General features: G+C 64.8%; 117 protein-coding genes, 1 tRNA gene and 3 pseudogenes (2 of these 121 running past the window's edge). 52 read left to right on the top strand and 69 right to left on the bottom strand.

What is annotated here, in order from left to right:
- Positions 1–914: the 3' portion of a glycine C-acetyltransferase gene (gene kbl, locus DFR51_RS12300; RefSeq protein ID WP_121051485.1), read on the top strand. 265 nt of this gene lie to the left of the window's left edge; only the last 914 of its 1,179 coding nucleotides appear in the window; its start codon lies off the left edge, out of view; its stop codon occupies positions 912–914.
- A gap of 54 nt (positions 915–968) precedes the next feature.
- Here kbl and DFR51_RS12295 read toward each other — a convergent pair whose 3' ends face one another.
- A complete protein-coding gene (locus tag DFR51_RS12295) occupies positions 969–4,442 on the bottom strand; it encodes an indolepyruvate ferredoxin oxidoreductase family protein (RefSeq protein ID WP_121051483.1) in 3,474 nt (1,157 codons plus the stop codon).
- Between the two features lie 117 nt (positions 4,443–4,559).
- Between DFR51_RS12295 and DFR51_RS12290 the strand changes: the two genes are divergently transcribed.
- Positions 4,560–5,030 (top strand): Lrp/AsnC family transcriptional regulator, encoded by a 471-nt coding sequence (locus DFR51_RS12290; protein WP_121051481.1) that lies wholly within the window; start codon positions 4,560–4,562, stop codon positions 5,028–5,030.
- Between the two features lie 754 nt (positions 5,031–5,784).
- Here DFR51_RS12290 and DFR51_RS12285 read toward each other — a convergent pair.
- The 9 genes and pseudogenes from DFR51_RS12285 to DFR51_RS12250 form a co-directional block, all read right to left on the bottom strand.
- On the bottom strand, positions 5,785–6,876 hold the full coding sequence (locus tag DFR51_RS12285) for a Fic family protein (protein WP_121051479.1): 1,092 nt from the start codon (positions 6,874–6,876) through the stop codon (positions 5,785–5,787).
- A 235-nt stretch (positions 6,877–7,111) separates the two neighbouring features.
- Complete coding sequence (locus DFR51_RS19515) at positions 7,112–7,246, bottom strand: hypothetical protein (RefSeq protein ID WP_267890705.1); 135 nt, start codon at positions 7,244–7,246, stop codon at positions 7,112–7,114.
- A gap of 463 nt (positions 7,247–7,709) precedes the next feature.
- Positions 7,710–8,588: an ArdC family protein gene (locus DFR51_RS12280; RefSeq protein ID WP_121051477.1), complete on the bottom strand. Its 879-nt coding sequence runs from the start codon at positions 8,586–8,588 to the stop codon at positions 7,710–7,712.
- A 222-nt stretch (positions 8,589–8,810) separates the two neighbouring features.
- Positions 8,811–9,263 (bottom strand): ATP-binding domain-containing protein, encoded by a 453-nt coding sequence (locus DFR51_RS19365; protein ID WP_243446566.1) that lies wholly within the window; start codon positions 9,261–9,263, stop codon positions 8,811–8,813.
- 456 nt (positions 9,264–9,719) lie between these two features.
- Positions 9,720–11,558, bottom strand: a pseudogene (gene mobF / locus DFR51_RS12275) (MobF family relaxase); the annotation flags it as partial.
- Complete coding sequence (locus DFR51_RS12270; RefSeq protein ID WP_121051475.1) at positions 11,558–13,402, bottom strand: type IV secretion system DNA-binding domain-containing protein; 1,845 nt, start codon at positions 13,400–13,402, stop codon at positions 11,558–11,560. The gene DFR51_RS12270 and the pseudogene mobF, both read right to left, overlap by 1 nt.
- On the bottom strand, positions 13,399–13,770 hold the full coding sequence (locus tag DFR51_RS12265; protein WP_121051473.1) for a hypothetical protein: 372 nt from the start codon (positions 13,768–13,770) through the stop codon (positions 13,399–13,401). The genes DFR51_RS12270 and DFR51_RS12265 overlap by 4 nt, the downstream gene beginning before the upstream one ends.
- Before the next feature lie 217 nt (positions 13,771–13,987).
- The gene (locus tag DFR51_RS12255) at positions 13,988–14,509 is read right to left on the bottom strand and encodes a hypothetical protein (RefSeq protein WP_121051469.1); all 522 of its coding nucleotides are present in this window, start codon (positions 14,507–14,509) and stop codon (positions 13,988–13,990) included.
- Between the two features lie 45 nt (positions 14,510–14,554).
- Positions 14,555–14,746, bottom strand: coding sequence for a helix-turn-helix transcriptional regulator (locus DFR51_RS12250; protein ID WP_023836545.1), 192 nt, complete (start codon positions 14,744–14,746; stop codon positions 14,555–14,557).
- Positions 14,747–15,146: 400 nt separating this feature from the next.
- Here DFR51_RS12250 and DFR51_RS12245 point away from each other — a divergent pair, with 400 nt between their 5' ends.
- Entirely contained in the window at positions 15,147–15,476 is a 330-nt protein-coding gene (locus DFR51_RS12245) for an excalibur calcium-binding domain-containing protein (RefSeq protein WP_121051467.1), read from the top strand.
- Positions 15,477–15,757: 281 nt separating this feature from the next.
- Here DFR51_RS12245 and DFR51_RS12240 read toward each other — a convergent pair whose 3' ends face one another.
- From DFR51_RS12240 to DFR51_RS12230, 3 genes are read right to left on the bottom strand one after another with little or no spacing between them, the layout of a single operon-like run.
- The gene (locus tag DFR51_RS12240; RefSeq protein WP_276330569.1) at positions 15,758–16,198 is read right to left on the bottom strand and encodes a DMT family transporter; all 441 of its coding nucleotides are present in this window, start codon (positions 16,196–16,198) and stop codon (positions 15,758–15,760) included.
- 28 nt (positions 16,199–16,226) lie between these two features.
- The gene (locus DFR51_RS12235) at positions 16,227–16,844 is read right to left on the bottom strand and encodes a glutathione S-transferase N-terminal domain-containing protein (RefSeq protein ID WP_121051463.1); all 618 of its coding nucleotides are present in this window, start codon (positions 16,842–16,844) and stop codon (positions 16,227–16,229) included.
- On the bottom strand, positions 16,841–17,254 hold the full coding sequence (locus DFR51_RS12230; RefSeq protein WP_207790682.1) for an MAPEG family protein: 414 nt from the start codon (positions 17,252–17,254) through the stop codon (positions 16,841–16,843). The genes DFR51_RS12235 and DFR51_RS12230 overlap by 4 nt, the downstream gene beginning before the upstream one ends.
- Before the next feature lie 99 nt (positions 17,255–17,353).
- Here DFR51_RS12230 and DFR51_RS12225 point away from each other — a divergent pair, with 99 nt between their 5' ends.
- Positions 17,354–17,941 (top strand): TetR/AcrR family transcriptional regulator, encoded by a 588-nt coding sequence (locus tag DFR51_RS12225; protein WP_121051461.1) that lies wholly within the window; start codon positions 17,354–17,356, stop codon positions 17,939–17,941.
- A 221-nt stretch (positions 17,942–18,162) separates the two neighbouring features.
- On the opposite strand, the gene DFR51_RS12220 is transcribed toward DFR51_RS12225, so the two are convergent.
- Genes DFR51_RS12220 through DFR51_RS12210 form a run of 3 tightly spaced genes read right to left on the bottom strand, consistent with a single transcriptional unit; the run spans position 18,163 to position 19,906 of the window.
- A complete protein-coding gene (locus DFR51_RS12220; protein WP_121051459.1) occupies positions 18,163–18,585 on the bottom strand; it encodes a PaaI family thioesterase in 423 nt (140 codons plus the stop codon).
- The gene (locus DFR51_RS12215) at positions 18,582–19,490 is read right to left on the bottom strand and encodes an alpha/beta fold hydrolase (RefSeq protein ID WP_121051457.1); all 909 of its coding nucleotides are present in this window, start codon (positions 19,488–19,490) and stop codon (positions 18,582–18,584) included. Before DFR51_RS12215 ends, DFR51_RS12220 begins: the two co-directional genes overlap by 4 nt.
- Positions 19,487–19,906 (bottom strand): DUF4267 domain-containing protein, encoded by a 420-nt coding sequence (locus tag DFR51_RS12210; protein ID WP_170151776.1) that lies wholly within the window; start codon positions 19,904–19,906, stop codon positions 19,487–19,489. The genes DFR51_RS12215 and DFR51_RS12210 overlap by 4 nt, the downstream gene beginning before the upstream one ends.
- Positions 19,907–19,938: 32 nt before the next feature.
- Here DFR51_RS12210 and DFR51_RS12205 point away from each other — a divergent pair, with 32 nt between their 5' ends.
- Complete coding sequence (locus tag DFR51_RS12205; RefSeq protein WP_121051453.1) at positions 19,939–20,886, top strand: LysR family transcriptional regulator; 948 nt, start codon at positions 19,939–19,941, stop codon at positions 20,884–20,886.
- Positions 20,887–21,210: 324 nt separating this feature from the next.
- Here the strand turns inward: DFR51_RS12205 and DFR51_RS12200 are convergent, their stop codons facing one another.
- Both DFR51_RS12200 and DFR51_RS12195 read right to left on the bottom strand, forming a co-directional pair.
- Positions 21,211–21,495 (bottom strand): hypothetical protein, encoded by a 285-nt coding sequence (locus DFR51_RS12200; protein WP_121051451.1) that lies wholly within the window; start codon positions 21,493–21,495, stop codon positions 21,211–21,213.
- Between the two features lie 53 nt (positions 21,496–21,548).
- Entirely contained in the window at positions 21,549–21,773 is a 225-nt protein-coding gene (locus DFR51_RS12195; RefSeq protein WP_121051449.1) for a DUF2188 domain-containing protein, read from the bottom strand.
- Between the two features lie 146 nt (positions 21,774–21,919).
- On the opposite strand from DFR51_RS12195, the gene DFR51_RS12190 reads away from it, so the two are divergent.
- Positions 21,920–22,219: a helix-turn-helix domain-containing protein gene (locus DFR51_RS12190; RefSeq protein WP_243446563.1), complete on the top strand. Its 300-nt coding sequence runs from the start codon at positions 21,920–21,922 to the stop codon at positions 22,217–22,219.
- Positions 22,216–23,082: an ImmA/IrrE family metallo-endopeptidase gene (locus DFR51_RS12185; RefSeq protein ID WP_121051445.1), complete on the top strand. Its 867-nt coding sequence runs from the start codon at positions 22,216–22,218 to the stop codon at positions 23,080–23,082. Before DFR51_RS12190 ends, DFR51_RS12185 begins: the two co-directional genes overlap by 4 nt.
- 425 nt (positions 23,083–23,507) lie before the next feature.
- On the opposite strand, the gene DFR51_RS12175 is transcribed toward DFR51_RS12185, so the two are convergent.
- The 3 genes from DFR51_RS12175 to nth all read right to left on the bottom strand — a co-directional run bounded on the left by DFR51_RS12175 (position 23,508) and on the right by nth (position 24,813).
- Positions 23,508–23,584, bottom strand: a tRNA-Arg gene (locus DFR51_RS12175).
- Positions 23,585–23,654: 70 nt separating this feature from the next.
- Positions 23,655–24,041 (bottom strand): hypothetical protein, encoded by a 387-nt coding sequence (locus DFR51_RS12170; RefSeq protein ID WP_121051441.1) that lies wholly within the window; start codon positions 24,039–24,041, stop codon positions 23,655–23,657.
- A 136-nt stretch (positions 24,042–24,177) separates the two neighbouring features.
- A complete protein-coding gene (nth, locus tag DFR51_RS12165; RefSeq protein WP_121051439.1) occupies positions 24,178–24,813 on the bottom strand; it encodes an endonuclease III in 636 nt (211 codons plus the stop codon).
- Positions 24,814–24,861: 48 nt separating this feature from the next.
- On the opposite strand from nth, the gene DFR51_RS12160 reads away from it, so the two are divergent.
- Positions 24,862–25,308 (top strand): DUF2244 domain-containing protein, encoded by a 447-nt coding sequence (locus DFR51_RS12160; protein WP_160119069.1) that lies wholly within the window; start codon positions 24,862–24,864, stop codon positions 25,306–25,308.
- Between the two features lie 4 nt (positions 25,309–25,312).
- On the opposite strand, the gene dapB is transcribed toward DFR51_RS12160, so the two are convergent.
- Positions 25,313–26,113 carry a 4-hydroxy-tetrahydrodipicolinate reductase gene (gene dapB / locus DFR51_RS12155; RefSeq protein WP_121051435.1) on the bottom strand — a complete coding sequence of 267 codons (801 nt, stop codon included), beginning with the start codon at positions 26,111–26,113 and terminating at the stop codon, positions 25,313–25,315.
- Positions 26,114–26,183: 70 nt separating this feature from the next.
- Between dapB and DFR51_RS12150 the strand changes: the two are divergent.
- The 3 genes and pseudogenes from DFR51_RS12150 to DFR51_RS12140 all read left to right on the top strand — a co-directional run.
- Positions 26,184–26,300 (top strand): annotated as a pseudogene (locus tag DFR51_RS12150) (Sir2 family NAD-dependent protein deacetylase); the annotation flags it as partial.
- Positions 26,301–26,431: 131 nt separating this feature from the next.
- A complete protein-coding gene (locus tag DFR51_RS12145; protein ID WP_147423399.1) occupies positions 26,432–26,683 on the top strand; it encodes a hypothetical protein in 252 nt (83 codons plus the stop codon).
- A 129-nt stretch (positions 26,684–26,812) separates the two neighbouring features.
- Positions 26,813–27,517: an NAD-dependent deacylase gene (locus tag DFR51_RS12140; RefSeq protein ID WP_121051642.1), complete on the top strand. Its 705-nt coding sequence runs from the start codon at positions 26,813–26,815 to the stop codon at positions 27,515–27,517.
- Here the strand turns inward: DFR51_RS12140 and DFR51_RS12135 are convergent.
- On the bottom strand, positions 27,506–27,904 hold the full coding sequence (locus DFR51_RS12135) for a metallopeptidase family protein (RefSeq protein WP_121051644.1): 399 nt from the start codon (positions 27,902–27,904) through the stop codon (positions 27,506–27,508). The two genes, DFR51_RS12140 and DFR51_RS12135, sit on opposite strands and share 12 nt — an antisense overlap.
- 14 nt (positions 27,905–27,918) lie before the next feature.
- Between DFR51_RS12135 and DFR51_RS12130 the strand changes: the two genes are divergently transcribed.
- Complete coding sequence (locus DFR51_RS12130; protein WP_276330568.1) at positions 27,919–28,239, top strand: 4a-hydroxytetrahydrobiopterin dehydratase; 321 nt, start codon at positions 27,919–27,921, stop codon at positions 28,237–28,239.
- 2 nt (positions 28,240–28,241) lie between these two features.
- Here DFR51_RS12130 and DFR51_RS12125 read toward each other — a convergent pair whose 3' ends face one another.
- The 23 genes from DFR51_RS12125 to secB form a co-directional block, all read right to left on the bottom strand.
- Positions 28,242–29,219 carry a M23 family metallopeptidase gene (locus tag DFR51_RS12125; protein WP_121051429.1) on the bottom strand — a complete coding sequence of 326 codons (978 nt, stop codon included), beginning with the start codon at positions 29,217–29,219 and terminating at the stop codon, positions 28,242–28,244.
- 24 nt (positions 29,220–29,243) lie between these two features.
- Entirely contained in the window at positions 29,244–29,831 is a 588-nt protein-coding gene (locus DFR51_RS12120) for a hypothetical protein (protein WP_121051427.1), read from the bottom strand.
- Entirely contained in the window at positions 29,828–30,364 is a 537-nt protein-coding gene (locus DFR51_RS12115) for an RNA polymerase sigma factor (protein ID WP_121051425.1), read from the bottom strand. The genes DFR51_RS12120 and DFR51_RS12115 overlap by 4 nt, the downstream gene beginning before the upstream one ends.
- Positions 30,365–30,808: 444 nt before the next feature.
- Positions 30,809–31,465, bottom strand: a complete 657-nt coding sequence (locus DFR51_RS18840) for a hypothetical protein (RefSeq protein WP_160119066.1) — start codon at positions 31,463–31,465, stop codon at positions 30,809–30,811.
- 551 nt (positions 31,466–32,016) lie between these two features.
- Complete coding sequence (metK, locus tag DFR51_RS12105; RefSeq protein ID WP_121051423.1) at positions 32,017–33,234, bottom strand: methionine adenosyltransferase; 1,218 nt, start codon at positions 33,232–33,234, stop codon at positions 32,017–32,019.
- Between the two features lie 82 nt (positions 33,235–33,316).
- Positions 33,317–33,709 (bottom strand): helix-turn-helix domain-containing protein, encoded by a 393-nt coding sequence (locus DFR51_RS12100; protein WP_121051422.1) that lies wholly within the window; start codon positions 33,707–33,709, stop codon positions 33,317–33,319.
- 66 nt (positions 33,710–33,775) lie between these two features.
- Positions 33,776–35,275: an apolipoprotein N-acyltransferase gene (gene lnt, locus DFR51_RS12095; RefSeq protein WP_243445521.1), complete on the bottom strand. Its 1,500-nt coding sequence runs from the start codon at positions 35,273–35,275 to the stop codon at positions 33,776–33,778.
- The gene (locus DFR51_RS12090; protein ID WP_121051641.1) at positions 35,272–36,183 is read right to left on the bottom strand and encodes a hemolysin family protein; all 912 of its coding nucleotides are present in this window, start codon (positions 36,181–36,183) and stop codon (positions 35,272–35,274) included. Before DFR51_RS12090 ends, lnt begins: the two co-directional genes overlap by 4 nt.
- Positions 36,184–36,196: 13 nt before the next feature.
- The gene (ybeY, locus tag DFR51_RS12085) at positions 36,197–36,703 is read right to left on the bottom strand and encodes an rRNA maturation RNase YbeY (protein ID WP_121051418.1); all 507 of its coding nucleotides are present in this window, start codon (positions 36,701–36,703) and stop codon (positions 36,197–36,199) included.
- A complete protein-coding gene (locus tag DFR51_RS12080) occupies positions 36,696–37,700 on the bottom strand; it encodes a PhoH family protein (RefSeq protein WP_121051416.1) in 1,005 nt (334 codons plus the stop codon). Before DFR51_RS12080 ends, ybeY begins: the two co-directional genes overlap by 8 nt.
- A 2-nt stretch (positions 37,701–37,702) precedes the next feature.
- Complete coding sequence (miaB, locus tag DFR51_RS12075; protein WP_121051414.1) at positions 37,703–39,010, bottom strand: tRNA (N6-isopentenyl adenosine(37)-C2)-methylthiotransferase MiaB; 1,308 nt, start codon at positions 39,008–39,010, stop codon at positions 37,703–37,705.
- A 14-nt stretch (positions 39,011–39,024) separates the two neighbouring features.
- Positions 39,025–39,450: a Fur family transcriptional regulator gene (locus DFR51_RS12070; protein WP_121051412.1), complete on the bottom strand. Its 426-nt coding sequence runs from the start codon at positions 39,448–39,450 to the stop codon at positions 39,025–39,027.
- Between the two features lie 79 nt (positions 39,451–39,529).
- Entirely contained in the window at positions 39,530–39,949 is a 420-nt protein-coding gene (locus DFR51_RS12065) for a Ros/MucR family transcriptional regulator (protein ID WP_121051410.1), read from the bottom strand.
- Between the two features lie 103 nt (positions 39,950–40,052).
- Positions 40,053–40,490: a GNAT family N-acetyltransferase gene (locus tag DFR51_RS12060; RefSeq protein ID WP_170151775.1), complete on the bottom strand. Its 438-nt coding sequence runs from the start codon at positions 40,488–40,490 to the stop codon at positions 40,053–40,055.
- Between the two features lie 17 nt (positions 40,491–40,507).
- Positions 40,508–41,122: a tRNA (adenosine(37)-N6)-threonylcarbamoyltransferase complex dimerization subunit type 1 TsaB gene (gene tsaB, locus DFR51_RS12055; protein ID WP_174234216.1), complete on the bottom strand. Its 615-nt coding sequence runs from the start codon at positions 41,120–41,122 to the stop codon at positions 40,508–40,510.
- A complete protein-coding gene (locus DFR51_RS12050; protein WP_121051404.1) occupies positions 41,122–41,715 on the bottom strand; it encodes a malonic semialdehyde reductase in 594 nt (197 codons plus the stop codon). Before DFR51_RS12050 ends, tsaB begins: the two co-directional genes overlap by 1 nt.
- Positions 41,716–41,749: 34 nt before the next feature.
- Complete coding sequence (locus DFR51_RS12045) at positions 41,750–42,307, bottom strand: NifU family protein (protein WP_121051402.1); 558 nt, start codon at positions 42,305–42,307, stop codon at positions 41,750–41,752.
- 84 nt (positions 42,308–42,391) lie between these two features.
- A complete protein-coding gene (locus DFR51_RS12040; protein ID WP_121051400.1) occupies positions 42,392–42,850 on the bottom strand; it encodes a universal stress protein in 459 nt (152 codons plus the stop codon).
- Positions 42,847–43,797, bottom strand: a complete 951-nt coding sequence (locus DFR51_RS12035) for a DUF2333 family protein (protein ID WP_121051398.1) — start codon at positions 43,795–43,797, stop codon at positions 42,847–42,849. The genes DFR51_RS12040 and DFR51_RS12035 overlap by 4 nt, the downstream gene beginning before the upstream one ends.
- Positions 43,798–43,888: 91 nt before the next feature.
- Positions 43,889–44,542, bottom strand: a complete 654-nt coding sequence (locus tag DFR51_RS12030; protein ID WP_121051639.1) for a DUF4136 domain-containing protein — start codon at positions 44,540–44,542, stop codon at positions 43,889–43,891.
- Between the two features lie 91 nt (positions 44,543–44,633).
- Entirely contained in the window at positions 44,634–45,644 is a 1,011-nt protein-coding gene (gene trpS / locus DFR51_RS12025) for a tryptophan--tRNA ligase (protein ID WP_121051396.1), read from the bottom strand.
- A gap of 35 nt (positions 45,645–45,679) precedes the next feature.
- Positions 45,680–47,242 carry a murein biosynthesis integral membrane protein MurJ gene (murJ, locus tag DFR51_RS12020; RefSeq protein WP_121051394.1) on the bottom strand — a complete coding sequence of 521 codons (1,563 nt, stop codon included), beginning with the start codon at positions 47,240–47,242 and terminating at the stop codon, positions 45,680–45,682.
- A gap of 22 nt (positions 47,243–47,264) precedes the next feature.
- On the bottom strand, positions 47,265–47,795 hold the full coding sequence (gene secB / locus DFR51_RS12015; RefSeq protein WP_121051392.1) for a protein-export chaperone SecB: 531 nt from the start codon (positions 47,793–47,795) through the stop codon (positions 47,265–47,267).
- 196 nt (positions 47,796–47,991) lie between these two features.
- Here secB and DFR51_RS12010 point away from each other — a divergent pair, with 196 nt between their 5' ends.
- The 4 genes from DFR51_RS12010 (at position 47,992) to DFR51_RS11995 (ending at position 51,536) form a co-directional block, all read left to right on the top strand.
- Positions 47,992–48,666, top strand: a complete 675-nt coding sequence (locus tag DFR51_RS12010) for a Tim44/TimA family putative adaptor protein (protein ID WP_338068322.1) — start codon at positions 47,992–47,994, stop codon at positions 48,664–48,666.
- Positions 48,667–48,753: 87 nt separating this feature from the next.
- Entirely contained in the window at positions 48,754–49,977 is a 1,224-nt protein-coding gene (mltA, locus tag DFR51_RS12005) for a murein transglycosylase A (RefSeq protein ID WP_243445520.1), read from the top strand.
- The gene (locus DFR51_RS12000; protein ID WP_121051388.1) at positions 49,961–50,491 is read left to right on the top strand and encodes a Smr/MutS family protein; all 531 of its coding nucleotides are present in this window, start codon (positions 49,961–49,963) and stop codon (positions 50,489–50,491) included. The genes mltA and DFR51_RS12000 overlap by 17 nt, the downstream gene beginning before the upstream one ends.
- Positions 50,492–50,549: 58 nt before the next feature.
- Positions 50,550–51,536 (top strand): I78 family peptidase inhibitor, encoded by a 987-nt coding sequence (locus DFR51_RS11995; RefSeq protein WP_121051386.1) that lies wholly within the window; start codon positions 50,550–50,552, stop codon positions 51,534–51,536.
- Positions 51,537–51,540: 4 nt separating this feature from the next.
- Here DFR51_RS11995 and hslU read toward each other — a convergent pair whose 3' ends face one another.
- The gene (gene hslU, locus DFR51_RS11990) at positions 51,541–52,872 is read right to left on the bottom strand and encodes an ATP-dependent protease ATPase subunit HslU (protein WP_121051384.1); all 1,332 of its coding nucleotides are present in this window, start codon (positions 52,870–52,872) and stop codon (positions 51,541–51,543) included.
- Positions 52,869–53,420 (bottom strand): ATP-dependent protease subunit HslV, encoded by a 552-nt coding sequence (gene hslV, locus DFR51_RS11985; RefSeq protein ID WP_121051382.1) that lies wholly within the window; start codon positions 53,418–53,420, stop codon positions 52,869–52,871. The genes hslU and hslV overlap by 4 nt, the downstream gene beginning before the upstream one ends.
- A gap of 93 nt (positions 53,421–53,513) precedes the next feature.
- Here hslV and DFR51_RS11980 point away from each other — a divergent pair, with 93 nt between their 5' ends.
- The 8 genes from DFR51_RS11980 (at position 53,514) to DFR51_RS11945 (ending at position 60,089) form a co-directional block, all read left to right on the top strand.
- Positions 53,514–54,836, top strand: a complete 1,323-nt coding sequence (locus DFR51_RS11980) for a PQQ-dependent sugar dehydrogenase (RefSeq protein WP_121051380.1) — start codon at positions 53,514–53,516, stop codon at positions 54,834–54,836.
- Positions 54,833–55,432, top strand: a complete 600-nt coding sequence (hisB, locus tag DFR51_RS11975) for an imidazoleglycerol-phosphate dehydratase HisB (protein WP_121051378.1) — start codon at positions 54,833–54,835, stop codon at positions 55,430–55,432. The genes DFR51_RS11980 and hisB overlap by 4 nt, the downstream gene beginning before the upstream one ends.
- A 27-nt stretch (positions 55,433–55,459) precedes the next feature.
- A complete protein-coding gene (hisH, locus tag DFR51_RS11970) occupies positions 55,460–56,116 on the top strand; it encodes an imidazole glycerol phosphate synthase subunit HisH (RefSeq protein WP_121051376.1) in 657 nt (218 codons plus the stop codon).
- Positions 56,117–56,143: 27 nt separating this feature from the next.
- A complete protein-coding gene (gene hisA, locus DFR51_RS11965; RefSeq protein ID WP_121051374.1) occupies positions 56,144–56,872 on the top strand; it encodes a 1-(5-phosphoribosyl)-5-[(5-phosphoribosylamino)methylideneamino]imidazole-4-carboxamide isomerase in 729 nt (242 codons plus the stop codon).
- Entirely contained in the window at positions 56,869–57,630 is a 762-nt protein-coding gene (hisF, locus tag DFR51_RS11960) for an imidazole glycerol phosphate synthase subunit HisF (RefSeq protein WP_121051372.1), read from the top strand. Before hisA ends, hisF begins: the two co-directional genes overlap by 4 nt.
- Before the next feature lie 31 nt (positions 57,631–57,661).
- Positions 57,662–57,994 carry a phosphoribosyl-ATP diphosphatase gene (locus tag DFR51_RS11955; protein WP_121051370.1) on the top strand — a complete coding sequence of 111 codons (333 nt, stop codon included), beginning with the start codon at positions 57,662–57,664 and terminating at the stop codon, positions 57,992–57,994.
- A gap of 1 nt (position 57,995) precedes the next feature.
- Entirely contained in the window at positions 57,996–58,376 is a 381-nt protein-coding gene (locus tag DFR51_RS11950; RefSeq protein ID WP_121051367.1) for a histidine triad nucleotide-binding protein, read from the top strand.
- A gap of 129 nt (positions 58,377–58,505) precedes the next feature.
- Positions 58,506–60,089: an amino acid permease gene (locus DFR51_RS11945; RefSeq protein WP_121051365.1), complete on the top strand. Its 1,584-nt coding sequence runs from the start codon at positions 58,506–58,508 to the stop codon at positions 60,087–60,089.
- Between the two features lie 42 nt (positions 60,090–60,131).
- Here DFR51_RS11945 and DFR51_RS11940 read toward each other — a convergent pair whose 3' ends face one another.
- A complete protein-coding gene (locus DFR51_RS11940; protein WP_121051363.1) occupies positions 60,132–61,121 on the bottom strand; it encodes an adenosine kinase in 990 nt (329 codons plus the stop codon).
- A gap of 87 nt (positions 61,122–61,208) precedes the next feature.
- On the opposite strand from DFR51_RS11940, the pseudogene DFR51_RS19360 reads away from it, so the two are divergent.
- A pseudogene (locus DFR51_RS19360) lies at positions 61,209–61,781 on the top strand (EI24 domain-containing protein); the annotation flags it as partial.
- On the opposite strand, the gene queG reads toward DFR51_RS19360, so the two are convergent.
- The gene (gene queG, locus DFR51_RS11930; RefSeq protein WP_243445622.1) at positions 61,761–62,903 is read right to left on the bottom strand and encodes a tRNA epoxyqueuosine(34) reductase QueG; all 1,143 of its coding nucleotides are present in this window, start codon (positions 62,901–62,903) and stop codon (positions 61,761–61,763) included. The pseudogene DFR51_RS19360 and the gene queG overlap by 21 nt on opposite strands.
- A gap of 63 nt (positions 62,904–62,966) precedes the next feature.
- Between queG and DFR51_RS11925 the strand changes: the two genes are divergently transcribed.
- Both DFR51_RS11925 and DFR51_RS11920 read left to right on the top strand, forming a co-directional pair.
- On the top strand, positions 62,967–63,905 hold the full coding sequence (locus DFR51_RS11925; protein WP_420853142.1) for an ABC transporter ATP-binding protein: 939 nt from the start codon (positions 62,967–62,969) through the stop codon (positions 63,903–63,905).
- Positions 63,902–65,269, top strand: coding sequence for an ABC transporter permease (locus DFR51_RS11920; protein WP_160119065.1), 1,368 nt, complete (start codon positions 63,902–63,904; stop codon positions 65,267–65,269). Before DFR51_RS11925 ends, DFR51_RS11920 begins: the two co-directional genes overlap by 4 nt.
- 32 nt (positions 65,270–65,301) lie before the next feature.
- Here the strand turns inward: DFR51_RS11920 and DFR51_RS11915 are convergent, their stop codons facing one another.
- The 5 genes from DFR51_RS11915 to DFR51_RS11895 form a co-directional block, all read right to left on the bottom strand.
- Positions 65,302–66,081, bottom strand: a complete 780-nt coding sequence (locus tag DFR51_RS11915; RefSeq protein WP_121051353.1) for an SDR family NAD(P)-dependent oxidoreductase — start codon at positions 66,079–66,081, stop codon at positions 65,302–65,304.
- Positions 66,082–66,167: 86 nt separating this feature from the next.
- Complete coding sequence (locus DFR51_RS11910; protein ID WP_121051351.1) at positions 66,168–67,079, bottom strand: DMT family transporter; 912 nt, start codon at positions 67,077–67,079, stop codon at positions 66,168–66,170.
- A complete protein-coding gene (locus DFR51_RS11905) occupies positions 67,060–68,850 on the bottom strand; it encodes an AMP-dependent synthetase/ligase (protein ID WP_121051349.1) in 1,791 nt (596 codons plus the stop codon). Before DFR51_RS11905 ends, DFR51_RS11910 begins: the two co-directional genes overlap by 20 nt.
- Positions 68,851–68,874: 24 nt before the next feature.
- Positions 68,875–70,602 carry a gamma-glutamyltransferase gene (gene ggt / locus DFR51_RS11900; RefSeq protein ID WP_121051347.1) on the bottom strand — a complete coding sequence of 576 codons (1,728 nt, stop codon included), beginning with the start codon at positions 70,600–70,602 and terminating at the stop codon, positions 68,875–68,877.
- Positions 70,603–70,667: 65 nt separating this feature from the next.
- Positions 70,668–71,720 carry a quinone-dependent dihydroorotate dehydrogenase gene (locus DFR51_RS11895; RefSeq protein ID WP_121051345.1) on the bottom strand — a complete coding sequence of 351 codons (1,053 nt, stop codon included), beginning with the start codon at positions 71,718–71,720 and terminating at the stop codon, positions 70,668–70,670.
- Between the two features lie 597 nt (positions 71,721–72,317).
- Between DFR51_RS11895 and DFR51_RS11890 the strand changes: the two genes are divergently transcribed.
- The 9 genes from DFR51_RS11890 to DFR51_RS11850 all read left to right on the top strand — a co-directional run bounded on the left by DFR51_RS11890 (position 72,318) and on the right by DFR51_RS11850 (position 79,878).
- Complete coding sequence (locus DFR51_RS11890) at positions 72,318–73,157, top strand: AraC family transcriptional regulator (protein WP_160119064.1); 840 nt, start codon at positions 72,318–72,320, stop codon at positions 73,155–73,157.
- Between the two features lie 83 nt (positions 73,158–73,240).
- The gene (locus DFR51_RS11885; RefSeq protein ID WP_338068319.1) at positions 73,241–73,663 is read left to right on the top strand and encodes an SUF system Fe-S cluster assembly regulator; all 423 of its coding nucleotides are present in this window, start codon (positions 73,241–73,243) and stop codon (positions 73,661–73,663) included.
- Entirely contained in the window at positions 73,663–75,129 is a 1,467-nt protein-coding gene (sufB, locus tag DFR51_RS11880) for a Fe-S cluster assembly protein SufB (RefSeq protein ID WP_121051341.1), read from the top strand. Before DFR51_RS11885 ends, sufB begins: the two co-directional genes overlap by 1 nt.
- 5 nt (positions 75,130–75,134) lie before the next feature.
- Entirely contained in the window at positions 75,135–75,875 is a 741-nt protein-coding gene (gene sufC, locus DFR51_RS11875; RefSeq protein ID WP_121051633.1) for a Fe-S cluster assembly ATPase SufC, read from the top strand.
- Complete coding sequence (locus tag DFR51_RS11870) at positions 75,872–76,624, top strand: SufD family Fe-S cluster assembly protein (protein WP_121051339.1); 753 nt, start codon at positions 75,872–75,874, stop codon at positions 76,622–76,624. The genes sufC and DFR51_RS11870 overlap by 4 nt, the downstream gene beginning before the upstream one ends.
- Positions 76,621–77,826, top strand: a complete 1,206-nt coding sequence (locus tag DFR51_RS11865; protein ID WP_121051337.1) for a cysteine desulfurase — start codon at positions 76,621–76,623, stop codon at positions 77,824–77,826. The genes DFR51_RS11870 and DFR51_RS11865 overlap by 4 nt, the downstream gene beginning before the upstream one ends.
- Entirely contained in the window at positions 77,823–78,278 is a 456-nt protein-coding gene (locus DFR51_RS11860) for an SUF system Fe-S cluster assembly protein (protein WP_121051335.1), read from the top strand. Before DFR51_RS11865 ends, DFR51_RS11860 begins: the two co-directional genes overlap by 4 nt.
- On the top strand, positions 78,275–78,628 hold the full coding sequence (locus tag DFR51_RS11855) for a HesB/IscA family protein (RefSeq protein ID WP_121051333.1): 354 nt from the start codon (positions 78,275–78,277) through the stop codon (positions 78,626–78,628). Before DFR51_RS11860 ends, DFR51_RS11855 begins: the two co-directional genes overlap by 4 nt.
- A 23-nt stretch (positions 78,629–78,651) precedes the next feature.
- Positions 78,652–79,878 (top strand): dipeptidase, encoded by a 1,227-nt coding sequence (locus DFR51_RS11850; RefSeq protein WP_121051331.1) that lies wholly within the window; start codon positions 78,652–78,654, stop codon positions 79,876–79,878.
- A 3-nt stretch (positions 79,879–79,881) separates the two neighbouring features.
- On the opposite strand, the gene DFR51_RS11845 is transcribed toward DFR51_RS11850, so the two are convergent.
- Complete coding sequence (locus tag DFR51_RS11845) at positions 79,882–80,496, bottom strand: FMN-dependent NADH-azoreductase (RefSeq protein WP_121051329.1); 615 nt, start codon at positions 80,494–80,496, stop codon at positions 79,882–79,884.
- 93 nt (positions 80,497–80,589) lie between these two features.
- On the opposite strand from DFR51_RS11845, the gene DFR51_RS11840 reads away from it, so the two are divergent.
- Positions 80,590–81,528, top strand: a complete 939-nt coding sequence (locus DFR51_RS11840) for a LysR family transcriptional regulator (protein ID WP_121051327.1) — start codon at positions 80,590–80,592, stop codon at positions 81,526–81,528.
- Here the strand turns inward: DFR51_RS11840 and DFR51_RS11835 are convergent.
- The 3 genes from DFR51_RS11835 to DFR51_RS11825 form a co-directional block, all read right to left on the bottom strand.
- On the bottom strand, positions 81,525–83,153 hold the full coding sequence (locus DFR51_RS11835; RefSeq protein WP_121051631.1) for an ATP-binding protein: 1,629 nt from the start codon (positions 83,151–83,153) through the stop codon (positions 81,525–81,527). The genes DFR51_RS11840 and DFR51_RS11835 overlap by 4 nt on opposite strands.
- Positions 83,154–83,276: 123 nt before the next feature.
- Positions 83,277–84,023, bottom strand: a complete 747-nt coding sequence (locus tag DFR51_RS11830) for a TIGR02186 family protein (protein ID WP_121051325.1) — start codon at positions 84,021–84,023, stop codon at positions 83,277–83,279.
- Positions 84,020–84,934 (bottom strand): sulfite exporter TauE/SafE family protein, encoded by a 915-nt coding sequence (locus tag DFR51_RS11825; RefSeq protein ID WP_121051323.1) that lies wholly within the window; start codon positions 84,932–84,934, stop codon positions 84,020–84,022. The genes DFR51_RS11830 and DFR51_RS11825 overlap by 4 nt, the downstream gene beginning before the upstream one ends.
- A gap of 163 nt (positions 84,935–85,097) precedes the next feature.
- Here DFR51_RS11825 and ada point away from each other — a divergent pair, with 163 nt between their 5' ends.
- The 4 genes from ada to DFR51_RS11805 all read left to right on the top strand — a co-directional run bounded on the left by ada (position 85,098) and on the right by DFR51_RS11805 (position 88,771).
- Positions 85,098–86,186, top strand: coding sequence for a bifunctional DNA-binding transcriptional regulator/O6-methylguanine-DNA methyltransferase Ada (gene ada / locus DFR51_RS11820; protein ID WP_197723678.1), 1,089 nt, complete (start codon positions 85,098–85,100; stop codon positions 86,184–86,186).
- Positions 86,183–86,890 (top strand): 2OG-Fe(II) oxygenase, encoded by a 708-nt coding sequence (locus tag DFR51_RS11815; RefSeq protein ID WP_121051321.1) that lies wholly within the window; start codon positions 86,183–86,185, stop codon positions 86,888–86,890. The genes ada and DFR51_RS11815 overlap by 4 nt, the downstream gene beginning before the upstream one ends.
- 95 nt (positions 86,891–86,985) lie before the next feature.
- Complete coding sequence (locus DFR51_RS11810; protein ID WP_243445519.1) at positions 86,986–87,675, top strand: MerR family transcriptional regulator; 690 nt, start codon at positions 86,986–86,988, stop codon at positions 87,673–87,675.
- 22 nt (positions 87,676–87,697) lie between these two features.
- Positions 87,698–88,771 carry a diiron oxygenase gene (locus tag DFR51_RS11805; RefSeq protein ID WP_121051317.1) on the top strand — a complete coding sequence of 358 codons (1,074 nt, stop codon included), beginning with the start codon at positions 87,698–87,700 and terminating at the stop codon, positions 88,769–88,771.
- A gap of 2 nt (positions 88,772–88,773) precedes the next feature.
- Here the strand turns inward: DFR51_RS11805 and DFR51_RS11800 are convergent, their stop codons facing one another.
- Both DFR51_RS11800 and DFR51_RS11795 read right to left on the bottom strand, forming a co-directional pair.
- The gene (locus DFR51_RS11800; protein WP_121051315.1) at positions 88,774–89,916 is read right to left on the bottom strand and encodes a hypothetical protein; all 1,143 of its coding nucleotides are present in this window, start codon (positions 89,914–89,916) and stop codon (positions 88,774–88,776) included.
- The gene (locus DFR51_RS11795; protein ID WP_121051313.1) at positions 89,917–91,326 is read right to left on the bottom strand and encodes a glycosyl transferase family protein; all 1,410 of its coding nucleotides are present in this window, start codon (positions 91,324–91,326) and stop codon (positions 89,917–89,919) included.
- 129 nt (positions 91,327–91,455) lie between these two features.
- Here DFR51_RS11795 and DFR51_RS11790 point away from each other — a divergent pair, with 129 nt between their 5' ends.
- Genes DFR51_RS11790 through DFR51_RS11760 form a run of 7 tightly spaced genes read left to right on the top strand, consistent with a single transcriptional unit; the run spans position 91,456 to position 98,679 of the window.
- Positions 91,456–92,250 (top strand): thymidylate synthase, encoded by a 795-nt coding sequence (locus tag DFR51_RS11790; protein WP_121051311.1) that lies wholly within the window; start codon positions 91,456–91,458, stop codon positions 92,248–92,250.
- Positions 92,247–92,762: a dihydrofolate reductase gene (locus DFR51_RS11785; protein ID WP_170151774.1), complete on the top strand. Its 516-nt coding sequence runs from the start codon at positions 92,247–92,249 to the stop codon at positions 92,760–92,762. Before DFR51_RS11790 ends, DFR51_RS11785 begins: the two co-directional genes overlap by 4 nt.
- Positions 92,762–93,919 carry a dipeptidase gene (locus DFR51_RS11780; protein ID WP_121051309.1) on the top strand — a complete coding sequence of 386 codons (1,158 nt, stop codon included), beginning with the start codon at positions 92,762–92,764 and terminating at the stop codon, positions 93,917–93,919. Before DFR51_RS11785 ends, DFR51_RS11780 begins: the two co-directional genes overlap by 1 nt.
- 24 nt (positions 93,920–93,943) lie before the next feature.
- Positions 93,944–94,873, top strand: coding sequence for a bifunctional riboflavin kinase/FAD synthetase (locus DFR51_RS11775; RefSeq protein WP_121051307.1), 930 nt, complete (start codon positions 93,944–93,946; stop codon positions 94,871–94,873).
- A 14-nt stretch (positions 94,874–94,887) separates the two neighbouring features.
- Complete coding sequence (gene ileS / locus DFR51_RS11770; RefSeq protein ID WP_121051623.1) at positions 94,888–97,755, top strand: isoleucine--tRNA ligase; 2,868 nt, start codon at positions 94,888–94,890, stop codon at positions 97,753–97,755.
- On the top strand, positions 97,752–98,231 hold the full coding sequence (lspA, locus tag DFR51_RS11765; protein ID WP_243445518.1) for a signal peptidase II: 480 nt from the start codon (positions 97,752–97,754) through the stop codon (positions 98,229–98,231). Before ileS ends, lspA begins: the two co-directional genes overlap by 4 nt.
- Positions 98,232–98,247: 16 nt before the next feature.
- Complete coding sequence (locus tag DFR51_RS11760) at positions 98,248–98,679, top strand: DUF3035 domain-containing protein (protein ID WP_121051621.1); 432 nt, start codon at positions 98,248–98,250, stop codon at positions 98,677–98,679.
- Positions 98,680–98,682: 3 nt separating this feature from the next.
- On the opposite strand, the gene DFR51_RS11755 is transcribed toward DFR51_RS11760, so the two are convergent.
- The 5 genes from DFR51_RS11755 to hflK all read right to left on the bottom strand — a co-directional run bounded on the left by DFR51_RS11755 (position 98,683) and on the right by hflK (position 104,148).
- The gene (locus DFR51_RS11755) at positions 98,683–100,305 is read right to left on the bottom strand and encodes a helicase HerA-like domain-containing protein (RefSeq protein ID WP_121051619.1); all 1,623 of its coding nucleotides are present in this window, start codon (positions 100,303–100,305) and stop codon (positions 98,683–98,685) included.
- A 127-nt stretch (positions 100,306–100,432) separates the two neighbouring features.
- Positions 100,433–101,968 (bottom strand): Do family serine endopeptidase, encoded by a 1,536-nt coding sequence (locus DFR51_RS11750; RefSeq protein ID WP_121051305.1) that lies wholly within the window; start codon positions 101,966–101,968, stop codon positions 100,433–100,435.
- A gap of 88 nt (positions 101,969–102,056) precedes the next feature.
- The gene (locus tag DFR51_RS11745; RefSeq protein WP_121051303.1) at positions 102,057–102,251 is read right to left on the bottom strand and encodes a DUF2065 domain-containing protein; all 195 of its coding nucleotides are present in this window, start codon (positions 102,249–102,251) and stop codon (positions 102,057–102,059) included.
- A 5-nt stretch (positions 102,252–102,256) separates the two neighbouring features.
- Positions 102,257–103,099: a protease modulator HflC gene (gene hflC, locus DFR51_RS11740; protein WP_121051301.1), complete on the bottom strand. Its 843-nt coding sequence runs from the start codon at positions 103,097–103,099 to the stop codon at positions 102,257–102,259.
- The gene (gene hflK, locus DFR51_RS11735; RefSeq protein WP_121051299.1) at positions 103,096–104,148 is read right to left on the bottom strand and encodes an FtsH protease activity modulator HflK; all 1,053 of its coding nucleotides are present in this window, start codon (positions 104,146–104,148) and stop codon (positions 103,096–103,098) included. Before hflK ends, hflC begins: the two co-directional genes overlap by 4 nt.
- Before the next feature lie 88 nt (positions 104,149–104,236).
- Here hflK and DFR51_RS11730 point away from each other — a divergent pair, with 88 nt between their 5' ends.
- Together DFR51_RS11730 and DFR51_RS11725 are read left to right on the top strand one after the other, a co-directional pair.
- Positions 104,237–105,295: an Mrp/NBP35 family ATP-binding protein gene (locus tag DFR51_RS11730; protein WP_121051297.1), complete on the top strand. Its 1,059-nt coding sequence runs from the start codon at positions 104,237–104,239 to the stop codon at positions 105,293–105,295.
- Positions 105,276–105,704, top strand: a complete 429-nt coding sequence (locus tag DFR51_RS11725; protein ID WP_121051295.1) for a CoA-binding protein — start codon at positions 105,276–105,278, stop codon at positions 105,702–105,704. The genes DFR51_RS11730 and DFR51_RS11725 overlap by 20 nt, the downstream gene beginning before the upstream one ends.
- Before the next feature lie 118 nt (positions 105,705–105,822).
- On the opposite strand, the gene DFR51_RS11720 is transcribed toward DFR51_RS11725, so the two are convergent.
- Positions 105,823–107,169: a TldD/PmbA family protein gene (locus DFR51_RS11720; protein WP_121051293.1), complete on the bottom strand. Its 1,347-nt coding sequence runs from the start codon at positions 107,167–107,169 to the stop codon at positions 105,823–105,825.
- A 33-nt stretch (positions 107,170–107,202) separates the two neighbouring features.
- Positions 107,203–108,138, bottom strand: a complete 936-nt coding sequence (gene ubiA, locus DFR51_RS11715; RefSeq protein ID WP_121051291.1) for a 4-hydroxybenzoate octaprenyltransferase — start codon at positions 108,136–108,138, stop codon at positions 107,203–107,205.
- A gap of 14 nt (positions 108,139–108,152) precedes the next feature.
- Here ubiA and DFR51_RS11710 point away from each other — a divergent pair, with 14 nt between their 5' ends.
- Both DFR51_RS11710 and DFR51_RS11705 read left to right on the top strand, forming a co-directional pair.
- On the top strand, positions 108,153–108,902 hold the full coding sequence (locus tag DFR51_RS11710) for a 16S rRNA (uracil(1498)-N(3))-methyltransferase (RefSeq protein ID WP_121051289.1): 750 nt from the start codon (positions 108,153–108,155) through the stop codon (positions 108,900–108,902).
- Positions 108,903–108,956: 54 nt separating this feature from the next.
- Entirely contained in the window at positions 108,957–110,330 is a 1,374-nt protein-coding gene (locus DFR51_RS11705) for a glutamate--cysteine ligase (RefSeq protein WP_121051287.1), read from the top strand.
- Between the two features lie 6 nt (positions 110,331–110,336).
- Here the strand turns inward: DFR51_RS11705 and DFR51_RS11700 are convergent, their stop codons facing one another.
- Positions 110,337–110,350: the 3' portion of an acyl-CoA dehydrogenase family protein gene (locus DFR51_RS11700; protein WP_121051617.1), read on the bottom strand. The gene runs 1,129 nt beyond the window's last position; the window shows 14 of its 1,143 coding nt (coding positions 1,130–1,143); its start codon lies off the right edge, out of view — the gene reads right to left on this strand; its stop codon occupies positions 110,337–110,339.

Below are 110,350 nucleotides of genomic sequence, written 5' to 3'. Positions count from 1 at the left end.
AGCAGCTCGAAGCCGATCTGTCTGATTTCCTGGAGATGGAAGACACCATCCTTTACCCGTCATGCTTCGATGCCAATGGCGGCCTGTTTGAGACCCTGTTGGGGCCGGAGGATGCGGTGATCTCGGACGAACTCAACCACGCCAGCATCATCGATGGCATCCGCCTTTCAAAGGCGCAGCGCTATCGTTACCGCAACAATGACATGGCCGACCTCGAAGTACAGTTGCAGGCGGCCGAGGCGGCAGGAGCTCGCTTCAAGCTGATCACGACCGATGGTGTGTTCTCGATGGATGGCCACATCGCGCGGCTCGATGAAATCTGCGATCTTGCCGAGAAATACGGCGCGCTTGTCCACTTTGACGATTGCCATGCGACGGGATTTCTCGGGGCGACCGGGCGCGGGACGCACGAATATCGCGGCTGCATGGACCGGGTGGACATCACCACCGGCACGCTCGGCAAGGCGTTGGGCGGCGCCAGCGGCGGGTATACTTCGGCGCGGAGGGAGGTGGTGGCGCTGCTGCGCCAGCGTTCGCGCCCCTATCTGTTCTCGAACACTCTTGCCCCGCCGGTCGTAGCGGGCGGGATCAAGGCACTGGAACTGGTGCGCCGCGGCGATGCGCGCGAGCGGCTGATGCGCAACACCGCGCGCTTTCGCCAGGGCCTTGATGCGCTCGGCTTCGACCTCATTGCGGGCGAGCACCCGATTATCCCGATCATGTTCCACGATGCGGAGAAGGCCCAGCGCTTCGCCGCGGCAGCGGTGGAGGAAGGCGTCTATGTCACCGCCTTTTCGTTCCCCGTCGTACCCCGCGGCAAGGCAAGGATCCGTACCCAAATGTCCTCAGCCCTGAGCGAGGGGGATGTCGACGAGGCGCTGAAGGCGTTCGAACGGATTGCCGCGCGATTTTAGCGGACCAGACGCGGCCGACCAGACTGAAACAGCGCCAACTCTGCGTCATGGTTGTCAAGCGGCATGTCTGATCGACGTGTCCGAGCTTGAAGCGAGGATGGCGGCGCGTTCGGCGAGATAGGCGGCGATCGCCTGTTCCTTGACCGGACCAAAGCCGCGGATCATCTCGGGCAGACGGGCGAGAGCGATCGCGTGGTCCGCCTCGCCCCTCCGCAGGGCTGCGCACAGGTCCGCGAGGCTGGCGAGGTATTGGTCCCTGATCGCCCGCTCCGTCCGTCGCTCGGCGGTATGGCCGAACGGATCGAGCATTGTTCCTCGCAACCGCTTGCCCTTTGCGAGAAAGGCAAAAACGGTGAACACCCACGGGCCGAACTTGCGCTTTCTGGGGCGCCCGGTCGCAGGATCGACCGGTGACAGGAGCGGCGGCGCGAGCCAGACCGAAATCTTGCCCGTCTGGGCGAACTGCCCGGAGAGGGCATTGTGAAAGGCGGGGTCGGCGTAAAGCCGTGCCACTTCATATTCGTCCTTGTATGCCATGAGACGGTAGGCATTGTTGGCGATGGCACGAAGGAACGTATCTCCGGTCTCGCCATGATCGGCTGCCGCCGCCTGCACCGCTGCGATCGCCTCCCGATATTTTCGAGCATAGGTCGCGTCCTGATAGGACGCCAGCTCGCCAGCATAGCGTTCGATCATCGTCGGCGTTGGTTCCGGCGGCAATGGGGCGGTCAACACACCAGCGATTTGCGCCACCCGGTCCGGGTCGGTCGCGGCAAGGCGGCCCCATTGCAACGCGCGAAGGTTGAGGGTCACGGCGGCACCGTTGGCCTCAATCGCGCTCCGGAGGGCGTCGATCGACACCGGCAACAGCCCATTTTGCCATGCATAGCCAAGCATTAGAGTGTTGGCCGCGACATTGTTGCCAAACAGACCTTCGGCTAGCCTGGTCGCATCAAGGAAAATCGCTCGGTCCCCCGTGGCCTTGGCCACAGCTTTCTCCATGGCGGCGGCCGGCAACAAGGCGTCGCGGTCGCTGACCACGGCAGCAGTCGGCACGGCCTCGCGGTTGATTACTGCGCGTGCCCGGTGAGAGTTGAGCTTTTCGAGCGAGTCAGACGATGCAGCCACGACAAGGTCGGTGCCCAGCAGCAGGTCCGTCTGCCCCGCACCGATACGCGCGGCATGAAGGGGCCGACCCTCCGGCGATATGCGCACCTGGCTGACAACGGCTCCGTTCTTTTGCGCAAGGCCTGTGAAGTCGAGGACTGTCGAGTTGAGCCCGTCAAGATGGGCCGCGACCCCCAGCAAAGCGCCGACCGTCAGCACCCCGAGCCCGCCAATCCCGGCGACATAGATATTGTACTCGTCTGCTGGAGCAGTGATAGGGACTTCAGGCAAGCCGGGAATCAGGTCCTGTTCAAGTGTTGTCAGCCGGTCCGCGTCAGGCTGGCGCAAAACCGGAGCCGCGACATCGACAAAGCTCGGGCAGAAACCTTTGACGCAAGAGAAATCCTTGTTGCAGCTTGACTGGTTGATGCCCCGCTTGCGGCCATCGGGCGTCTCCAGCGGCTCGATTGAAATGCAGTTGGACTGGACCGAACAGTCCCCGCAGCCCTCGCAGACGCGGGGATTGATGAACAGGCGGCGATCCGGATCGGGAAACGTGCCCTGCTTTCTGCGCCGCCGCTTTTCGGCCGCGCAGGTCTGTTCATAGACAATCGCGGTGACGCCCGGAACTTCGCGCAGGTGCCGCTGGACGGTGTCAAGCTTCTCGCGACCGCAGACCTTTACGCCCGCGGCAAGGGTCGGATTGCCGGCCCACTTGCCCGGCTCGTCGCTGATCAGATGGATTGCTTTGACGCCTTCGGCAGCAAGCTGCCGGGTAATCGCGGCAGGATCGAGAGATCCCTCGGCCGGTTGCCCGCCTGTCATCGCCACCGCATCGTTGTAAAGGATTTTGAAGGTTATGTTGGTCCCCAGCGCCACGGCAGCGCGGATCGCCAGCAGACCGCTGTGCTGATAGGTTCCATCCCCCAGGTTCTGGAAGACGTGAGGTGTCCGTGAAAAGGGCGCGGCGCCCACCCATTGCAGTCCTTCGCCGCCCATCTGGCTGAACGTCGTCGTTTTCAGGGCGGGCTGGGACAGGGCCATCACGTGGCAACCGATCCCTCCGCCGCTAATTGAGCCTCCCGGTGTGCGGGTGGAGGTGTTGTGCGGGCAGCCCGAACAGAAGAACGGCGTGCGAGCTGGAAGCTGCGACTCATGTCTGCGTTCGGCTGCGGCCTCCACCGCTGCAAGGCGAGCGGCAATGTCTATTCCTTCATCGCTCGGGCCAAGGCGGTCGGCGATCACGCGGGCGAGCATCAGCGGCGAGAATTCCAGCACCACCGGCAGCAAGCTGCGCCCTTCAGGGTCGGCCTTTCCCGTGACGACAGGGCGTTTGCCTCGGCGGTTGAACAGTGCCGCCTTGATTTGGTTCTCGACGGTCGGCGCCTTCTCCTCCACCACGAGAATTTCCTGCGCCTCGCCCGCAAAGGCGATCAGCGGCTCGCTGGCAAGTGGCCAGCTCATCGCCACCTTGTAGAACGAAAGTCCCAGCGCCTGCGCTTCGGCAGGGCCGATGCCAAGGTTGGTCAGAGCCTGCATAACGTCCTGGTGCGCCTTTCCTACCGTGACGATGCAGAGCGTCTTTCGGGTGCTGGAAAGGATCGGGCGGTCGACCCGGTTGGCCGTCGCCCAACCGACAGCTGCCGGCAGTCGTTCCTCGATGAGTCGGCGCTCCAGTTCGTGGCGCTGTGCCGGCCATTCGATGCGCGGATCCCAGTTGAGCCCGTGCGGCGGAACAAGTTGGTCGGGGGCGATAAAGTCGGGATAGCTTTCCGGAAGGTCGAAGCTGGCGGCACTTTCGACCACTTCCGCGATCGTCTTCATGCCGACCCAAAGGCCGCAGAAGCGCGAAAGAGCAAAACCCGTCAGCCCGAGTGAAAGGATTTCTGCAACGCTCGACGGCTGGAGGACCGGCATGTGAACCGCCTGGAAGATTCCGTCGGTCTGGTGCGGGAACATCGAGGATTGCGCTGCGTGATCGTCCCCGCCTACGGTGAGCACCCCGCCCAACGCAGAGGTGCCGAGCATGTTGGCGTTGCGAAACACATCGCCGGTCCGGTCGACGCCATTGCCCTTGCCATACCATATCCCGAAGACCCCATCGACCGTGGTCGCACCATAGGCCTTGTGCATCTGCGCGCCCCACAAGGCTGTCGCGGCGAGATCTTCATTAAGTCCGGGCTGAAAGGTCACGTCATGCTGCTTGAGCCAGGCTTCGGCCTTCCACAGTTGCTGGTCATAAGCGCCCAGCGGCGAGCCGCGATATCCCGAAACGAGCCCGGCCGTGCCGAGCCCACGCTGACGGTCGAGGCGCCGTTGCATCATCGGCAGACGAACCAGTGCCTGGATGCCGTTCATGAAGACCGGCCCACTTTCGGCGGTGTAGATACTCTCCAGCGTGAATGACCGGGTCTGCCGCATGCGAAATCTCCTCGATCGGCATTGTAGCTCGTTCATCCGTGGAAATATTACCAATCTTTCTCTATTTCTGGCACTTTGTGGATTGTATGATCTGCCAAAGCCGATAAAATTAGTGTGATGAACCAAGTTCCCGATCTCGATCAGTTTGATCGCAAGATACTGCGAGCCCTTGCGGAGGACGGCAGGATCTCATGGCGCGAGCTGGCGGACAGAATCGGCCTGTCGCTGACGCCCACCTTGCGGCGCGTGCGCATGCTCGAGGAGGCCGGCATAATCACAGGCTATCATGCAAGGCTGGATGAAGAGCGGCTGGCCGGCTCGATGGTGGTCTTCATCTCCGTCACGCTCGAACGGCAGGTTCGCGAGGTGCTGGACCGCTTCGAGGATCACGTGGCGAAGTTCCCCGAGGTCATGAGCGGGTTCCTGATGACCGGGGGGGCCGACTATCTTTTACGGGCAGTAGTCCGGGATCTCGCGCATTACAGAGAGCTTCTGGACGCCTTGACCGTGGTGGAAGGGGTCGCACATATTCAGAGCAGTTTCGCCCTCAAGGTGTTCGTTAACAAGCCTACCGCGCTTATGGACTGAAGCCGGACCCGGCTCGCCCCCACGCTCAAACCCGGCGCCATGGCGGAACGGATTCTGAAGGGCATGCGGACAAAAAGAGCTGGGCCGGATGCAAGTTGGCCCGGAGCGCTTTGATCTTGAGGCTACGAACCACACGATTACGCAGACCTTGCGCTTAAGTGGCCGCGACTATCGGGCACAAGACCTCTGGTCGATGGAGCGGCTGTGAAAGAAGCCGTTGCGCAAACGCGCCGAACACAGTTTACATGGACAGTTAAGGTATCGGTATTAACATAATGTGCGTTATCAGCCGAGCTTACAATTATGGGCTGCGTTGCTCTGTTCACCTTCACCTAGACAGCTGCTGCACCGTCAAGAGCGGTAAGCCATCATCATTAGCCAGCACGAGCGGTAATTCAAGATCAGGTCACCCATCGTCCAAACTCCATCCGGCAAAGCCGCAAGCGTCATGCGGCATGCGGCTCTGCCTTCCGGCGAGGATGGGAGGGGGAGGGAAAATCCCAATCGATCCCCTGGCGCGGGCCAAGTGGGCCAGCGGGCGTCCGGCTATGAGAGAGGCAAGAGCGCCTGCGGGTTAGCTCAGGAACACCGCGCCCTCAGGAACATGGCCACCGGCCACACGGGACAGAGCGCGTCCTCCAGAAACTCCCGCTCCGCTTTCACCGCTCCTAATCGTCACCCGGATGGGCCGGGACTACAGGCCCGGTCCGCGCCAGCAGATAGAGCAGGTTGCCCGACAGGGTAGCCGCGAACCCTATTCACTTTCGACAAACAGTCCGACGAGCGGCTGGTTGATGTAGTAATTGTTCCGCCCCGCCTTGTGTTTGACGAGCAGTCCGCCATCGGCCAGCTCCTCAAGATACTTTGTGGCGGTAGGCCGGGACACCCCCAGCTCCGACTGGACGAAGTCGATCCGCGTGTAAGGGTGCCGGAAAAGGTTGTTCAGCAGGTCCTGCGAATAGATTTTCGGGTGCTCGGTGCGCATCCGGTTTTTGGTTTGCGCCATCAGGTACCTGATGCCTTCGACCAGACGGAGTGTCTCGATGGCGGTCTCTTCCACCCCGTTGACGATGTAGAGGATCCACTCCTCCCATTGCCCTGTTTCCCTCACCGATTGGAGGAGCCGGTAATACTCGGGCTTGTTGCGGGTGATGAAGCGGCTGAGATAGAGAATGGGAATGTCCAGCAGCCTGCATCGGGTAAGGTAGAGAACGTTGATGATGCGACCGATACGTCCATTGCCATCGGGAAATGGGTGAATGCTCTCGAACTGGTGATGGATGATCGCCATGGAGGTTAGCGGGTCCAGCTCGGTGTCATCAGCGCCTGCGTTGATGAATGTCTCAAGCGCCGCCATATGGGCTCGAACGAGGTTGGCGTCCTGCGGCGGAACATAGACGACCTCGCCGGTGCCCTCGTTCTTGAGGGCGGTGCCGGGTGTTTCCCTGAAGCCTCCGTCTGAACGCTTGAGGATCTGGAACATCGCGATGAGGATGTTGTTGGTCAGCAACCCGTCGAGCCGCCGCTGCTCCTCGAAGCCATGCCGGAGCGCGTCACGATAGCGTGCCACCTCTTTTGCAGCGGGAGAGCCCGGGATCTCCGGAAATGCGTTCAGTTGGAAGAGTTCGTTCTGGGTTGTGACGATGTTCTCGATTTCCGAGCTGGCCTTTGCTTCCTGAAGCGATAGCGTATCGATCAGAATGCCCTGATTGGGAATTGTCGCCGCACGGCCCTTGAGCTCGGCAAGGTAGCGATGGGCACGAGTCAGGGCCTTGAGCACCTGAGGTGTCTCGATCGCTCCGGGTGGTGGAAGTTCCGGGATGGCGTAGGTGGGTTCAAGGGCCATGGCCGCCTCGTGCAAAGGATTTACCGGAACCTTATCAGGTTCCGATCACGTGTAAAGAAAACCCGATTTTCTTTACACGTCTGTTGAACATGTAAAGACAGCAGCACCATGCTGCCATCGTGCCAGCCAGAAATCCTCTGCGAGACTTGACGCCCGAATCCGACTCTGATTCAAGAGCGAAAGGCCGCCGAGGTTTCCCCCGACGGCCCCCATTCAAGGCTTGAAGGTTGGAACCTTAGTTCTTCGGACCCTTCTTGCCCGTCTTGTAGGTCTCAACGACCGTAGTGGAAGGACGGCGTTGAGCCTCACTTACAGGGATGATGCGGCCAGTGCGCGCATCACGACCCCGCTGGTGGGTGTTCTTGCTCATGGGATTTCTCCTGTGTGAGCGCGAACGGTTGGTCCGTTCCCCCGAAGACGCCGCGTGCGCCTCCCGGGTCAAAGGCTTGACGACGTTCGAAAGTGAGGACCGCAAGTAAGATTCCGTAAACTCAGGCAAATGACGAGTCTGTGGGGCTTTCTGTCCACAGGTGCGGGCTTGCAATCGTGCGAGCAAGTCAATTCACCGACGGCCTTCAGGATAAACAAGTTCCGAGCTGATCTGCAAAGTGGACCCGGGGCTCATACAGCCGCGAGCTCCCCGCATGCCAGGATTGTTGGCCAAACCGAGCGGGCACCTCATGCTGGATAGCCCTTGCCTATCCAGCATTCTTGGCCCCTTTGCTTTGGGGCACTAACGCTGGCGCCACGCAAATGCCAATCTCAGAATGCCAGCGGAATTAGATCAATGCAGTCCAACATACTGGATGGCGACTGCGTCGCGGCTGGAAGATTTACCCCTCCCCCAACCACTCCGCCGCCTTCGCCGCCGCGCTGGCGGCGGTGAAGATCGCCCGGTTGTCTCCCTTGAGCACCTTGAGCCAGCTGGCAAGGTAGCAGGCATGATCCGGACGCGGCGTAACTGACAGGCCAAGGTCGCCGCAAAGGAAGGCTGAGCCAAGCTCGGCGACCAGCTCTTCCATGGCATAGGCCTCGTCACCGAAGCGCTTGCCGAAGGTTCGGGCGAGGCGGTGATCGGCGCCGGTCCAGTGGACCAGCTCGTGAAGCAGGATCGCATACCAGTTCTGCGCAGCGCTGGCCGTGCCGGTGGTGAAGAACCGCTCGCGGTCAGGCATGGTGATCGTGTCGGTGGAAGGCGTGTAGAGGGCACTGTCGCCTTGAATGCGGATGGCAGCCCCGGTCGCGGTGATGAAGGCCTCGACATCAGGGATGGGATCGAAGGCCTCGGCTTCCGGCACCTCGGGCAGCGGGTAGCCCTCGACCTGCGCGATATTGAACACATGCGAGCCTTGGGCGAAGATACGGCCTGCGCCGTCGCGCGCCTCGTCTTCACTGCCCTCGGACTTGTCCAGCACCTTGTAGAACACGATCGGCGAGGCCTTCTCGCCCTTGCGGACCTGCGCGCCCAGCGATTGCCACTGGCGATAGGTTGCCCAGAGTCCATGCCCGAAGTCCTGCGCCTCGGCGCTGGCCCAGAGGGCGAGTACATTGACACCGCGATAGGCCTTGCGGGAGACCGCGTTGACGGGCCGGGTGAGCGGGGCGCTGCTGCGGTGCCAAGGAAGGGTGTAGTCGCCGGTGCCGCGCTCCAGCGCGGCGATGATCTGGTTGGTGATGGTGTCGTAGATGCTGACGGTTGCGGAGCTGGCCATGGTGGTAAATCCTTCGTCCTGTCGTTGGGAACGCGGATGAAGGGACGGGCCGGATGGCCGGGCGGGTCAGCGCAAAGCGCGGACCAGCCAACACGGGAGGGCGAGAGCCCGAATGGAGCGGGCAGGCTGTTGATCCCGCCTGGCACGGGCCGTCACACAGGAGCAGTTCATTCCAATGGCAGGGCGAAGGATGCCATGGTCCGGCATTCACGCATCACACGATCAGCCGAGACCAGCCCCCAGGGATTTCGCTTTCGCGGCTTCCGGCGCACTCACCTCCATGGCAGTCTGCTTCTCGCCCGCGCGCTCATGGATGGCGCGGATCAGCCGCGCCTTGTCGTCGGTGACGACAATGGCTTCGGACTTCGCGCGCGAGAGCGCGACATAGAGCATCTTCTGATCGACCAGATTGGCGGAGCGGCTGTCGGCGTGGATCAGGACGCGTTCGGCGGTCTGGCCCTGCGCGGCATGGGCGGTCTGGACATAGGCATGGCGCAGATGGGCATCGCGGGGATTGGTGAGATCGAGACGCTGCTCGCGGCCATTGGCCAGCGCGATGGTCGCCTGCTGCCGCTCGGGATCGATGCCTGTGACGGTACCGCGCAAGCCATTGATGCGCCCGGCCTCGCGGTCGTTGCGGGTGAACTGCACCCGGTCGCCCGCCTGCAGCTCCATCGACTTGGGTTCGAACACCTCGACCTTGCCCGCGCCCCACTGGCGCAGCCGCCAGTCGATGACTGACCCGTCTGCGGATTTGAGCGATATTGCAGCCTTCTCCCCATCGATACGGTCGACCCGGTAGGCCAACCCTCGCGTCACGCCCTTGTCGGCATAGTCGCGGGCGAAGCGCACAACATCACCGATGGCATAGCTTGCGGTCTGCCGGGTTTCAGCACGGGTGAGACCCTTGGCTTCCAGCGCCTCGAACCGGATGGCTGCCGACGAGAGCTCGCCGCGCTGCGCCAGCTGCTGCCGAATCATGGCAGTCAGAGTGTCGCGCCCGTCGCGCGACGGCTCGACCACCAGAGTGCGCGCCCGTTCGGCAGGGCTCAGGGCAACATAGCGCTGCGCCATCGTCCCAAGGCGCGCATCCCGGTCCGCGCCTTCGACCACTTCGCCACCCCCTCGCTCCAGTGCGGCAAGCGCCTTGCCGGCATGACCCTCGATCGACGCCATGACGGCTTCGCGGGTGTCGGCATTGGTCTGTCGCACCACGTTGGCGAGCTTCGCGGTCGCCATGCCCGCCTGCTGCAGCTGAGCAAAGGCTGCCCCTGCGCCGACCGATCCCAGCTGCCTGACGTCGCCGACCAGCACAAGCCGCGCACCGGCCTTGTCGGCGCTGGCCATAAGCGCCGCCATGTCACGCGCCGAGAGCATTGAAGCCTCATCGACGATCCAGACCGATCCCTTGCCGAGACCCTTTGCCTTGGGCGAGACAAGATGCCGCGCGACTGTATCGCCGCGAAGGCCAAGCGCTTCTCCCAGGACCGTGGCTGCCGACGCGGTCGGCGCGAGCGCCGTCACAGCAAGTCCGCTCCTCGCTGCCTCGCGGGCATAGGTCGCCAGCACGGTCGTGGTCTTGGCGGTCCCGGCATAGCCCTGGACGGCGGACACGCGGTCGCGCGAGGTGAGCAGCGCAGCAGTCGCGCGCTTCTGGTCATCAGTCCAGGCAAAGCCCGCGCTCGCGGATTGCCGAGCGGCGCGCTCAACCGTGCGCGCTGCGGCGAGCGACGAAGCCAGCGGCGTAGCAACGCCGCGTCCGGCAGCTTCAAGGCGCAACATGGTCTGCTCGGTCGCGATTGCCTCGGGCGTAGTGAACCCCGCAAACTCCGCGCCGCGCCGGTCCAAAAAGGCGCGCGGGACCAGCGCGCCGCGATTGCCGGCCTCGGTAATGGCAGCGCTGATGGCGCTGTGGCTGAGCCTGCCAAAGACATAGTCACCCGCCTCCCGGGCGAGCGTACTTGCCGGGAACACCGCCTGACGCTCTGACAGCTTGGCGGCAGCCCAGGCGACAGCGCGCGCTGCGAGCATCTCAGTGCTCTCCGCCAGTTCGCCTGCCTTTGCCCGGACTTCGGCCTCCGCGATAATGCGCGCCTGCGCCGCCTCGCCAAAACCCTTCGCTTCTGCCGTCGCGCGCCATTCTGCCCGCAGGGTCTTGTGATCCGCATGGCTCTTCGCCTCGCGGGTATCGAGCGCGGCAATCTGCTTCTCGGCAGCGCTCGCTTCCTCCCGGCTCGTACCCCGCTCGGCAAGCCGCGCATCGATCGCGGCGGTCCGTTGGCTAAGCGCCTCGATCACCTTGGCTGGAACCCCTGCGATCTCAAACATCGCGTCCTTGCCCGCCTCGATCCGGTACCCCAGCTGCGCCGCGCCATGCGCCAGCTCCTGCCGGTAGATCGCCCCGATCTCCTTCTGCAGCTGGTAGAAGGCGCGCGGCTCGAGGCTACGCCAGTTGCCATCCTTGTCCTGTGTCGCGTTGAGGATCACGGCATGGGTGTGGAGCTGCGGGTCCTGTGCCCGGCTCGTGGCATGGCGGAAGGTGGCAATGGCAAGGTTGCCAGTCTCCTCGCGCCGCACCTCGCCGCCCTCACGCACCCGGGTTGCCGCCATATGCTGCTCGACATGGCCAAGCGCAGCTTTGACGGCTGCGGCATGCGCAGCGATCAGCCGCTTGTCGCCGGCAACCTAGGCCATGATCGAGACCGACTTGGGCGCGGAGAAGGTGATGTCCCAACCCGGTCGATGCTCGACCTGTCCATCGCGGGTGGTGCCGAGCTGCTGCCCGGCAACGCGCCCCTCGAGCAGCTCGGCAAACTCCACGCGGTCTACTTCGCCAGACAGGCCCAGCGCAGCGGCGGCCTCTCCGAACCACTCTGAGGGCGCAAAGCCGCCCTCGGCATAGTAGTCATCGGCCTCGTAGTAGCTGGCTGCCTGCCCGGCGCTGGTCAGGGCTGAGACCGATGCCACCATCACACCGGCCCCGACTCAGGGCCGTCCTTGGCACCTGCATTTGGCTCGTCCTCGGCAGGCGCGGCAACAGCGCTGACCCGGCTCCACAAGGTGCTCGCCGGATCGCCCGCGACAAAGGCAGGCTGGCGCGGCGACCCGCGCCGGGCGATGTGCTCAGCCGTGAGCCCGATCCGTGCTACCGGGAGGCCATCAGGCAGCAGCAGAAAGCCCTGATGCGGGGGAAGACGCAGTTCGCTTTCGAGCACAGCCGCGCGGAACTGGCGCTGCGTGGCAATGGCGGTGCGGGGCACCTCTTTGCCGACCATCAGGGTGTCGGTGGCCATCCGCATTTCGACCTCGCACTGGCCGATGGTCTCGCTCGCCCACTGGCGGGTTTCACGGTCGACGGTTTGCAGGAACAGCTTGGTGTTGCAGCAGGCGAGCATGGCTTCAGCGATGTTGTCGCCGTAGCGATGACGCATCTGCCCCAGCGCCTGGAAGGTGAGCACGATCGCCGCGCCAAACTTGCGACCCTCGGGCAGAAGGCGGGCAAGGTTCTCGACGCGGGGAAGATCGGCAAGCTCGTCGAGCACGAACCAGATGCGCCGCTCGGGCGATGGCGAAAGCCCGAGCACTGCGCTCGCAGCACACTCCAGCCAGCAGGCCATGAGCGGCTTGGCCGCCTCGAAATAGTCCTCCTTGCGGGGGACGAAGATCCAGGGCTTTGCTCCCTCGATCTTGTCCAAACCGACAATGAAATCGCGGAAGGCAAAACGCGCCGCCTTCTCCTGTTCGACCTTCAGGAACTGGATCAGGTTGGCCGCCTTGGCGAGCATGAACAGCACGCTGCCAGTGGCGCGGTCGGCGTCATCGGCGAAGGTCCGGGCCGAGGACGTGTGTCCCAGCCAGGCCTTCAGCTGCTCCTTGCTCTTGACCTGCAAGGCATCGAGCAGGGCCTCGAGACTGCCGTTCTTTTCGGCCCACAGCGAACGCATCATATTGGCGACCAGAATGCGGCTCGTCTCGAGCCAGACGTCGTCATCCTGACTGCCGGTTTCGGAGACCAGCTGGCGCGCAATGCGGTCGGCATCGGCGGGGTGCGATATCTCGTCGAAGGGCGACCAGAAGGCGCAGCGGGCATCGAAAGGATTGAGGATGATGTCGCCGCGTGCGGGGTTGTAATAGTGCGCGATAAACTCCCCAGAGGTGTCGTAAACGAGGGCCGCTTCGCCCCGCGCTTCGATTCCGTCGAGCATCTGGCGCAGGACCGTGGTCTTGCCGCTGCCGGTGGTACCGAGGAAGGCAAAATGCCGGGTCTCGATCCGCTGCGGAATGGGGACCGGACCGATCTGCAGCGCACCCCTGCCGGACAGCGAACGGGCGTGCGCGGCGACCTCTTCCTGACGCGCCAGACGGGTACCGCCGATCACCCTGTCGGCCAGCGTATCGCGCCCCTGCGAGGACATGGTCCGCTGGATCAGCCAGACCACCAGAAGCCCCAGGGCGCAGCCCAGAACTGCCCCGATCATGACCATAGCGACGGCCTTGGAGAGGGTTCCGGCGATGAATGGCTCGCTGGCAAAAACAGCCGCTGAGACGGTATCGCGGCGCCCCTCCAGCGACACGTTCATCATCAGGTCCCTGCCCGCCAATTCACCCACGGTGGCGAGGAACTTGGCCACGAGGCATTGGGCTGCGACCTTGAGCTCGGGAGCGCTCATGACGAACTGCGGCGCGATGATCGCGCCGGCCCCGCCGGACAGCAGAACGAGCCGGGCAAAGAACCCGAACCGCTGCTGCCACTGCGCCATGCGCACGCGCCACAGCGCATGGGCACGGGTGACGAAATCGGTGCCTGCGGTCATCGCTCGCTCTCCTCTGCCAGCTTGCGTTGCCGCTCGAACGCAGCCCGCGCTTCGGCGGCAATGGCCTCGTCGGATGTGCGTCCACCGAGCGCTGACGAGCGCGCATAGGCATAGGCTGCGCAGGCCGTGAACAGGGTGCGGTCAAGCACCCGTTCGGCATCGGCAAGGCGTTCCGATATCGACCCGATCACACGTGCCATTTCGGCAAGATCGGTCTCCCGGTCAGCGCCGTGGATCAGGGCCAGGAGCCCCTCCTCAACGACGCGGCCAAGCATGGCGTACTGGCTGAGCCCGCGCCGCTGCGCGAACTCGGCAAGCACCCGATATTGCGACGGATTGAGGCGCACCGTCTGCACCCGCGCGCTCATTGCACCGTCTTCTCGGCGATGCGATCCGCCATCGCGAAAAATGGCTGAATTGCGTGGGTGCCTCGAGCCAGGCAGAGACGAGATGCTATCCGCATCCCGTCAAACCCGCAGAAATCCTCGCTGCACGCGTGCGTGGGGTGTGTATCCCTTTTCCGGGCCCGATGCATCGCATCGTGGCCCTTCTTGGGTTCCGGTGAATAGTCCTGACTGTGCTCCATTAGATATCCCCCAGGTCCCGAGGTACTCGCGCGAATGCGCGGATCTGACGCTCGGCTTCAGCGTCGGCGGCAGCACGGTCGGGGAACGGCTTTTCGGGAAGCGCGGGGACGAATGTGAGGTCCTTGTCCTGCATCCACTTGCGCACTGACCGATCGACCACAGCACGCAGTGTCTCGCGCAGATCGAAAGCATCTTCAGGGGACAATCGGGCCCATTGGAGATGGTGGAGAATGAACCCGCCGAGCGGGTATGTTTTGTCGCCGATAGCGACCAGGGGACCTTCAAATTGGGCCGAGAATTCCTCGCCCTTGAAGCGATCGATCATGGGGCGTTCGAAGTAGAGCCAGTCGGCGATGAAGTTGCGGTAGCAGCTGCCATCGAGGCCCGGGCGGCTGAGCCGCCTGACGTAATCGTCGATCAGCAGTTCTGTTAGAGACTTGTATCGGTCATTGACCGGGACACGAACGAGCGCCCAGCCTTCCGCGCGCAAGGCTGCTTCCAACATGGAGAAAATGGACATTGGGAAAGCATCTTTCTGCGAGCCACTGCCCGCCAATTGAGGAGGTCAGTAACGGCGCAGCGGAAGGGCGTTGATCCATTCCGAGATGTCGGCGGCGCGCCAGCGAATGCGTCCCCCGCCGATGTCGACGGGATGGGGGAAGCCCCCCTTGCGCATCTTCCTCCAGATAGTGGAACGGCTGCGGATGCCGGTGAGGCGCAGGACCTCCTGGCAAGTGATCAGTTCGGTATTCGACATGACAGATTCCTCTTGGTTCAAGGTTCTGTCACTGGCGCCGTCGTCCCCTTCCGGAGTGGCGGGTTTGACCGTCGTACAGCGAGCCGCACGGCGATCCTTCATTCAACCCGACAGCCCCTGCCTGAGCTTCAGTGACCATCAGAAGCTACGTGCGACGTCCGGCTGTTGGAAAGAACAAAACGGGATCAAAAGCCGTTCCATCTGACGCGTGGGCGGCTGTGGACGCAGCGGGACGGATCGCGCCCGGCACAGTTCTCATGATCGAGAGTCCAGGACTCGGTTCTGTCGGTGATCAGCAACACAGGCGACGCATTATGGCGACGTTCGCGGCGGGAATCTGAGCGACTCGGTCTCTCGCGCACTTAACGGAGCCTTGAGGATTGGATTGTAATTCAATCCTATGGCTCGCCCACAACCCTACCGGCGCTTCACCAATCGCTCTCAGCGGCGTCCCGCACCCACTGCAGAAACGACCCTTCAGACCGCGGGGCGCTACGGTCTCATCGCCGTGGCTTCGGGGCTTGGCGTAGCCTTTGGTGCGAATGCTTTGGAGGCTGCACAGGAACGGCAGGCGATCCTCGATGCGCTTCCCGCCGGGTACACGTATTCGGGTTGCAGTGAGGTCCGCGCTGCGGGTGTTGCGCCCCTTTATCGCCATGAGCCAGGCTTTTCGGAGCGGCTTGATGGCGACGGTGATGGGATCGGCTGCGAGCCCTATCGTGGACGATAGAGGCTGCTTCGAGCTCTCGCAAAGTCGCAAGAAATTCTGCAGTTGGGGCGTTATCGAGCAGCAGGTTCCGCAAGCAGAGAGGCTGAAAGCAGCTCTCCAGCAGGGTGATCAAAATCGGCAGCTCTCGACCCAGAGTCGGTCGTTCAGGGTTGCGAGATTGAACGTCCGCATTCGCTGAAAGCCGCCATGCAGCATTGGGGATCACGCACTGGTCACGCTCATGACCGCAGATGGGTGGAGTGCGGACCGGCGCCTGTCGGCGAGTTGATTGGGTCGTCGAGCTAGCTCGCTCTGGCTGAAGCAATCTGAGCGATCGTCAATCCCGCCAGCATCAGCGCAATGCCGAACATGCGCAGGGCATCTATTGGCCGCTGGGTCGCGCCGAACAGGCCGTAGTGGTCGATGGCGGCTGAGGTGGCGATCTGTGCGACCATAACAAACAGGATGACATTACCGACTCCGTATCGCGGCGCGAGAAACGTGACAGAGAAGATGTAGAAAGAGACAATGAGTCCGCCCCCGAACATGGCCGGTGATGCATGGCTGAGGCGGGCCAATGCGGAACCGCCGCCAGTTGTCAGCAAAAAAGCAGACGCTGACAGGAAGCCGACAAGAAACAGTACGAAGACCGCAGCTGGCGGACTGCCGAGCGTGCGCCCCAGGGCGCCATTCAGCGCAGCCATGACAGGTATTCCTGCACCGGCCAGTGCAGCCCAACCCATCCAGGTCCAACTCGTTGCACCCCCCATTTCAGACCCCCGCAGGCGGTCTGGTCGCGCCGAACGAGCGCCAGGCGCACGCGCCTGCAAGCCAATCTGCCATGGCAGGATTGGTGGACTGCCAGTCCAGCGAAGGCAGGCGGAACAGCAGATAGTCTAGCGCAACGGCCGTCGCGATTTCGCCAAGATCGCGTGGTGCTTCGCCAGCATTCTCGTTGCGCATGGCGGCAACGCTACGACGTATGGCTGCCTCCCAACGCGCTAACCAGCTTGCGGAGCGCTCCTCAGGTGGGCGGCGTCGTTCGACAACGGTCGAAAAAGCCGCGTCCAGAATGCCGTCCGCAAGAGCCTGAGTAGCAAGCACCCGATCGCGGTGAGCGCCGGCGATGGGGATCAGTCCCCGCGATGGCGCTAGCCGGTCGAGATGGTCGCAGATGACCCGGCTATCGAACACGCCAAGACCATCTGTCAAAATCAGTACGGGCACTTTTCCCAGCGGGTTGGCGGCAACTAGCTCGGCTAGCTTGGCGGCCTCGCCCATAGGGTCGCAAGCGATCTGCTGGACCTCACGATCAAGGCCAAGTTCGATCAGCACCATCCGCACCTTGCGTGCATAAGGCGACGTTGGAGAATAGAGGAGCTGCATCATGCTGCTCCCAATACATAGATCGCCAGCGCGACCTGCGCAGCGAAGCCGACGACGAAGGCAATCGTGCGCAGCAATGGGATACCGAATGTATATATGATTGCATGCGCCACGCGTGCCCCGAAAAAGGCCAATGACCAGGCCGCAGTGGTTGCCGTGCCAATACCCGAGACATGCACTATCAGTGCAAGCGGCGCGAAAACCGCAAGATTTTCCAGTGCATTCCGGTGCGCCGCGCTCAATCGATAGGCCCATTCAGCATGCGGCCTGGTGTCCGGTTGCGGATTTTTGAGGGCGGTCCAAATACCCATTTCGGCCAAGCGGTTGAGGATGATCGGTACCCAAAGCAGACCGGTGAACATCGCGGTGAGGCAGGTGTAGTATAGCTCCGGCGTAATGGACGAGGCTGGCATCGATGGTACTCCTTGCGATTGGCGACGGACCTCGTGCCGCGCTTGACGGAGCCGCGACATACATACTAGTAGGTAAAGAGTCAAACGAAAGGCATTCCGATGAAAGACGCCCTGCTGCAAGCAGCCAAGGATTTGTTGTGGGAGGACGGCTATGGCCGCATGAGCCCAGCGCGCGTACTGTCGGTCAGCGGTGCCGGCCAAGGCAGCCTCTACCACCATTTCAGTGGCAAAGCCGGCCTGGCCAAAGCCGCGATCGAAGAGATCGAGATCGAGTTATCCGATGCTGCGCGCGCAGTATTCGATCCTTCAACGCCTCCGCTCGACAGGCTGCGGGCCTATCTGTTGGCGGAGCGCAACGGACTCAAAGGCTGTCGCCTTGGACGGTTGGCCAACGAGGCTGAAGTGCTCGCATCACCTGACCTCAGTGCTCCAATTGCGCGCTATTTCACGTTGGTCCAACTTTGTATCGCCACCGCCCTAGAGGAAGCCATGTCTGCGGGGCAGATCGATCGGCGTATCGATGCGTATGCTACAGCAGCCATGCTGCTGGCCGTGGTTCAGGGTGGATATGTGATCAGCCGCGCATCGGACCGCGGTGAGCAGATTGTCAGCGCCACCAACGCTGCATGGGCTATGTTGAAATTGCTTCAAAAAGCTCCGAACGGCCCGAAAAAATCTGAATCATGAATGATGGTCAAAGCACTGCCGGTGGAGCGTGAACAACTTGGCAATCTTGCTGCATACTGCTGACGTCAGAAACGGGGTCGGTTGCTGAATGGCAGGAAACTTCCCGCAGGGGGCCAAAGCCGACGTGCCGCTTTCGAGATTACGACGCGCCACCGCTAGTGACCGGGTCTGGGTGGTAAGCTGCCGATAAGGATTGCAGTTCGAAAATCGGATCGCTCGGCCTAGGTGGCTTTCGCTGCAACCTCGATGATGCGAAACGTCGCTGCGGCCTTGGCTAACACCTCGCCATCGGCCTCGATCCGCGCATCGGCAAATGCGAGCGTGCGTCCGAGCTTCGCAGGCACGGCACGAACTTCGAGCCACTGGCCGCTCCGCCCCACCGACAGGAAATCAACCGACAGGCTGACGGTCAGCGCCGACACGCCCTCCATGCGCGTAACGCAGGCAAGTCCCATCGCATTGTCGGCGAGCGCGGAGATCACCCCGCCATGCAGGAGCCCGCGTGCGTTGCAATGGCTGTGTGCGATCCGCAGTCCGAGGCTGAACGCCTCGCCCTCGCGCTTGGCATAAAGCGGTTCCCACGGGTCGGTCACGGGACTTTTGCGGATGTGCGGCTCGAAGCCAGGCGGGACCTCGGCGGTCATGGTTTGCCCACAAAGTCGCGGATCGCTGCCAGCACCAGATCGGGTGCTTCGAGTTCGGGCGTATGGCCGAGGTCATCGAAGGTCACGGTTTGCACGCCTCCGTAGAGCCGCGCCAGCGAATGAGCGTTGTCCGCCGGGTGCGAACGGTCGGACGCTCCCCAGATCGAGAGGATCGGTTGGTTGGGGCGAGGCAGCTCGTCGCGGGCATCCATGTAGATCTGGTAAGCGCTCGCCAGCGACCACATTGCGCCTTGTTTGAACGACCGCTCAGCGCAGGCGCAAAAATGCGGGATCTGCTCCTTGCGCCCGACCGAGAGGCTATACCACTGCGGCATGCGCTTGGGCGCCATGCGCGCCATCACGATCTGGCCGAAGACCGGCCGCGCGAGAATGCCCTTGGGATCGCGCCCCGCCTTCCAGATCGCGAAGGCCTCGGTCCCGCCCGCCTGCATCAGCGCGAGGTGCGAGGCGAGCTCGGGCATCCGCGCGGCGATGTCGAGCGCGGCAAGACTGGCGGCGCAGGAGAAGGCGAAGATGCTCCCCTCGCCAGCGACCGCGCGCAGGAGGGCGGCAAGGTCGTCATTGGTCTCGCGGAACCCGAAGCCATAGGCATTCGTCGTCGCGGAGAAGCCCATCGCGGGCAGCTCGACCACGATGACGCGGAAGTGCTGGGCGAAAGCTGCCACCAGCGGGCCGTAGACCTCGATGGTCATCGGCGGGTCGCAGGTGAAGACGATGGTCGGCCCGCTGCCTGCCTCCAGATAGCGGTATTGCACCTTGGCGGTGCGGTAGAAGCGGACCTGCGGCGTCGCGGTGGCGGCCCAGCCGGTGCGGAAGCGCGCCATCTTGGCAGCGCCGCCCCAGGTGTCGAGCCGTGCGCCGAGGCGGGTGAGAAGGCCGGTCACGGCTGCATCTCCCGCGCCTTTGCGGCCCGCCCGAGGAAGAGGGCGGCGACCAGCAGGAACACCGCAATAGCAAGGTGCCGCCCGACAATCGGCGCGCCCGCACCGGCGCTGAAAGCGAGGTAGGCGTCGCCGAGCGGCATCAGCAGCGCCGCCAGCGCCATCCAGCGCAGTGCGGCAAAGTCGCTGCGGGCGAGCAGCACGGCCGTCAGCACCGCGATGAACCCGGCGCGAAGGCCGTAGACCTGCACCCATCCCAGCGCGCTCAGCTGGTCGACGGGAAGGCCCATATAAGTCGCAAAGCCCTGCGGATCGAGCACCGTGCGGACCGCGTTCAGCCCCTGCAGGGCCGCAATCGCGGCGGCGAGCCAGAACCCTGCTGTGCGGGTGCTGCGGAATGGGTTGGCTTGTGTGACCATGTTGTCCTCCATTGTCCTGTTGGAGGGAGGCTATGCGATTGCCAGCCGCGATGCTTCTTGCGATACGGCAAAACGGTTTCCTGAATTCGCGAAAGAATGCCCCTGTGCCTCTCGATTCCCAGGACTTAAGCGATCTCATTGCGATCCGCGATGCGGGCACGCTCAGCGCGGCGGCCAAGGCGCGTGGGGTGGCGGTGTCGACCGTGTCGCGGCGGATCGAAACGCTCGAGGCGGCGCTGGGCTTGCAACTGGTCGACCGCCGCACAGACGGGGTTCGGCTGACCCACGACGGGCTCGCGGTCGCCGAGGCGGCCTCGCCGATTGCCGAGCAGATGCGCCGCGTCGAGCGGGTGGCCGAGAGCCTGCGTCAGGGGGGCAAGACGGTGCCGGTGCGCATCTCGGCGACCGAGTTCGTGATCTCCGACGTGCTGGCCCCGGCGCTCGACCGGCTCTGGACGATGGGCGCGGATTTCCCGGTGCACCTGCAATCGCAGGCCGACGTGGTGAGCCTTGCCGGACGCGACGCCGATCTGGCGATCCGCATGGTGCGGCCCGACGGCGCAAGCCTCTATGCGCGGCGGCTTGCGGAGATCCGGCTCGGGCTGTTCGCTTCGGCCGATTACCTCGCGGGGCGGGAGCTTGCTGGAATCGACCTTAGGGACGAGCGGCTGCTTGTTTACGACGACAGCTACGGGCGCCTGCCCGAGCTTGAGTGGATCGACCGGCACGAGCTTACCTATGCGGTGGCGATGCGCACTGGCAGCACCCGCGGGCTACTCGCCGCGGCGCTTTCGGGCGCGGGTATCGCGCTGCTGCCGGTGCCTTTCGCCTTGCGTACCGGCACGCTGGTCGAAGTCCCGCCGCCCTCCGCCCTGCCAATTCGCCAGCCGTGGCTGATCGTGCACCGTGACCTGCGCGGCCTGCCTGCGATCAGGCTCGCTCAGAAGTGGGTCGCTGAGGCCTTCGCGAACCTGCCGTAAGCGACCACAATCCGCGCCTAGACCCTTGCCTCACCCTGTAATCAGAAGGCACCATACCGAATCTAATGGCCGCAAGACTTGTGCGAAGTGTCCGAAATGGGGTCGATCCGCAAATGGCAGGAATTTTCCGGACGAGAGGTGAAGCCGCTATTCCCGGCCCGATCTGAGTGGTGACGGTTACCGACCAAATCTCGCTGTTCAGCAGGATAAGCGCGAACGGCCGACCACGTCGAAACCTGACATTGGCATACGCCTAGGCTAGCGGCGTTGGGAACGTACCTACAGAGCTCTGAAGGCCTAACTATCGAAGAAAGGACCTGATAGTCAGGCGCGGGCATCGATCCATGTCCAGACAGACTTTTCGAGCCACCCTGCATGGGCGCCAGAGACGACTTTCGAGACGAACAACCGGTCATTGTTATCGAGTTTCTGACGGAGATAGTCGGAAACCTGCTGGGCGCTTTCATTCGTTGAAATCCAACGCACGGTTTCCAAGCCGGAATCCTGCGTGTTATCGTACTTGGCCAGATGCTTGAGGAATGTTGCGCGAGCGGTGGTATAAGCTGCACCTTCCTTGTTGAGATTCCATGTTACGACGTAAACGGCCATTACTTCCTCCTTGATCGAATGTGAGAGGAGGCTCCCCACGGGGAGCCTCCCTGTTAACCTTCCGGCGGGAACGGATCGTTGCCGAAGCTGTCGCGTTCGCGAATCTGGCCGTTGCGCCCGTGGATCAGCAGTTCGCTTGCTTGGTTGCGAGCGATGTTGCGCGCCGCTTCGATCGCTTGAGCCTGCGTTTCGTGGACCGAGGTTGCGCGCGAATTGCCCGCTCCCCTGACCGCCCAACCGCCCTCGTGCGGCACGACATGCTGGTTCTTGCCCGACATAGAATCACCTCCTTTCCGGATACCATCGAACGATCGTTAGATTAAACTAACGGCAATTCGCTTGTCAAGCCAGTCGTCCAGAGCGTAAGATGAACCTAACAGGGAAAGCAGAGGTTGGTCCGCATCGCATGTCACTAGCGTCGAAGTTGAAGAAGCTGCGCGAGCAGAGCCGCCAGTCGCTCCAGCAGGTCGCTGACGGGGTTGGCATTTCCAAGGTCCACGTCTGGGAACTTGAGAAGGGGACGAGCAAAAATCCCAGCATGGACATCGTGAAGCGCCTTGCCGATCATTTCCGCGTGCCAATCGCGTATTTTAATGATGATTCAATCGAACCCGACGAAGCCAATGCGCTACAGTTTTTTCGTGAATTCGATGGCCAGCTTTCCGAGAAGGATTGGGAGGCTTTGCGCAGCGTCGCGGAAGCGCTGAAGGCGAAGAAACCGTGAATGTCGATCTAAGGATGGACTTGGCGGATTGCGGCTCTCCAGAGCGGCTGCTCCAAGTCCTCTTCGGTTACTACCCGGATCTGCCAAGACGGGTGCCCCTTGAGGATATCGCCTCCGATGTTGGCATCATCGGTTTTAAAACCCTGGAAGTGGACGGGTTCATAGGCGGACTAACGGCCGATCCCCAGAAAAGCCATGGAATCATCCTTACCAAGGATGGACTGCCGAGGAAACGAAAGCGCTATACCATCGGCCATGAACTTGGGCATTTCCTGATACCGTCGCATGGCTATCAGAGGCAATGCAGCAAGCAGGACCTTGAGGAAAGCAGCCGAACAGATGCCTATAAGCGGCAGGAAGCCGAGGCAAACCGGTTTTCAGCAGGCCTGCTCATGCCAAAACCGTTGTTCGTGAAAGACATTGATAGCTTGGGCGGGATCGAAGCCAGCCATATCCGGCAACTTAGCGACCTCTACGATGTAAGCATGGAGGCCGTCGCGAACAGGTATGTGGATCTATCGCCCGAAACCTGCGCCGTCATCTTCTCGTACGAGAACGTGGTCCGCTACAGCCGGGCATCGAAGGATTTTCCGCCGCTCGATGTACGGAAGGGGTCGCAACTGCCATTGGCTTCCCTGACGCGTCGGCACCGGAGCACGGGTAGTCCCTCGCAGTGGGTCAACCAGCACGGCGGCATATGGCTTCGGTCACAGCGCGATGTAAGCTTCCCCACTATCCTTGAGCAGGCAGTCTGCCAGTCAAATGGTTTCAAGGTCACTCTCCTCTACATCGACGAGGACGCAGAGGACGAAGAAAATGAAACTCGTGAGCTTGAAGCAAGGTGGACGCCGCACTTTCGTTGAAGGCCTGTCAGGCACTAGTTCTCAAAAAATGTCGGCATTGATGGCGGGTATGTTAGGATCGGAGCACGGCACAACTCGCCCGACTATAACTGTTCGAGCTAGCACCAGACGTCCGCTCGCTACAAAATCTGCCATTCCGTGTCGTTCTCTCGAACGTCTGCTATGTCCCAAACCCGGTCGTAGAGCTTTTCGTTGATCAGTTTCCATGTGAGCCGAAACGCTTGGCCGAGATTGAGGCGCCAACGGCTTCCGCAACTCATGCGTCGCCTGAGCGCCAAAAGCAGCCCGAAGATCTGCATCTCCCGAGCGGGTTTTCAGTAGGTTACATGCATGATCATGGGGTAAGCGCAGTTCGAGTTGCACTTACATTTCACTTACGGCCATTGCGGCTGAAATTGTGCGTCGCAGTATATTATTGAAAAAGCTGGCGCACCCGACAGGATTCGAACCTGTGACCTCTGCCTTCGGAGGGCAGCGCTCTATCCAGCTGAGCTACGGGTGCCGGTCGCCGTTTCGGCGCGCACGCTTAACAAAGCGCGGGCGTGCAGGCCAGCGGGAAAAGCGTGCGGCGGCTATTCAGCTTTGGTTGGCGTGTGCGGCACGAAGGTGCCGAGGCTGCAGCTCGCGCCGAGCCGCGGCCCGCCGCCCTGCAGCACCACGGTAATGATATCGGTGGAGCAGAGCTGCGACAGCGAGGTCGAATAGGTGAAGGCTTCCTCGAAGCCGAGCGAGGGGCAGGCGTTCGGCAGCGTATTCCGAAGGACACGGCCGTCGCGCATGGTGAAGTCGATCGTCGAATCGTCGACGACCTTGGTGCTCCCGATCGCGGCAATGCCGATGCAGCGTTCGCCGCTTGCTGGCGCCGGTGCGGGCGCGGGTTCCACGGGCGCTTCGGGCACGGAACAGGCGGCCAGCGCCAGAGTTGCGAGTACGGCGGTGAGAGCGGTGCGCTGTGCCATGGGGCTCGTCTCCGCGCAGGATGACTTGCCGGACCGCCCCCCATCAGGCGGGTTCGCGGTCCGGCGGTACGCAAACGCTACAATGTCACTATGCGGATGGTTCATAACGTCTCCATCTGAACGCGAAGTGAATCGCTCACGCCGTCGTCTTGGCATCATATTCGCATTCGCTCACCACAGGGCAATGCCAGCATTCGGGCTTCCGCGCCTTGCACGTGTGGCGGCCGAGCAGAATCAGCCAGTGGTGCGCGTGGCGGCGGTAGGGCGCGGGGATCGCCTTCTCCAGCTTGAGCTCAACCGCGAGCGGCGTTTTGCCGGGTGCGAGTCCCGTTCGGTTGGAAACGCGGAACACATGCGTATCAACCGCGAAGGTTTCCTCCCCGAACGCGACGTTCAGCACGACGTTCGCGGTCTTGCGGCCGACGCCGGGCAGCGCCTCCAGACTCGCGCGGTCGCGGGGCACCTCGCCGCCATGCTTTTCGACGAGGATCGCCGACAGCGCGATCACGTTCGCAGCCTTGGCGTTGTAAAGGCCGATCGTCTTGATGTGTTGTTTCAGGCCCGCCTCGCCCAGCGCGAGCATCGCGGCGGGGTCCTGCACCTGCTGAAACAGGGCCTTCGTCGCCTTGTTGACCCCCGCGTCGGTCGCCTGCGCGGAAAGTACGACGGCGACGAGCAGCGTGTAGTCGTTCACGTAATCGAGTTCGGTTTCCGGGGTGGGATCGGCTTCGGCAAGATGGTCGAAAAATCGCGTGATCGTCTGCGGCTTCATGTCTCCCCGCCTACCGCACTCGCCTTCGCATTGGTAGAGTGGAGACCCATGACGACGCTCGATCTGAAGCTGATGCCTCCGCCGCCGCTCGGTGCCCGCCCGGCGCTCTGGATCGTCGGCGGCACGGCGCTCGTCATGCTGCTTGCTTCGGTGCGGTTCATCATGCTCGGCGCATGGCCTATCCTGCCGTTCGTGGTCGCCGATCTCGCGCTTCTGGTCTGGGCGTTTCGCGCGGCGGCGCGTGCCTCGCGCGCTTATGAGCGACTGCGGCTCGATGCCTCGGGCCTTCTCTACAGCCGCGTCGCGGCAGACGGCAGCGCGCGCGAGTTCCGGCTGGAGCCGCTGTTCACGCGCGTCGAGCTGGAGGCGCTGAGCCCGCCAGAAAACCGGCTCTGGCTCGGCGAGCGCGGCAGGCGGCTGCTTGTCGGCCGCTTCCTCAGCCCGCGCGAGCGGCAGGAGGTTTACGCCCTGCTGAAGCGCGCGCTTCGCGGCTAGGTCGCTAGCTGAGCCCGAGCACTTCGTTCATCGTGTAGCGCCCTGCGGGCTTTCCGGCGAGCCACAGCGCAGCGCGCACGGCGCCGCGCGCGAAGATCTCGCGCGATTCGGCGCGGTGGCCGAGTTCCAGCCGCTCGCCGTCCGCCGCCAGGATCACCACATGGTCGCCCGCCACCGATCCGCCGCGCAGGGCCGCGAAGCCGATCTCGCCCACCTTGCGCGCCGCATCAGCGCCCGTGCGGCCCTTCGCGGCGACGTTCGCCAGCTTGACGCCGCGCCCGGCAGCGGCGGCCTCGCCCAGCATCAGCGCGGTGCCGGAGGGTGCGTCCACCTTGTGCCGGTGGTGCATTTCCGCGATCTCGATGTCCCAATCGTCGCCAAGGCGGCTGGCTGCTTCCTTCACCAGCGCGGCGAGCATGGTGACGCCAAGGCTGGTGTTCGCGGTCTGCAGCACGGCAATTGTCTTCGCCGCCTCGTCGATCAGCTTGTGATGCTTCGGCGTCAGTCCTGTCGTGCCGATGACGATGGCGCAGGACGCATCGCACGCCGCCGTGAGGTTTTCCTCAAGCGCGTCCGGTGTCGTGAAATCCACGAGCACGTCGGCGCTGTGCGCGAGCGCCAGCGTGTTCGCGCAGATGACGAGGCTCGGCGCGATGCTGCGACCCATGGCGGGGTGTCCCGGCTTCTCTGCGGCGCCCGCCAGCACGGCCTCTTTCGTGTCGAGCACGCGCGCGATGATGCTCTGCCCCATGCGCCCGCCTGCACCCAGAACGCCGATCCGTGCCGCGCCGCTACGCTTCGCCATAAACCTTGAACCCCTTGTACGCTGATGCGAAGGCATATCTCTGGCCAATCGGGGAGCGGTACGCAAGGTTATGCGCGGTACGGGGTTTCAAAGCATCGTCGTGCTTACGGGCGCGGGCATTTCGGCGGAAAGCGGCGTGCCGACCTTCCGCGGGCCGGACGGCCTCTGGGAAGGTCACCAAGTTGAGAAATTTCATAGACTTGTACACTAAAGAAAAAGGGCTAAGAAAGTTACTTCTGTTAGAGTATTTCTCGCGAAAAATTCCGTTTCGGACATGGCAGCATTGCAGACTGCGCGCGCATTTTGTAAATTTCTATGATGGAGAAACTGCCACGCATTTTTTTCGATACTAACGAAGGGTGGCACGAAACCGGATACATCCTGCGCCTGCCATGCTCCAAGGTTGATCTCTCAGCTCTAGGCAGCAATCACCTGGAGGGAATGTTGGTCACGATCTACATGCCCAACGAACTTGAGATGGACGCTAGGCTCCATTGGGACAAATCGCTCGGTGATTGGTTGGCACGGCCAGTAAAGGGCTCCATTCGTTATCTCACCGCGCGTGACTAGTCTGCCCTCTCGTCCGGACAAGGCTAACTTTCAAGCAGTTTGAGCCCTAGCTTAGGGCTGTCGTCACACGATTTATGGCGAGCGAGCCTAGTCGTTGGCCCTATGATGCAAATCGGCCATATGGCATTTATGGCGACGATCCGAAACATTGTGATTCTCACGGGCGCGGGCATTTCGGCGGAAAGCGGTGTGCCGACCTTCCGCGGGCCGGATGGCCTGTGGGAAGGCCACCGCGTAGAGGACGTGGCGACGCCGCAGGCGTTCCGCCGCGATCCGGCGCTGGTGCAGGCGTTCTACGATGCCCGCCGCGCCGCGCTTGCCCGCGTCGCGCCCAATCCCGCGCACGCTGCGCTCGCCCGGCTCGATGCGCAGTGGCAGGGCGATCTCCTCATCGTCACGCAGAATGTCGACGACCTTCACGAGCGCGCGGGCGCGGCGCGAATGGTGCATATGCATGGCGAGCTGAAAAGCGCGCTCTGCCTGGCCTGCGGTGAGCGACAGTTTGCGCCCGAAACGCTGTCGGACGGCCCCGCCTGCACGCGCTGCGGCGCACACGCGCGGCTGCGTCCCGATATCGTCTGGTTCGGCGAGATGCCCTACCACATGGACCGGATCGAGGCCGCGCTCGCCGCGTGCGACCTGTTCGTCTCGATCGGCACCTCCGGCGCGGTCTATCCGGCGGCGGGCTTCGTGCAGGGCGCCCGGCACTACGGCGCGCATACGCTGGAGATCAATCTCGATCCCTCCGAAGGCACGCACTTCTTCGATGAAGCCCGCCACGGCCGCGCGGGCGAACTCGTCCCCGCGTGGGTGGAGGAACTCTTAGAGCGCTGAATCCTCGATTCGGTGCATGTCGTCATCGGAAAGCCCGAAGTGGTGGCCCACCTCGTGCACCAGCACGTGCGTCACGATATGCTCCAGGCTCTCTTCGCCCTCGGCCCACAGGTCCAGGATCGGGCGCCGGTAGAGATAGACCGTATCGGGCAGCGCGCCCGAAACATCCACGGACCGCCCAACCGCATGGCCCTGATAGAGCCCGAGCAGGTCGAACTCGCTTTCCAGGTTCATGTCGCGGCACACGTCTTGGTCGGGGAAATCCTCGATGCGCAGCACCACCGCGCCGAGGTGCGCCTGAAACAGTTCCGGAAGCCGCGATATGGCGGCGCGCGCCAGCGCTTCGATATCATCCAGCGAAGGCGCGAGGGTTTGACGTACGGTCATGCTCCACGACATAGGTGGTCGCATGCCGCCGCGCCAGCAGGAGGACAGCCATGGTGAAGAAACTTGCCGACGCCGAACGCGCAGCGCATCTCGCGGATCTCCCGGCATGGAAACTCGCCGAGGGGCGAGACGGCATCACCCGCAGCTTCCGCTTCAAGGATTTTTCGCAAGCGTTCGGCTTCATGAGCCGCGTGGCGCTGCTCGCCGAAAAGGCGGACCATCACCCCGAATGGTCGAACGTGTGGAACCGCGTCGATATCCTGCTCACTACGCACGACGCGGGCGGGCTTTCGATGCGCGATATCGAGATGGCGAAGGCGATCGACGCGCTTTAGGCCTATTCCGTCACCGCGATGCTTTGCCCGCGCACCGGTTCGCCGTCGCGCACCGGCCGTCCGTCCACCAGCATGTCATGGAAGGTCGCGGGCAGGCCCGTGCCGCCGTCGGCGAAAGTCGCGCCCGTCTGCACGTGGAAATGGATGTGCGGTTCCGATGTGCGCCCGCTGTTGCCGCACAGGCCGAGCGGCTGCCCCGCCTTCACGGTGTCGCCCGCCTTCACCTTCACCGAGCCGTTCTGCAGGTGCGCAACGAGCGCGTGCTGCTCCGGCCCGACGCGGACGATCACGTGGTTGCCCGCCGCCGCCTTGGCGCTCAAGTCGCCGATCGCCATGTCGGGAAGCCCGTCGACAGCCTCGGTAACGACGCCGTCTGCCGCCGCGAGCACCGGCTCATTCCAGCAATAATAGGATGCATGTTCGTTCGCGGGGCCGGAAAAACTCTTGCCGTCCTTCACCACCAGCAGATCGAACGCATAAGTCTGCGCGGGCGCGACCATGTGGTAATTGCGGGCAAGGTTGCGCCCGCCCCAGAAAGTAAGCCAGGTGCCCTCGCGCGGCGCAGCGAACGGCGGGCGGACGGAGACGCCCGTCCCCGCGGCTGGCGCTGCGGGCGGCGGTGCGGAGGGTTGCACGGTCGCGGCGACCACGGTGCCCTTTTCGTCCCACACCACCATGCTCATCGCGGCGGGTGCGCGCTCATAGGCGGCAAGCCGCTGGTAGAACGTCAGCCCGTTGATGGCCATTTCCACCTCGTCGAACACCTGCGTCTGCTTGCCCATCTGCCCTGCGATGGCGGTGGAAAAGGCTGCAGGCCCGCCCCCGGCATCGATCCGCGCCTTCAGTTCGGGGGATGCCGTCGCCGCCAGCGCGGCGACGCTCTCAGGCGATGACCAATCCGAAAGCGCGCGCCCCCGCTCGGTGGCGGATTGGGGCTGGGCGGTGCCTGCTGCGGCCATGGCGAGCAGTGCGGCGATCATTGAAGCGTGCAAAACAGAACTCCTTCACAGGTTCGAAAAACGGTCGTGGCTTTCGAGTTCGGCGGCCATCGCCTCGGCGCCGCGCCGGTTCAGGCGAATGACCCAGATCATTGCAATCGCCGTCGCGGCGGCAAGGGCGATCACGAGCAGACGCCCGCCCGGCGGCACCTTCAGGAACGCGCTCACGTAGATCGTCGCCATACCGGGCACCAATGGCCCGATGTACCAGCGCGCGACGGATGCAAGCGCGTCGCGTTCCCGCCGAAGCGTGTGGCGATAGGCTTCGATGCTCGGCTGCGCGCCGTCGATCGCGGCGCGTCCGCCCGTGCGCCGATGAAGCTGCCACGCCACAACGCCGCCGCCGATCCCCAGCAGGATCAGGCCGATCGAACGCCCGCCGAATGCACCAAGCCGTATGTCGAGGAGAACGAGGCCCACAATGCCAACGATCATCATTGCAGCCGTCAGATACTCGATGAGGTTTCGCCGCCCCACGCGGCGTTCGAGCGCGGCGTGCCGCCGGTGAATCTCGTCTGCGGGCAGCACGCGCGGCTGCATGGCCTGCGCCTTCCACAATGCGCCCATTGCGCTTGTGTCGTTCGTGTCGGTCACGGTCGATTCCCTTCCGCGAATTGCCGGGCGAGCAGCGCCTTGATGCGATGGATGCGCGTGGCGATGGCGCCCGGTGTCAGCCCGGTGATCTCTGCGCTCGCGGCGGCGTCCACCTCTTCAAGGTGGAGCAGCAGCACCTGCCGGTCGATGGGCCGCAGCCGCCAGATCAGCCCATAGAGTCTCTCAAGCGTCGCCCCGGTGTCTGCGCGTTCCTCCGGCCCCGCGCGGCCATCGGCGATGTCGATGCCGTCAAGGTCCACGAAGGCGCCGGGCTTCGTCCGCACCGCGCGTTGCACATGCCGCGCGCCCACGTTGTGCGCGATGCGATGTACCCATGTGGAAAGGCTGCACTGCCCCGCGAAGCTTGCGAAGCTCCGCCAAAGCTGAAGGTGAATCTCCTGCTCCAGATCCTCGCGCAGCGCGGGGTCCGCCTCATAGCCCGCCGAAAGCCGGGCGATCATGCCGCCATGCGCCGCTGCCGCGTCCGCATACAGCGCATCCTGCCGCTCGCTCTGGCCTACTGGGCCGCTCATCCAAAAACTCCACGCATGGGTCGTGAAGGGACAGTCGCAGCGACAGGAGGTTTCTTACAAAGAAATTCTCGGGCCTTTACGGGCGGCAAGCAACGACTCCGCCGAAGGCAAGGCTCAGAACCGCCGCGTCACGGTCAACATTCTCGTCAGCAAGGGCCTCGACGGGATTTAAGGGGTTTGGGGTGGGCTTCGGCCCACCCTACGCCCCGCTTTCGAGGGTTTCGTGCGAACGCCTTTTATCCGATTGCTGACCCGACAGCGGAGTGGGCAGGATTTCTTGCAAGGAAGTTCGCGCCGCTGTTCGGGGGGGGGGCGGTGCGGGTTCTGTGTGATAGTTTGATTGCGGGGAACGAGCTTTAAATGCTTCTGTCAATATTTGTTTTGGTGACAGGTGTTCGGCAAGAATATTTCTTCAAAAAATGCACTACTTTGACGCACATGCGCCTATTGAAAAAATGAATCTGATATATCTCTTTTATCTATTCTTACGCCGCAGATGATTTTTCTTTCTGTAAGAATGTTTTCTAGATGATTTCTGCATTTCGGAAATTGTTCGGCAACATTTTTTATAAGACGGCACCAATGTAAATCATCATCATTGGATTTTCCAATAAATGGTGGATTCGTCAGCCCAGGAAAATTTACTATCATAACAGACATAATAATATAATCATGAAATGAAATATTATCATTGGAACATAATAGAATTTTTGCGTCTAAGCTCCCAACATGGCCCCAAAGAACGCGCTCTTTGTGATAACTTTTAAATTGTGGAGTAAAGAACCTGATGTAATGATCACCATCATCAGATGGCAATGTAAACAATTTTTTGTCCCTATTAGAGATGGTTAAAAATAAACCAACAGACTCCAGCATATTATAGGATGTTGTCTTGTAATTATCTCTTAGAGACATTGTTGGAATCCCTTTAAAAATGATCCTTCCAATTTGTTTTCGATCAAAACCGTGACGTAAGTCTTTGGCGCGGCGAACGTCGTTGTATTGCTGATATCGATCAAAAGGTAACCTGAACAAAAATACGAGCTTCGGAGGGCGAACCTTCCCCTTCGAGTTTCTCCAGCCAAGCGAGGCCGATTTCAACTTCGCTTTCAACGCCGATGTCGCGTCGCCGCGACCACAGCCACCTCACTCATGAGACCAACCCAACGGGCTTTTCCTCTGGATCGGTGAAGCGCCACATTAGGATGGCGGACGCCCAATCGAACGATAGTCCGTCGCGGAGGCCTGCGAATTCGATTTCTGCTCCGATCACTAGCTGGTCCATGACACCCGCCAGAAGCTCGAAACCCTGCTTGCCTTCGCCGCCGAAAACGCCCAGCCATTCGATCTGCCATTCGCCTCTACCCGGCTCCAGTTGATCCAGCGATTCTGGTCGGCTTCTGCGGCGGCAGGCGCCGCAGGAATCGCTATCAGACTGGCGGCAACAGGATAGACACTTTTGCGTATCCCGTCCCCCATGCAGTACGCACGTGGGCCACGTCCATATTGGTACCCGATCTGCAGATCGGGTACCCCAAATCATACGAATGTTGGGTACGCGGGATGTTTCTTGGCCCATTCCGGGGCTGGCAACGGAACACTTATCCCAGTTCTTGCGCTTTCGATGGGGAAGCGGAGGAGGCGCGTTCTCCTTAAACCGCCGCCTTCAGCTTCGCCACCAGATCGGTCTTCTCCCACGGGAAGAAGTCGCCCTCCGGCTTCCGCCCGAAATGCCCGTAGGCGGCGGTGCGGCTGTAGATCGGCTTGTTGAGGCCCAGGTGTTCGCGGATGCCCTTGGGCGTCAGGCGCACGAGCTGCGGGATCACCGTTTCCAGCTTCGCTTCGTCCACCGTGCCGGTGCCGTGCAGGTCGACATAGAGCGACAGCGGCTCGGCGACGCCGATCGCGTAGGAGAGCTGGATCGTGCAGCGCTTGGCGAGGCCGGCGGCGACGATGTTCTTCGCAAGATAGCGCGTGATGTACGCGGCCGAGCGGTCCACCTTCGTCGGGTCCTTGCCGCTGAACGCGCCGCCGCCGTGGGGGGAGGCGCCGCCGTAGGTGTCGACGATGATCTTACGGCCCGTCAGCCCGGCGTCGCCGTCCGGTCCGCCGATCTCGAAGCGGCCCGTGGGGTTCACGTGGATTGCCGTCTTTTCGGTAACGAAGCCGTCGGGCAGCACGTCCTTGAACACGCCCATCACATAGTCGTGCAGAATCTTGAACTTGTCCGGGTCGCCTTCGCCGCCGTGCCAGAAATAGCCCGGTGCGTGCTGCGTCGAAACGACGAGCGCGGTCGCTTCCACGGGCACGCCGCCCGCGTAGCGCAGCGTCACCTGGCTCTTGCTGTCCGGCTCCAGGAATGGCGCCGCGCCCGAATGGCGGTCCGCCGCCAGCCGGGCGAGGATCTTGTGGCTGTAGTCGAGCGTCGCCGGCATCAGGTCGGGCGTCTCGTCGGTCGCGTAGCCGAACATGATGCCCTGGTCGCCCGCGCCCTCGTCCTTGTTGCCCGCCTCGTCGACACCCTGCGCGATGTGCGCGGACTGGCCGTGGAGGTTGTTTTCAAAGCGGAACTCTTCCCAGTGGAAGCCGTCCTGCGCGTATCCGATGCGCTTCACCGTCTCGCGTACGGTCTTTTCAATCTCGTCGAGCGCGCCCGGTGCCCATGCGCCATTCTCGTAGACGCCCTTGCAGCGGATTTCGCCCGCCAGCACCACGAGCTGTGTCGTCGTCAGCGTTTCGCAGGCGATGCGCGCTTCGGGATCTTTCGAAAGGAACAGATCGACGATCGCGTCCGAAATCTGGTCTGCAACCTTGTCGGGGTGGCCTTCAGAAACCGATTCCGACGTGAAGATGTAGTCGCTGCGCGCCATGCGTCTTTTTCCTGAAACAACTCTTGGACCGCCACGGTCTAGCGCCGCCGCACGTCCCGCGCAAGCGGACATAAAGAATCGTTTATGTCTTCTTGGCGCGGGTCTGCATGTCAAAGAGCGCATCCGCGCGCGCTGCATCGTCGGGCAGCGCCTTGAACGCGGCGATCAGCGCGCGGGTCTGCTCGTGGGTGCTTGGCGGCGCTTCGAATGCGTCCTGCGTTTCAGCCAGCACCAGTGCGCGGGGTGTGTCCAGCCCTTCGAAAAACCAGTCGATGCCGGTGCCGAGCCGCCCCGCGATCTCGAACAGTTTGCTGGCGCTGATGCGGTTGCTGCCGTTTTCGTATTTCTGCACCTGCTGCGCGCTGATGCCGAGGTCCGCGCCGAGTTCGGCCTGCGTCACCCCGCACGCCGTGCGGCTTTTGCGCAGGCGTTTGCCCACGTGAAGGTCGACAGGGTGGATGGGCTCGCTCGGCATGGCTCCGGGGTGGGGCAGAATACAACCATAGCGGGTGTATTTGCATCCGTTCCGGTGTGCAAGGCGTCAGCGCATGCGGCCGAATCTCCAGCCGAGAAGCATCAGCACCGCGGCAAGCAGCACCGGCAGGATGCGGCCGGTATGGCTGAACAGCGTCGGCGGGTTCGCCGCCGGCAGGCGCGCGTCGATCGTCCCTGCCTGTCCGCGCGGCATCGAGGCCGTCACGCGGCCGTTCGCGTCGATCACCGCGCTGATGCCTGTGGGCGTCGATCGTGCCATCGGCAGCCCCTCTTCGATGCTGCGCAGGCGCGCCTGCGCCAGGTGCATTTCCGCGCCCGCGCCCGCGAACCAGGCGTCGTTGGAAACATTGAGCAGCCAGGCCGGGCGATAACCAGCCTCGGTTACGCGGCCGTCGAAGATCACTTCATAGCAGATCAGCGGGCCGACCGCCGGGAAGCCGCTTGGAAGCGGCAGCGTGCGCGGCCCCGGTCCGGGCCAGAAATCGAGTGCGCCGGGTGCCAGTCGGTCGAGCCCGATCGCATTCAGCAGCGGTCGTGCAGGCAGGAATTCGCCGAACGGCACCAGTCGTTTCTTGTCGTAGCGCGCGAGGATGGCGCCTTCGCTGTCGAGCACGAACAGGCTGTTGCGCGCCGCGATCGCTCTGCCGTCGTCCGTGCGGATCGCTTTCAGCGCGCCGAGCAGCATCAGGTCGTTGGGCCCCAGATGCGCGCCGAGCCTCCTCCGCATCGCGGGCATTTCGTCGAGCAGGTCGGGGATTGCGGCTTCTGGCCAGATGAGCAGTCGCGCCGCGCGTGTCGGTGCGGGCGAGAGTTTCAGATATTTGGCAGCCGCGCGCGCGACGCCGTCTTCGGACCATTTCTCGTCCTGTCCGATGTCGGCCTGCACGATATTGAGGCGCGTGGCCGTAAGCGGCGTGGGCGTCCTCAGCGAGATCAGCCCGGCAAGCGCCGCCGCCGCCGTCAGCCCGATGATCGCGGCGCCCGTGCGCCATTGCCGTTCAAGGAGGAGAGAGAGCCCGCCCGCCGCGAGCAGGATCACCGCCGAAAGCCCGAGCCCGCCGACAAGCGCCGCACCCTGCCCCAGCCCCGCCATCGGCAGCGCGACCGCGCCGAGCGGATTCCACGGGAAGCCGGAAAAGAGAACGCCGCGCACGGCCTCCGCGATCGTCCAGCATCCTGCGAAGCCCAGCACCCGCGGCAGCCCCGCGCCGAAGCGTCTCGCCACCACGACCGTTATCGCCGGGAACACCGCGAGGTAGGCGGCAAGCAGCACCACGCCGATCCAGCCCGTCCACGCGGGCATGTCCTGCTGATACTGAAACGCCTGCGCGATCCAGTGGGTCCCCAGCAGGAAGTGCCCGAACCCGAACACCCACCCCGCCTTGGCCGCCTGACGCCACGTCCTGGTCGTCGCGGTTTCCCGGATCAGCCAGGCAAAGCCGATCAGCGTCAGCGGCCAGAGGTTCCACGGCGCGAAGCCAAGGCTGCTGACAATGCCCGCGCCGAACAACAGGCCGAGCCGTGTCAGCCTCGCGCGGGGTGTCACGCCCCGCCGGCCGCGGCCGCAACCGCGGCGGGCGGCCAGGCGCGCACGCGCTCGATCTTGCGCTCGTCGCCGGCGGTCACCTCGAACGACCATCCGCCCGGATGCTCCACGATCTCGCCGATCGCCGGGATGTGACCGGCGAGCATGAACACAAGGCCGCCCACGGTATCGACGTCGCCGTCCGCCGCTTCCGAAAGCGGCGCTCCCGTCGCCTTCTCCAGCGCCTCGATATCGACCCGCGCATCAACCTCGAAGCCGCCGTCCGGCAGCGGCGTGATCGCTTCGGCCTCTTCCTCGTCGTGCTCGTCGGCAATGTCGCCGACGATCTCCTCGACGAGATCCTCGATGGTCACGAGCCCGTCGGTGCCGCCGTATTCATCAACGACGATCGCCATGTGTGTGCGCCCCTGCCGCATCCGCGCGAGCAGATCGAGCACGCGCATCGCCGGCGGCACGAACAGCACCGGTCGCAGCAGGCTCTCCGCCTCCACATTGGCGCTGCGCCCCTCGCCCGCGATCACGGCGTAGACATCCTTCACGTGGATCATGCCGATCACGTCGTCGAGCGATTCGCGGAAAACCGGCAAACGGCTGTGGCCTGCATCAACGAAGGCGGCGACCAGTGTCTGGAAACTGTCCTCGACATCGCAGGCGATGATCTCCCCGCGCGGCACCATGACGTCACCCACGCGCCGCTCGCCGAAATCGAGAAGATTCCGCAGCATCAGGCGCTCGGTTTCGGAGAGATCGTCGCCTTCGGGGGTGTCGCCGGCGTGATCCTCCAGCGCTTCCTCGATGCTCTCGCGCAGCGTGGCTTCGGCGCTACGCCCGAAGATCAGGCTCCGCAAGGCGCGGAGAAGGGGTCGGAACGGCTGGTCGCCGCTGCTACTCGGAGGTTCGTCGCTCATCGTTTCCCAGCCGTCATGCCTCGCCGGCGTAGGGGTTGGCAATCCCCAGCGATGCAAGCACGCGGCGCTCCATCTCCTCCATCGCCTCGGCTTCGGCATCGTGCTCGTGGTCGTAACCGACGAGATGGAGCAATCCGTGGATGATGAGATGCGTCGTGTGATCGGCGATGGTGATGCCGCGCTCCTCGGCTTCGCGCGCGACGACGCCGTCGGCGAGCACGATGTCGCCAAGCAGCACTTCGCCGTCGTCGCTGTTCGAAAGGCTTTCCAGCAAATCCGGCTGCACCATCGGAAACGACAGCACGTTCGTCGGCTTGTCCTTGCCGCGGTACTGCGCGTTCAGCGTCTGCACCTCGCTGTCATCCGTCAGCCGGATCGAGATCTCGCAGCAAAAGCTCGCGTCGATGAGGCGCGCGTAAGGCGTCTCGCTGAGCGCAGCGCGGCAGGCGCCTTCGGCAAGCGTGGTCCAGTCGGTGTCCGGCCAATTACCGCCGGCAATGCCTGCGGCGACATCAAGCATTGGGGCCTTCGTAGGCCTCCACGATGCGGCCGACGATCGGATGGCGTACAACGTCTGCCGCGCCGAAGCGCACGACGGCGATTCCGTCGATGCCTTCCAGACGCTGCGTGGCGTCGTTGAGGCCGGAGCGGCCGGGGTTCGGCAGGTCGACCTGTTTCGGGTCGCCGCAAACGACCATGCGGCTGCCCTGCCCGAAGCGGGTGAGGAACATCTTCATCTGCTCGGGCGTGGTGTTCTGCGCCTCGTCCAGGATGACGAACGCGTTTGCCAGTGTGCGTCCGCGCATGAAGGCGATGGGCGCGATCTCGATCTCGCCGCTGGCGATGCGCCGCTCGACCTGTTCGGAGGGCAGCATGTCGTAAAGCGCGTCGTAAAGCGGGCGGAGGTAGGGATCGACCTTCTCTCGCATGTCGCCGGGAAGGAAGCCGAGCCGTTCGCCCGCTTCCACCGCCGGACGCGACAGGATCAGCCGGTCCACCGAGCCGGCTATCAGCTGGCTAACGGCCTGTGCCACGGCCACATAGGTCTTGCCGGTTCCCGCCGGGCCGAGCGCAAAGATGATGTCCTGCCGAGCGAGCGCTTCCATGTAGCGCAGCTGCGTCGGCGAGCGCGGCACAATGGTCTTGCGCCGGGTGCGGATGATGACGGGCGAGGCGCCGCCGTCCTCTGCGCGGACGAGACCTTCGAGCGAGGGGTCCTGCGACAGCGCAAGTGCGCCCTCAACGTCACCGACATCGACACCCTGCCCGAGTGCGAGCCGGTTGTAGAGCCCGGTCAGAACGTCGCGGGCGCGGGCAGCCGAATGCGCCTCCCCCTCGATCGAAAGCCGGTTGCCGCGCGCGGCGATATAGACGCCGAGCCGGTTCTCGATCGCGATCAGGTTCTGATCGTATTGGCCGAACAGCGCGCCGAGCAGTTCGGCGCGGTCGAAATCCAGTTCGAGTCGGACACGGTCATTGGCGGCGGGCTGGGAAAGCGGAGCGGATTTTTTTGCCATCGTCAGGCAGCTTCGGCGAATGCGATGCGTCCTGCAAGACTGTTCGCGAAGGCCCCCTCTATCTCCACCGTCACAATGTCTCCGATGTGTGTGCTGCCTGCATCGACATACACGGATTGCAGCCAAGGCGACTTGCCGATCAGCTGCCCGTCGCGCTTGCCGGGGCGTTCCAGCAGAATGGGCATGGTGCGGCCGAGCGCCGCGCGGTTGAACGCGAGCTGCTGTTCCTGCACCAGCGCCTGCAGGCGATGCAGGCGGTCCGATTTCACGTCCTCGTCGATCTGCCCGTCCATGTCCGCCGCGGGCGTGCCGGGGCGCGCTGAATATTTGAACGAATAGGCCTGCGCGTAGTGCGCTGCGCGGATGATCGCGAGCGTGTCCTCGAACTCGGCCTCGGTCTCGCCGGGGAAGCCGACGATGAAATCGCCCGAGATCGCCATGTCCGCGCGCGCTGCGCGCAGCTTCTCGATGATGGCGAGATAGGTCTCGGCCGTGTGCGAGCGGTTCATCGCCTTCAGCACGCGGTTGGAGCCTGACTGCACGGGAAGGTGCAGGTAGGGCATCAGCTTGTCGATTGTCCGGTGTGCGTCGATCAGCGCGTCCGTCATGTCAGCCGGATGGCTCGTTGTGTAGCGGATGCGCGCGACACCTTCGATCGCCGCCACCTCCGCGATGAGCGCTGCGAAATCGGTGCGGTCGTGGCGGTATGCGTTGACGTTCTGGCCGAGCAGCACGATCTCGCGTGCGCCTTCCCCGGCGAGGCGCCGCGCCTCTTCCAGAATCGCCGCCGCGGGACGTGAAACCTCGGCGCCGCGCGTATAGGGAACGACGCAATAGGTGCAGAACTTGTCGCAGCCCTCCTGGATCGTCAGGAACGAGGATGGCGCAGCCTTGCGGCGCTTGCCCAGCGCTTCGAACTTTTCGAGCGTCGGCAGGTCGGTCTCGACCGGGCGCTCCTTTGCCCGCGCGATCAGATCGGGCAGACGGTGATACGCCTGCGGGCCTACAACGACATCGACCGCCGGCGCGCGCCGCACGATCTCGGCGCCTTCGGCCTGCGCCACGCAGCCCGCGACCGCCACGATCGGTTTCGGCCCGTCCCGATGTTTCAGGCGGCCGATCTCCGAATAGACCTTCTCGCTCGCGCGTTCGCGGATGTGGCACGTGTTGAGCACGACGATGTCGGCATCCTCTGCCGATGCGGCCTGCGTATGGCCTTCCGCCTCCAGCAGTTCGGCCATGCGCTCGCTGTCATAGACGTTCATCTGGCAGCCGAACGTCTTGACGAAATAGGAACGGGGATCAGGCACGCCGGGTCCGGTTTTCAGTTCGCCGGCTTCGTCTTGAGCGGGCGGCCGTAAAGTTCCAGCCGATGATCGACGAGCTCGAAACCGAGCCGCTCCGCAATGAGACGCTGCAGCTCTTCGAGCGCGTTGTCGTGGAATTCGATCACTGCGCCGGTTTCAACATCGATCAGGTGGTCGTGATGCTCCTCGGGTGTCGGCTCATAGCGTGACCGCCCGTCGCGGAAGTCATGACGTTCAAGGATGCCCGCCTCCTCGAAGAGGCGCACGGTGCGATAGACGGTGGCGATGGAAATGCCGGAATCGATCGCCGACGCTCGCCGGTACAGCTCTTCCACGTCGGGGTGGTCGTCCGCATCGGAAAGCACGCGCGCGATCACGCGTCGCTGCTCGGTGATGCGCAGGCCGCGCTCGGCGCAAATGGCTTCAATGTCGATTTTCGTCATTGCCGGACTTTAGGCATGGAAACAGGGACGGACAAGTCCGTCCCTGCTGTCCTTCATACCACCCGATGGGCGGTGCGCGTTACTTGCGCTTGCCGGCGCGCTTGGTGCCAAGACCGATCTTCTTGGCGAGCGCCTGGCGCTGCAATGCATAGTTGGGGGCGACCATCGGATAGTCGGCGGGAAGGTTCCACTTCGCGCGATACTCGTCCGGGGTCATGTTGTAGTGCGTCATCAGGTGGCGCTTCAGCATTTTCAGCTTCTTGCCGTCTTCAAGACAGATGACGTAGTCCGGCTTGATCGACGCGCGGATAGAAACTGCAGGCTCTTGCTTCGGCTTCGCAGGCTCCACCACCCCGCCAAGCTTTACAAGCGTCGAATAGACGTTCTCGATAACGACCGGCAGGTCCGAAACCGCCACCGTATTGTTCGCGACATGCGAGGACACAATGTCCGCCGTAAGTGCAAGTAGTTCCTGATGATTATCGCTATGTTCGTTCATAATACCCGATGACCCCGACCGTTTTTGTTGTTGGTGTCGGGATTTATGTAGCGTTCGGATGAATTTCGCAAGAATTAACGTGATGAGCGAGGGCGTTAAATAGCTAGAGCGTCAGCGACATGGTCATTGCATCGAAGCGCAAATGATTCTCACCCACATAATAATCTTTTCTCTGTCCGACGCAGATAAATCCATAACGTTCATAAAGCCCGCGCGCAGCATTGTTACCAGTGCGAACTTCCAAGAACATGCGGCGGACCTGTGCGTGTTTCGCAAGATCAATCGATCTTTTCAGAAGTTCTGTTCCGATACCCTGCCCGCTACGCGAGGGGTCAACCGCGATCAGCAAGAGCTCGCAATCGTCGGCGGCAAGGCGCGTCAGCGCGAAACCGACGGGTACGCCGTCGGCAACCGCTATTTCGGCGCGCGTGCCGGACATCGCGAGCGTGCCGAGCAGCTGGCTGCCGTTCCAGCCCTCGCCATACTGCGGATCGAATGCGCGCGACATCAGCGCCGCAAGCGCGGGGACGTCGTCGATCATCACGGGCCGGTAGTGCCTCATGCAGGCAGCTTCGCATCGGGTGCGCGCACGTAGAGCGGTGTCGGCGGCAAGCTGCGGAGTTCTGGCGCCAGCAGCCTCACATCGCGTGCGTCGGGCGGTGTCTCGGAAAGAATCACCGCCGTGCTGCCGGCATCTCTCAACAAGGCCGCCCCCGTTCCTGCGAGAGCCCCTTCGTATTCCGCCGCCGCTGCGGCGATCGACAGTGCGGCGGCGGGCGCGGCTGGTTTCAGATTCCGATCGAAGGTTTGCACGAACACCTCGCCGCGCCCGGCATCCATCACAATGGTGAGCGGCGCCATATCGTGTGCGGCCAGCGCGCTCGCCGCAATCAGCGCCGTCGATGAATAGCCGTAAACCGGCACGGCCCATACCAGCCCGAAACCCCGCGCTGCGGCAATGCCGACGCGAAGCCCGGTGAAGCTGCCCGGCCCCACGTCGACCGCGATGGCGCGGGGCCGCCTGCCCGCCTCGGCAAGCACGGCCTCGACAAGCGGCACAAGCCGCTCGGCGTGGCCGCGGCCGATGATTTCGTGCCGCGCTGCAACGATGGTGGTCCCGTCGATCAGCGCGACCGAACAGGCGGCGGTGCCGGTTTCGATCGCGAGCAGCATCAGATAATGGACGCGGCCTCTTCAAACGAAAGGCGCGGGCTGCGCGGGAACAGGTTCTTCTCGGTGCCGTAACCGATCGAGCAGATGAAGTTCGTCTCGATGTCGGTGCCCGCGAAGAAGGCCGCATCGACCTTTTCCTTGTCGAAGCCCGACATCGGGCCGCAATTCAGGCCGATCGCGCGCGCCGCGATGATGAAATAGGCGCCCTGCAGCGATGAATTGCGGAACGCCGTTTCGCGGATGAGCGCATCGTCGCCGGTGAACCAGCTGCGCGCATCGGTATGCGGGAAAAGCTTGGGCAGCTCGTCGTAGAACTTAATGTCCATGCCGATGATCGCGGTCACCGGCGCTTGCCGGATCTTCGGCGCGTTGTTGCCCGATGCGCAGGCGGCGAGTTTTTCGCGCGCTTCCGCGCTCTTCGCGAACACGATCCGTGCCGGCTCGCAATTCGCCGACGTGGGGCCCATGCGCATCAGGTCGTAGATGGCGCGCAGCTGCACGTCGCTGACCGCGCGGTCAGACCAGTCGTTATGCGTCCTCGCGCTGCGGAAGATAAGGTCGAGGTCGCGGTCGCTCAGCAGATGATCGGTCATGGGGGACTCCCTGTTTTTATCGCCGCCGTGCCGGTCAGACGGCGCGGACGTCCGTTACTTCGGGCACATAGTATTTCAGAAGGTTTTCGATGCCGTTCTTTAATGTCGCGGTCGATGACGGGCAGCCCGCGCACGCGCCCTGCATCTGCAGGTAGACGATACCTTCGCGGAAGCCCTTGTAGATGATGTCGCCTCCGTCGTTCGCAACCGCGGGGCGGATGCGCGTTTCCAGCAGGTCCTTGATCTGCGCGACGATATCCGCGGTTTCGGAATCGTCCTCGATTGCGTCTTCGGCAGCGGCGGTTTCATTCAGCAGCGGTGCGCCGCTCGCGAAATGATCGACGATGATGCCGAGCACCTGCGGCTTCAGCTCGCGCCAGTCGCTGCCGCCTTCGGCGCGCGTCACCGAGATGAAGTCGCTGCCGAGGAACACGCCGGTCACGTCGCCGAGGCTGAACAGCGCGGTCGCCAGCGGTGAGGCTTCGGCGGCTTCGGGCGAACTGAAATCGATGGTTCCCGAAGGCATCACGGCGCGGCCGGGAAGGAACTTCACGGTTGCAGGATTGGGTGTGGCCTGGGTTTCGATGAACATGGTTGGAATCCTTGGGGGGTGGGAGTCCTTGGGCGGGTGTCTTGTTCTGATGCCCGTCTCATGTGGCGTGCCTTGGCCGCCGGATCAAGCCAGACGGTCAAGCGCGTCCGGATCGAGCCCCCCCGGAACGATCACCACCACGCAGGGAAGGTTGCCCGCGCGCTCGCCGGAAAAGTGGCTGACGAGCGGCCCCGGCGCGCCCTTGGCGGCGGCGCCGAGGATCAGCGCGTGGACATTGTTTTCGGTGAGCATCTGGCTGACCTCATCGATCGCCTTGCCCTCGCGAATCACGAGGGCCGGACGTTGGCCCGAAAGCGCCATAACTTCTTCGGCTTTGCGGCTCAGCAGGGCTTCGGCGGCCTCCTGTGCCTCGGCGGCGATCATGTCCTGAAGCCCGCCGGAAAGCAGAAACTCCGGCTTGGGTATGATATGCGCGAGCATGATGTTGCCGCCCGTCATTTTCGCGCGGAGTGCGGCATAGCGCATGGCGAGCGCCGATTCGTCGGTATCGTCGACGACGACGAGGTAGTTGGGCTCCGTCATCGTGCAAGGCCTGCCGCAAGCGTGCGCAGCGATTCGCGCCCGCGCATCAGGAAATAGCCCTGTTCGACGAGATCCTGCCGACCGACCCCGAACGTCGGGCGCTTTTCGGAAACGGCATCCAGGGCCTCCGTCGTTTCGGCCCACGTCGCCGCGAGCTGGCGCTGGCCGATCGTCGTGCCGAAATCCTCGCGAAGGCCCCGCATCAGCATGGCGGCGGCATAGGCCGCGCCGCGAACCTCGTTATACTGTGCGTCGGCGCTGCCCACGCGGCTGTCGTCGATCATCCGATCGACCGCGCCGGCCTCCTCGCCGAGCGCGGCGTGAAGGCTGAGCAGTGCGAGCCGGAGTTCGCGGGCATCGCCCTCTTCCGGCGCTTCGCTTTCGGCAACCGCACGGTTGTAGCGCGCCAGCGCGTCCACAGCGTCGCGGTAGCGGCCTTCTGCCGAGCCGCCGATGAAAGGGAAATCGCTGTGCAGCCAGCCGCGATCCGGCGCTGTCTTCAGCGCTTCTGCGGCTTCGCTGAGTTCGGGGTCACCGCCGACGCCCTGATCGAAGCTGCTGACGAATGCGCTGATCGCCGAATGTTGCCCGCGCTGGAAGGCGGGCATGTCTTCAAGCAGGCCCGTGGGGCGCAGCAGGCTGTCGTTCGGGGTCCAGCCCTTGTCCAGCGCCCGATCCAGCAGCATCGCGGCCGTCGCGACCGCAACGCTTCCGCCCGGCGGCAGCACCGTCGTATCCGGACGCACGGTAAGATCGGCGCGTGTGTCCGATAGCAGGCTGCCGAGGACACCCCAGTAGAGAATTGCCGCGAAGAACGCGCCCAGAATCAGCAGCATCCAGCGCGGCATCGCCGTGAACCGTCCGATGAGATTGGTGCCGCTCGCGTCGGCGCTCGCGGCTGTAACGGGATTCACCGTCTGGCGGCGGAAGATGTCGAATATACCCACGCGCTGTTCTTAGAACATCGCGGGCAAATGTGGGAACCGGTTTTGGGCACCCGGCGCTGCAACAGGGAAGGCCCTGTCGCAGCGCGATCGCCTAGTAACCGCTTTTCTTCTGGTCGATCTTCACGCGGACGGTCTGTCCGGAATTGCCGGGGAAGCCCTGGAACATCGCCTCGACGAGGTTGGGCACCAGCTTGGTGAGGTCGGACGAGCGCGTCGTCGATTCGGCGCGGCCCTCGAAGACCGGCGCGCCGTTCTTGCGCACGATGTCCATGTCCAGGAACGAGCGGTAGACCGTGTAGCTGTAAACCTCGGTGCCGCCGCCGAAGCCCGGTCCCCAGAACGGGTCGTAGAACGAACCCCAGTAATAGGGGTGATAGCGATAGCGGCTATAATAGGGCCAGCCCCAGCCGCCCCATCCGTAGCCCGCCCCGAAGCCGGTGTAACGGGTATCGATCTTCTCGCGGCCGTCGTTCACGCCATAGTCGAGCTTGACGACGAGCGTTGCCGCTTCTGGCGAGGCCGCGCGCTGATAGCCCTGCTGAACGAGGTTGTTTTCGACGTACGACGCATATTGCGCGAACTCGAGCCCGCCAGCGCGGGCCGGGTCTCGCGCCTCGATCGTGAAGCTTTCGCCCGAAGGCGCCGGCAGGCGCTGGAAGCGCGACACATCGGCAGTGAAGGGCGTCGTGCAGGCGGCAACAAGCGCCAGCAGCCCCAGCGACAACAGAATCTTCGGCAGTTTCATGCTATTCACCTACGGGCCTTCTCGTTCGCACCCACGCCATCTCTATATAGTGCATGTGCGCGGCTGAACGATCCCTGAATTTTCAAAGCCCTCAGCTGAGAAAGCCGACCGTCCGTTTTACCTCTGCGAGCACCGGCGCCGCGATGGCGTCGGCGCGCGCAGCGCCCTTCGCCAGCACGGTGTCGAGATGCCCCGGATCGGCGCAAAGCTCGCGGAAACGTGCCGCGATCGGCGCCAGCACGCTCACCGTGAGATCGGCGAGCGCAGGCTTGAACGCGCCGAAGCCCTTGCCTTCGAACTCCGTCAGCACTGCCTGCGCCGTGGTTCCGGAAAGCGCCGCGTAGATCGAAACGAGATTGCGCGCCTCAGGCCGCGACTCGAGACCGGCGACATCGCCCGGCAGCGGCTCGGGGTCCGTCTTCGCCTTCTTGATCTTCTGCGCGATAGCGTCCGCATCGTCGGCAAGGTTGATGCGGCTCATATCTGAAGGATCGGATTTCGACATCTTCGCGGTGCCGTCGCGCAGCGACATCACGCGTGTCGCCGGGCCCTGGATCACGGGCTCGGGAAGCGGGAACAGCTCGACGCCATAGTCGGTGTTGAACTTCTGCGCGATGTCGCGGGACAGTTCGAGGTGCTGCTTCTGGTCCTCGCCCACCGGCACGTGCGTGGCCTTGTAGCCGAGGATGTCGGCGGCCTGCAGCACCGGGTAGCCGAACAGGCCGACGGAGGCGCCTTCCTTGTCCTTGCCGGACTTTTCCTTGAACTGCGTCATGCGCTGCATCCAGCCCATGCGCGCGGTGCACATCAGGATCCAGCAGAGCTCTGCGTGCATGTGCACCTGGCTCTGGTTGAACAGCACGGCGCGGTCCGGGTCGATGCCGCTGGCGAGCAGCGCGGCGGCCATCTCGTGAATGCCCCGGCGCAGCGCTTCGGGGTCTTGCCACAGCGTGATCGCGTGCAGGTCCACGATGCAATAGACGCATTCGTGCTGGTGCTGCATGTCCACCCAGTTGCGGATGGCGCCAAGGTAATTGCCCAGGTGCAGGTTGCCGGTCGGCTGGATGCCGGAAAAGACGCGCGGTGCAAAAGTCTGTGTCATAGCGCGCCGCCGTTAGGCCCCGCGCGGGCTACTGGTCAAGCGCCGTTGCCGCGTTTCAGCTTGGCGATGTGTTCGTGGTGAAAGCCGCCGATCGCCCAGAGCGTCCCGAAATAGAGCCCGGCCCCGGTCAGAACGACCGCCGTGAGCGCGCCCGCGCGCGCCAGAGCCCCGCCGGTGAAGGCATCACCGAGCGTGGTCGTCACCCACCAGAGCCCGGCCGCCATCACGAGCGCGGCGACGAACTGTTTGCCGATGCGCAGGATCACGGCGCCGGTCAGCGTGAAGTGCCCGCGCCGGTGCAGGATCGTGTAGAGCAGCGCGCAGTTGAACCAGCTCGAAACCGCGGTCGCGGCGGCAAGCCCCACGATGCCGAAGCGGTCGATGACGAGGAGGATGACGGCGACGTTGAAGGTGAGCGCGGCTGCGGCCGTTTTCACAGGCGTCTTCGTGTCGCCGCGCGCGAAGAAGCCCGGCGTCAGCACCTTGATGAGCACGTAGGCGGGAAGCCCGGCGACGAGCGCGATGAGCACGCCCGACGTGACCGAAACATGCTCCGCCGTGAATCGCCCGCCAAGGAAGATGGCTTCGACAATCGGATGCGCCGCGACACCGAGCGCCACGGCGGCGGGCAGCGTCAGCAGCATCGAAAGCTCTACCGCCGTGCCCTGCAGCTTCTGCGCGCCTTCCGCGTCCGCGCGCGCAATCAGCCGGCTGAGCGCGGGCAGGATGGCCGTGCCGAGCGCGATGCCGACGACGCCGAGCGGCAGCTGGTTCAGCCGATCCGCATAATTCAGGAAGCTCATCGCGCCCTCTTCCAGGCGCGTCGCGAAGAACGTGTCGATCAGCTGCGAGAGCTGGTAGATGCCCGCGCCGAATGTGGCGGGCACGATGATGCGACCGAGTTCCTTCACCTTGGGGTCGAGTCGCGGCCAGCGGAGGCGCAGCGTCAGCCCCGCGCGGCGCACCGCCCACAGCAGCCATAAGAACTGCACGATGCCCGCCACCGTTACGGACACGGCGAGCGCCCGCGCGGTTTCCGCGTTGTCGCCCGTCGTGCTGCCGAAGAACAGCACGCCGGCGATCAGGCAGATGTTGAGCAGAATCGGCGCGGCGGCGGCCGCGGCGAACTTCGACATCGAATTGAGAACGCCCGACAGCAACGACACGAGGCTGATGAGCAGAAGGTAGGGAAAGGCGATTCGCGTCAGCTCGACCGTCAGCTCGAACTTGCCCGGCACCTCCTTGTAGGCGCTCGCCATCAGCCAGACGACGCCGGGCATGAAAATCTCGAACAGCGCCGTGAAGAGCAGCAGCACGGGCAGAAACACGGAGAGTACGTTCGCCGAAAAGCGTTCGGCCGCCTTCAATCCGCCCGGCCCGTGCAGTTCCTTGCTGAACATCGGCACATAGGCGGCGCTGAACGCGCCTTCTGCGAACAGGCGCCGGAAAATGTTGGGCAGCTTGAACGCCACGAAGAAGGCGTCCGCGCCCGCACCTGCACCAAGCAGGCGGGAGAGCAGCATGTCGCGGGCAAAGCCGAACACGCGGCTGACGAGGGTCAGCCCTCCGATGACGCCGACGCTCTTGACGAGCGACATGGTGGCGTTCTCCTGCCTGGCCTCAGGCGTGTCCGATCTCGCCCGACTGGCCTGCCTGCTCCGCCTGCTGCTGGCGGGCGAAATAAAGCTGGGCGAAGTCGATCGGGTCGAGCATCAGCGGCGGGAAACCGCCGTCGCGCGTCGCGTCCGCGAAGATGCGGCGGGCGAACGGGAACAGCTGGCGCGGCGCTTCGACGACGAGGAACAGCTCAAGGTGCTCCTCCGGCACGTTCTGCAGTCCGAAGAGGCCACCATAGAGCAGCTCGGTGATGAACGCGGTCTTGCCGGTCTCGAACGTGGCGTTCGCGGAAAGCTTCAGCTCCACCTCATAGACGTTGTCGCCCTGCTGGCGGACGCCGACGTTCACGTTGATCTCGATCTTCGGCTGGCCAGCGCCTTGCTGCAGCGATCCCGGCGCGCCGGGATTCTCGAACGACAGGTCCTTCACGTACTGCGCCAGAATGCTCACCTGCGGCAGGGCTTCCGCCGCGGCTTCGCCGCCGTTGCCGTTGCCGTTGATGTAGCCTTCGTCGCCCGTTTCGTTCTCGGCCATGATGCAGATCTCAATTCTGTTGGACAGGAATACGGCGCGCTCGCTAGCAGGCGCATGGAACCGGCGCAAGGCAGCGCTGTTCCTTGTATGCGGCTTGGAATAGCCTATCTTAACCCAAAACAGGTTAAGCTGCGTGGACTGTGCGGCGCGGCGCTGTTAAGCAAACGCGTTTGAAGGGACGCTTGAAGGTAGAATTATGGGCGACAGCAGCGGACTGATCGAGATCGTCGTTCTGGCGATGCTCGCGGGGTTCATCGCCCTTCGGCTGGTCAGCGTTCTTGGACGCCGCACCGGGCATGAAGAGCCTGCGGGCGAAATCGTCCGCCGTACACCTGCAGAGCAGCAAACGCCGCCGCGTGCCGGCAGCTACGATCTGCCGCCCGCCGCACCGCTTGAACTTCCCGCCGACATGTCGCCCGCGCTGAAGGAATCGCTTACCGCGATCGCCGCTGCCGACCCGACGTTCGATCCGGCGCGTTTCACCGAAGGTGCCAAGGCGGCCTATCGCATGGTGCTCGAAGCCTTCTGGAAGGGTGATGCCGAGGCGCTGCGCGATCTCGTATCTGACGAGATCGCCGATCAGTTCGCCGAAGCGATCGCCGCGCGCAAGGCAGAGGGGCTGACGCTCGAAAACCGGCTCGTATCGCTTGAAAAGGTCGAAATCGTCGCTGCGCAGCTTCGCGGTGCGATGGCCGAAGTGTCGCTGCGCTTCGATGCCGATCTTGTCGCCGTCACGCGCGACAAGGCCGGAAATGTCGTCAGCGGTTCACTGTCGGACGCGGTGCAGTCGCACGACATCTGGACGTTCAGCCGCCACACCGGCGCTGCCGATCCGAACTGGCTGCTGATCGACACCGACGAAGACGCCTGATTCGCGCGTCGTTTCGACGAATGCGGATTCCAGCCGGGGCTGAAATCCGCTAGCGCTGCGCACGATCAAGGATTGGTGGAGTTCCGCGTGCGTCATCGCTTTTTCCCCGTTTTGCTGCTGCTCGCGATTGCCGCGTGCGCGTCGCCGCGCCCCGTCGCCACGCCCACGGGACCGGTTTCGCCGGGCGCCGAGCCTGCGCCGAAGCCCGCCGTACCCGCCGGGCCTGCGACAGCCGCCGCGCTCGGCGCCGCGCCGGCCACCTTCGCGGACATTCCGGGCTGGGAAACCAACGATTTCGCCGCCACCCTCGCCGCCTTCCGCAAATCCTGCCGCGCCGTAACCCGCCGCACGGACGTCAGCGGCCTCACGATCGCGTCGGATTGGGAAACGGCCTGCAACCTCGTGCCCGCCGCGACCGATCCGCGCGTCTTCTTCGAGCTGAATTTCACGCCCGTGCGGGTCGGCACCGGCGCGGCGTTCGTCACCGGCTATTACGAGCCGGAAATTGCGGGCTCGCGCACACGCGGTCCCGGCTATCTGGTGCCGATCTACGGGCTTCCCGATGATCTGGTGCGCGTTGATCAGCCCGATCCGGCGAATCCGGGTCAGACGAAAAAGGCCAGCGGTCGCATCGACGAAACCGGGGCCTACCAACTCTATTGGACGCGCGAGGATATCGACAACGGCGCGCTGTTCGATCGCAATCTCGAAATCGCGTGGGCGGCGGACGAGGTGGAGTTCTTCTTCCTGCAGATCCAGGGCTCCGGCCGCCTGCGCCTGCCCGACGGCAGCGTCATGCGCATCGGCTATGCAGGGCAGAACGGCCGCGAATACGTCGGCATCGGGCGCCGTCTCAGGGAGATGAACGTACTCGCCCCCGGCGAGGCCTCGATGCAGGGCATCATGCGCTGGCTGCGCGCCAACCCCGAGGATGGCCGCAAGATCATGCACGAGAACAAGAGCTACATCTTCTTCAAGGAACTCACCGGCGAAGGCCCGCTCGGCGCGATGGGCGCGCCGGTCACGCCCGAACGCAGCCTTGCCGCCGATCCGATGTTCGTGCCGCTGGGTGCGCCCGTCTGGCTTTCCACGCGCTACACCGATGTGGATCGCAGCATGAAGCCGTTCGCGGCGCTGATGGTGGCGCAGGATACCGGCGGCGCCATCAAGGGCGCGAATCGTTTCGATCTGTTCTGGGGTGCGGGCGAGCGTGCACGCACCATCGCGGGCGGCCTTTCAAGCGAAGGCGCCGCTTTCATCCTGCTGCCGAAGGCGGCAGCGGCGCGGCTTCTTCGTGGCCCGGCGGCCTGAACCGCCTTCAGAGGCTGAAACCGCGCTCTGGGCGAAGGTTACGTCCTCCGTCCGTCCGCTCAAATCGCGCGCCGCGCCGCCGCCGGAGGTGCCGCGTCCGCGCGTCAATGTCCGACCGCAGCGGGTCGAGGCACCCGATATGTCCCGGGAGCGTGCTGCTGCCGCGCCCGAGGCTGCCTCGCTCGACGGCGGCTGGGATCGCCGCATCCGCAAAGGCAGCATCGAGGCCGAGCGCACCGTCGATCTTCACGGCCACACGCAGGACGAGGCCTACAATGCGCTCGCAGGCGCGCTGGAACGCGCATGGCGCGACGATGTGCGAACGCTGCTCGTCATTACCGGCAAGACCCGGCCCGCCGGGGAGGATGGGCGGCCGCGCGGTGTCATCGCCGCCAATTTCTCCCGCTGGGCCGCGACTCCGGCGCTCCGCCCCTTCATCGCTGCGATCCGCCCGGCCCATCCGCGCCACGGCGGCAGCGGTGCGTGGTACGTGATCCTGCGGCGCAAGCGGTAGCTGTACGGTCTTCTCCCCCGGTGGCATGATCGGTCTCGGGACTCAGGGGAGATCATCCATGAAATCGAAAACGCTCGTGCTGCTTGCCGCCGCGCTGCTCATGCCCGCGCTGCCCGTGCAGGCTGCGCCCGCCGCGATCACCGCCGCGGTTGCGGCCAAGGACCGTCCGGCCGACGAAATGAAGCTCGACGAAAGCCGAAAACCTGCCGAAGTCCTGAAGTTCCTCGGCCTCGAACGTGGTGACCGCGTCTTCGATTTTCTCGCAGGGAACGGTTATTATACCGAAATCATGGCGCGTGCCGTCGGCCCGAAGGGCGCGGTCGTGGCATGGAACCCGCCCCGCCTCGTCTCCAACGACAAGTCAAAGGCGGCGTGGACGGACCTTCGCGCCCGCGCGAAGAACGCCTCGGCGTTCGCCGTGCCGTTGCCCAACCTCGCGCTTGCGCCGACCAGCTTCGATTTCGCGCTGCTGCATCTCGTCTATCACGATACCTATTGGGAAAGCGCCGAATACGACTTCCCGCGTGCGGAGCCGGCGGACGTTCTCGCGAAGCTCTACAGCGCGATGAAGCCGGGCGGCGTTGTCGGGGTCATCGATCATGTCGGCCCGGCAGGCGTGGATACCCGCGCGGAGGTCGACAAGACGCACCGCATCGACCCCGCCGTGATCCGCGCCGATTTCGAGCGCGCCGGCTTTGCCTTCGAAGGCGAATCGGATGTGCTCCGCACTCCTGGCGACGACCTTGCGAAGTCGGTTTTCGATCCCGCCGTGCGCGGCAAGACGGACCGGGTCGTCTACAAGTTCGTGAAGCCGGACGGCGCCCCTAAGGATGATCTCGCGATGGTCTGCGATGTGGACAAGGCGCAAAGCTTCATCGGCCAACCCGCCGACGAAGCCACGGTCGGCAAGATGAAGCAGGCGACCGGCGCCCGCACCACGCGCGTCGTGCCGCCGAACGGCGCGGTGACGATGGACTTCCGGCCGGACCGGCTGACCATCGCCACCGACGAAGGTGGAAACATCACCCGCGTTTCCTGCGGGTGAGCGTCTACAAGATATACTTCGACAGGTCGTTGTCGCGCGCGATGTCGGAAAGCTGCGCGTCCACATAAGCCGCGTCGATCTTCACCGCCGAGCCGCCGCGCTCGGAGGCATCGAAACTGATCTCTTCGAGCAGCTTTTCGAGCACCGTCTGCAGCCGCCGCGCGCCGATGTTCTCGACGCGGTCATTCACCTGAGCCGCGATCCGCGCAATGGCATCGATGGCGTCGTCGGTGAAGTCGAGGTTCACGCCCTCGGTGCCGATCAGCGCCGCGTACTGCTTCACAAGTGAAACTTCGGTGTCCGTCAGGATGCGGCGGAAATCCGCTTCCGTCAGGCCTTTCAGCTCCACCCGGATCGGCAGGCGGCCCTGCAGTTCCGGCAGCAGGTCTGAAGGCTTGGCGACATGGAATGCACCCGAAGCGATGAAGAGGATATGATCCGTCTTCACCGGGCCGTACTTGGTCGCCACTGTCGTTCCTTCGATCAGCGGCAGCAGGTCGCGCTGCACGCCCTCGCGGGAAACGGAACCGCCGCGCACGTCGGACACCGCGATCTTGTCGATCTCGTCGAGAAACACGATGCCGTTCTGCTCGGCAGACTGGATCGCCTCGCGGTTCACCTCTTCCTGGTCGAGCCGCTTGTCTGATTCCTCGTTGACCAGCGCTTCCCACGCCTGCCGTACTTTCAGCTTCCGCTTCTTGGTGCGCTGGCCGCCGAGCTTGCCGAACATGCCGCCAAGATCGATCATGCCGACCTGTCCGGTCATGCCCGGAATCTCGAAGGGCATCTGCGGCGCCTCGTCGACCTCGATCTCGATTTCCTTGTCGGACAGCTCGCCAGCGAGCAGCTTTTCGCGGAAGCGGTCGCGCGTCGCGCCGCTTGCATCCTTGCCGACGAGCGCATCGAGCACGCGCGCTTCAGCGGCGTGTTCGGCCTGCTCTCGCACCCCCTTGCGCTTCTGCTCGCGGACGAGCCGTATGGCTTCCTCCACCAGATCGCGGATGATCTGTTCGACATCGCGGCCGACATAGCCGACCTCGGTGAACTTGGTGGCTTCCACCTTCAGGAACGGCGCCTCGGCGAGCTTCGCGAGGCGGCGGCTGATCTCGGTCTTGCCGCAGCCCGTCGGCCCGATCATCAGGATGTTCTTGGGATTCACCTCGTCGCGCATATCTTCGGGCAGCTGCTGCCGCCGCCAGCGATTGCGGAGGGCGACGGCAACGGCCCGCTTCGCGTCGTTCTGGCCGACGATATAGCGGTCGAGCGCCGCGACGACGGCCTTGGGCGTCAGCGCCGAAATAGCTTCGGCGGGCTTGATGGGAGCTTCGACGTTCATTGGGCCGCCTCCAGCGTTTCGATAGTGAGATTGTTATTGGTGAAGACGCAGATGTCTGCGGCGATCGCCATGGCCTTGTTCGCCACGTCGTCCGCCGAAAGCCCGTCCACGTCGATAAGCGCGCGCGCGGCGGAAAGCGCGTAATTGCCGCCCGATCCGATCGCGGTCACTTGGTGCTCGGGCTCCAGCACGTCGCCCGTACCGGTCAGCACCAGCGTCACCTCGCGGTCGGCGACGATCATCATTGCCTCCAGCCGGCGGAGGTAGCGGTCGGTGCGCCAGTCCTTGGCGAGTTCCACCGCCGCGCGCTTCAGCTGGCCCGGGAAGCGCTCGAGCTTCGCCTCCAGCCGCTCGAAGAGCGTAAAGGCATCGGCGGTCGCGCCGGCGAAGCCGCCGATCACGCTGCCGTCGCCAAGGCGGCGCACTTTCTTCGCGTCGCCTTTCATCACGGTGTTGCCGAGGCTGACCTGCCCGTCGCCCGCGATCACCACCTTGCCCGCCTTGCGCACGGCGAGGATGGTTGTGCCGTGCATTACCTGTTCAGCCATGTTGGAAAGTGTCTTTCGTCAGGATGTGAGACTGTTCGTCCGCTGATATAGGAAGCGAAAATCGTGCTTCAATTCCGCCGCTCGGAGACCGTCATGAGGACAGCCATCGTTGCCGCACTGTTCGCGCTCGCTGCGTGCGGCGATACCGCGACGCTGAAGGTGGAGGACGGCACCGGCACCGATCCGAAGCTTCCACAGCCCGTAGAGACGCCGATTCCCACGATCAACATCGCGGACGCGAAGCCCTGGTCAGCGGGCGAGGCGCCGGTAGCGGCCGAGGGTTACGCCGTCACGTCCTTTGCCGAAGGGCTTGCGCACCCGCGCTGGCTCTACCGGTTGCCGAACGGGGATATCCTCGTGGCAGAATCGAATAAGCCGCCGCGCCCTGTGAAGGGCATCATGGGCCGTATCGAGGCCTACATCATGGGGAAAGCGGGCGCAGGCGCACCGTCCGCCGACCGTATCACATTGCTCCGCGATGCGGACGGAGACGGTGTTGTAGATACGCGCGGCGCGTTCCTTGCCGAAGGTCTCGGCTCGCCGTTCGGCATGGCGCTCGTCGGAGACCGCTTCTACGTCGGCAACTACGCGGACATCCGGGTTTGGCCCTATGCCGAAGGCGCCGCGGCGCTCGCGGGCCCCGGCACGAAGCTCGTCGACCTGCCGAGCAAGGGCAAGAGCACCGGTCACTGGACGCGGAACCTGCTCGCGAGCCCTGACGGCAGCAAGCTCTACGTCGCGGTCGGGTCGGTCTCCAATGCCGCGGAAGGCGGCATGGAGGTGGAGGACGGCCGCGCCGCCATCCACGAGATCGACCTCGCGACCGGCACGTCACGCATCTTCGCGAGCGGCCTCCGCAATCCCGTCGGCATGGACTGGAACCCTGTTACGAAAGAGCTGTGGACCGCCGTCAACGAACGCGACGCGCTCGGCAGCGATCTCGTCCCCGATTACATGACGAGCGTGAAGGACGGCGGTTTCTACGGCTGGCCGTACAGCTACTACGGCCAGAACGAAGACTCCCGCCCAAAACAGAAACGCCCCGATCTCGTAGCAAAGGCCATCAAGCCCGACTATGCACTCGGCCCCCACACGGCGAGCCTCGGCCTCGCGTTCCTGCCCGATGGCAGCGGCGTTTTCGTCGGCCAGCACGGCTCGTGGAACCGCAAGCCGCGCTCTGGCTACAAGGTCATCTTCGTGCCGTTTGTCGCCGGAAAACCCGCCGGAATGCCGCGGGATATCCTCACCGGTTTCCTCGTCGGCGACCATGCGAAGGGCCGCCCTGTCGGTGTCGCCTTCGATCGCACGGGCGCGCTGCTGGTGGCGGACGACGTCGGTGGTCGCATCTGGCGTATAACGGGTCCCGCCCTCAAGAACCTTGAGCCCGCCGCCGAACCCGCTATAGCGCCGGAATGACTTCGCGCACCGCAAGCATCGTCCGCAAGACGAACGAGACCGATATACGGGTCGAGGTGAACCTCGACGGCACTGGCCAGTATGAGATCGAAACCGGCGTCGGTTTCTTCGATCACATGCTGGAGCAGCTTTCGCGCCACTCGCTCATCGATGTGAAGCTCATCTGCAAGGGCGACCTTCATATCGATCAGCACCACACAGTGGAGGATTGCGGCATCGCGCTCGGCGAGGCGATCCACAAGGCGCTGGGCGAAAAGCGCGGCATCCGCCGCTACGGCGACGCGCTCTCGCCGATGGACGAGGCGCTCACCCGCGTCGCGCTTGATATCTCGGGCCGTCCGTTCATGGTCTGGAAGGTCTCGATTCCTCAGCCGAAGCTGGGTGAGATGGATACCGAGCTGTTCCCGCACTGGTTCCACAGTTTCGCGGGCAGCGTGGGCATGACGCTCCATATCGAGCAGCTTTCGGGCGAAAATTCACATCATATTATCGAATCCTGTTTTAAGGGTCTGGCGAGAGCCTTGCGTACGGCGACGGAGATCGATCAGCGCAAGGCGGACAGCGTGCCGAGCACCAAAGGCGTTCTCGGCGGCTGACCGGGAACTCTAAGGATCAGGCACGGTATGGCGGAACGGATTGCAGTCATCGATTACGGCGCGGGCAACCTGCGCTCGGTGGCGAAAGCACTGGAAGCGGCATCGAACGAAGTCGGTGTCGCCGTGCAGATCGTCGTCACGGACAGCCCCTCCACGGCATCTCAGGCGGATCGCATCGTGCTCCCGGGCGTCGGCGCGTTCGGCCAGTGCGCGACATCGCTGCGCGCGATCGATGGCATGGAGGACGTGCTGAACGAGGTTGTGCTCGTGAAGCAGCGCCCGTTCCTCGGCATTTGCGTCGGTATGCAGCTCCTCGCCAAGCGGGGGGAAGAAAAGGGCGTTCACCAGGGTCTGGGCTGGATTCCGGGCAAGGTCGTGAAGCTCGATCCGCACGATCCGAACCTCAAGATTCCACACATGGGCTGGTCGCCTGTCTCGATGAAGCTCGCGGGCATCAATCACGATGCGCTCCGCCACATCGAAGACGGTGGCGAGGCCTATTTCGTGCACAGCTTCCACTTCGAATGTGCCGATCATTCGCACCTGCTCGCCACCTGCGATTATGGCGGACCGGTCACTGCGATCATCGGCCGCGACAATATTCTTGGCGCGCAATTCCACCCGGAAAAGAGCCAGCATTACGGTCTCTCGTTCCTCGCGGCGTTTCTGGGCTGGACGCCGTAATCCGCCCGGGGCTAATGCAGCCCCGCAATGTCATTCACGATCTTCCCAGCCATCGACCTCAAATCCGGTCAGGTGGTGCGCCTCGCCGAGGGCGATATGGCGCGCGCCACCATCTATTCCGATGATCCCGCCGCTCAGGCGGCTGTTTTTGCGCAGGGCGGTGCCGAGTGGCTGCACGTCGTCGATCTCGACGGCGCGTTCGCTGGCCGCAGCGTCAATGGCGATGTGGTGGCGCGAATCGTCGCCGCCTTCGCCGGCAAGGTGCAGCTTGGCGGCGGCATTCGCGACATGGCGGCGGTGGAAAGCTGGTTTGGGCGCGGCGTCACGCGTGCCGTTATCGGCACAGCTGCGCTGAAAGACCCCGATTTCGTGAAGGCTGCGGCGAAGGCGTATCCGGACCGGATCGTCGTGGCGGTCGATGCGAAGGGTGGCATGGTCGCCACCGAAGGCTGGGCGGAAGCGTCCGATATGCCTGTCGCCGATCTCGCGCGCCGTTTCGAAGATGCGGGCGTTGCTGCCGTGCTGTTTACGGACGTTGGCCGCGATGGGCTCCTGAAAGGCGTCAATCTCGAAGCGACGCACGCGCTCGCAAAGGCGCAGACACTCCCCGTCATCGCCAGCGGCGGTGTCGCGGGCGAGGAAGATATCGTTGCACTGAAGGCGATCGCGGCAGACGGTATCGTGGGCGTCATCTGCGGCCGCGCGATCTATGATGGTCGCCTTGATCTCGGCCGAGCGCTCGCCATCGCCGCATGAGCGCCGTGCGCATCATCCCCTGCCTTGACGTCGCGAACGGGCGCGTCGTCAAGGGCATCAACTTTGTCGATCTGCGCGATGCGGGCGATCCGGTCGAGGCCGCGAAGGCCTATGATGCGGCAGGGGCCGACGAGATCTGCTTCCTGGACATCACTGCGACGCACGAGGATCGCGGCACGTTGCTCGATATCGTGCAGCGCACGGCGGACCAGTGTTTCGTGCCTTTGACCGTCGGTGGCGGTGTCCGTTCGGTTGGGGATGCGCGCGCGCTGCTGCTCGCTGGGGCAGACAAGGTGGCGATCAACAGCGCCGCCGTGCGCGATCCTGATGTGGTCACCGCGCTTGCCGAACACTTCGGCTCACAGTGCGTCGTCGTTGCCATCGATGCGCGCCAGTCCAGCCCCGGCCGCTGGGAAATCTTTACGCACGGCGGCCGCAAGGCAACCGGCATCAATGCACTCGAATTCGCGCTTCAGGTCGTCGAAAAGGGCGCGGGGGAGATCCTGCTCACCTCGATGGACCGTGATGGCACCAAGGCCGGGTTCGATCTCGCGCTCACACGCACCATTGCAGATTCGGTGCCCGTGCCGGTGATTGCCAGCGGCGGCGTCGGCAATGTCGCGCATCTCGTGGAGGGTGTGCGCGAGGGCCACGCCTCCGCCGTGCTTGCCGCTTCGATCTTCCACTTCGGCGAGGTCACGATCGGCGAAGCCCGCGCGGCGATGCGTGCTGCGGGCATCAAGGTGCGAAACCGTTGACGCCCCGCGCCGCCAACGTCAGGGTCAGGGCATGACCGCAACGCTCGACCGTCTCGCCGCCATCGTCGCCTCGCGCCGCGCCGCCGATCCTCAGGCAAGCTACGTCGCGAAACTCTTCGTGAAGGGCCGCGCGAAGATCGCGCAGAAAGTCGGCGAAGAGGCCGTAGAAGCCGTGATCGCCGCCATGCAGGACGATCGCGAGGGGCTGATCGGCGAAAGCGCGGATCTGCTGTTCCATCTCTCCGTCCTCTGGGCAGACGCTGGCATTACCCCCGATGATATCGATGCCGAACTGGCACGCCGCGAAGGCGTGTCGGGCATCGCCGAAAAAGCCGCCAGAAAAACCGCAACACCGGGAGACTGACGTGGGCGTCGAAACGCTGGAGCCATACGACGACGACAATATCTTCGCGCGCATCCTGCGCGGCGAGATTCCGGCACGGCCGGTCTATGAAGACGACTACGCCTTTGCTTTCCACGACATCAACCCGCAAGCGCCGACGCATGTTCTGGTGATCCCGAAGGGGCGTTACGTCAGCTGGGCAGATTTCTCGGCGAAGGCGACAGACGGCGAAATCGCCGGTTTTGTCCGCGCCGTCGGCGCGGTTGCGCGCGAGCTCGGCATCGAAGAGGGCGGCTATCGCCTTCTGGCCAACGCTGGACCCAACTCGCATCAGGAGGTGCCGCACCTCCATGTGCATATCTTCGGCGGTAAAAAACTTGGTCCGATGCTCGTGACCTCCTGACTGCACTCCTGCTTTTCGCGCTGAATCGCGCGCTTTTCAGTTTGTCGGCGCAGCGAAAGCCGCTAGACCACGCAACATTCTTTCAGCCTCGGTCGGGGAGCGGGGCGCGTTTTCTGGGGGGAGTCCCGAATGATATTTGGTCGTGTCAAACCGCTCGACGCCATTCTGGCGACGGCGCAGAAGAAGTCGCTGCACCGTTCGCTTGGCGCGATACAGCTGACGCTTCTCGGCGTCGGTGCAATCATCGGCACGGGTATTTTCGTGCTCACATCCGAAGCCGCGCAGAAGGCCGGCCCCGGCATGATGATCAGCTTCGTGATCGCCGGCGCGGTCTGCGTCGTCGCGGCACTCTGCTACTCGGAAATCGCCTCGATGTTGCCCGTTTCGGGCTCCGCGTACACCTATACCTACGCCGTCATGGGGGAGCTTCTCGCCTGGATGGTCGGTTGGGCGCTGGTGCTTGAATATGCGGTCGCGGCCAGCGCTGTTTCGGTCGGCTGGTCGGGATATTTCGTTGGCCAGATCAAAGGCTGGTTCGGCATAGATCTCCCCGTCGCGCTCATATCCGGCCCGTATGTGCCGGGCGGTATCATCAACCTTCCCGCCGTTGTCATTGCGCTTCTCATCACGGGCCTTCTGATGCTCGGCACCACCGAAAGCGCGCGCGTCAACGCCGTGCTGGTTGCGATCAAGGTCACCGCGCTTACCGCATTCGTCATTCTCGCCCTGCCGGTCATGCAGATGGATCACTTCGAACCGTTCGCCCCGCAGGGGTGGTACGGGTCGGGCGGCGCCGGCATCGTCGGCGCAGCGGCTTCGATCTTCTTCGCCTATGTCGGCTTCGATGCGGTGTCGACCGCGGCTGAAGAAACCAAGAATCCGCAGCGCAACGTGCCGATCGGGCTCATCGGCTCGCTCGCCATCTGCACGGTCTTCTACATGCTTGTCGCTGCAGGCGCGATCGGTTCGCCGCTCGGTTCACAGCCGGTGACCTCGGCGCTCGGCGAGTGGCTGGCGCCCGGCTCGGCCGAACTCGGTGCACGCTGCTCGACGCTGATGGCGGCGGGTCAGGAACCCCTCGCCTGTTCGAAGGAAGCGCTCGCTCACGTGCTGCGCGAAATCGGTTACCTCAACGTTGGTAACCTCATCGGGCTCGCCGCCTTCCTAGCGCTTCCGTCGGTCATCCTTGTCATGCTGTTCGGTCAGACGCGCATCTTCTTCGTGATGTCGCGCGACGGCCTGCTGCCGGAAAAGCTGTCGTCGATCCATCCGAAGTGGAAAACGCCGCACGTCATCACGATGATCACCGGCCTTGCCGTCACTTTCACAGCAGCGTTCCTGCCAGTGGGCAAGCTCGCCGACATCGCCAACGCGGGTACGCTGTTCGCGTTCATGATGGTGGCGATCGCAGTGATGCTGCTGCGCAAGCGCGATCCGAACCGGGTGCGCCCCTTCCGCACCCCGGCGCTGTGGCTGGTCGGGCCGCTCACGGTGATCGGCTGCGTGGCGCTCTACTTCGCGCTGCCGTTCGATGCGAAGATCGTCCTGCCGCTCTGGGGCGGTATCGGCCTCGCACTCTACTTCGCCTACGGCTATCGCAAGAGCCATGTCGGCCGTGGTATTATAGAGGTCCACGAAGCCGATATCGATGTGCCGCCACAGCCGGTGCCACCGATGCCGGGCGCGCCGACACCCGGCGGCAAGCAGGCCTGATACGGATCGGCCCGGTTCCAAAAGAACCGGGCCGAACTGTTTTTAGCCGAGCCGTTTCGCGACGAGCGCCGCGAGATCGGTTTCGGGCCGCGCGCCGATGTGGCTGATCACTTCCGCAGCCGCCACGGCCCCCATCACTGCGCAGTCACCGAGCGCGCGGCCTTCGGAGAAACCGGCCAGGAAGCCGCCCGCGAACAGGTCGCCCGCGCCCGTCGTATCGACAACGCGCGCCGCGGGCTCGGCCGGGACCGTGATGGCCGCATCCTTGGTCAGCACAATTGCGCCCTTTTCGGATCGGGTGATCACGCTCACCTCGCAGGCCCCGCGCTGCGCAGCCACCGCCGCGTCGAAGTCGTCCGTTTCGTAGAGACTCTTCAGTTCGTTTTCGTTGGCGAACAGGATGTCGACATCGCCGTGTGCGAGCCGCAGGAAGTCGGCGCGGTGCCTCTCCACGCAGAACACGTCCGAAAGCGTGAACGACACGCGGCGTCCGTTCGCGTGCGCGACCTCGCAGGCCTTCGCCATCGCCGCGCGCGGCTCGGCGGCATCCCACAGATAGCCTTCCAGGTAGGTGAGCGGGCTCGCCGCGATCAGGTCGTAGTCCACGTCTGCCGCGCTCAGCATCGCGCTCGTGCCAAGGAAGGTGTTCATCGTGCGCTGTGCGTCGGGCGTCACCAGGATCAGGCAGCGACCCGTCGGCGTGTCATCCGCCGCGTAAGGCGTTGTGAAGTCCACGCCCGAAGCGCGGATGTCGTGCGCGAACACCTCGCCGAGCTGGTCGCTGGAAACGCGCCCGATAAAGTTCACGCGCCGACCCAGTGACGCCATGCCGACTGCGGCGTTGGAACCCGATCCGCCCGAAACCTCGCGCCCCGGCCCCATGCTCGCATAAAGGCGTGTCGCCTCGCCGGTGTCGATCAGCCGCATCGATCCCTTGTGGAGGGCATTTTCGGCAAGGAAGGCGTCGTCGGCGGACGCGATCACGTCGACAAGGGCATTGCCGATCACGACGATGTCGTAAGCGCTGGTCATCGGGCTGTTTCACCTGCGAAGAAGGGAGAAAGCCGAGCCCTAGCGGCGCATCTCGCCGCCTGCAACCTTCGGTGCTAGTCTCCGCGCATGCTCGCCGAACTGCCGCGTGTCCTTGCCCAGCTCTCCGACCGGCGCCTTGTCGCCGTGTTCCTGAAATCGGTCGCCCTCACGCTCCTCATCCTTGCGGGCGTCTGGTATGGCCTCGACAGCTGGTTCAGCGGCAGCAGCGCCCCGCCCCTGCCCGCGTGGATGCAGCGCTTCTGGGGTGACGCGGCGGACTGGGCAGCGCTGCCGATCGTCGTCATCGGCGGCTGGTTCCTGTTCCCCGGCATCGCGACCGGCGTCATGGGGCTGTTCCTCGACGAGGTGGTCGATGCCGTGGAAGCTCGCCACTACCCCCACGCGATGGCGCATCGCCGCGTGCCGCTTGCCGAGGCTGGACTGCTAGCGCTCGCGTCCGCGCTGCGCGTCGTGCTGTGGAACCTCGCGCTCGCGCCCCTCTATCTGGTGCTGCTCTTTACGGCGGTCGGTCCGCTCATCCTCTTCACCGCCGTCAACGGCTGGCTGATGGGCCGCGATTTTCTGGAAATGGTCGCCGTTCGCCACATGCCGCGCGCAGAGGCGTCGGCGCTGATCGCGTCAAACCGTGCGCTCCGCCTGCGGCTGGGCTTCACTGCCGCACCCGTGTTCCTCGTCCCCGGGCTTAATCTGTTCGCGCCAATCATCGCCGCTGCGCTCGCCGCGCACGCGTTCCAGATCGTCGGCAAGCGCTGAAAGCCCCCAGCCTGCCGCCTCGCTTACGAGGTCGGATGCATCCTCCCGCAGGCGCTCCAACACCGGCATGGCGTCTGTCGACCCGCTGTTGCCAAGCGCGATGGCAACATTGCGCACGAAGCGGTCGCGCCCCACGCGCTTGATCGGCGATCCGGCGAACACCTGCCGGAAGCCCGCGTCGTCAAGCGCGGCGAGTTCGGCGAGGCGCGGCGTGGTGAGTTCCGTGCGCGGCTGGAACGCCGCTTCCGCCGAAGCCTTCGCGAACCGGTTCCAAGGGCAGACGGCCAGGCAATCGTCACAGCCGTAGATGCGGTTGCCGATCGCGCGGCGAAATTCGTGCGGGATCGGCCCTTTCAGCTCGATGGTGAGGTAGGAGATGCAGCGCCGCGCATCGAGGCTGTAGGGCCCCGTGAACGCCGCCGTCGGACACGCGCGCTGACACGCGTCGCACGATCCGCAGCGGTCGGCGTGCGGCGCATCGGGAGTCAGCTCGAGCGTCGTGTAGATCGCGCCCAGGAACAGCCAGCTGCCATGCTCCCGGCTCACGAGATTGGTGTGCTTGCCCTGCCAGCCGATCCCCGCGGCGGCGGCGAACGGCTTTTCCATCACCGGCGCAGTATCGACGAACACCTTCACCTCGCCCTCGCCTGCCGCTTCGAGCAGCCAGCGCGCGAGCGTCTTCAGCCGCGCCTTGATCGTATCGTGATAGTCCTGCCCCTGCGCGTAGACGGAGATGACACCGATCTCGGGGTGGTCCGCATGTCGCAGCGGATCGAGTGCGGGCGCATAGCTCATTCCGAGCATGATGATCGAGCGCACCTCGCTCCAGAGCGCGCGCGGGCTTTCGCGGCGATCGGCTTTTTCGGCCATCCACAGCATGTCGCCGTGGCAGCCGTTTGCGAGCCACGTCTTCAGCCGCGCGCCTGCGGCGGGGGCGGCGTCGGCGGGCGCGATGCCGATCGCGGAAAACCCCAGCGCTGCCGCTTTCGCGTTCAAGTCTTTCAAGATTTTGTTCGTATCCACCCGCTATTCATAGCATCGTACGCGGCGTGCGTGTGAAGGATCGGGTTGTTGAATTACGCCATCGAAGCTGAAGCCCTGTCAAAACGCTTCGGCGAAAAGCAGGCGGTCGCAGGCGTCGATTTGTCCGTGCCCAAGGGTGCCATCTACGGTTTTCTCGGCCAGAACGGCGCAGGCAAGACGACGACGCTGCGGATGCTGCTCGGGATTCTCGAGCCCGACGGTGGTACGCGCCGCCTGCTCGGCTCCGATCGGCCGCTGTCGGTTGCCGCGCGCGTCGGCTACCTCCCCGAAGAGCGCGGCCTCTATCCGGCGATGACAGCGCGCGAGGCGATCGCCTATGTCGGCGCACTGCGCGGCATGAAGCTTGGCGAGGCCCGCGTGCGGGCGGATGAACTGCTCGCCGCGCACGGCCTCGGCCATGAAGCGAACGCGCGTATCCGCACCTTCTCTAAAGGCATGGCGCAGAAGGTGCAGCTCCTCGCCACCTTCGTGAACCGGCCGGATCTCATCGTGCTCGACGAGCCCTTCTCGGGCCTCGATCCCGTGAACCAGCAGGATCTCGAAAACATGATCCGGGCTGAGCGCGCACGCGGCGCGACCATCCTGTTTTCCACGCACGTGATGGCGCATGCCGAGCGCATGTGCGACGGCCTTGTCATCATCGCGCACGGGCGCACGCGCTTTTCGGGCAGCGTGGACGAGGCACGCGCGCACCTCCCCTCGCGGGTGGTGCTCGTGACCGAACATCCGCTGTCCGAACTCCAGGCGATGTTGCCGCCGGGAAGCACGGTCGACATCGCGCCTGGCCCCGGCAATCGCTATCGCTTCCCGCTGCCGCCCGGCGGGATCGAGCCGCTGCTCGCATGCCTGCTCGAAACGGGAAGTGGAATTCGCGATATGCACATCGAGCGGCCGACGCTTCACGATGCGTTCGTCGCCATCGTAGGCGAGGCGGATGCGCGCGTCGAAACGCGGGAGGCGGCATGATCCGCGCAACGTTCGTCATCGCCCGCCGCGACATCATAGCGACGATCCTGTCGCGCGGTTTCCTTGTCTGGTTGGCGATGCCGGTGATCGGCCTCGCCTTCGCCGTTTTCGCGTCGATCGTCGGCGGCCCGCGCGCACCGGCCACGGCGTCGCAGACGGTCGCGGTGATCGATCCGGCCGGAGATTTCGCGCCGTGGATGCAGGCCGTCGCGGCGCGCGAGCGAACGCGGAACGCTTACGAGCGTCTGCGCACCAGCAACAAGGATACGGGCGCGTTCGCAAGACCCGCTGCGCTGCTCACCGATGCCGAACTCGATGCGCTGGCGAAGCGCGAGGATATCGGGGCGATCGCCGCACTCGGTGCACAGTCCTTCACGGCGGTCAGCGCGGAGGCGGATCCGAAGGCGCAGGCACACCGGCTGCTGCTCGCGCGCAACAGCCGCTTCGGTGCCGCGCTTGTCGTCATGCCTGATGCGCTTCTGCTTTTCACCGGCGACAAGGCCCCCGCTGCCGAACGGATCCGAACCCTCGCGGGCCTGGCGTGGACCAAGCGCGCGCTCGCGGCAGAAGGCCTTGCCGCCCGTGTCGAAGCGGTCCGCGCCGCCCAGCCTGATGTTTCCGTCACCGTCCTTGATGAAGGCGCGGCGCCCGCCGGGCGCAAGGGCGCGCCGATCCTCGCCACGGGAGCGGCCACCGTGCTCTTCGCGCTCATTTCCCTGCTCGCGGGCGCGCTTCTCTCCAACATGGTCGAAGAAAAGTCGAACAAGATCATAGAGGTGTTGGTCGCCGCCGTGCCGGTGCCGGCGATCTACGCGGGCAAGCTCATCGCCATGCTCGCGGTGTCGCTGATCGGCGTCGCCGTCTGGGGGCTGCTGTTCGGCGGCGGCTTTATGCTTGCGGCCGCGCAGCTTCCCGCCGGGCTCCTTCCCACGCCGCCGCGCGGCTGGCTGGAGCTGCTCGCGCTCGGCCTCGCCTATTTCACCTGCGCGTACCTGATCTACGGCGCGATCTATCTCGGCGTCGGCAGTCTTTGTTCCACGATTCGCGAGGTGCAGACGCTGTCGATGCCGGTCACCATCCTCCAGATGGTGATCCTGATCTCCACGCTGGGCGCGCTCGCGAACCCCGGCGGCTTCTGGTACGAAATTGTCTCGTGGTTCCCGCTGTCAGCGGCCTACATGATGCTCGGACGCGCCGCAGCGGGCACGGAGCTTGGTGTTCATCTCGCATCGATCGCCTGGCAGCTCGCCTTCGCGGCGCTGGTGATCGCCTTTGCCGCGCGGCTGTTCCGCTACGGCGTGCTGCGCTCAGGCCCGCCGCCCAGCTTGCGCCAGCTGGCGGGCCTGAAACCGAAAGCGGTTTAACGGATCGGTATTCTGATCCGGTGCGGGTCGAATCAGCGCGGCGCCATGCGGATGCCGCCATCGAGGCGCACATCCTCGCCGTTGAAATAGCCGATGGTGATCATTGCGATCGCGAGCTTCGCATATTCTTCCGGCTCGCCGAGGCGCTTGGGGAAGGGCACGGAGGCGGCGAGCGAGGCCTTCACATTGTCGGGCGCGGCCTGCAGCAGCGGCGTGTTGAAGATGCCGGGCAGGATCGTGTTGACGCGGATGCCCTCGTTCATCAGGTCGCGCGCAATGGGGAGCGTCATGCCGACGACACCGCCCTTGGAAGCGGAGTAGGCCGCCTGGCCGATCTGGCCGTCTTCAGCGGCGACAGACGCGGTGTTGACGATCGCGCCGCGCTCGCCGTGCTCCAGCGGCTCCAACGTCAGCATCCCTGCCGCAGACTTCGCGATGCAGCGGAACGTACCGATCAGGTTGATCTGGATGACCTTTTCGAAGGCGCCAAGCGGGTAGTGCTTGATCTCGCCGGTCGCCTTGTCGCGGCTGGCCGTCTTCACGGCGCTGCCGACACCGGCGCAGTTCACGAGAATGCGTTCCTGTCCGTGCGCGGCGCGGGCCTTCGCGAAGCCCGCGTCGACCGAATCGTCGCTCGTCACGTCGACGTTGCAGAAGATGCCGCCGATCTCGGCGGCCAGCGCCTCGCCCTTCTCGGCGTTCATGTCGAAGATGGCGACCTTCGCGCCTTCGCTCGCGAGCGCACGTGCCGTGGCGGCGCCAAGGCCGGAGGCTGCGCCCGTCACAACAGCTGCGGTTCCTGCAAGCTTCATTCCTGATCTCCCGTGTTCAAAAACTGTCTGTCGCGCGTCTTACTAATCGAAGCAGCGGCGGGAGCAACCTCTTCACATGCCAAGGGTCAGTTCAGCGGCGGGGTACTCGCCGGGCCTTTCCGGGCGAGCACGGCCTCGCGGTAAGCAAGGTAGATCGCGCTGCCCAGGATCAGCGCGCCGCCGAGCAGCGTGATGCCGTCCACGGTTTCGCCGAACAGAAACGTGCCGATGGCGACGGTGATGCCGAATCGCACGAAATCATAGGGCATCACGGCGGTTGCTTCGGCGATGGAGAAGGCGCGCGCCGTGGCGATCTGCGCCGTGAACGTGCTTGCGCCGATGCCCAGAATGTAGAGCCAGGCGTATCCCGAAGGCGTCGTCCAGAACGCGAGTGCGATCAGGAAGGTCGGCAGCACCGGCAGCGCGAAACTCCAGAACACCACGACCATCGGGCGCGCGATGCCCACCAGCTTCTTGACGGCGATGATCGAGAAGGCCGTTGCGCCCGCCGCGACCACGGCGGAGAGGATACCGGGCGTAAGCGGCTCCGCGCCGGGGCGGAGCACCACGAGGACGCCGGCGAAGCCCGCCAGCAGTGCGCCGATCCGGCGGGCGCGCAGCTTCTCGCCCAGGAACAGAGCCGCCCCGGCCGTGGCGAAGATCGGCGCCGCGAAAGCAATCGCCTGCACGGTCGCCATGGGCGCGTTCACCACGGCGTAGAAGGTCGTGAACATGCCGATCACGCCGCTCGTCGAGCGCACCGCGTGGCTCTTCCACTGCGTGGGAGATGCGATCGACGGGTCGCGCAGCACCAGCGGCACGATCAACAATAGCCCGGCGGCGTTCCGCCAGAAGACGAGTGCGAACGGATGGATCGTCTCGCTCGCCAGACGAATGAAGACCCACGCCGCCGAAAAGCCGACGGCCGCGACGAGAATCCACGCCGCTCCGGCGAGCGGCCGGTTTGCGGAGGCGATGTTACTTGTAGAGGGCGTCAAGTCGCTCCCCGTAGACCTGCTTCAGAACGTGCCGGCGGATCTTCATCGAGGGCGTCATTTGTTCGTTCTCTACAGTGAAGGCTTCGTCGGCGATGATGACGCGCCGCACCTTCTCAACCACCGAAATCTGTGCGTTCACGCGGTCCACGGCCGCGGCGATCGCTCGGTGGAATTCGGGAATGCCCTTCAGCATGGCGAGCTCGCCGGAATGTCCGTTCGCCTTCGCCCATTCGCCTGCCCACTCGGGGTCCGGGACAACAAGCCCCACCAGATGCGGCCGCTTGTCGCCATAAACCATCGCCTGCAGGATTTCGGGCTGCAGCGTCAGCATCCCTTCCACACGCTGCGGCGCGACATTGTCGCCCTTGTCGTTGACAATAATGTCCTTCTTGCGGTCGGTGATGACGATATGGCCGTCCGCATCGATGTGGCCGATGTCGCCGGTGTGCAGCCAGCCGTCCTTCAGCACACGCGCGGTTTCCGCCGGGTTCTGCCAGTATCCGTGCATCACCAGTTCGCCGCGCACCAGAATCTCGCCATCCTCCGCGATGCGGACCTCCACGCCTTTCAGCGCCGGTCCGACGCTGTGCATCTTCAGCTTCCGGCTCGGGCGGTTGCAGGAAATCACCGGCGCAGCCTCGGTCTGGCCGTAGCCCTGCAGCAGCGTGACGCCGAGCGATGCGAAGAAGATGCCCACCTCGGGATTGAGCGGCGCGCCGCCTGCGACCATCGCTTTCAGCCGCCCGCCGAGGCGAGCCTGCACCTTCTTGCGGATCGTGCGGTCGAGCAGCAGGTCGAGTGGTTTGTCGCTGAGCGGCAGCCGCCCCTTCTCATAGCGCTTGCGACCGAGCCTGAGCGCCTGCTCCAGCATCCATGCTGCCGCGCCGCCCTGTTTCTCGATCGCCTTCGACATGCGCTGGCGCAGCACTTCGAACAGGCGCGGCACGACCACCATGATGGTGGGCCGCGTTTCCTCGATGTTGGCGGCGAGCTTTTCGAGGCCTTCGGAATAATAGATCTCGCCGCCAAGCGCGATGGGCAGGAACTGCCCGCCGGTGTGCTCGTAGGCGTGGCTCAAGGGCAGGAAAGACAGGAACGTCTCGGTGCCCTTGGGGAAATCGTTCCACAGCACGTCCTCGCAGCCCGCAAGGTTACAGAGAATGGCGCCGTGGTGCTGGCAGACGCCGCGCGGCGCGCCGCCGGTGCCGCTCGTGTAGATGATGCACGCCATGTCGCCGCGCTGCATGGTCGCGCCCGCGCGCACGGCGGCAACGTCACCCGTGTGCGCCGCCATCAGCTCCGCCCAGTCGATCAGCTCCGCGCCGCTTGCCTGCCCGATGCGCAGCTTCTCCATGCCGATCACCTGTTTGCACAAGGTAGATCGGTAGATGGCGGGCAGCAGAACCTTGGCCAGCTTCGCGTTGGAAACGATCGCCGCCTTCGCCCCGCTGTTCTCTAGGATGTGAAGGTGGTCACGCTCTGTATTGGTCGTATAGGTCGGCACAGTGATCGCGCCCGCCGCCATGATCGCAAGATCGGCGATGCACCACTCGGGCCGGTTCTCGCTCACCAGCACCACGCGGTCGCCCTTGCCGATGCCGAGCGCGCCGAGCGCCGTCGCCAGCGTCGCCACCTGCTGCGCAGCCTCGGCCCAGGTCGTCGTCCGCCAGGCGCCATCGACCTTGGCGTGCAGCATCGGGCGTTTGCCGCGCCGGCTCGCCTGATCGAAGAACATTTCGACGAGGTTGGGCCACGTCTCAGCGGTTTGCATCGGTTCGTCTCCTCCCCGGATCGGCTAGAGCCCGGCGACAGCGCCCTCACTGCGCGGGTCGGCCCCGCCGATCCATCCCCTTGCTTTTCGTTCAATGCCGTTCGCCTTCAGCGGCAGTGTCGCGGCGGTCGGCGTGTGCCCCTTCGCGGTAAGCGCCGCGGTCATGTCTTCAAGGCGCGATCCGGCCTCGATCGCAACGCGGTCTCCGGGAGCGTAGATCTGCGGCAGCGCGATCGCATCCCCGACGTCCATTTCCCAGTCGAGTACGCCGACGAGCGCCTTCGCAACCTGCGCGATGATCGTCGACCCGCCCGCCGCGCCGATCGCGAGCACGGGCTTGCCAGACGCGTCGTAAACGATTGTCGGCGACATCGAGCTGCGCGGACGTTTGCCGGGCTGCACGCGGTTCGGCGCCGGCTTGCCATCCACCTGGGGCAGCATCGAAAAGTCGGTGAGTTCGTTATTGAGGAAGAAGCCATTGACGGTAAGTCCGCTTCCCCACACGCCCTCGATGGTCGAGGTGTAGCTCGCGACATCGCCCTGCCGGTCGGCAGCCGAGAAGTGAGACGTCGAGGGCACTTCCCCGTCGGGGACACGCGCCACGGCACCGGCGCCCGGCGGGGTTCCCGCCTCTACTTTCGCTGCGGCCTTCGCCGGGTCGATGAGCGCGCTGCGCCCTGAAAGATAGGTTGGGTCGATGAGGCCGGCAGTCGGTACGGAGACGAAATCCGGGTCGCCGAGATACGCCTCCCGGTCCGCGTAGGCGAGCCTCATGCTCTCGGCGATCAGGTGCCAGCTTTCCGGGCTGGCGGGGCCAAGTGCCTTCAGGTCGAAGCGTTCGAGCTGCTTCAGGATGGCGAGCACGGTTGTGCCGCCCGAGGACGGCGGGGCCATGCCGCAGACACGCCACGTGCGATAGGTGCCGCACACGGGATCGCGCCAGACGGCCTTGTAGCTTGCCACGTCACCCACCGTCATCGCCTGCGGATTCTTCGGGGCGCTCGCCACGGTATTGACCAGCCGCGCCGCCTCGGCTCCGCGATAGAAGGCGTCGGGGCCTTCCTCGGCGAGCTTTTCGAGGAATCGGGCGAGCATGGGATTGCGGATCGTCTCGCCGGGAAGGCGCGGCGTATCGTCGGCATGGAAGAAGGTCGCCTTCGCCCATTCGGTCATGCCTGCCTGTTGCGGGCGTGCCGCCAGCATATCGTGCAGCCGCGGGCTCATCTCGAAGCCGTCCCGTGCCAGACGGATCGCCGGTTCGAACAGCTTCGCCCACGGCAGGCGGCCGAAGCGCGCGTGGGCCATCGCCATCAGCCGGATGTTGCCGGGCACGCCGACGCTCTTGCCGCCGGGCACGGCCTCGCGGAACGACATGGGCGTACCGTCGGACTTCAGGAACATGGTGGGGGTTGCCGCCTTGGGCGCCGTCTCGCGCCCGTCGATCGTGTAGAGCTTGCCGCTTTCGGCGTCATGATAGAGCAGGAAGCCGCCACCGCCGATGCCGGATGACTGCGGCTCCACCACGGTCAGCGCCAGCATCGTGGCGAGCGCGGCGTCCGCCGCACTGCCGCCCGCGGCCAGCATGTCCTTGCCCGCGTCCGCTGCGAGCGGGTGCGCTGCAGAAACGAGGCTGCTGTAAACAGGTGTGTCTTCAAACGCCGGCGGCGGCAGGGCGGCGGATGGCGCGGGCGTCTGTGTGGCACAGGCGGCGAGGCCGAGGAAAAGCGCGCTTGTCGCGGCGCGGGCGGTCATAGTTTTCAACACCCTGACGTCATAGGACGCTGGGGCGCGTGGGGGCAAGGCGTCAGCCGTGCCTTTTAGGCGTCGGCGCCCACGGCCTGCGAAACGCGTTCGAAGCCGTCTGCCCGAAGGTGCGCGGCGAGCCCCGTCTTGATCGCCCCGACGAGGCTGGGACCCTGATAGACGAGCGCGGTGTAGAGCTGCACAAGGCTCGCGCCCGCCCGAATCTTTGCATAGGCGTCGTCGGCGCTCGCGATGCCGCCGACACCGATCAGCGGCACGGCGCCCACGGTCGCCTGCCGGAACGCGCGCAGCACCTCCGTCGAGCGCACCATCAGCGGGCGGCCCGAAAGTCCTCCGGTTTCGGAGACGTGCTGGCTTTTCAACGTGTCCGGCCGCTCGATTGTGGTGTTCGAAACGATCAGGCCGTCCACACCTGCCGACACGACCGCGACCGCGATGTCGCCAATGTCGGCATCGGTGACATCGGGGGCGACCTTCAGGAAGATCGGTGTCTTGCGGTGGCCGCGCGCATCCATCACGCGGCCCAGCAGTTCGGCAAGCTCGTCCTTCGATTGCAGCGTGCGCAGCCCCGGCGTGTTGGGCGAACTGATATTGACCGTGATGTAGTCGACGAACGGCGCGGCGTGCTCCACCGAAAGCGCATAATCGGCAATGCGGTCGCGTGAGTCCTTGTTTGCGCCGACGTTGAGCCCGGTCACACCGCGGGGTCCCCGATGCCAGGCGCGCTCCTTGAATTTGTCGAGCGCCTGTTCAAGGCCGTTGTTGTTGAAGCCAAGCCGGTTGATCACGGCCTGATCTTCCATCAGGCGAAACATGCGCGGTTTCGGGTTGCCCGGCTGCGGCAGCGGCGTCACCGTTCCCGCCTCCACAAAACCGAAGCCGAGCCGCAGCAGCGGGTTCAGCACTTCGGCGTTCTTGTCGAAGCCTGCGGCGATGCCCACGGGGTTTGCAAAGCGCAGCCCCGCCACGGTTGTCCGCAGGCTGGGCGGGTCTTCAGCAATCCGCGATGGCGGCATCGCGCCCAGCAACCGTAACGTCAGGCGGTGCGCGCGTTCGGCATCAAGCTTGAAGAGGACGGGGCGAACCAGCCCGTAAGGGATCTGCATATGCTGCAAGCCTTAGCGCAGCGACGGCCCGATGGTCAAAAGGAAGCGCGCACGTCACGGCGCAAAAGCGCGACTCGGTGTATGCCGTAACCCCCGGCCATTGCGGCGCTTCACTTTGCGAAGGCGAAAGGGCGTAAACCTCTGGATCAAAACATGAAGCCGGTCGGATGTCGGATTCGTACAATCCACGGTCTGGGCTGCCCGCTAGGGTCCGCCTCGCGACTCAGGGGACGTCCTTTCTTCCGGTAACCAGCAGGCCGGAATGAACACGACCCTCACTTTCTGGCCCGGGCGTTTCAATGCGTCCGGGCCTTCTTTTTCGCGCTGACGACGTTTTTGCGAATCGCTCACAGCATTTTGACGCGGCTTTGACGGGACCTGCCTAAACGCAGTCCTGCGACCCAAGGGTTCGTCTCCTATGCCCCCTCCGGGCATCCACGACCCCGACTGACCGGGGGGTCCGCTCCAACCCGGACCCCCCGTTTTTTTGTCGGTTGCGAACAGCGACTCGCCGGGCGGCGCAAGCTTTGGTATCTGTGCCGGAACTTTCGGCTCAGGCAGGGTGCACGAAAGGTCGGTCGCAGTCTGATGTTCTCGATGCGCTACTACTCGCCATCGCCGCCGCTTCGGCGGCTGCTTTCGAGCTATTATGTCGTCGAGATCGGCCCGGGGCGCATCACCGATGTGATGCGTGCGGAGCTTCCCAATGTCCGCTTTCTGATTCGCGGCGATTCCAGTCTCACCTGGCCAGATGGCAGCGTGCGGCGTGGCCTCGGCGCCAGCCTGTTCGGCCCGCGCTGCCTGCCGCTCGGCATGGTGATCGAAGGCCCGGCACTGGTGTTCGGCGCCGGGATCATGTCCGATGGCTGGATGCGTTTTTTCGGCGTTGATTCCGATGAGATGGCCGACACGATGCTGCCGCTGGAGGATGTTGCCGGAAGCGCGGCGCGTTCAGCGCTGTGCCGCATGCAGAACGGCGCATCCGATCATCATCTCGTTGCGGCGGCGGACGCCTTTTTCCTTTCCATGGCACGTCGACAGGCCGCGCGGCAGGATCTCGGTTTCGGAATGCTCGTGGAAGATTGGCTGGTGCGCGGCAGCCCCGGCGGTGTCGATGCGCTGATCGGCGTGGCGGACCGCTCGGCGCGGCAGGTGGAACGCCTGTGCCGCCGCACCTACGGCGCGCCGCCCAAGCTGCTGATGCGCAAATATCGCGCCCTGCGTGCGGCGGTGCAGATCAGTGTCGATCCCGATGCGCGCTGGTTCGATATCGCGGGGGAGGATTTCTACGACCAGTCGCATTTCATCCGCGAGTTCCGCACGTTCGTGGGGATGACGCCCACGCAGTTCGCTGCAAACGGCGCTGCGGTCATGAGTCACAGCATCCGCCTGCGCCGACAGCTTCCGACGCTTCCCAGGCTCTCGCTCGTCAGCTAGAGGCGTGCCCGCCGCTTGACTCTGGCGTCCGGTTCCCCACATAAGCCGGACCGAATTTGTCTGATTTAGCGCCGGGAACCCATGTGATCCGCCTCACGAACCTTGCTGACTATGCTGTCGTCGTGATGACGGCTGCGGCGCGCGCGCCCTCGCGCCGCTTTTCGGCGGCCGAACTCGCCGCTGAAACCGGCGTCCCGGCGCCGACGGCGGCCAAGCTCACCGGCATCCTCGCCCGCGCCGGCCTCCTCGAATCGGCGCGCGGCGTCACGGGCGGCGTCCAGCTCGGCCGCGACGCGGCGTCGATCAGCATCGCCGACATCGTCGAGGCCGTGGACGGCCCCATCGCCATCGCCCAGTGCCTGCACGGCGACACGGATTGCGGGCTGGAGGCGAACTGCGCGGTGCGCCCGCACTGGCCGCTCATCAACACGCGCGTCCGTGATGCGCTCGCCGACGTCACCCTAGCCGCGATCCTCGCCGCCGAGCCCGTGAGGGAGCTTGCCTGATGGCCGCGAACGAACAAGCACTGGCGATGGCCAAGGAGCAGTCCAAGTACAAGTGGGGCTTCTCGTCCGACATCGAATCCGATTTCGCGCCAAAGGGTTTGAGTGAAGACACTGTCCGTTTCATTTCGGCCAAGAAGTGCGAACCGGAATGGATGCTCGAATGGCGGCTGAAGGCGTTCCGTCTGTGGCAGGGCATGGAAAGCCCCGATTGGGCGAAGCTCTCTATCCCGCCGATCGACTATCAGGACGCCTATTATTACGCCGCGCCGCGCAAGAAGCCGACGCTGAAGTCGCTCGATGAACTCGACCCCGAGATTTTGCGCACTTACGAAAAGCTCGGCATCCCGATCGAGGAGCAGAAGGTGCTCGCGGGCGTCGAAGGCGCGCGCAAGGTCGCGGTCGATGCGGTGTTCGACAGCGTCTCCGTCGCCACCACGTTCCGCGAGGAACTGAAGCGCGCCGGCGTCATCTTCCTGTCGATCAGCGAGGCGATCCGCGAATATCCGGACCTCGTGAAGAAATACCTCGGCGCGGTCGTTCCCGTGCGAGACAACTTCTTCGCCTGCCTCAACAGCGCAGTCTTCTCGGACGGCACCTTTGTCTATGTGCCGGAGGGCGTCCGCTGCCCGATGGAGCTTAGCACCTATTTCCGTATCAACGCGGAGAACACGGGCCAGTTCGAGCGCACGCTGATCATCGCCGACAAGGGCAGCTACGTCTCCTATCTCGAAGGCTGCACCGCGCCCCAGCGCGACGAGAATCAGCTTCACGCCGCCGTCGTCGAACTCGTCGCGCTCGAGGACGCGGAGATCAAATATTCCACGGTCCAGAACTGGTATCCGGGCGACGAGAACGGCAAGGGCGGCATCTACAACTTCGTCACGAAGCGCGCGCACTGCCGGGGCGACCGCTCCAAGGTGTCGTGGACGCAGGTGGAAACCGGCTCGGCGATCACGTGGAAATATCCGTCCTGCGTGCTCTCGGGGAAGGACAGCGTCGGCGAGTTCTATTCGGTCGCGCTCACCAACAACAGGCAGCAGGCCGATACCGGCACGAAGATGATCCATTTGGGCGCGGGCTCGCGCTCCACGATCATCTCGAAGGGCATCTCGGCGGGCCGCTCGAACAACACTTACCGCGGCCTCGTCCGCGTCGGCCCCTCGGCCGAAGGCGTGCGCAACTTCACCCAGTGCGACAGCCTGCTGCTCGGTTCCGAATGCGGCGCGCACACCGTGCCGTACATCGAGGTGAAGAACCCCAGCGCGCAGATCGAGCATGAGGCGACGACGAGCAAGATCAGCGACGATCAGCTCTTCTACGCCCAGTCGCGCGGGCTCGACCGGGAAGCGGCGGTGGCGCTCATCGTCAATGGTTTCGCGAAGGAGGTGCTCCAGCAGCTCCCGATGGAATTCGCCGTGGAAGCGCAGAAGCTCCTCGGCATCAGTCTGGAAGGAAGCGTCGGCTGATGGCCATGCTCAAGATCGAAAATCTCCACGCCAACGTCGGCGACAAGGAAATCCTCAAGGGGCTGACGCTCGAAGTCGGCGCCGGCGAGGTCCATGCCATCATGGGCCCGAACGGCTCGGGCAAGTCGACGCTCGGCTACGTGCTTGCGGGCCGCGAAGGCTATGAGGCGACCTCGGGTTCGGTGACGTTCGACGGCAAGGATCTCCTCGCCATGGAACCGCACGAGCGCGCCGCCGCCGGTTTCTTCCTCGGGCTGCAATATCCGGTCGAAATCCCCGGCGTTTCCAACCTCAATTTCCTGCGCACCGCGCTCAACGCCCAGCGCAAGCTGCGCGGTGAGCCGGACGTCTCGGCTGCCGATTTCATGCGGCTTGCGCGCACCGAGGCGGATGCCTTCGATCTCACGATGGATCACATGAAGCGCGGCGTGAACGTCGGCTTCTCGGGCGGCGAGAAGAAGCGCAACGAGATGGTGCAGATGGCGCTGCTCGCCCCGAAGTTCGCGGTGCTCGACGAGACCGATTCCGGCCTCGATATCGATGCGCTGAAGACGGTCGCGGGCGGCATCAACCGGCTGCGTTCGCCCGAGCGCGGCTTCCTGCTCATCACGCACTATCAGCGCCTGCTCGATTACGTGAAGCCGGACAAGGTGCACGTCCTCTCGGGCGGCCGCATCGTCCGCTCCGGCGGGCCTGAGCTGGCGCACGCGCTCGAACGCGAGGGCTACGGAGAGCTGGCGGCGTGAACGCCCTGCCAATCCCCACCCGCCGCGACGAGGCCTGGCGCTACAGCGACTTTGACGCGCTCGGCGAGGTCTGGCCCACCTGTGTCCAGTCCGAAACCATCGCCGTTCCTGCAGGCGAAACCCGCGCGCTCACGCTCGTGGCGGACGCCGCGCAGCCCGTGTCGGTGCGCGACTGGACCGTCACCATCGCAGACGGTGCCCGTCTCGACATCCACATCCTCAACGTCGGCGGCCGTTATGGCCGCGTCGCGCTCGACATCACGCTCGGCGAAGGATCACATTTCGAACTCGGCGCCGCGCAGGTCGCGGGCGGCAAGACCACGCTCGAAATCGTCACGCATGTTCGCCACGCCGCGCCCAATGCCACCAGCCGCCAGACCGTGCGCACCGTCCTCGCGGGCCAAGCCACCGGCACCTATCTCGGCAAGGTCGCCGTCGATCGCGGCGCGCAGAAGACGGACGCCGCGCAGTCGGTGAAGGCGATGCTGCTCGATCGCACCGCGACGGCGAACGCCAAGCCCGAGCTTGAAATCTTCGCCGACGACGTGAAATGCGCGCACGGCGCCACCGTCGGCGAACTCGACGCGACGCAATATTTCTACCTCACCAGCCGTGGCCTGCCCCCCTCCGAAGCGCGGCGTTTGCTGTTGCAGGCGTTCCTCGCCGATGCCTTCGCGGGCATGGACGATGCCGACGCACGCGAAACGCTGGAAGCGGCGGCGCTTGGCGCGCTGGAGCAGCTCGCATGAACGCGCTGACGCCGATCACCGCTTCGCGCCGCGCCGATTTCCCGGGAGTGGCCGACTGGGCCTATCTCGATTCCGCCGCCACCGCGCAGAAACCGCAGGCCGTGATCGACGCTATCGCTGCCGCCTACGGCCCCGAATACGCCACCGTGCATCGTGGCGTTTACGCGCGCTCGGCGACGATGACTGAGCGCTTCGAAGCGGCGCGCAGTACCGCCGCGCGTTTCATCAACGCCGCCAGCCCGAACGAGATCGTTTTCGTGCGCGGCGCGACCGAGGCGATCAACCTCGTCGCGCAGACGTGGGGGATGACCCTCAAGGCCGGCGACCGCATCCTGCTCTCGCGGCTGGAGCATCATTCGAACATCGTGCCGTGGCAGCTCCTCCGCGACCGCACCGGCATCGAGATCGATGTCGCCCCGCTCACCGCCGACCACCGCATCGATGAAGTCGCGCTGGAAGCGATGCTCACTCCCGCGCACAAGCTCGTCGCCGTCGCCCACGTCTCGAACGTGCTCGGCTCGGTCGCCGATATCGCCCGCATCGCGCGCGCCGCGCACGCTGTCGGTGCGAAGCTGCTCGTCGATGGCTGTCAGGCGGTGCCGCGCATGGGCGTGGATGTGCAGGCGCTCGGCGCCGATTTCTACGCCTTCTCGGGCCACAAGCTCTACGGCCCCACGGGCATCGGCGTGCTGTGGGCACGCGGCGATATCCTCTCGGCGATGCCGCCGTGGCAGGGCGGCGGCTCGATGATCGAGACGGTGACGTTCGAAAAGACCACCTACGCACCCTCGCCCACCCGTTTCGAGGCAGGCACGCCCCACATCGTCGGCGCCGTCGGCCTCGCCGCCGCCATGGATTATGTGTCGGCGATCGGTCTGGATGTCATCGACACGCACGAACGGCACCTCGCGGGCCTTGCGCGCACAGAGCTGCGCAAGGTCAATTCGCTGCGCCTGTTCGGGCCGGAGGATTCCAGCGGGATCGTCAGTTTCGCGATGGAAGGGGTTCATCCCCACGACATCGGCACCATATTGGATGAAGAAGGCGTCGCCATCCGCGCCGGGCATCACTGCGCCCAGCCGCTGATGGACCTGCTCGGCGTGCCGGCCACGGCGCGCGCCAGCTTCGGCGTCTACAGCGATGAAAGCGATGTCGATCGGCTGCTTCGCGGCATCGCGCGGGTGAAGAGGATTTTTGGATGAGCGAGGACACGCGGCCCTACACCGTCGAAAACGTCGAGGCTGCACCTTCGGCGCCGGAGCGTCCCGTGCTTCAGGACGCGCGGCGCAAGGCGGATTATCTCGAAGGCTTTCTCAGCCAGAAACCCGCCGCGCCCGATCCCGGCGCCCCGGGCGGCAGCGTCTACGATCAGGTCATCCAGGCACTGCGCGAAATCTATGATCCGGAAATTCCGGTGAACATCTACGATCTCGGGCTGATTTACGGCGTCGATATCGTGGACGACCACGCCGTCGTCACCATGACGCTCACAACGCCGCACTGCCCGGTCGCCGAATCGATGCCCGCCGAAGTGGAAATTCGCGTCGGCAGCGTGCCGGGCGTCGGCTCGGCGGAGGTCAACCTCGTCTGGGATCCGCCGTGGGATCCTCAGAAGATGTCCGACGAGGCGAAGCTGGAGCTTGGAATGCTATGAGCACAATCGTCCGCGAACGCCCCGCGCCCATCGCGCTTACCGAAAATGCCAATGCGCGCATCGCCGCGATGATGGCGCGCGCCCCCGAAGGCACGCTCGGCGTGCGCCTGTCGACGCCCCGGCGCGGCTGCTCGGGCCTTGCCTACAGCATCGATTACGTCGCCGATGCGAAGCCGGGTGACGAGCGCATAGAAACGCCCGGCGGCACCCTGTTCGTCGACGGCGGCTCGCTGCTCTACCTGATCGGCAGTCGCATGGACTGGAAGGAAGACGATTTCGCCGCCGGTTTTGTCTTCGAAAACCCCAACGCCAAAGGCAGCTGCGGCTGCGGAGAGAGCTTCACCGTCTGACGCTTTGCGGTTACGAACGTGGGATGAAAACACTTCGTATCGCTTTCGCCGCCGCCATCCTTGCCACCACTGCCCACGCCCAATCGCTGCCTTCCGCGGTGCCGGCGCCCATCGTCGATGGTCACAACGATCTGCCGTGGGCGCTGCGTGAGGAAAACGGCAGCCGCACCAGCGACTTCGATTTCCGTAACCTGCCGGAGCGGCTGCGCGGCAAGGTCGTCACCGATTTCACGATGATGAAGGCGGGCGGCGTCGGCGGCCAGTTCTGGTCGGTTTACGTGCCGGCCGATACCGAAGGCCCCGAAGCCGTTCGTCAGACGCTCGACCAGATCGATATCATGCAGCGCCTGATCGATGCGAACCCGTCGATGCTCGTCAAGACCAGCACCGTCGACGACTTCGAACGTGCCATGAAGGCGGGCAAGATCGCCTCGGTGTTCGGCGTGGAGGGCGGCCATTCCATCGGCAATTCGCTCGGTGTGCTGCGCCAGTTCCACGCCCTCGGCGCGCGCTACATGACGCTGACGCACGGCAAGACGACGGCGTGGGCCGACAGCGCCACCGATGCGCCCAGGCACAACGGCCTCGCCCCCTTCGGCAAGGACGTCGTGCGCGAGATGAATCGCCTCGGGATGCTCGTCGATCTCAGCCACGTGACGCCGAAGGTGATGCACGACGCGCTCGACCTGAGCGCCGCACCGGTGATCTTCAGTCATTCGGCGGCAAAAGCCGTGCAGAATCGGCCGCGCAACGTGCCGGACGACGTGCTCGTGCGCCTCAAGGACAATGGTGGCGTCATCATGGTGTTCTTCGCGGAGGATGCGGTGACGGAAAAGGCGGCGGCGTGGCACCGCGAGCAAGCCGCGCAGAAAGCGCGGCTCGATTACGATCACCCGGATCGGCCGGATCTCGTCGAGAAGGGACTTGCGGACTGGCGCGCGGCCAATCCGCAGCCGCACGCGAACGCGGCGCTGGTTGCCGATCATATCGATCACATCCGCAAGGTGGCGGGGATCGACGTTATCGGGATCGGTTCGGATTTTGATGGTCTTGGAAGCTATCCGGACGGGCTTGGCACGGTCGCGGATTACCCGGCGCTGTTCGCTGAATTGCAGAAGCGGGGTTATTCGAAGGCCGATCTCGCGAAGATCGCCAGCGGCAACATCCTGCGTGCGATGCGTCAGGCCGAAAAGGTCTCGGCCCGGCTCAAGGCTGAGCGCGGGCCGAGCGAGGTGAGGTTCGGTAGCTAGACACTACGCAGCCAGAGCGAACCTCTCTGCACCGAGTTTTTTGAGTTCATCAGCCGCAGCGGCGATCGATTCCGTGCGCGCTTCGGGCGAAATCGCCAGGCGTTCGGCGCGGACGAACGTGATGTCGGTGATGCCGATGAAGTTCAGCATGGCGCGGATGTGCGGCTCCTGCGCGTCGAGCGCCTTGCCGTCCCCTTCGCTGTAGAAGCCGCCGCGCGTCTCGACGACGATGACGCGTTTGCCGGAAAGATGACCGACAGGCCCTTCCGCCGTGTAGTGGAAGGTAACGCCGGCGCGCAGGACGCGGTCGAACCAGCTCTTGAGGTTCGAGGTGATACCGAAATTATACATCGGCGCGCCGATCACGACGACGTCCGCGGCCTGAAGTTCGGCGATCAGTTCATCGGAAAGCGCGCGTTCAGCAGCCGCCTCCGGGCTGTCGGCGCCGCTGAAACCGCCGAGCGTCGCACCCGAAAGATGCGGCAGGGGGTTTTCACCGACGTCGCGGGTCGCGACGTTTGCGTTCGTTCCGACGGCCGCAAGGAAATCGTTGATCAGGCTCCGCGACGCCGATGCGTCGCCGAGTGCGCTGCTTTGCACGACAAGAATGTTCTGCATGGGTCTGGTCCTTGTTCTCGGTTGCAGACCCCTAGCTAATGTGCGACCGGTGTTGCCGATAGCGCAGCAACGCGAACACCGGGGTTGCATGAAATGGAACAGTCGAGCGATCTTTCCGATATCGCGGCGCTCGTCGCGGTCGTCGAAACCGGCAGCTTCAGCCGCGCTGCGGAGCGCCTCGGCATCTCGAAGTCGATCGTCAGCCGCCGCGTCGCGCGGCTCGAAGCCGCGCTTGGCGCCCGGCTGCTGACGCGCAGCGCGCAGGGCGCGCGGCCGACGGATGTCGGCGTGGACTATTTCGGGCGCGTTCGGGAGGCGATTGCCGGGCTGGAAGCGGCCCGCGATGCGGTCGCTGCCGCGATGGCCGAGATCGCAGGACCGATCCGCCTTTCCGCGCCGCTTTCGTTCGGCCTCGCCTACCTCGCGCCCGCGCTTGCGGAGTTCGCCGCCGCCCATCCCCGCGTCGAGTTCGACATCGCCTTCGACGACCGCCGTGCCGACATCATCGGCGAGGGGCTCGATCTGGCGGTCCGCATCGGCCAGCTTGCCGATTCGACACTTATTGCGCGCAAGCTCGCACCGATCCGCGCGCTCGCGATCGCCAGCCCCGCCTATCTTGCGCGCATGGGAACGCCGTCGCATCCCCGCGAAATCGCGGATCACGACATGCTTCAGTACGCAAATGTCGCGCCTTCGGAAGCCTGGCGGTTCGAAATCGACGGGCGCAGCGAATATGTGAAGAGCCGCACGCGGCTTCGTGCGAACAGCGGAGAGATGTTGCTCGCCGCCGTGGAGGCGGGCCTCGGCATCGCGATGCTGCCGACCTTCATCGCCTCGCCGTCGCTCGCGAAGGGAAGCGTGGAGATCGTGCTCGCTGAATGGGCGCCGGCTGAAACGGGCCTTTATGCGGTCATGCCGCCGGGCCGCAGCGCGACGGCGCGGGTCCGTGCGCTCGTCGATTTCCTTGCCGCGCGCTTCGGTCCCGAACCGACGTGGGATCCCTGCTGGGCCGCGATAAACGCTGCCCGCTAGCCGCGACCCTGCCCGCGCCAGCGGTGGATCGTGCGGCTGAGGATTCCCGCCTCGTCGCCTTCCTCGGTCCAGAGCTGGCTGAACAGTGGGTCGTCCGATGCAGGGCGAAGCTGCGGCGCGAGATCGTCGAGCCGTACGCGGATCGGGATCGAAACACCCTCGCCGCAGATGATGCATTCGCGGTTGCGGAGCGCGGGGATCGAATCGAGGAAGCCCCGCGCGCCTTCGGGCATGGCGTTCCGCACGTACATCTGGTCGCGTTCGTTGTTGAGGCGCATGGAGATGATCGTGCCGCACTGCGAGAGCACGCCTTCGGCAAGGTCCGACGGGCGCTGCGTGATAAGGCCCAGCGAAACGCCGTATTTACGACCTTCCTTGGCGATGCGCTCCAGAACCTTGCGAACCGCGACACCCTTTGTCTCGCGGTCCGAGGGCACGTAGCGGTGCGCCTCCTCGCAGACGAGCAGGATCGGCCGCTGCGGCTCGCGCCGTGCCCAGATCGCATAGTCGAACACCATACGTGCAAGCACCGCGACCACAACGGTCACGATGTCGGAGGGCACGCCCGAGAGGTCGACGATCGAGATCGGTTTGCCTTCTGCCGGCAGCCGGAAGATCTTCGAAAGGAACGGCGCCATCGAGTCTGAAACGAGCAGGCCGTTGAACATGAACGCGTAGCGCGGATCGCCCTTCAACTCCTCGATCTTGGTTTTCAGCCGCATGTACGGCCCGAGGTCGCTCGCCTTGTCGAGCTTGCCCATCTGCGCGTTGATGGCGCCGAGCAGGTCTGAAAGCAGGTAGGGCACCGGCGAATCGACGGTCATCTTGCCGAGCGATTCGGCGATGCGGCTCTTGGACCGTGCGGCGAGCAGGCACTTGGCCAGCACGTCCATGTCCTTCTCGCGCTCGGAACCGTCCGTGGTGATGAACACCTCGCAGTGTTCCTCGAAGTTCATCAGCCAGTACGGCAGGTTGAGGTTGTCGACGTTGAAGATCATGCCGTTCGAGCTGAACGCCGCGGCATATTCGCCGTGCGGGTCGAGCATCATGATGTGGCCCTTGGGCGCCTTCTCGACGATGCGGTGCAGGATCAGCGCGGCGCTCGTCGATTTACCCGTACCGGTCGAGCCGAGCAGCGCGAAATGCTTGCCGAGCATCGCATCGATGAGCAGCGCGCCGCGCACGTCCTCCGTGGGGTAGACGGTGCCGATCTCGATGTGAGGACGGTCCTCGGCAGCGAACACCAGTACCAGGTCGGCACGCGAGACCGTGAAAACCTGATCGCCCGGCACCGGATAGCGCGTCACGCCGCGACGGAACGCTTTCATCGATCCAGTCGCTTGATCTTCGGGCCCTTCGCCAAGGAAGTCGATGTGCGAGAGGATGACCTCGCCTGCTTCGTCGAAGCGCATGTCGCGCACGTTCCCGAGCAGCCAGAGATCGCCCACGCGCATCTTCACCTGGCTGCCGACCTGGCCCGACCTGGCGACGGTCGTGTCCTCGTGGCCAGTAATCGCCTTCAGCTGTGTGGGATCGAAGCTGCAGATCGCGGAGCCGCCGGCAATCTCACGCACGCGACCGATCACGCACGTGCTGGGAAGGCTGGCAACCTTTTCGGGTTGCATGAAGACGTTGTGACCATCGGCCGACGACGGGCTCACCGGCATGAACGACTGATCCAAGACGTACTCCTTCGCTGCGATAAGGCTTTGCCGCAGCGGTGTAACAGCGAAGGGATAAGGAAGCGTTTATCGCCGCGTAAAGAGCCCGGCTGACCATCCGAGCAGCAGCGCCAGCACGACCGCGAGCATGCCGTAAGAGAAGCTGTGTTCTTCGGCCGCGACCGAAACCTGCCGTTCAAACCCTGACTTGTCGATGCTGATTTCACGCATCGCACTCGCCACCACCTTGCCGTCGTCGATCAGGTGGATCTCGACCGTATAGTTGCCTACCGGCACCTGGCTCGGAATCTGGATGCGGGCGCGATAGAGCACGTTTTCGGTGAGTTCGACGCCCTGCGCGTCGTCGGCATACAGGCGTTCGCGGCGGCGGAGGCTGAGAAAGCCCTGTTCGAATGTGCGAATATCGCCTGCATCGCCGGAAACCGGCGAAAGCTGCAGGTGCGAAAGGCCGAGTTCGTAGATCGCGGCCGTCTCGTCGTCGACCAGCTCTGAAATCGGCCGCGTGGTGGCGACGCTATAGAACGACGGTGCCGTCTCGAAGCGCACGGAACGCGTGTTGATCCAGATGCCGGCAACGCGCGCCTTGCGCCGCACCGTTACCGCTTCGGGCGGGCCGCGCACGATTACCGCGATGTCGGGGCGCTCGTCCGGCGTCTGGCCGCCCGGATACTGGATCGCGCCGAAGATCAGCAGCTCGGCGCCCGCGAAGCTGTAGACGATGTCGATCTTGCTGTGGCTGATATCGGTGATCAGCCGCGGCGGGGCGGCGGCGGACAGCAGCACGAGCAGAAGGGGCAGCAACAGCCGCTTCATTCGGAAAAGACCGAATAAAGTTCGCTTGGTGTCCACGTCAGGCCGATGAGCAGCCGGATCGCGACGGCGATGACGAGGACGGCGAGCGCGAAACGCAGCTTTTCGGGCGGCAGCCGCTGCGCCATGCGGGCGCCGATCTGCGCGCCGATGACGCCGCCGATCAGCAGCATCAGCGCAAGCACGATATCGACCGTCTTAGACTGCACGGCGTGGAGCAGCGTGATCGCGGCGGTCGTGAACACGATCTGGAACAGCGATGTGCCGACCACGACCGAAACGGACATGCCGAGCAGGTAGATCATGGCCGGCACCATGATGAAGCCGCCGCCGATGCCCATGATGAAGGTGAGCATGCCGACGACCATGCCGATGCCGAACGGAGCGAGCGGCGAGATGTAGAGCCCCGACTTGTAGAAGCGCATCTTCCACGGCAATGCCGAGATGAACGGGATGTGCGGGTGCAGTTTCACGCGCCGGATTTCGCCGGTGCGTGCGCGCCGCAGCGTCTGCCATGATTCCACGAGCATCAGCCCGCCCATCGTCGACAGGAACACCACGTAGATCAGCGAGATCGAGATATCGATCTGGCCGATCTTCTGGAGGAGTTTGAAGAGATAGGAGCCGATTCCCGAGCCCACCACGCCCCCGGCGACGAGCACTGCGCCCATCTTCGCATCGACGCCGCCGCGCCGCCAGTGCGCAAGCGCGCCGGAAACGCTTGATCCGGTGATCTGCGTGGCGGACGATGCGACCGCAACCGCTGGCGGGATGCCGTAGAAGATCAGCATCGGCGTGGTCAGGAAGCCGCCGCCGACGCCGAACATGCCGGACATGAAGCCGACGAGAACGCCGAACCCCACAATCACCAGCGAATTGACGCTGAGTTCGGCGATCGGGAGATAGATGTCCATGCCGTCCTGACTAACCCAGCGGGGAGTCTCCCGCCACCACCTTTGCCGCCAATATGCGCCTGTATCGAGACAAAATTTGGGCCGTGCGTATCGCTGCAAGGATCGGAACGTCTGCCGCTTCCCGCGCGCCTAGCTTGCGGGCCTGTCCGAAAAGGAGGAGCAGATGATCATGGAAACGGAATTGACCGATCAGTCGCAATTCTGGGACGCCGTCGTGCGGCGGGATCGCACGTTCGACGGGCGGTTCGTCTATGCCGTGAAACGGTCCGGCGTTTACTGCCGCCCGTCGTGCCCAGCGCGAACCCCGAGGCGCGAGAATGTACGCTTTTATGGGAGCAGCATGGCTGCCGAGGCGGACGGCTACCGGGCGTGCCTGCGTTGCCGTCCCCGCGCGCTCGAAGGGCGCGATCCCGCGGCTGACAGCATGACGTCGCTTGCGCGCTATATCGAGACGCACGCAGATACGCCGCTGCCGCTCGCCCGTCTCGCGGAGATCGCGGGACTCAGCAGTTTCCAGGTGCAGCGTGCATTCACGGCAGTGATCGGCGTCAGTCCCAAGGCATTCCAGACCGCACTCAGGATGAAGCGGCTGAAAGCGAGTCTGAAAGAGGGTGACGGCGTTGCCGGGGCGATCTTCGAGGCCGGTTTCGGATCGACGAGCCGCGCCTACGAGCGGATGGATGGCCATCTCGGCATGACCCCTGCGGCTTACCGCGCGGGCGGTGTGGGTGAGACGATCGCCTGGGCATGTCGTGCCACCGGCCTTGGCCTGCTGCTGATGGCGGCGACGGGGCGCGGTGTTTGCGCGGTGGATTTCGGGGACGAGGAAAGCACGCTGGTAGACCGTCTGCGGGCCGAATTTCCGCGCGCAGATATCGTGCCATCGGACGCTGCCGCTTCAGCACAGCTCGACGCCTGGATCGATGCACTCGGGACACATCTCGCGGAGGGCGCGCCGCATCCCGATATTCCTGTCGATCTACGCGGCACGGCATTTCAGATGAAGGTCTGGCGCTTCCTGCTCAGCGTGCCGAGCGGCAGTGTCGTCTCTTATGCGGAGGTCGCCGCCGGCATCGGTGCGCCCAGTGCGGTTCGCGCTGCGGCGTCCGCCTGCGGCGCGAACCGGATCGCCGTGCTCATCCCCTGCCACCGTGTTCTGCGCGGCGATGGCGGCATCGGCGGTTATCGCTGGGGCGTCGAGCGGAAGTGTGCGCTGCTGGCGGCTGAGCGTCGGCGAGGCCAAGCGGCATGACAGGCTTTGCGTGTGTCGATGCGCTCGATTGGGCGGCGCTTGAAGCCATGCTCGAAGAGCGCAGCTATGCGGTGACACCGCCCCTGCTGGGTACGGAGATGTGTGCTGCGCTTGCCGGACACTACGGTGACGACGCCGCGTTTCGCAGTACGGTGGTGATGGCCCGGCACGGCTATGGGCGGGGCAGTTACCGCTACTTCGCCTACCCGCTGCCGCCCGTCGTCGCGTCGCTGCGCGATGCGCTTTATCCGCATCTTGCACGCATCGCGAACGGCTGGGCGGAGCGGCTCGGCCTGCCCGCCGAATGGCCGACCACGCACGCGGACCTCATCGAACGCTGCCGCGCCGCCGGGCAGATGCGGCCGACGCCGCTGCTGCTCCGCTATGGGCCTGGCGACTACAATTGCCTGCACCAGGATCTTTACGGCCCGGTGCATTTCCCACTGCAGGTGGTGGTCCAACTCGATCGACCGGGGGTGGATTTCGATGGCGGCGCGCTCGTGCTCGTCGAGAATCGCCCGCGCCGCCAATCACGCTGCGAGGCGGTGCTGGCGCGGCAGGGCGCGATCACCATCCTGCCGGTGCGTGATCGGCCGCGCCAAGGCCCGCGCGGCGCGTATCGAACACAACTGCGCCACGGCGTTTCCAGCATCGAACGCGGCGAGCGACGAACCCTCGGGATCATCTTCCACGACGCACTTTAGTGCGGACCGCAACCCTATCAGATTTTGCGTATCACAACTCCGTAAAACCTGATAGCTTCCGAGTCGCACTCAGGAGGGAGATGCGCGCCTTGCGTATGCGCGAACTTGAACGGCTGACTGGCGTGGGGCGGGAAACGATCCGCTTCTACATCCGCGAAGGCCTGCTTCCCGAACCCGACCGCGCGAGCGCGAACAGCGCCTTCTATAACGACATGCACGTCGCGCGGCTGAAAGCGATCAAGCGCCTGCAGGAGGAACGCTTCCTGCCGCTCGCGATCATCCGCACGCTGCTTGATGGGGAAGATGGGGATCGCTGGCTTCATGCCGATGCCTTTCCCGATCTCGATGCCATGCTCCGCGCCCGGCTCGATACCGGCGGCGAAGGCGCGACGCTGGAAGAGCTTGCCGAACAAGCCGGTTTCAGAACCGAGGAGCTTGGCCGCGCGGTTGAGGAAGGTCTGCTCTGCCCCGATCGCGATGGCCGCTTCGGACCGCGCGATCTCGCGATTGCGCGCTGCCTCAAGGAAATGAACGTCATCGGCTTCACCGAAGACCGCGGCTTTGTTGGCGGCGGCGCCATGTACGTGCAGTTCGTCGAATGGCTCGTGGGGCAGGAGATGCGCCTGTTCTTCGAGAACACGGCGGGCAAGGTCAGCGACGAGGAAGCGCTGACGATGGCCGAGCGCGGCATCTCCACCATCAACGAAATGCTGAGCCTGATGCGGACGCGGGAAATCCTGCGTCAGCTCGAGGCGCGGCGCAGGATCGCCAACGACAACACATGATCCATTGGGAAGAGGAAACGTCATGGCTTTTTCGGATCTGTACCAGCTGACGCCGAGCGGCCCGACCTGGAGCGTCGCGCAGGAGTTCGAGACCGTTTTCGATTTCGAGTATTCGGATGATCGCGACGATCTCCTCAGCCTCTATGCCAAGGGCAAGAAGATGCAGTGGGACGCAGCCGAGCGCATCGACTGGTCGCAGGACCTCGATTGGGAAAACCCGCAGGGTATGCCGGAGCAGACCATCGGTATCTTCGGCTCGCCGATGTGGGAGAAGATGTCGAAGCAGGAGCGCATCGAACTGCGCCGCAACATGCAGGCATGGTCGGTTTCGCAGTTCCTGCACGGAGAGCAGGGCGCGCTTATCTGCTCGGCGAAGATCGTGCAGCAGGTGCCGGACCTTGAAGCCAAGTTCTACGCCTCCACGCAGACGATCGACGAGGCGCGGCACGTGGAGGCCTACAAGCGCCTGATCGAGAAGATCGGCATGAGCTATCCGATCACCGGCCCGCTTGCGACGCTCCTCGAACAGGTGCTCGAGGACAAGCGTTGGGACATGACATACCTTGGTATGCAGGTGGTAATCGAAGGGCTCGCGCTCGCCGCCTTCGCGGGCATTCGCGACATGTCGACCTCGCCGCTCGCCGGCGCCGTCAATGCCTATGTGATGCAGGACGAAGCGCGCCACGTCGCTTTCGGTCGCCTCACCTTGCGCGAATATTATCCGCACCTGACCGCGGCCGAGAGGAAGGAGCGGGAAGAGTTCCTCGTGGAGGCGTGCTACCACATGCGCGACCGGTTCCAGTCCCGCGAGGTATACGAAAACCTTGGCTTCGATGTCGGCGAATGCGTGGCATGGGCAGATGAAAGCGAAGGCGCCCGGAACTTCCGCAATCACCTCTTCAACCGCATCGTGCCCATTGTCGCCGATATCGGCCTGTGGGGTGAAACCGTGCAGCGCGGCTACGCGCAGATGGGCGTGCTCGATTACGTGAACGTCGATGTCGATGCGCTACAGGCGAACGACGAGAAGATCGCGCAGGATTTCGACGCCCGGCGCCGGAATATCGAGGAGGTCGCGGCGGTCGCTGCCGAATAGCGTCAGAACCGCGTCGCGACGGTGAGCGCCGGGCCGCTTCCCGGCGCAGCATCGCCCGCGACGCGGAACCGGTATTCGCCGCGCAGCTCGATCGTGGCTTTGCCGATGCGCTGCGAGAGCTGGGCGCCGGGGCCGAATTCGAGGCGCGATGCCGTGCGGCCGCCGCCGTCCTGCACGCTGCCCCACACGCCCCCGCCGAGCCCGATCCGTGTCCCCTCGCGCGCCGCGACCGGGTAGAGCGCGAGCGCCTGCGCGCCTGCAAACCCGTCTCGGCTGCTTGCGCCGACGACACCGGCTTCGGCATAGGCACTGAGATCGATCGGAAGCTTCGCATCCGCCGCGTGCCACGCGCCGCCGGACACGCGGATGGCCCAAGCATCCCGTCCCTCCCGGCCGATCGCGATCAGCCGCTCCGCGCCGACAGTGGGCCCGTCGCGCCCAAGCGGCATCCAGGCGGCGCCGACCGCGCCTTGCCCGCTGCGGTCTTTGAGGTCGAGCCAGTCGTGCGCGATCGCGAGGCGGCCGAACAGTTCGATCGGGCGCCGCGCCAGCGGACCCGGCGTGTAGCCGAGCCGGATGCCGCTCTGCCCGCCGCCAAGCAGCGGACGGTCGCTGACGAAGCCGCCGCCGCTGCTTCGGATCAGGCTGTAGGCATCGATACGCCACGCCTTGAGCAGCGCTGTGCGTTCAGCCTGCCAGAGTGCGGCATTGGCATGGCCCGGATCGGCGGCGAGCGCCGCATCGAATTGCCGTGCTGCGGTGCGGCGGTCCCCCAGCGCCAGCGCGGTGTAGCCCGATGCGGCAAAATCATGGGCCGTGGGCGGACCGTCTCGGGTGGGAACGGAAACGACCACCTGCGCGACACTTTCGGACGCGACCGGCAGAGTGACCGGTTGCAGAGAGGCGCGCGTGGGCTTTGCGGCCTGCGGTGCGCGCGCGGGAGAGACTGCCCGCGTTGCAGCCGCCGTATTGCCAGCTTGGGGAGCGGGCGCGATCTCTGCGACTGCCACAGCGCGCGCGACCGGTGCAGGCCGGGCGTGCGCGGCGAGCATCGCGGCTAAGGTCTCGCGCGCCGCCTCGAAGCGCCACGTCGCCCACAGCGCGAGCGCGGCGGCCATGATCCCGAAGGCGCGGACGGGGCGCATCTATTCGTCCGCCACGATCTGTGGAAACCGATGCGCGGTCTTTTCCCAGACCGGGCGTGTCTTGCTGATGAGACCGCCGACATAGAGCCGACAGGCGCGGAGGGCGGCGAGGAAGTTCGCGATGTTGGCGATGAAGGCGCGGGGGAGCGCGCGGGCTGCTTCCATGGGCCCGTGCTGGCGCCCCGTGAACACCATGCGCATCGCCAGCCGCCACGCAAGAAGCGCAGTCGTCAGCCGCAGGAGGGTATCAAGCGCTGTGCCGCGCTCGACCACGGCGGGGAGCGTGCGCGCGTCCGGCACTGTCCCCTTCAACACGATCGCAGCGGCGTAGGCGATCGCTGCGACATATGCGATGATGACGACAAGCGCGTTCAGCAGCGCCTTGCGGTCGCGCAGCAGCATGTAGCGCGCCGCGATCCCGCCCTGCCAGCCGATCCGGTCCCAGCCGTGGAGCGCGATGCCGAGCAGCCAGCGCGATTTCTGTCGCACGGCGGCTTCGAGCGTCGCCGGGAAATGCTCGCGCGTCGTCACATGCGGCTCGCCGCGCGTGCCGGGAATGCGGACGAACGCGGCATTGCCGCCGCGCGCGTGGATGCGGTGGCCGAGTTCGTAGTCTTCGGTGAGCGAATCGGGGTCGAACGGCGCGCCGCCGAGCGCGTCCGCAATCTGCCCCATCATCTCCCGCTCGAACCCGCACGCGACGCCGGCGGCGGGCAGCGCTGCGCCGATCGCCTCGCGCACCACCATGTCCTTGGTGTGGCTCTCGGCGAACTCGTCGAGATAGTGCCCCGCGATCCAGCGCGACTGCGGATCGGCGAAGGGTACGACCGGAAGCTGCACCATCGCCTTCGCCGGGATCAGATAGTCGATGACGTCAAGTTCACGCGCGTGCGCCACGTCTTCGGCGTCGTGCAGGACGACCGCCTTGAAGCGCACGCCATGCGCGCGCTCATACGCCTCCATGCCGTGCCAGATCGCGTTCAGGCAGTCGGCCTTGGTGGTCGGCCCGAGATGCGGCGCGGCGACGATTCCGATCCGAGGATCGGCGACCGCTTCCACCGCCGCGCGCGTCGCCGGGTCGTTGGGATAGACGCCGACGAAGATCCGGTAGCGCGGGTGCCGCATCGTGCGCGTGAACGTCGCGAGCATCTGGCCGATCACGTCCGCCTCATCCCAGGCGGGCACGAACACCGCGATCGGCGCGCCGACCCCCGGTCCCACGAGCGTGCTCGCATCCGCGCGCGCCCAGACCCTATAAATGGTGAGCCGCCGCCAGAGCTCCCGCGCGAAATAGAGGATGTCGAACAGAAGATCGTCGAGGCTCGATACGGCAACGCCCGCCGCCGCGAGAAGCAACAGCTCTCGCGTCAGCAGCCAGTATCCGGCCAGCCAGACGTACGACTCTTCCAAACTGAACGATCCCCCCGTTCAGAAACGCATCCGTAATGATCTGGAGGGCTGTGATTTGGCAAGTCCTTATTTTTGAATGATTTGTGTCTTTTCTCGCCAAGCGGCTCGGGGCGTCGTATATCTTTCTGCATGCAGCAATATCTCGACCTTCTCGCCCGCGTCCGCCGCCACGGCACCGAGCGCGGCGACCGCACCGGCACGGGAACGCTCAGCGTTTTCGGGCACCAGATGCGCTTCGATCTCGCCGATGGCTTCCCGATGCTGACGACGAAGAAGCTGCATCTGAAATCGATCGCGCACGAGCTGCTCTGGTTCCTCTCGGGCGACACCAACATCCGCTACCTGAAGGAAAACGGCGTCTCGATCTGGGATGAGTGGGCGGACAGCGAAGGCGAGCTCGGCCCCGTCTACGGCAAGCAGTGGCGCCGCTGGGAAACGCCGGACGGACGCGTCATCGATCAGATCGCGAACCTCGTCGAAATGATCCGCCGCAATCCCGAATCGCGGCGCTTGATCGTGTCGGCATGGAACGTCGCGGAGGTGGACAGCATGGCGCTGCCGCCCTGCCACTGCCTGTTCCAGTTCTACGTCGCGGAAGGCCGGCTCTCCTGCCAGCTCTACCAGCGCAGTGCAGACGTGTTCCTCGGCGTGCCGTTCAACATCGCCTCCTACGCGCTCCTCACGCAGATGATGGCGCAGGTGACGGGGCTGAAGCCGGGCGAATTCATCCACAGCTTCGGCGACGCGCATCTCTATCTCAATCACCTCGATCAGGCCGACCTGCAGCTGACGCGCCGCCCGATGGCGCTCCCAGAGATGCGCATCAACCCGGACGTGAAGGACATCTTCGGCTTCCGTTACGAGGATTTCGAACTCGTCGGCTATGAAGCGCAGCCGCACATCAAGGCGCCGGTGGCGGTGTGACCCCTACGTACAGGCCGGACATCGTTCTCGTCGTTGCGCGCGCCGACAATCGGGTGATCGGCAAGGACGGCGCGATGCCGTGGCATCTTTCCGAAGACCTGAAGCGCTTCAAGCGCATCACGGTCGGCAAGCCCGTGATCATGGGTCGCAAGACCTTCGAATCGATCGGCAAGCCGCTGCCCGGGCGCCACAACATCGTGCTCACGCGCCAGCCGGGCTGGCAGGCGGAGGGTGTGACCGTCGTGCCGAACCTTGCAGAAGCGATCGCGGCGGCCGGGCTTGATCCGCGCACGCGCGCCGAGGCGATCATGGTGGTGGGCGGCGCGGAGATATATGCGCAGGCGCTTCCCTTCGCGACGCGCATCGAGCTTACGGAAATTCATGGCGAGCCCGAAGGCGATACCTATTTTCCAGAGCTTGATCCCGCGCGCTGGCGTGAGACCTTCCGCGAGGTTCACGCGGCGGGGGAGGCGCATCCCGCTTTTGATTTTGTAACGTTGGAGGCGGTTTGATGGCGAAGGCGAAGGTGCGCAGGCGGCGCTGGCCCTGGATCGTGGCGGCGCTTGTCGTCCTTGCCGCCGTACTGTTCTTCGGCCTTGCGCCCGGCATCCTCGAGCGCTCGATGAACCGCATCGCGGGGTCCGGCGAATGGACGGTGAGCCCTGCAGCGCAGGCGCTGCACGATCGGCTGGCGATCGCCGATCTTCACTCCGACACACTGCTCTGGAAGCGCGACCCTGAAGCGCGCGCCAATCGGGGCCACGTCGATCTGCCGCGGCTTCAGGAGGGCAATGTGAAGCTGCAGGTCTTCTCCTCCGTCACCAAGTCGCCGAAGGGCCAGAATTACGAATCGAACGGCGCCGACACCGACACCATCACGATGCTCACGATCGCGCAGCTCCAGCCGCCGCGCACATGGGATTCGCTGCTCCAGCGCTCGCTCTGGCACGCCGAGCGGATGCAGCGCGCGAAGGGCTTCGCGCTGGTACAGACGGTGCGCGATCTCGATGCGCTGCTCGCCGACAGGACCGCGACCGGCGCGCTGCTCTCGATCGAAGGCCTGCAGAACCTCGAAGGCAAGCTCGGCAACGTCGATGTGCTGTTCGATGCGGGCTACCGCATGGCGGGCCTCACGCACTTCTTCGATAATGAACTGGCAGGCTCGATGCACGGGCTCGAAAAGGGCGGGCTCACCCCGCTCGGCCGCGATGTCATCCGCCGCATGGAAGCGAAGGGCATGGTCGTCGATCTCGCCCACGCCAGCCACAAGACCGTCGCCGAGGCGCTGAAGCTGGTGACGAAGCCGGTCGTCTACAGCCACGGCGGCGTCAAGGCGACGTGCAACACCAACCGCAACCTCACCGACGAGGAAATTCGCGGCATCGCGGCAACGGGCGGTGTCGTCGGTATCGGTTTCTGGGACGCCGCCGTGTGCGCAGCCACGCCGCAGGCGACGGCGCGCGCGATGCGCCACGTGCGCGATCTCGTCGGCATCGATCACGTCGCGCTGGGTTCGGATTGGGACGGCGCGACGACTGTCGGCGTCGACGCCGCGCACCTTCCCGCCGTCACGCAGGCGCTTCTCGATCAGGGTTTCAGCGAAGTTGAAATCGAGAAAGCGATGGGCGGCAACGTGCTTCGCGTGCTCCGCGCCACCTTGCCGCGCTAAGCCGGGCGCGATAGCAGAACGCGCATGAAACGCATCATGGGGGATGGGCCGTTGCCCGACGCGCTTCGGGGGGGCGTTGCGGCGATCGGCAATTTCGATGGTTTCCACGTCGGCCATCAGGCCGTTGTGGGCCGGGCGCTCGAACGCGCGCGTACCGAGGGGCTGCCCGCGCTCGCGATCACGTTCGATCCGCATCCGGCGCGGCTGTTCCGTCCGCAATCGCCGCCCTTCGCGCTGACGATGACCGAGCAGAAGCTCGATCTGCTGGAAGCGTTCGGCCTGGATGCTGCCGTCGTGCTGCGGTTCGATGCGGCATTCGCGGCGCTACCAGCTGACGAATTCGTTTCCGGCATTCTCGCCGGCCGCCTCGGCCTCACGGGCACCGTCACCGGGGAAGACTTCACCTTCGGGCACGGCGCGAGCGGGGACACGGCAACGCTGCTCGAACTGGGCAGTGCCCACGGCCTCATCCCCGAAACCGTCGCGCCGGTGCGCGATGAAGGCGCGGCGATCATCTCCTCCACGCGCGTGCGCGCTGCGCTGCAGGCGGGGCATTGCCGCGAAGCCACGGCGCTGATGGGGCGCCCCTTCGCCATTCGCGGGATTGTAGAGCATGGCGACAAGCGCGGCCGCACGATCGACGTGCCGACGGCCAACGTCGCGATCGATGCCGAATATGTTCGCCCTGCCTACGGCATCTATGCCGTGCGGTGCCGGCTGGAAGACGGACGCGTGGTGGAAGGTGTCGCGAACCTCGGCATCCGGCCCATGTTCACGCCGCCGAAGGAGCTGCTCGAAGTCCATGTGTTCGACTTTGCGGAAGACCTTTACGGGCAGAGCATCGAGACACAGCTGATCGCGCATCTGCGCCCTGAAATGAAACTTGCCAGCCTCGACGTTCTGAAGGCCCAGATCGCCAAGGATATCGTGGACGCGCGCGCCGCGCTGCTCTAGGGCGTATGCCCGATATGAGCGACGATACCCGTAAAGACTACCGCGACACCGTCTTCCTGCCGAAGACCGATTTCCCGATGAAGGCTGGCCTGGCCGATGCGGAGCCGAAATGGCTTGCGCGCTGGCAGGGGCTCGATTTTTACAAGCGCCTCCGCGCCGAGCGGAAGGGCCGTGAAAAGTTCGTCCTCCACGACGGCCCGCCCTACGCCAACGGCGACATGCACATCGGCCACGCGCTCAATCACGTGCTGAAAGACATGGTCGTCCGCACGCAGACGCTGCTGGGCAAAGATGCGCCCTACGTTCCGGGCTGGGACTGCCACGGGCTTCCGATCGAATGGAAGGTCGAGGAGGAATACCGCAAGAAGGGCAAGAACAAGGACGAGGTCGACCCCAAGGCCTTCCGCGCCGAATGCCGCGCCTACGCGCAGAACTGGGTGAACCGTCAGCGTGAGCAGCTGAAGCGCCTCGGCATCAATGGCGATTGGGACAATCCGTACCTCACGATGGATTTCCAGGCGGAATCGATCATCGTCGCCGAGCTGCTGAAGGTGGCGGAGTCGGGCCAGCTCTATCGCGGCGCGAAGCCCGTGATGTGGTCGCCCGTCGAAAAGACCGCGCTCGCCGAGGCGGAGGTCGAGTACGAGGACATCGTCTCCACGCAGGTGGACGTGGCGTTCGAGATCACCGAAGCGCCGAATGCGCCGGAGCTGGTCGGCGCGCACGCTGTGATCTGGACGACGACCCCATGGACAATTCCGGTCAACCAAGCGATCGCGTACGGGCCTGATATTACCTACAATCACCTAGAATACGAACGCACGTCTGGCGAACGAATCCGGGTCTTGATCGCTTCGGATTTACAAACAGAGTTCGAAAAACGGGCTGACGTAAGAATCGCTGATTTCGTGGGGCCAGGCGATCCGATTTCGACCACAAGATTGATAAACTACTATCGTGGTTCTGATTTGGAAGGCACTGTCGCCCGCCACCCGATGCATCATTTGGGCGGCTTCTTCGCCAAGCCCCGCCCATTCCTGCCGGGCGATTTCGTCACCACCGACAGCGGCACGGGCCTCGTCCACATGGCGCCGGACCACGGCGAGGACGACTTCCTGCTCTGCAAGGCGCATGGCATCGACCCCGTGTTCGCGGTTGAAGGCGATGGTCGCTACCGCGCTGACTGGGCATGGCTCGGTGGGCAGGGCAGTGTCATCAACCCGAAGTTCAACGGACCCGAAGGGCCGATCTGTTCGGACCTGAAAGCCGCGGGCGGTCTGCTCGCGGCGTCGGCGGATTATTCCCACTCCTACCCGCACTCGTGGCGCTCCAAGGCCAAGGTGATCTTCCGTTGCACGCCGCAGTGGTTCGTCCCGATGGACAAGCCGATCGACGGCCAGATCCCGCTCTGCAAGACCGAAGCCGACATCCGCAGCGCGCAGGGTGAGGGCCGCACGCTCCGCGAAACCGCGATGGCGGAGATCGAGCGCGTGCGCTGGGTGCCGGAACGCGGCGCCAACCGCATCGGCGCGATGGTCTCCGGGCGGCCCGATTGGGTGCTCTCGCGCCAGCGCGCGTGGGGCGTGCCCATCACGCTGTTCGTGCACCGGAAGACGGGTGAGTATCTCGTCGACGCAGAGGTCAATGCCCGCATCGTCGCGGCGGTCCGGGCCGAGGGCGTCGATGCGTGGACGGGCACCGATCCGCAGGTCTTCCTGGGAGATGCGTACAAGGCCGACGATTACGAGCGCATCGGCGACATTCTCGACGTGTGGTTCGATTCGGGCTGCACGCACGCCTTCGTGCTCGAATCGGGCCGTTGGCCTGATCTGCGCTGGCCCGCCGATCTCTATCTCGAAGGGTCGGATCAGCATCGCGGCTGGTTCCAGTCCTCGCTGCTGCAATCCTGCGTCACGCGCGGCCGCGCGCCGTATGACGCCGTCGTCACGCACGGCTTCACGCTCGATGCGTCGGGCCGCAAGATGTCGAAGAGCCTCGGCAACACCATCGATCCCAACAAGGTGATCGGCGAAAGCGGCGCGGATGTGCTGCGCCTGTGGGCGGTGAACGTCGACTGGCGCGAGGATCACAGGATAGGCCCGGAAATCATGCGCGGCATGACCGATGCCTACCGCAAGGTTCGCAACACCTTCCGCTACCTCCTCGGCGCGCTCGACGGCTTCGACGAAGCCGAGCGCATCGCGGCGTCCGAAATGCCAGAGCTGGAACGCTGGGTGCTGCACCGCCTCGCCGAACTCGGCGACGAGCTGCGCCAGTGCGTGAACGATTACGATTTCACGCGCTATGTGACCGCTTTGCAGGCGTTCTGCGTCCATGACCTCAGCGCCTTCTACTTCGATGTGCGCAAGGACAGCCTCTATTGTGACGCCGTGACGTCAGCGAAACGACGCGCCTGCCGCACGGTGATGGACACGCTGTTCCACGCGCTCACCCGCTGGTTCGCGCCCGTTCTGGTGTTCACCGCCGAAGAAGCCTGGCAGGCCCGCTTCCCCAGCGAAGACGGCTCGGTTCACCTGCTCGATTGGCCGGAGATCGATGCGGCATGGCTGGATGCGGCTCTTGGGGAAAAGTGGGCGACGATCCGCGCGGCGCGTGAAAGCGTCACCGAAGCGATCGAGCCCTTCCGCCGCGAAAAGACGATCCGCTCGTCGAACGAGGCGGTCGTGCGCCTCCCCGAAGTCGCCGGCATCTCGGCGGCCGACTTCGCCGAAGTCTCGATCGTCAGCGCGGTCGAATATGGCGGCGATTCTACGGTGATAACACGCACCGAGGCCGAAAAGTGCGCCCGCTGCTGGCGTCACACCGGCGATGTCGATCCGGCAACCGAGCTTTGCGTGCGCTGCGACGAGGTTCTCGCGTGACCGCCGCGAAAGGCTATCTCGTCGCGGCGGCGATCTTCGTCGTCGATCAGCTCGTGAAGCTGTGGATCATCGCTGGCATCGGCCTGCAGGCGAAGGGCAGCATCAACCTCTTGCCGGTCCTCAGTCTCACGTGGGTCGAAAATCGCGGCGTTTCGATGGGGCTGCTCCAGGCTGACGGCGCGAAAGAGCGCTGGATTCTCACCGGCGTCACCGCGCTCATCGCGGCGGGTGTCGCGTGGTGGATGCGCAAGGAAACGAACCGCATCGATATTCTCGCGCTTGCGCTCGTGCTCGGCGGCGCGCTCGGCAACATCGTCGATCGCGTGCGTTTCGGCTACGTCGTCGATTTCGTGCACGTCCACGTCGGCGAATGGAGCTTTTACGTCTTCAATGTCGCCGACGCGGCGATTACCATAGGTGTCGCAATCCTGCTGCTGCGCGCGTTCTTCGAACGCAAGCCCGCAGCAGCAGAATGAAGTGGAGTTGAAAAGCATGTCTTCCCTGACGCGCGCCGCGCTCGTGGCGATCACGGCGCTTGGCCTTTCCGCCTGCGGCAGCAGCGGCATCTTCGGGCGCGACGCGCCGGACGAGTTTGCCATCGGCCGCTCCGCGCCGCTCGTCGTGCCGCCGGATTACAATCTCGCCCCGCCGCGCCCCGGTGCGCCGCGTCCGATGGAAACGGGCGCGCAGACCCAGGCGATGGAAGCGCTGTTCGGCCCGGGCGTGCGTCCGGCTCCCAAATCCGCCGGCGAGCAGAAGCTGCTCGACGATGCGGGCGCCGCCAAGTCCGATCCGTCCGCCCGTTCCACGGCGGGCGATCCGAACACGGAGGTCGTCAACAAGGGCGCGCTCCTGAAAACGATCATCGACGCGCAGCCGGGCAACACCGATCCCGCGACGGCAACCGCCTCGATCGGCGGCTGATCGTCAGCCGATCTTCTTCGCCATCCCGCGGCTGAAGCTTCCGAGCACGCCGCGGCCGATGCGCCCGCCCATCGGGCCTGCGATCGCCTTGCCGATCTCATAGCCGAGCTGGCTGCCCGCCGTCCCGACGGCGGTTGAAGTCGCAGATGCGCCGCGCCGCGAGGGCTTCTTGCCCGCGAGGCTGTCTCCGAAGTCGCGCGCCTTCTTCGCCACGAACGCGCCGATCACCGCGCCCGCGATCTTGCCGAGGATACTGTTCGACCAGCTGCCGCCGCGTCCGCCCGTCGCTTTCGCTTCGGCCTTCGTCTCGGCTTGGGCCTCCGCCTCCTCAAGTGCCTTCTCCGCGCGGACTTTCAGGATCTCGAACGCCGATTCGCGATCGATCGTCTCTTCATAGCGCCCCGCGAATGGCGAGCTTGCGATCATCACCTTGCGCTCCTGCTCCGTGAGCGGCCCAAGCCGCGAGCACGGCGGGCGGATGAAGGCGCGTTCCACCGGCGCGGGCGCGCCGTCGCGGTCGAGCAGCGAAACGAGCGCTTCGCCCACCTTAAGCTCGGTGATCGCGGTCGCGACGTCGAGCCCCGGGTTGATGCGGAACGTCTCCGCCGCGGCCTTGATCGCCTTCTGGTCGCGCGGCGTGAAGGCGCGGAGCGCGTGCTGGATGCGGTTGCCGAGCTGCCCGCCGACGCCTTCGGGCACGTCGATCGGGTTCTGTGTGATGAAATAGACGCCGACGCCCTTCGAACGAATGAGCCGCACGACCTGCTCGATCTTCTCAAGCAGCGCCTTCGGGGCTTCGTCGAACAGCAGATGGGCCTCGTCGAAGAAGAACACCATCTTGGGCTGGTCGGGATCGCCCACCTCGGGCAGCGCCTCGAACAGTTCGGAAAGCAGCCAGAGCAGGAAGGTGGAATAAAGCCGCGGGCTCTGCATCAGCTTGTCGGCGGCAAGGATGTTCACCTGCCCCCGACCGTCGTCCCCCACTTTCATGAAGTCCTTCACATCGAGCGCCGGCTCGGCGAAGAAGCGCGCGCCGCCCTCGTTCTCCAGCACCAGAAGCTGCCGCTGAATCGCGCCGACGCTCGGCTTGGTGACGTTGCCGTAGCGCGTGCCGATCGTCGCGGCATTGTCCGCCACGTAGGTCAGCATCGATTGCAGATCCTTGAGGTCCAGCAGCATCAGCTGTTCCTCGTCGGCAATGCGGAACGCGATGGTGAGTACGCCCTCCTGCGTCTCATTCAGACCCATCAGACGCGAGAGCAGCAGCGGCCCCATTTCGGAAACGGTGGTCCGCACGGGATGGCCCTGCTCGCCGAACAGATCCCAGAACACCACCGGAAACGCCTCGTAGGTGTAGTCGGCGAGGCCCATGTTCGCCGCGCGCTCCTGAAGCGCCGCGTGCGCTTTGTGCGTCGCCGAGCCCGGCATGGCGAGGCCGGCAAGATCGCCCTTCACGTCCGCCATGAACACGGGCACGCCGACTTTGGAGAAGCCTTCGGCAAGAATCTGCAGGCTCACCGTCTTGCCGGTGCCGGTGGCGCCTGCGATAAGCCCGTGCCGGTTGGCGCGCTTCAGATCGAGTTCGAGCCGCTTTTCACCCGCCGCACCGACGAAAATCGTTCCCATCACCCGCTCCCCTGTCCGCCTAGGCGGCAAGTAAAGCATGTCGAGCGGAAACAGGAAGCCGGAAAAGAAAACCCCGGCCGCGAACATGTCGGGGCCGGGGTCATGTTTCCTGCCGAAGCGCTGAGGCTCAGCCTTCGTCCTTGCCCATCATGGCGATGCCGATGAACTGCGGCGGGCGCGATCCGCGCTTAACGAACAGCACCACCGTGTCTTTGCCGGCCTTGCGCGCAGCATCCACGGCTGCGGCTGCGGCCGCAGGCGTCTTCGTCTGCTGCTGGTTGATCGAGAGGATCACGTCGCCGCGCTGCAGGCCGCGCTTCGCGGCGTCGCTGTTGCGGTTGAGACTGGCGATCACGACGCCCTCGACGTCATCGTCGACACCAAGCTGGCGGCGAACCTCCGGCGTCAGTTCGGCAAGCGTGATGCCGAGGCTGCGCCGTGCTGCGGCCGTGGCTTCATTCGCGGCCTTGTCGTCACCCGGCGCTGCGTTGTCGTTCCCCGCGACGGAAATCTCTGCGGGCCGTTCGACGAGCGTCGCCTGAACCGTCTGGCGCTTGCCCTTCCGGTACAGCTCGATCGGCACGCGGCTGCCGATGCCGCTGTTCGCGACAATCGACGAGAGCGTGTTGTCGACCGTCACTTCCTGGTTGTTCACGCGCGTGATGACGTCGCCGGGAACGATGCCCGCCTTCTTCGCCGGGCCGTCGTTCTCGACGCTTGCGACGATCTCGCCGCGATCCTTCTGGAGCCCGAGCGCGGAGGCGATTTCGGGCGTCACCGGCTGAATGCTGACACCGAGGTAGCCGCGCCGCACGCGCCCGATAGAGCGCAGCTGGTCGATCACGGGAGAGGCCTGCTCGGCCGGGATCGCGAAGCCGATGCCGACATTGCCGCCGGTGGGCGAGAAGATCGCCGTGTTCACGCCGATCACGTTGCCGTTCAGATCAAACATCGGCCCACCGGAGTTGCCCTGGTTGATCGACGCGTCGGTCTGAATGTAGCGGTCGTATTGTCCCGCCTGGATGTTGCGGTGGAGCGCTGAGACGATGCCCGCCGTCACCGTGCCGCCAAGGCCGAAGGGGTTGCCGATCGCGATTACCCAGTCGCCAACGCGCACGCGCTCGGATTGGCCGAAGCGCACATAGGGCAGATCCTTGCCCTCGATCTTCAGCAGCGCAAGGTCGGAAAGCGGGTCGCGGCCGACGATGCGCGCAGAATATTCAGTGCGGTCGGAAAGCGTCACGGTGATCTTGTCGACGGGCTCGGTGCCGCCGCGCCCGGTGACGACGTGATTGTTGGTGACGACATAGCCGTCCGGCGAGATGATGAAGCCGGAGCCGAGCGACTGCGCCTCGCGCGTCTCGGGCTCCTGCCCATCCTGTTGCTGCTCCTGGAAGCGGCGGAACAGCTCGTCGAGCGGGGTGCCGGGCGCCAGGCGCGGGATGCCCCGCAGGCGTCCGACCTCGATCTCCTGCGTGGTCGAAACGTTGACCACCGCGGGCTGAAGCCGTGCGGTCAGGTCCGCGAAGCTGCCGGGTGCGCCGCCGGGGGCGGTCACCTGCGGCTGCGCGCTCAGCGATTCCGGCGCCGTTTGCTGGGCGTGGCCCGGTTCCTGAAGGGCAAGTGTCGCGGCGCTGGCAAACAGAACTGCCGCGCCGGTCATGGCTAATGCGATACGCACGTATCTCGTCTCCTCAAGTTGACGCCATGTAAGCACCGCCCGGCGTCAATACAATCTGCCCCTTATGTCTTCATCCCTGCAACCGCACCGCCGCGACGATCGCGACACCCGCGAACACCGCGCCGAGCCCGGCGATGCGAACCGTGCTCTCTCCCCGTGCAAACAACATCGCTGCCGCCCTACGCATCGCGTCGGGGAACAGCGCGTGGGCCGCGCCTTCCAGAACGAGTGCGAGGCCGATCGCTGCAAGGAGATCGTTACCCATACGGATCAGCGGCCGCGGACCCCTTGGAACTCGCGCAGGAATTCATTGTCGGGCGAGAGAATCACGCTGGCATTGCCGTCGTTGAACGTGGTCCGGTACGCCTGCATCGCGCGGTAGAAGGCGTAGAAGTCCTTATCCTTGCCAAAAGACTGCGCATAAACGCGCGATGCCTCGGCGTCGGCTTCGGCGCGAATGATCTGCGCCTGCTTCCGTCCCTGCGCGCGGATCGATTCGGCTTCCTGCTGGCGCGCGGTCTGCATCCGCAGAAATGCGGACTGCAGGGGGTCGCCCGGCGGAAGATCGGCACGCTTGATGCGCACATCGACGATCTCGGCGCCGTAGCGGCTGGCTTCACGGTTCACGGCTTCCTGAATCGTATCCATCAGCTGGCCGCGCTCGGGGCTCAGCAGCGTTGCAAAGGTCTGGCGGCCCAGCTCGTTGCGCAGGCGGGAGCCGAGAATGCGCGACAGTTCGTCGGCAACCCGCTCCTCCGAACGCACCGTCTGATACATGCGCAGCGGATCGACGATGCGGAAGCGCGCGAAGGCGTCCACGACAAGTCGAAGCTGATCGGTGGAAAGCACCACCTGCTGGGGCATGTCGAGATCGCGGATGCGCTTGTCGACCCACACGACGTTTTCGATGAACGGCGCCTTGAGCGTCAGCCCGGCGCCCGTGGCGCCGAAGGGATCGTTCGCGTTGTAGCGGTTGACGATCCTGTCGGGCTTTCCGAGCCGCACGATGATCGCCTGTTGCGATTCCGAAACGGTGAACAGCGACGTCGTGATCAGGATCAGCGCGAGAAAGGCGAGGCCGACGAGCGCGACCGGGTTACGCAGCAGGCTCATTGCGCGTCTCCCGCCGCATTTGCGGCAGCGCGTTTTCGCACTTCCGGCAGCGGCAGATAGGGGACGACGCCGTCAGCCTCGATGATCGTCTTGTCCACCTTGCCCAGCACCTCTTCCATCGTCTCCAGATACATGCGCTTGCGGGTCACTTCCGGCGCCAGTCGATATTGTTCGTACACCGCGTCGAAGGCTGCGGCCTGTCCCTGCGCCAGCGCGAGGAGCTGCTGCGAATAGCGGCGGGCTTCGTTCAGATATTGCTCTGCGTTCTGCTGCGCCGCGGACACATCCTTGAACGCCGAATCGACGGCGGCGGGCGGGTCGGCCTGCTTGATGTCGACGCCGACGATTTGGATACCGGCTTTGTAGCTGTCGAGCATTTCCTGCGTGCGCACGCGTACCTGCTCGGCGATCTGCGCGCGTTGCGGGCCGATCGCGGCATCGAGCGGAACGCGTGCCACTTCTGCGCGCATCGCTGATTCGGCGACTTCGCGGATCGTCGTTTCAGGCTCGGCGAGCTGGAACAGGAACTGCACCGGATCCTTGATTTTCCATCGCACTGCATAGGCGATGTCGATGATGTTCTGGTCGCCCGTCAGCATCAGATTCTCGCTGGAGGCATCGACCGTGCCGATGTCGATCGTTGCGACGGTTTCGACCGCGGGCTTTGTCACCGTCTCGAAAGGTGCGGGCAGCTTGAAGTGCATGCCCGGTCCCGTCGTGCGGGAATAAGCGCCGAAGCGCTGCACGACGCCGCGTTCTTCGGGCACCACGCGGTAGAACGATGTGAACGCGACCCAAACGAGCACGATGCCGAGGATCACATAGCCCCACGGCATCGAACCGCCTTTGGGGCCGCCGGGCAAGCCGGAACGCAGCCGTTCCTGGCTGCGGCGAATGAACTCGTCGAAATCGGGTCCGCCGCCGCCGGCGCCGCGATTGCCGCCACCGCCGGAGCCGCCGCCCGAGCCGCCACCCCAGGGGTTGCGCGGCCCGTTGCCGTTGCCGCTGCCCCAAGGCCCGGAATTGTTACTGTTGTTCTCCCAAGGCATTCGCTACCCGTCGATTGCTTCCTATGAGCAGCCTATATACGGACGCCTCCGCGCATTTGCGAGACATGCTGACCGGCAAGGAGTGAAAATGGCGGGCGAAGACCTGTTGCGTACTGCGCTTGAGCGGCTGGCCGATCCGGTATCGGGCAAGGATATCGTCAGCGCCGGGCGCGTTTCGGGCATCGTGCTGCGAAGCGCTCAAGCGGGGCTGGTGCTCGCCGTGGACGGGCTTTCACCGCACGACGCGAAGACGATGGAGGCGCGCGTCGACGCCGCGCTGCGGTCCGTGCCGGGTGTCGAGGGCGCGCGGATCATCACCACGGCCGAACGCGGCGATGCGCCGCAGGGGCCGCACCCCACCGCGCCCGCGCCGCTTCCCGAAATCCGCCACATCGTCGCCGTCGGCTCCGGCAAGGGTGGTGTCGGCAAGTCGACCGTAGCGGCGAACCTCGCCGTCTCGCTCGCGTCCCAAGGCCTCAAGGTCGGGCTGCTCGATGCCGACATCTATGGCCCGTCGGTACCGATGCTGATGGGGCGGCAGGAGCGGCTGACGCTGCGCGAGAAGCTGATCCAGCCCGCGGAAGTGCACGGGTTGAAGGCCGTCTCGATGGGCGCGATGACCGATCCCGATCGCGCCGTCGTCTGGCGCGGGCCGATGGCATCGAGCGCGCTGATGCAGATGCTGACGCAGACGCAGTGGGGTCCGCTCGACGTGCTCGTCGTCGATCTGCCGCCGGGCACGGGCGACATCCAGCTCACGATGGCGCAGAAGGTGCCGCTCGCGGGTGCGGTGATCGTCTCGACGCCGCAGGATCTCGCGCTCATCGACGCGAAGAAGGCGGTCGCGATGTTCGGCAAGGTCGGCGTGCCGGTCCTCGGCATGATCGAGAACATGTCGACCTTCCACTGCCCGAACTGCGGGCACGAAAGCCATATCTTCGGCCACGGCGGCGCTGAACAGGCCGCGAAGGCGATGGGTTTGCCCTTCCTCGGCGTTATTCCCCTCGAGATGGCTATCCGCGAGGCGAGCGATGCCGGAACGCCCGTTGCGCTTCGCGACGACCCGGCAGGGAACGCCTTCCGCCGCATCGCCGTTCAGGTCATGGCAGCCTTGAAGGAGACCAGACATGCCACTGACGTCCGCTGACGATATTCGCGACCTGCTGACGACCACCCGCACCATTGCGATGGTCGGCGCGTCCGATCGCTCGGATCGCGCCAGCCACGGTGTGATGGCCTATCTGCAGGGCCGCGGTTACCGCGTCATACCCGTGAACCCGACGCTTGCCGGCTCCACGCTTCATGGCGAAACCGTCTACGGTTCGCTTCCCGAAGTGCCCAGGCCTGTCGATATGGTCGAGATTTTTCGCCGCTCAGAAGCGGTTGGACCGATCGTCGACGAAGCGATCGCCATCGGCGCGAAGGCGGTGTGGATGCAGCTCGGCGTCATCAACGAAGATGCCGCCGCGAAGGCGGAGGCCGCGGGTCTCAAGGTGGTGATGGACGATTGCCCCGCCCGCGCGATTCCGCGCCTCGGCGTTCCGAAGATATCCTGAAGCATTGGGGCTTCCGAAATAGGAAAGCGCGTGCAAGCCTTGCGGGTTCTTTGAAATCCGGGCGCAGGCCCGAACCGAAAAACCTTACTTGGCCTCCACTTCCTCTACTTGTGAGGGTTCAGGCGCCCGCCACGGTCATGCCCTCGATGCGCAGCGTCGGCGCGTTCACGGCATAGCGGAACACCAGGTCGTCGGCGGGGGTCAGGTTCAGGAACATGGACTTCAGATTTCCGGCAACGGTGATCTCGGCGACCGCACTCGTGATCTCGCCGTCCTCGATCAAGAAGCCTGCCGCGCCCCGGCTGTAATCACCGGTGACGACGTTGACGCCCTGGCCGATGAGCTCGGTGACAAGCAAGCCCCGGCGGATGTCCGCGATAAGCGCGCTGCGGCTCTGCGTGCCGGCCTCCATGTAGAGGTTCGATGTGGAGACGCCCGGCGGACCCGAAACGCCGCGCGAGGCATGGCCGGATGGGCTGCTGCCCAGCTGCCGCGCAGAGGCGCTGTCGAGCAGCCAGCCGGTGAGATGGCCCCCGTCGACGAGCAGCGTGCGCGCCGTCGGCAGCCCCTCGCCGTCGAACGGCCGGGAACGGAGGCCGCGAACACGCAGCGGATCGTCAACGATCGAAAGACCGCGCGGGAAGATCTCCTGCCCCAGCGAATCCTTGAGGAAGCTGGTACCGCGCGTGATCGCCGATCCACTGATCGCGCCCGCGAAATGGCCGAGCAACGATCCCGCGACGCGCGGGTCGAACACCACCGGCATAGCGCCGGTCGCAAGTTTGGCGGGCGATAGTCGCGAAACGGCACGCTCGCCCGCAAGTCGGCCAACGGCCTCGGGTGTCTCCAGGTCGGCGTCATGCCGCGCGCTGTGATAGGCGAAGTCACGCTGCATCGCGTCGCCCGACCCGGCGATGATCGAGGCGGAGACGCCGTAGGAACTGCCCGAATAAGCGCCCGCGAAGCCGTGCGAGGTGGCGAGTGCATAGACGGCGCGGCCGGTGCTGGCGGAGGCGCCCTGCGAATTGCTGACGCCCTCCACCGCGCGCGCCGCGTCCTCGGCGGCAAGCGCGCGGGCCCGCAGCGCTTCGACCGGGATATCGGCGCCGTCATCGATATCGAGCGCGGGCCAGGGCCCCTTCGTCAGCCGCTCGGCGGGGGCGAGCCCGGCGTAGCGATCCTCTGGTGCCTCGCGCGCCATCGCGACCGCACGCTCGGCAGCGGCCGCAAGCGCGGCGGCGGAGAGGTCCGACGAGGAGACGTTGGCGCTCCGCTGGCCGATGAAGACGCGGATGCCGATTTCCTCGGCCTCCGAACGGCCGATGTCTTCAAGTTCGCCGAGCCGGACGTGCACGCTCGACGACATGTCCCCGAAGTAGATCGCATCGGCGGCATCTGCGCCCAGCGCCTTGGCGCGGGCGATGGCGTGGTCGAGGCGGTCGAGCGCGGCGTTCGGATCAAGCATGGCTGCCGCGCATAAGCGCTTGGTGCGTGTCCGTCAAAGTCCCGCAGCAAGGCAGGCGGCGAAGACCAGAGTACCCGTCGTCGTGTTCGCGCGGAACAGGCGCAGTGCGCCGAGCGTGTCGGCGCCGCGCAATGCGCGGACCTGCCAGAGCATGTGCAGCGCTGCCGGCAGCAGCGCCGCAAGCGCGAGCGGCCGCTCCGGCGCGGCAAGGAGGAGCGCGGTGGCGAGCAGGAGGATCGTGATGGCATAAAAGATCGCCACGCCCGTGCGTACATTGCCGCCGAGCCGACGGGCCGAAGACTTGATGCCCGCCAGCGCATCGTCCTCAATGTCCTGCAGCGCGTAAATCGTGTCGTAGCCGAGCGTCCAGAAAACGCCGGCCGCATAAAGCACGAGCGCAGCGGGCGGCAGGCCGCCGGCTATCACGGCGAAGCCGACGAGGGCGCCCCAGTTGAATGTGAGGCCGAGCCAAGCTTGCGGCCACCAGGTGATGCGCTTCATGAATGGGTAACCCGCGACCAGCAGCAAAGAGCCCAGCGCGACCACCTGTGCGAACCCGCCGAGCTGCAGCAGCACGACGAGGCCGAGCAGCGACAGGCCGCCGAGCAGGGCCCAGGCGGCTTTCAACGATACCGCGCCGCTGGCGAGCGGGCGATCACGCGTGCGCTCGACGCTGGCATCGAGATCGCGGTCAACGATGTCGTTGTAGACGCACCCCGCCGAGCGCATCGCGAAAGAGCCGATCAGGAACAGCAGAACCAGATAGGTCTCCTGCGGCAGGCCGCCGGCCAGCGCGGTGCCCCACGCGCAGGGCCAGAACAGCAGCCACGCGCCGATGGGCCGGTCTGCCCGCGCCAGCCGGGCGTAAGGCTTCCACGATCGGGGCAACATTTCGACCCAGCTCCCGGCAACAGCATCGGGCGTCGCGCGGTCGGCAGGTTCCGGCGTGGTCAGGGGCGGGGTCTCCATGCTAGCGGGTCAGCATGGGTGATCGATCATTGTCAAGCAAGGCGGGTCCCCGCCTATTCGTGGACACACCGCTGGGTGCGGGGACAACGCTGCCTCTCGCCTCGGCGGCGGGGCACTATCTGACGCGCGTGATGCGCTTGCGCGAGGGTGATGGTGTCCGGTTGTTCGACGACTGCACGGGCGAATGGCAGGCGGTGATTGTCGCCATCGGCAAGCGCGAAGTGGTGGTGCGTGCGGAGGCGCTGCTGAAGCCGCGCGAGGTGGTGCCCGACCTCTGGCTCTGCGCCGCGCCGCTGAAAGCGGGCCGCATCGACTGGCTCGCGGAGAAAGCCTGCGAGCTCGGCGTCTCGCGATTGGTGCCCACCGTCACGCGGCGCACGGTTGTGGGCAATCTGAAGCGCGACCGCCTTCGCGCGCACATGATAGAGGCGGCCGAGCAGTGCGAACGTACGGCGTTGCCGGAGCTTGGCGATCCCGTCCCGCTCGCAGGGCTGCTTGCGGACTGGCCAGAGGAGCGCGCGTTGATCTTCTGCGACGAGGAAGGCGGCGAGCCTGTCGCGAAGGTGCTGCCCGGCGTTGCCGCACCCGCAGCGATCCTCATTGGCCCGGAGGGCGGGTTTGATGACACCGAGCGTGCCACCATCCGGGCGCTGCCACAGTGCGTCCGCGTGTCCCTTGGCCCGCGCATCCTGCGCGCTGACACGGCAGCGGCGGCGGCGGTGGCGATCTGGCAGTCGCTCGCGGGGGATTGGCGGGGGGATTGAGCCTCGCTCATTTCCTCTCTGGCGCGCGGCCGCGAGGACGGCTAAGCGCTCGCCATGAGCACGCGCAAGGCCGGTGAAGGGGATGCCCTTCCTATCGAGTCAAAAGACGATTTGCTGAGCGTTTTCGAGCGCGGCAGCAAGCCCGCGGAGCGTTGGCGAATCGGCACCGAGCACGAGAAATTCGTGTATCGCACAACCGATCACCGCGCGCCGTCCTACGACGAGCAAGGCGGCATCCGGGATCTTCTGATGGCGATGACGCGCTTCGGCTGGGAACCGGTCGAGGAGAATGGGTACGTCATCGCCCTTGCCGGAGACGATGGGAATGTCAGTCTCGAACCCGCCGGACAGTTCGAGCTTTCGGGCGCACCGCTTGAAAACCTGCACCAGACCTGCGCCGAGACAGGGCGGCATCTGAAGCAAGTGCAAGAGGTCGGCAAGGAACTCGGGCTCGGCTTTCTCGGCCTCGGTATGTGGCCAGACAAGCGCCGCGACGAACTGCCGATCATGCCCAAGGGACGCTACAACATCATGCTGCGGCACATGCCGCGCGTTGGATCGCTCGGCCTCGACATGATGCTGCGCACCTGCACCATCCAGACCAACCTCGACTATGCGAGCGAGGCCGACATGGTGAAGAAATTCCGCGTCAGCCTAGCGCTGCAGCCACTCGCGACGGCGCTGTTCGCGAACTCGCCGTTCACCGAAGGCAAGCCGAACGGCTTCCTTAGTTACCGCAGCCACATCTGGACCGACACCGATGCGGCGCGCACCGGTATGCTGCCGTTCGTGTTCGAGGATGGTTTCGGCTTCGAACGCTGGGCGGATTATATCCTCGACGTGCCGATGTATTTCGCCGTGCGCGGCGGCAAGTACGTCGATCTCGCCGGACAGGATTTCCGCGCCTTCATGGACGGCAAGCTCACGGCGCTGCCCGGCGAGCGCGCGACGCTCGGCGACTGGAACGATCATATCTCTACCGCTTTCCCGGAAGTGCGCCTCAAGTCCTATCTCGAGATGCGCGGTGCGGACGGCGGCCCGTGGAATCGTATCTGCGCGCTGCCTGCCTTCTGGGTGGGGCTGCTCTACGACGACATCGCGCTCGATGCGGCGTGGGATGCGGTCAAGCACTGGACGATCGCGGACCACCGCCGCATTCGCGAAGAGGTGCCGAAGCTCGGGCTGCAGGCGAAGGGACCGCGCGGCCGCACTTTCCAGCAGCTCGGTAAGGAAGTTCTCGCCATCGCCGAAGCTGGGTTGACGCGGCGCGCTCGGCTCAACAGCTCTGGCGACAGCGAGGCGATCTTCCTCGCGCCGCTGTTCGAGATTGTCGAAAGCGGCAAGACACCCGCCGAGCGACTGCTCGAAGCCTATCACGGCCGCTGGGCGGGCGATCTTTCGCGAATCTACGCCGAAGAGAGCTTCTAACCGCGCCTAGATGGCGCGGC

Origin of the sequence: Sphingosinicella microcystinivorans, assembly GCF_003634215.1 — a bacterium.
Classification (GTDB): Bacteria; Pseudomonadota; Alphaproteobacteria; order Sphingomonadales; family Sphingomonadaceae; genus Sphingosinicella; species Sphingosinicella microcystinivorans.
This window is presented reverse-complemented; position numbering and strand designations above follow the sequence as displayed.

Coding starts and splice junctions, on each gene's coding strand:
- DFR51_RS11995 (WP_121051386.1), top strand. CDS start 50,550: ATGAAATCGAAAACGCTCGTGCTGCTTGCCGCCGCGCTGCTCATGCCC.
- DFR51_RS12140 (WP_121051642.1), top strand. CDS start 26,813: ATGGCGACGATCCGAAACATTGTGATTCTCACGGGCGCGGGCATTTCG.
- DFR51_RS11835 (WP_121051631.1), bottom strand. CDS start 83,153: ATGCAACCCGAAAAGGTTGCCAGCCTTCCCAGCACGTGCGTGATCGGT.
- DFR51_RS12235 (WP_121051463.1), bottom strand. CDS start 16,844: ATGATGCAGCTCCTCTATTCTCCAACGTCGCCTTATGCACGCAAGGTG.
- DFR51_RS12135 (WP_121051644.1), bottom strand. CDS start 27,904: ATGACCGTACGTCAAACCCTCGCGCCTTCGCTGGATGATATCGAAGCG.
- DFR51_RS11980 (WP_121051380.1), top strand. CDS start 53,514: ATGAGGACAGCCATCGTTGCCGCACTGTTCGCGCTCGCTGCGTGCGGC.
- DFR51_RS11890 (WP_160119064.1), top strand. CDS start 72,318: ATGCGCTACTACTCGCCATCGCCGCCGCTTCGGCGGCTGCTTTCGAGC.
- DFR51_RS11705 (WP_121051287.1), top strand. CDS start 108,957: ATGAGCACGCGCAAGGCCGGTGAAGGGGATGCCCTTCCTATCGAGTCA.
- DFR51_RS12240 (WP_276330569.1), bottom strand. CDS start 16,198: ATGGGTTGGGCTGCACTGGCCGGTGCAGGAATACCTGTCATGGCTGCG.
- DFR51_RS12270 (WP_121051475.1), bottom strand. CDS start 13,402: ATGACCGCAGGCACCGATTTCGTCACCCGTGCCCATGCGCTGTGGCGC.
- DFR51_RS11760 (WP_121051621.1), top strand. CDS start 98,248: ATGTCTTCCCTGACGCGCGCCGCGCTCGTGGCGATCACGGCGCTTGGC.
- DFR51_RS12065 (WP_121051410.1), bottom strand. CDS start 39,949: ATGAACGAACATAGCGATAATCATCAGGAACTACTTGCACTTACGGCG.
- DFR51_RS11825 (WP_121051323.1), bottom strand. CDS start 84,934: ATGGACATCTATCTCCCGATCGCCGAACTCAGCGTCAATTCGCTGGTG.
- sufB (WP_121051341.1), top strand. CDS start 73,663: ATGGCCGCGAACGAACAAGCACTGGCGATGGCCAAGGAGCAGTCCAAG.
- DFR51_RS11850 (WP_121051331.1), top strand. CDS start 78,652: ATGAAAACACTTCGTATCGCTTTCGCCGCCGCCATCCTTGCCACCACT.
- DFR51_RS11845 (WP_121051329.1), bottom strand. CDS start 80,496: ATGCAGAACATTCTTGTCGTGCAAAGCAGCGCACTCGGCGACGCATCG.
- DFR51_RS12285 (WP_121051479.1), bottom strand. CDS start 6,876: ATGGCCCTTGAACCCACCTACGCCATCCCGGAACTTCCACCACCCGGA.
- hisH (WP_121051376.1), top strand. CDS start 55,460: ATGGCGGAACGGATTGCAGTCATCGATTACGGCGCGGGCAACCTGCGC.
- hslU (WP_121051384.1), bottom strand. CDS start 52,872: ATGAACGTCGAAGCTCCCATCAAGCCCGCCGAAGCTATTTCGGCGCTG.
- DFR51_RS12100 (WP_121051422.1), bottom strand. CDS start 33,709: ATGCCGAGCGAGCCCATCCACCCTGTCGACCTTCACGTGGGCAAACGC.
- murJ (WP_121051394.1), bottom strand. CDS start 47,242: ATGTCGCTCGTCAAGAGCGTCGGCGTCATCGGAGGGCTGACCCTCGTC.
- DFR51_RS11895 (WP_121051345.1), bottom strand. CDS start 71,720: ATGCAGATCCCTTACGGGCTGGTTCGCCCCGTCCTCTTCAAGCTTGAT.
- DFR51_RS12060 (WP_170151775.1), bottom strand. CDS start 40,490: ATGATCGACGACGTCCCCGCGCTTGCGGCGCTGATGTCGCGCGCATTC.
- DFR51_RS11905 (WP_121051349.1), bottom strand. CDS start 68,850: ATGCAAACCGCTGAGACGTGGCCCAACCTCGTCGAAATGTTCTTCGAT.
- DFR51_RS11815 (WP_121051321.1), top strand. CDS start 86,183: ATGACAGGCTTTGCGTGTGTCGATGCGCTCGATTGGGCGGCGCTTGAA.
- DFR51_RS11725 (WP_121051295.1), top strand. CDS start 105,276: ATGCCACTGACGTCCGCTGACGATATTCGCGACCTGCTGACGACCACC.
- DFR51_RS12040 (WP_121051400.1), bottom strand. CDS start 42,850: ATGACGGAGCCCAACTACCTCGTCGTCGTCGACGATACCGACGAATCG.
- ileS (WP_121051623.1), top strand. CDS start 94,888: ATGAGCGACGATACCCGTAAAGACTACCGCGACACCGTCTTCCTGCCG.
- DFR51_RS11730 (WP_121051297.1), top strand. CDS start 104,237: ATGGCGGGCGAAGACCTGTTGCGTACTGCGCTTGAGCGGCTGGCCGAT.
- DFR51_RS12010 (WP_338068322.1), top strand. CDS start 47,992: ATGGGCGACAGCAGCGGACTGATCGAGATCGTCGTTCTGGCGATGCTC.
- ggt (WP_121051347.1), bottom strand. CDS start 70,602: ATGACCGCCCGCGCCGCGACAAGCGCGCTTTTCCTCGGCCTCGCCGCC.
- DFR51_RS12265 (WP_121051473.1), bottom strand. CDS start 13,770: ATGAGCGCGCGGGTGCAGACGGTGCGCCTCAATCCGTCGCAATATCGG.
- DFR51_RS11775 (WP_121051307.1), top strand. CDS start 93,944: ATGAAACGCATCATGGGGGATGGGCCGTTGCCCGACGCGCTTCGGGGG.
- nth (WP_121051439.1), bottom strand. CDS start 24,813: ATGAAGCCGCAGACGATCACGCGATTTTTCGACCATCTTGCCGAAGCC.
- sufC (WP_121051633.1), top strand. CDS start 75,135: ATGCTCAAGATCGAAAATCTCCACGCCAACGTCGGCGACAAGGAAATC.
- DFR51_RS11865 (WP_121051337.1), top strand. CDS start 76,621: ATGAACGCGCTGACGCCGATCACCGCTTCGCGCCGCGCCGATTTCCCG.
- DFR51_RS11940 (WP_121051363.1), bottom strand. CDS start 61,121: ATGACCAGCGCTTACGACATCGTCGTGATCGGCAATGCCCTTGTCGAC.
- DFR51_RS12070 (WP_121051412.1), bottom strand. CDS start 39,450: ATGACGAAAATCGACATTGAAGCCATTTGCGCCGAGCGCGGCCTGCGC.
- DFR51_RS11745 (WP_121051303.1), bottom strand. CDS start 102,251: ATGGGTAACGATCTCCTTGCAGCGATCGGCCTCGCACTCGTTCTGGAA.
- dapB (WP_121051435.1), bottom strand. CDS start 26,113: ATGGCGAAGCGTAGCGGCGCGGCACGGATCGGCGTTCTGGGTGCAGGC.
- DFR51_RS11750 (WP_121051305.1), bottom strand. CDS start 101,968: ATGACCGGCGCGGCAGTTCTGTTTGCCAGCGCCGCGACACTTGCCCTT.
- DFR51_RS12080 (WP_121051416.1), bottom strand. CDS start 37,700: ATGGCAAAAAAATCCGCTCCGCTTTCCCAGCCCGCCGCCAATGACCGT.
- DFR51_RS11955 (WP_121051370.1), top strand. CDS start 57,662: ATGACCGCAACGCTCGACCGTCTCGCCGCCATCGTCGCCTCGCGCCGC.
- DFR51_RS12280 (WP_121051477.1), bottom strand. CDS start 8,588: ATGGCCAGCTCCGCAACCGTCAGCATCTACGACACCATCACCAACCAG.
- DFR51_RS12255 (WP_121051469.1), bottom strand. CDS start 14,509: ATGTCCATTTTCTCCATGTTGGAAGCAGCCTTGCGCGCGGAAGGCTGG.
- ybeY (WP_121051418.1), bottom strand. CDS start 36,703: ATGCTTGATGTCGCCGCAGGCATTGCCGGCGGTAATTGGCCGGACACC.
- DFR51_RS11855 (WP_121051333.1), top strand. CDS start 78,275: ATGAGCACAATCGTCCGCGAACGCCCCGCGCCCATCGCGCTTACCGAA.
- DFR51_RS12050 (WP_121051404.1), bottom strand. CDS start 41,715: ATGACCGATCATCTGCTGAGCGACCGCGACCTCGACCTTATCTTCCGC.
- DFR51_RS12295 (WP_121051483.1), bottom strand. CDS start 4,442: ATGCGGCAGACCCGGTCATTCACGCTGGAGAGTATCTACACCGCCGAA.
- tsaB (WP_174234216.1), bottom strand. CDS start 41,122: ATGCTGCTCGCGATCGAAACCGGCACCGCCGCCTGTTCGGTCGCGCTG.
- DFR51_RS12115 (WP_121051425.1), bottom strand. CDS start 30,364: ATGAGCGGCCCAGTAGGCCAGAGCGAGCGGCAGGATGCGCTGTATGCG.
- hisB (WP_121051378.1), top strand. CDS start 54,833: ATGACTTCGCGCACCGCAAGCATCGTCCGCAAGACGAACGAGACCGAT.
- DFR51_RS12290 (WP_121051481.1), top strand. CDS start 4,560: ATGAACCAAGTTCCCGATCTCGATCAGTTTGATCGCAAGATACTGCGA.
- DFR51_RS12245 (WP_121051467.1), top strand. CDS start 15,147: ATGGCTCGCCCACAACCCTACCGGCGCTTCACCAATCGCTCTCAGCGG.
- secB (WP_121051392.1), bottom strand. CDS start 47,795: ATGGCCGAGAACGAAACGGGCGACGAAGGCTACATCAACGGCAACGGC.
- DFR51_RS11830 (WP_121051325.1), bottom strand. CDS start 84,023: ATGAAGCGGCTGTTGCTGCCCCTTCTGCTCGTGCTGCTGTCCGCCGCC.
- DFR51_RS11800 (WP_121051315.1), bottom strand. CDS start 89,916: ATGCGCCCCGTCCGCGCCTTCGGGATCATGGCCGCCGCGCTCGCGCTG.
- DFR51_RS12200 (WP_121051451.1), bottom strand. CDS start 21,495: ATGGCCGTTTACGTCGTAACATGGAATCTCAACAAGGAAGGTGCAGCT.
- DFR51_RS12210 (WP_170151776.1), bottom strand. CDS start 19,906: ATGGTCACACAAGCCAACCCATTCCGCAGCACCCGCACAGCAGGGTTC.
- DFR51_RS11920 (WP_160119065.1), top strand. CDS start 63,902: ATGATCCGCGCAACGTTCGTCATCGCCCGCCGCGACATCATAGCGACG.
- DFR51_RS12230 (WP_207790682.1), bottom strand. CDS start 17,254: ATGCCAGCCTCGTCCATTACGCCGGAGCTATACTACACCTGCCTCACC.
- DFR51_RS11720 (WP_121051293.1), bottom strand. CDS start 107,169: ATGCTTGATCCGAACGCCGCGCTCGACCGCCTCGACCACGCCATCGCC.
- trpS (WP_121051396.1), bottom strand. CDS start 45,644: ATGACACAGACTTTTGCACCGCGCGTCTTTTCCGGCATCCAGCCGACC.
- DFR51_RS12030 (WP_121051639.1), bottom strand. CDS start 44,542: ATGAAACTGCCGAAGATTCTGTTGTCGCTGGGGCTGCTGGCGCTTGTT.
- DFR51_RS12205 (WP_121051453.1), top strand. CDS start 19,939: ATGCGATTGCCAGCCGCGATGCTTCTTGCGATACGGCAAAACGGTTTC.
- DFR51_RS12170 (WP_121051441.1), bottom strand. CDS start 24,041: ATGGCACAGCGCACCGCTCTCACCGCCGTACTCGCAACTCTGGCGCTG.
- DFR51_RS11805 (WP_121051317.1), top strand. CDS start 87,698: ATGGCTTTTTCGGATCTGTACCAGCTGACGCCGAGCGGCCCGACCTGG.
- DFR51_RS12195 (WP_121051449.1), bottom strand. CDS start 21,773: ATGTCGGGCAAGAACCAGCATGTCGTGCCGCACGAGGGCGGTTGGGCG.
- metK (WP_121051423.1), bottom strand. CDS start 33,234: ATGGCGCGCAGCGACTACATCTTCACGTCGGAATCGGTTTCTGAAGGC.
- DFR51_RS12145 (WP_147423399.1), top strand. CDS start 26,432: ATGGAGAAACTGCCACGCATTTTTTTCGATACTAACGAAGGGTGGCAC.
- DFR51_RS12250 (WP_023836545.1), bottom strand. CDS start 14,746: ATGTCGAATACCGAACTGATCACTTGCCAGGAGGTCCTGCGCCTCACC.
- DFR51_RS11790 (WP_121051311.1), top strand. CDS start 91,456: ATGCAGCAATATCTCGACCTTCTCGCCCGCGTCCGCCGCCACGGCACC.
- DFR51_RS19515 (WP_267890705.1), bottom strand. CDS start 7,246: ATGAGCAAGAACACCCACCAGCGGGGTCGTGATGCGCGCACTGGCCGC.
- hflC (WP_121051301.1), bottom strand. CDS start 103,099: ATGAGCCTGCTGCGTAACCCGGTCGCGCTCGTCGGCCTCGCCTTTCTC.
- hslV (WP_121051382.1), bottom strand. CDS start 53,420: ATGGCTGAACAGGTAATGCACGGCACAACCATCCTCGCCGTGCGCAAG.
- DFR51_RS12225 (WP_121051461.1), top strand. CDS start 17,354: ATGAAAGACGCCCTGCTGCAAGCAGCCAAGGATTTGTTGTGGGAGGAC.
- DFR51_RS11755 (WP_121051619.1), bottom strand. CDS start 100,305: ATGGGAACGATTTTCGTCGGTGCGGCGGGTGAAAAGCGGCTCGAACTC.
- DFR51_RS19365 (WP_243446566.1), bottom strand. CDS start 9,263: ATGGAGCTGCAGGCGGGCGACCGGGTGCAGTTCACCCGCAACGACCGC.
- DFR51_RS11780 (WP_121051309.1), top strand. CDS start 92,762: ATGGCGAAGGCGAAGGTGCGCAGGCGGCGCTGGCCCTGGATCGTGGCG.
- ada (WP_197723678.1), top strand. CDS start 85,098: ATGATCATGGAAACGGAATTGACCGATCAGTCGCAATTCTGGGACGCC.
- DFR51_RS11810 (WP_243445519.1), top strand. CDS start 86,986: ATGCGCGAACTTGAACGGCTGACTGGCGTGGGGCGGGAAACGATCCGC.
- DFR51_RS11915 (WP_121051353.1), bottom strand. CDS start 66,081: ATGAAGCTTGCAGGAACCGCAGCTGTTGTGACGGGCGCAGCCTCCGGC.
- DFR51_RS11710 (WP_121051289.1), top strand. CDS start 108,153: ATGGGTGATCGATCATTGTCAAGCAAGGCGGGTCCCCGCCTATTCGTG.
- DFR51_RS12220 (WP_121051459.1), bottom strand. CDS start 18,585: ATGACCGCCGAGGTCCCGCCTGGCTTCGAGCCGCACATCCGCAAAAGT.
- hisF (WP_121051372.1), top strand. CDS start 56,869: ATGAGCGCCGTGCGCATCATCCCCTGCCTTGACGTCGCGAACGGGCGC.
- DFR51_RS12045 (WP_121051402.1), bottom strand. CDS start 42,307: ATGTTCATCGAAACCCAGGCCACACCCAATCCTGCAACCGTGAAGTTC.
- DFR51_RS11840 (WP_121051327.1), top strand. CDS start 80,590: ATGGAACAGTCGAGCGATCTTTCCGATATCGCGGCGCTCGTCGCGGTC.
- DFR51_RS11945 (WP_121051365.1), top strand. CDS start 58,506: ATGATATTTGGTCGTGTCAAACCGCTCGACGCCATTCTGGCGACGGCG.
- ubiA (WP_121051291.1), bottom strand. CDS start 108,138: ATGGAGACCCCGCCCCTGACCACGCCGGAACCTGCCGACCGCGCGACG.
- hisA (WP_121051374.1), top strand. CDS start 56,144: ATGTCATTCACGATCTTCCCAGCCATCGACCTCAAATCCGGTCAGGTG.
- DFR51_RS12090 (WP_121051641.1), bottom strand. CDS start 36,183: ATGAGCGACGAACCTCCGAGTAGCAGCGGCGACCAGCCGTTCCGACCC.
- DFR51_RS12160 (WP_160119069.1), top strand. CDS start 24,862: ATGACGACGCTCGATCTGAAGCTGATGCCTCCGCCGCCGCTCGGTGCC.
- hflK (WP_121051299.1), bottom strand. CDS start 104,148: ATGCCTTGGGAGAACAACAGTAACAATTCCGGGCCTTGGGGCAGCGGC.
- DFR51_RS12125 (WP_121051429.1), bottom strand. CDS start 29,219: ATGATCGCCGCACTGCTCGCCATGGCCGCAGCAGGCACCGCCCAGCCC.
- DFR51_RS11860 (WP_121051335.1), top strand. CDS start 77,823: ATGAGCGAGGACACGCGGCCCTACACCGTCGAAAACGTCGAGGCTGCA.